The organism is Plantactinospora sp. CA-294935, from assembly GCF_050936445.1.
Lineage (GTDB): Bacteria > Actinomycetota > Actinomycetes > Mycobacteriales > Micromonosporaceae > Plantactinospora.
Window position 1 is genome coordinate 684,938 of the sequence record NZ_JBNJMU010000001.1, and the last position, 115,343, is coordinate 800,280.

The 115,343-nt window shown below is 73.0% G+C and carries 98 protein-coding genes and 1 pseudogene (1 of these 99 cut by a window edge); 39 read left to right on the top strand and 60 right to left on the bottom strand.

The window, feature by feature from the left end; translation table 11 throughout:
• Positions 1-121 precede the first annotated feature (121 nt).
• Positions 122-1,852, bottom strand: a complete 1,731-nt coding sequence (locus tag ACQEVC_RS03105; protein WP_432873138.1) for an ABC transporter ATP-binding protein — start codon at positions 1,850-1,852, stop codon at positions 122-124.
• Positions 1,849-3,696, bottom strand: coding sequence for an ABC transporter ATP-binding protein (locus tag ACQEVC_RS03110; RefSeq protein ID WP_432873140.1), 1,848 nt, complete (start codon positions 3,694-3,696; stop codon positions 1,849-1,851). The genes ACQEVC_RS03105 and ACQEVC_RS03110 overlap by 4 nt, the downstream gene beginning before the upstream one ends.
• A gap of 226 nt (positions 3,697-3,922) precedes the next feature.
• Here ACQEVC_RS03110 and ACQEVC_RS03115 point away from each other — a divergent pair, with 226 nt between their 5' ends.
• Positions 3,923-4,564, top strand: coding sequence for a hypothetical protein (locus ACQEVC_RS03115; protein WP_432873142.1), 642 nt, complete (start codon positions 3,923-3,925; stop codon positions 4,562-4,564).
• A gap of 671 nt (positions 4,565-5,235) precedes the next feature.
• A complete protein-coding gene (locus ACQEVC_RS03120) occupies positions 5,236-6,816 on the top strand; it encodes a nucleotidyl transferase AbiEii/AbiGii toxin family protein (RefSeq protein ID WP_432873144.1) in 1,581 nt (526 codons plus the stop codon).
• Positions 6,817-7,223: 407 nt separating this feature from the next.
• Here ACQEVC_RS03120 and ACQEVC_RS03125 read toward each other — a convergent pair whose 3' ends face one another.
• The gene (locus tag ACQEVC_RS03125) at positions 7,224-8,111 is read right to left on the bottom strand and encodes a helix-turn-helix domain-containing protein (protein ID WP_432873146.1); all 888 of its coding nucleotides are present in this window, start codon (positions 8,109-8,111) and stop codon (positions 7,224-7,226) included.
• Positions 8,112-8,275: 164 nt separating this feature from the next.
• Here ACQEVC_RS03125 and ACQEVC_RS03130 point away from each other — a divergent pair, with 164 nt between their 5' ends.
• A complete protein-coding gene (locus ACQEVC_RS03130) occupies positions 8,276-8,707 on the top strand; it encodes a hypothetical protein (RefSeq protein WP_412103009.1) in 432 nt (143 codons plus the stop codon).
• Between the two features lie 23 nt (positions 8,708-8,730).
• Entirely contained in the window at positions 8,731-9,036 is a 306-nt protein-coding gene (locus tag ACQEVC_RS03135; RefSeq protein WP_432873148.1) for a hypothetical protein, read from the top strand.
• 280 nt (positions 9,037-9,316) lie between these two features.
• On the opposite strand, the gene ACQEVC_RS03140 is transcribed toward ACQEVC_RS03135, so the two are convergent.
• Positions 9,317-10,105 carry a hypothetical protein gene (locus tag ACQEVC_RS03140; RefSeq protein WP_432873150.1) on the bottom strand — a complete coding sequence of 263 codons (789 nt, stop codon included), beginning with the start codon at positions 10,103-10,105 and terminating at the stop codon, positions 9,317-9,319.
• Between the two features lie 313 nt (positions 10,106-10,418).
• Here ACQEVC_RS03140 and ACQEVC_RS03145 point away from each other — a divergent pair, with 313 nt between their 5' ends.
• From ACQEVC_RS03145 to rocD, 3 genes are all read left to right on the top strand, one after another.
• A complete protein-coding gene (locus ACQEVC_RS03145) occupies positions 10,419-11,138 on the top strand; it encodes a thrombospondin (RefSeq protein ID WP_432873152.1) in 720 nt (239 codons plus the stop codon).
• A 302-nt stretch (positions 11,139-11,440) separates the two neighbouring features.
• Positions 11,441-12,298 carry a dimethylargininase gene (gene ddaH, locus ACQEVC_RS03150; protein WP_432873154.1) on the top strand — a complete coding sequence of 286 codons (858 nt, stop codon included), beginning with the start codon at positions 11,441-11,443 and terminating at the stop codon, positions 12,296-12,298.
• Positions 12,299-12,363: 65 nt separating this feature from the next.
• Positions 12,364-13,590, top strand: coding sequence for an ornithine--oxo-acid transaminase (gene rocD, locus ACQEVC_RS03155; protein ID WP_432890985.1), 1,227 nt, complete (start codon positions 12,364-12,366; stop codon positions 13,588-13,590).
• An 80-nt stretch (positions 13,591-13,670) separates the two neighbouring features.
• On the opposite strand, the gene ACQEVC_RS03160 is transcribed toward rocD, so the two are convergent.
• Both ACQEVC_RS03160 and ACQEVC_RS03165 read right to left on the bottom strand, forming a co-directional pair.
• A complete protein-coding gene (locus ACQEVC_RS03160) occupies positions 13,671-14,819 on the bottom strand; it encodes an FHA domain-containing protein (protein ID WP_432873156.1) in 1,149 nt (382 codons plus the stop codon).
• Complete coding sequence (locus ACQEVC_RS03165; protein WP_432873158.1) at positions 14,816-15,109, bottom strand: 4a-hydroxytetrahydrobiopterin dehydratase; 294 nt, start codon at positions 15,107-15,109, stop codon at positions 14,816-14,818. Before ACQEVC_RS03165 ends, ACQEVC_RS03160 begins: the two co-directional genes overlap by 4 nt.
• A gap of 319 nt (positions 15,110-15,428) precedes the next feature.
• Here ACQEVC_RS03165 and ACQEVC_RS03170 point away from each other — a divergent pair, with 319 nt between their 5' ends.
• Entirely contained in the window at positions 15,429-16,193 is a 765-nt protein-coding gene (locus ACQEVC_RS03170) for a hypothetical protein (RefSeq protein ID WP_432873160.1), read from the top strand.
• Between the two features lie 73 nt (positions 16,194-16,266).
• Here the strand turns inward: ACQEVC_RS03170 and ACQEVC_RS03175 are convergent, their stop codons facing one another.
• From ACQEVC_RS03175 to ACQEVC_RS03195, 5 genes are all read right to left on the bottom strand, one after another.
• A complete protein-coding gene (locus ACQEVC_RS03175; RefSeq protein WP_432873162.1) occupies positions 16,267-17,328 on the bottom strand; it encodes a fatty acid desaturase family protein in 1,062 nt (353 codons plus the stop codon).
• 156 nt (positions 17,329-17,484) lie between these two features.
• Complete coding sequence (locus ACQEVC_RS03180; protein WP_432873164.1) at positions 17,485-21,276, bottom strand: SCO7613 C-terminal domain-containing membrane protein; 3,792 nt, start codon at positions 21,274-21,276, stop codon at positions 17,485-17,487.
• A gap of 103 nt (positions 21,277-21,379) precedes the next feature.
• Complete coding sequence (cutA, locus tag ACQEVC_RS03185) at positions 21,380-21,700, bottom strand: divalent-cation tolerance protein CutA (RefSeq protein WP_318402931.1); 321 nt, start codon at positions 21,698-21,700, stop codon at positions 21,380-21,382.
• 10 nt (positions 21,701-21,710) lie between these two features.
• On the bottom strand, positions 21,711-22,772 hold the full coding sequence (locus ACQEVC_RS03190) for a 1-acyl-sn-glycerol-3-phosphate acyltransferase (protein WP_432873165.1): 1,062 nt from the start codon (positions 22,770-22,772) through the stop codon (positions 21,711-21,713).
• Positions 22,772-23,608: a patatin-like phospholipase family protein gene (locus ACQEVC_RS03195; RefSeq protein ID WP_432873167.1), complete on the bottom strand. Its 837-nt coding sequence runs from the start codon at positions 23,606-23,608 to the stop codon at positions 22,772-22,774. Before ACQEVC_RS03195 ends, ACQEVC_RS03190 begins: the two co-directional genes overlap by 1 nt.
• Before the next feature lie 281 nt (positions 23,609-23,889).
• On the opposite strand from ACQEVC_RS03195, the gene ACQEVC_RS03200 reads away from it, so the two are divergent.
• On the top strand, positions 23,890-25,878 hold the full coding sequence (locus ACQEVC_RS03200) for a protein kinase domain-containing protein (RefSeq protein WP_432873169.1): 1,989 nt from the start codon (positions 23,890-23,892) through the stop codon (positions 25,876-25,878).
• Between the two features lie 14 nt (positions 25,879-25,892).
• Positions 25,893-26,351 (top strand): annotated as a pseudogene (locus ACQEVC_RS03205) (NADAR family protein); the annotation flags it as partial.
• A gap of 67 nt (positions 26,352-26,418) precedes the next feature.
• On the opposite strand, the gene ACQEVC_RS03210 reads toward ACQEVC_RS03205, so the two are convergent.
• The 13 genes from ACQEVC_RS03210 to ACQEVC_RS03270 form a co-directional block, all read right to left on the bottom strand.
• A complete protein-coding gene (locus ACQEVC_RS03210) occupies positions 26,419-27,747 on the bottom strand; it encodes an ABC transporter ATP-binding protein (RefSeq protein WP_432873171.1) in 1,329 nt (442 codons plus the stop codon).
• A gap of 227 nt (positions 27,748-27,974) precedes the next feature.
• Positions 27,975-28,940, bottom strand: a complete 966-nt coding sequence (locus ACQEVC_RS03215) for a hypothetical protein (protein WP_432873173.1) — start codon at positions 28,938-28,940, stop codon at positions 27,975-27,977.
• Between the two features lie 87 nt (positions 28,941-29,027).
• Positions 29,028-29,243: a hypothetical protein gene (locus ACQEVC_RS03220; protein WP_130464803.1), complete on the bottom strand. Its 216-nt coding sequence runs from the start codon at positions 29,241-29,243 to the stop codon at positions 29,028-29,030.
• A gap of 9 nt (positions 29,244-29,252) precedes the next feature.
• Positions 29,253-32,681, bottom strand: a complete 3,429-nt coding sequence (locus tag ACQEVC_RS03225) for a cyclic nucleotide-binding protein (RefSeq protein ID WP_432873174.1) — start codon at positions 32,679-32,681, stop codon at positions 29,253-29,255.
• Between the two features lie 154 nt (positions 32,682-32,835).
• Positions 32,836-33,948, bottom strand: coding sequence for a glycosyltransferase family 4 protein (locus tag ACQEVC_RS03230; RefSeq protein WP_432873176.1), 1,113 nt, complete (start codon positions 33,946-33,948; stop codon positions 32,836-32,838).
• 146 nt (positions 33,949-34,094) lie between these two features.
• Positions 34,095-34,772: a BON domain-containing protein gene (locus ACQEVC_RS03235; RefSeq protein ID WP_432873178.1), complete on the bottom strand. Its 678-nt coding sequence runs from the start codon at positions 34,770-34,772 to the stop codon at positions 34,095-34,097.
• Positions 34,773-35,284: 512 nt separating this feature from the next.
• A complete protein-coding gene (locus ACQEVC_RS03240) occupies positions 35,285-37,084 on the bottom strand; it encodes a trypsin-like peptidase domain-containing protein (RefSeq protein WP_432873180.1) in 1,800 nt (599 codons plus the stop codon).
• A gap of 62 nt (positions 37,085-37,146) precedes the next feature.
• Positions 37,147-38,775 (bottom strand): ATP-binding protein, encoded by a 1,629-nt coding sequence (locus ACQEVC_RS03245; protein WP_432873181.1) that lies wholly within the window; start codon positions 38,773-38,775, stop codon positions 37,147-37,149.
• A complete protein-coding gene (locus ACQEVC_RS03250) occupies positions 38,772-39,476 on the bottom strand; it encodes a response regulator transcription factor (RefSeq protein WP_101369786.1) in 705 nt (234 codons plus the stop codon). The genes ACQEVC_RS03245 and ACQEVC_RS03250 overlap by 4 nt, the downstream gene beginning before the upstream one ends.
• Positions 39,477-39,674: 198 nt before the next feature.
• Positions 39,675-40,391 carry a PadR family transcriptional regulator gene (locus tag ACQEVC_RS03255; RefSeq protein ID WP_432873184.1) on the bottom strand — a complete coding sequence of 239 codons (717 nt, stop codon included), beginning with the start codon at positions 40,389-40,391 and terminating at the stop codon, positions 39,675-39,677.
• On the bottom strand, positions 40,388-40,708 hold the full coding sequence (locus tag ACQEVC_RS03260) for a hypothetical protein (protein ID WP_432873186.1): 321 nt from the start codon (positions 40,706-40,708) through the stop codon (positions 40,388-40,390). The genes ACQEVC_RS03255 and ACQEVC_RS03260 overlap by 4 nt, the downstream gene beginning before the upstream one ends.
• A gap of 130 nt (positions 40,709-40,838) precedes the next feature.
• Positions 40,839-41,861 carry a lysophospholipid acyltransferase family protein gene (locus tag ACQEVC_RS03265; protein ID WP_432873188.1) on the bottom strand — a complete coding sequence of 341 codons (1,023 nt, stop codon included), beginning with the start codon at positions 41,859-41,861 and terminating at the stop codon, positions 40,839-40,841.
• An 89-nt stretch (positions 41,862-41,950) separates the two neighbouring features.
• On the bottom strand, positions 41,951-42,763 hold the full coding sequence (locus tag ACQEVC_RS03270) for a GNAT family N-acetyltransferase (RefSeq protein WP_432873190.1): 813 nt from the start codon (positions 42,761-42,763) through the stop codon (positions 41,951-41,953).
• A 310-nt stretch (positions 42,764-43,073) separates the two neighbouring features.
• Here ACQEVC_RS03270 and ACQEVC_RS03275 point away from each other — a divergent pair, with 310 nt between their 5' ends.
• The 4 genes from ACQEVC_RS03275 (at position 43,074) to ACQEVC_RS03290 (ending at position 49,135) form a co-directional block, all read left to right on the top strand.
• Positions 43,074-44,012, top strand: a complete 939-nt coding sequence (locus tag ACQEVC_RS03275) for an ABC transporter ATP-binding protein (RefSeq protein ID WP_432873192.1) — start codon at positions 43,074-43,076, stop codon at positions 44,010-44,012.
• Positions 44,009-44,839 carry an ABC transporter permease subunit gene (locus ACQEVC_RS03280; protein WP_432873194.1) on the top strand — a complete coding sequence of 277 codons (831 nt, stop codon included), beginning with the start codon at positions 44,009-44,011 and terminating at the stop codon, positions 44,837-44,839. Before ACQEVC_RS03275 ends, ACQEVC_RS03280 begins: the two co-directional genes overlap by 4 nt.
• Before the next feature lie 244 nt (positions 44,840-45,083).
• The gene (locus ACQEVC_RS03285; RefSeq protein WP_432873196.1) at positions 45,084-48,857 is read left to right on the top strand and encodes a multifunctional oxoglutarate decarboxylase/oxoglutarate dehydrogenase thiamine pyrophosphate-binding subunit/dihydrolipoyllysine-residue succinyltransferase subunit; all 3,774 of its coding nucleotides are present in this window, start codon (positions 45,084-45,086) and stop codon (positions 48,855-48,857) included.
• 98 nt (positions 48,858-48,955) lie between these two features.
• A complete protein-coding gene (locus tag ACQEVC_RS03290; RefSeq protein WP_203859024.1) occupies positions 48,956-49,135 on the top strand; it encodes a DUF6104 family protein in 180 nt (59 codons plus the stop codon).
• Positions 49,136-49,254: 119 nt separating this feature from the next.
• Here the strand turns inward: ACQEVC_RS03290 and ACQEVC_RS03295 are convergent, their stop codons facing one another.
• On the bottom strand, positions 49,255-49,425 hold the full coding sequence (locus tag ACQEVC_RS03295) for a hypothetical protein (protein WP_432873198.1): 171 nt from the start codon (positions 49,423-49,425) through the stop codon (positions 49,255-49,257).
• 125 nt (positions 49,426-49,550) lie between these two features.
• Between ACQEVC_RS03295 and ACQEVC_RS03300 the strand changes: the two genes are divergently transcribed.
• The 3 genes from ACQEVC_RS03300 (at position 49,551) to ACQEVC_RS03310 (ending at position 54,062) form a co-directional block, all read left to right on the top strand.
• Positions 49,551-51,809, top strand: coding sequence for an MMPL family transporter (locus ACQEVC_RS03300; RefSeq protein ID WP_432873199.1), 2,259 nt, complete (start codon positions 49,551-49,553; stop codon positions 51,807-51,809).
• A gap of 141 nt (positions 51,810-51,950) precedes the next feature.
• Positions 51,951-52,892 carry an alpha/beta hydrolase family protein gene (locus tag ACQEVC_RS03305; RefSeq protein ID WP_432873201.1) on the top strand — a complete coding sequence of 314 codons (942 nt, stop codon included), beginning with the start codon at positions 51,951-51,953 and terminating at the stop codon, positions 52,890-52,892.
• 174 nt (positions 52,893-53,066) lie between these two features.
• Entirely contained in the window at positions 53,067-54,062 is a 996-nt protein-coding gene (locus ACQEVC_RS03310; protein ID WP_432873203.1) for an alpha/beta hydrolase family protein, read from the top strand.
• A gap of 88 nt (positions 54,063-54,150) precedes the next feature.
• Here ACQEVC_RS03310 and ACQEVC_RS03315 read toward each other — a convergent pair whose 3' ends face one another.
• From ACQEVC_RS03315 to ACQEVC_RS03330, 4 genes are all read right to left on the bottom strand, one after another.
• Positions 54,151-55,668: a hypothetical protein gene (locus tag ACQEVC_RS03315; RefSeq protein ID WP_432873205.1), complete on the bottom strand. Its 1,518-nt coding sequence runs from the start codon at positions 55,666-55,668 to the stop codon at positions 54,151-54,153.
• A gap of 135 nt (positions 55,669-55,803) precedes the next feature.
• On the bottom strand, positions 55,804-56,766 hold the full coding sequence (locus ACQEVC_RS03320; RefSeq protein ID WP_432873207.1) for a zinc-binding dehydrogenase: 963 nt from the start codon (positions 56,764-56,766) through the stop codon (positions 55,804-55,806).
• Between the two features lie 102 nt (positions 56,767-56,868).
• Positions 56,869-58,095 carry an NAD(P)-dependent malic enzyme gene (locus tag ACQEVC_RS03325; protein ID WP_432873209.1) on the bottom strand — a complete coding sequence of 409 codons (1,227 nt, stop codon included), beginning with the start codon at positions 58,093-58,095 and terminating at the stop codon, positions 56,869-56,871.
• 146 nt (positions 58,096-58,241) lie between these two features.
• Complete coding sequence (locus tag ACQEVC_RS03330) at positions 58,242-58,517, bottom strand: S24/S26 family peptidase (protein ID WP_432890987.1); 276 nt, start codon at positions 58,515-58,517, stop codon at positions 58,242-58,244.
• Between the two features lie 170 nt (positions 58,518-58,687).
• Here ACQEVC_RS03330 and sodN point away from each other — a divergent pair, with 170 nt between their 5' ends.
• Positions 58,688-59,095: a superoxide dismutase, Ni gene (sodN, locus tag ACQEVC_RS03335; protein ID WP_318402676.1), complete on the top strand. Its 408-nt coding sequence runs from the start codon at positions 58,688-58,690 to the stop codon at positions 59,093-59,095.
• A 126-nt stretch (positions 59,096-59,221) separates the two neighbouring features.
• The gene (locus ACQEVC_RS03340; RefSeq protein WP_318402678.1) at positions 59,222-59,629 is read left to right on the top strand and encodes an anti-sigma regulatory factor; all 408 of its coding nucleotides are present in this window, start codon (positions 59,222-59,224) and stop codon (positions 59,627-59,629) included.
• 24 nt (positions 59,630-59,653) lie between these two features.
• Here ACQEVC_RS03340 and ACQEVC_RS03345 read toward each other — a convergent pair whose 3' ends face one another.
• Complete coding sequence (locus tag ACQEVC_RS03345; protein WP_432873211.1) at positions 59,654-60,055, bottom strand: hypothetical protein; 402 nt, start codon at positions 60,053-60,055, stop codon at positions 59,654-59,656.
• A gap of 42 nt (positions 60,056-60,097) precedes the next feature.
• Between ACQEVC_RS03345 and ACQEVC_RS03350 the strand changes: the two genes are divergently transcribed.
• Entirely contained in the window at positions 60,098-61,048 is a 951-nt protein-coding gene (locus ACQEVC_RS03350) for a diacylglycerol/lipid kinase family protein (RefSeq protein WP_432873213.1), read from the top strand.
• A gap of 421 nt (positions 61,049-61,469) precedes the next feature.
• Positions 61,470-61,727: a WhiB family transcriptional regulator gene (locus tag ACQEVC_RS03355; RefSeq protein WP_130464821.1), complete on the top strand. Its 258-nt coding sequence runs from the start codon at positions 61,470-61,472 to the stop codon at positions 61,725-61,727.
• 350 nt (positions 61,728-62,077) lie between these two features.
• On the opposite strand, the gene ACQEVC_RS03360 is transcribed toward ACQEVC_RS03355, so the two are convergent.
• The 4 genes from ACQEVC_RS03360 to ACQEVC_RS03375 form a co-directional block, all read right to left on the bottom strand.
• Entirely contained in the window at positions 62,078-62,875 is a 798-nt protein-coding gene (locus tag ACQEVC_RS03360) for a sirohydrochlorin chelatase (protein ID WP_432890990.1), read from the bottom strand.
• A 95-nt stretch (positions 62,876-62,970) separates the two neighbouring features.
• Positions 62,971-63,732: a phosphoadenylyl-sulfate reductase gene (locus tag ACQEVC_RS03365; RefSeq protein ID WP_432873216.1), complete on the bottom strand. Its 762-nt coding sequence runs from the start codon at positions 63,730-63,732 to the stop codon at positions 62,971-62,973.
• Positions 63,729-63,902: a hypothetical protein gene (locus tag ACQEVC_RS03370; protein ID WP_318402686.1), complete on the bottom strand. Its 174-nt coding sequence runs from the start codon at positions 63,900-63,902 to the stop codon at positions 63,729-63,731. Before ACQEVC_RS03370 ends, ACQEVC_RS03365 begins: the two co-directional genes overlap by 4 nt.
• Positions 63,899-65,635, bottom strand: coding sequence for a nitrite/sulfite reductase (locus ACQEVC_RS03375; protein WP_432873218.1), 1,737 nt, complete (start codon positions 65,633-65,635; stop codon positions 63,899-63,901). The genes ACQEVC_RS03370 and ACQEVC_RS03375 overlap by 4 nt, the downstream gene beginning before the upstream one ends.
• Before the next feature lie 619 nt (positions 65,636-66,254).
• Between ACQEVC_RS03375 and ACQEVC_RS03380 the strand changes: the two genes are divergently transcribed.
• Entirely contained in the window at positions 66,255-67,484 is a 1,230-nt protein-coding gene (locus ACQEVC_RS03380; protein WP_432873221.1) for a glycosyltransferase family 39 protein, read from the top strand.
• 72 nt (positions 67,485-67,556) lie between these two features.
• Positions 67,557-67,712, top strand: a complete 156-nt coding sequence (locus ACQEVC_RS03385; protein ID WP_432873224.1) for a hypothetical protein — start codon at positions 67,557-67,559, stop codon at positions 67,710-67,712.
• 10 nt (positions 67,713-67,722) lie between these two features.
• Here the strand turns inward: ACQEVC_RS03385 and ACQEVC_RS03390 are convergent, their stop codons facing one another.
• Together ACQEVC_RS03390 and ACQEVC_RS03395 are read right to left on the bottom strand one after the other, a co-directional pair.
• Positions 67,723-69,351, bottom strand: coding sequence for a histidine kinase N-terminal domain-containing protein (locus ACQEVC_RS03390; protein ID WP_432873226.1), 1,629 nt, complete (start codon positions 69,349-69,351; stop codon positions 67,723-67,725).
• A 195-nt stretch (positions 69,352-69,546) separates the two neighbouring features.
• A complete protein-coding gene (locus ACQEVC_RS03395) occupies positions 69,547-70,581 on the bottom strand; it encodes an SIS domain-containing protein (RefSeq protein ID WP_432890992.1) in 1,035 nt (344 codons plus the stop codon).
• A gap of 188 nt (positions 70,582-70,769) precedes the next feature.
• Between ACQEVC_RS03395 and ACQEVC_RS03400 the strand changes: the two genes are divergently transcribed.
• Positions 70,770-72,611, top strand: a complete 1,842-nt coding sequence (locus ACQEVC_RS03400; protein WP_432873229.1) for a tetratricopeptide repeat protein — start codon at positions 70,770-70,772, stop codon at positions 72,609-72,611.
• Between the two features lie 204 nt (positions 72,612-72,815).
• Here ACQEVC_RS03400 and ACQEVC_RS03405 read toward each other — a convergent pair whose 3' ends face one another.
• Entirely contained in the window at positions 72,816-74,396 is a 1,581-nt protein-coding gene (locus tag ACQEVC_RS03405; protein ID WP_432873232.1) for an MDR family MFS transporter, read from the bottom strand.
• 116 nt (positions 74,397-74,512) lie between these two features.
• Here ACQEVC_RS03405 and ACQEVC_RS03410 point away from each other — a divergent pair, with 116 nt between their 5' ends.
• Complete coding sequence (locus tag ACQEVC_RS03410; RefSeq protein ID WP_432873235.1) at positions 74,513-75,136, top strand: TetR/AcrR family transcriptional regulator; 624 nt, start codon at positions 74,513-74,515, stop codon at positions 75,134-75,136.
• Positions 75,137-75,152: 16 nt separating this feature from the next.
• Here the strand turns inward: ACQEVC_RS03410 and ACQEVC_RS03415 are convergent, their stop codons facing one another.
• A complete protein-coding gene (locus ACQEVC_RS03415) occupies positions 75,153-75,689 on the bottom strand; it encodes a GNAT family N-acetyltransferase (RefSeq protein WP_432873238.1) in 537 nt (178 codons plus the stop codon).
• A gap of 180 nt (positions 75,690-75,869) precedes the next feature.
• Positions 75,870-76,085: a biotin/lipoyl-binding carrier protein gene (locus tag ACQEVC_RS03420; protein WP_432873241.1), complete on the bottom strand. Its 216-nt coding sequence runs from the start codon at positions 76,083-76,085 to the stop codon at positions 75,870-75,872.
• Positions 76,086-76,352: 267 nt separating this feature from the next.
• Here ACQEVC_RS03420 and ACQEVC_RS03425 point away from each other — a divergent pair, with 267 nt between their 5' ends.
• On the top strand, positions 76,353-76,412 hold the full coding sequence (locus ACQEVC_RS03425) for a 50S ribosomal protein bL37 (protein WP_432890995.1): 60 nt from the start codon (positions 76,353-76,355) through the stop codon (positions 76,410-76,412).
• A 229-nt stretch (positions 76,413-76,641) separates the two neighbouring features.
• Here the strand turns inward: ACQEVC_RS03425 and rsrA are convergent, their stop codons facing one another.
• From rsrA to ACQEVC_RS03450, 5 genes are all read right to left on the bottom strand, one after another.
• Entirely contained in the window at positions 76,642-76,926 is a 285-nt protein-coding gene (rsrA, locus tag ACQEVC_RS03430; protein ID WP_318402708.1) for a mycothiol system anti-sigma-R factor, read from the bottom strand.
• Between the two features lie 4 nt (positions 76,927-76,930).
• Entirely contained in the window at positions 76,931-77,809 is an 879-nt protein-coding gene (locus ACQEVC_RS03435) for a sigma-70 family RNA polymerase sigma factor (RefSeq protein ID WP_432873243.1), read from the bottom strand.
• A 227-nt stretch (positions 77,810-78,036) separates the two neighbouring features.
• Positions 78,037-78,651 carry an alpha/beta hydrolase family protein gene (locus tag ACQEVC_RS03440; RefSeq protein ID WP_432873244.1) on the bottom strand — a complete coding sequence of 205 codons (615 nt, stop codon included), beginning with the start codon at positions 78,649-78,651 and terminating at the stop codon, positions 78,037-78,039.
• Positions 78,652-78,810: 159 nt separating this feature from the next.
• Positions 78,811-79,215, bottom strand: coding sequence for a WhiB family transcriptional regulator (locus ACQEVC_RS03445; RefSeq protein ID WP_346261683.1), 405 nt, complete (start codon positions 79,213-79,215; stop codon positions 78,811-78,813).
• Positions 79,216-79,415: 200 nt separating this feature from the next.
• Positions 79,416-80,138 (bottom strand): SOS response-associated peptidase, encoded by a 723-nt coding sequence (locus tag ACQEVC_RS03450; protein WP_432873248.1) that lies wholly within the window; start codon positions 80,136-80,138, stop codon positions 79,416-79,418.
• A 101-nt stretch (positions 80,139-80,239) separates the two neighbouring features.
• Between ACQEVC_RS03450 and aroA the strand changes: the two genes are divergently transcribed.
• Both aroA and rsgA read left to right on the top strand, forming a co-directional pair.
• Positions 80,240-81,550: a 3-phosphoshikimate 1-carboxyvinyltransferase gene (gene aroA, locus ACQEVC_RS03455; protein WP_432873251.1), complete on the top strand. Its 1,311-nt coding sequence runs from the start codon at positions 80,240-80,242 to the stop codon at positions 81,548-81,550.
• Positions 81,551-81,721: 171 nt separating this feature from the next.
• On the top strand, positions 81,722-82,669 hold the full coding sequence (gene rsgA, locus ACQEVC_RS03460; RefSeq protein ID WP_432873253.1) for a ribosome small subunit-dependent GTPase A: 948 nt from the start codon (positions 81,722-81,724) through the stop codon (positions 82,667-82,669).
• A 66-nt stretch (positions 82,670-82,735) separates the two neighbouring features.
• Here rsgA and ACQEVC_RS03465 read toward each other — a convergent pair whose 3' ends face one another.
• Positions 82,736-82,975: a hypothetical protein gene (locus ACQEVC_RS03465; RefSeq protein ID WP_432873256.1), complete on the bottom strand. Its 240-nt coding sequence runs from the start codon at positions 82,973-82,975 to the stop codon at positions 82,736-82,738.
• Between the two features lie 75 nt (positions 82,976-83,050).
• Positions 83,051-83,656, bottom strand: a complete 606-nt coding sequence (locus tag ACQEVC_RS03470) for a DUF2087 domain-containing protein (RefSeq protein ID WP_432873258.1) — start codon at positions 83,654-83,656, stop codon at positions 83,051-83,053.
• A gap of 51 nt (positions 83,657-83,707) precedes the next feature.
• Here ACQEVC_RS03470 and hisN point away from each other — a divergent pair, with 51 nt between their 5' ends.
• Both hisN and ACQEVC_RS03480 read left to right on the top strand, forming a co-directional pair.
• Entirely contained in the window at positions 83,708-84,499 is a 792-nt protein-coding gene (gene hisN, locus ACQEVC_RS03475) for a histidinol-phosphatase (RefSeq protein WP_432873261.1), read from the top strand.
• A gap of 74 nt (positions 84,500-84,573) precedes the next feature.
• Positions 84,574-85,518 (top strand): hypothetical protein, encoded by a 945-nt coding sequence (locus ACQEVC_RS03480; RefSeq protein WP_432890998.1) that lies wholly within the window; start codon positions 84,574-84,576, stop codon positions 85,516-85,518.
• Between the two features lie 95 nt (positions 85,519-85,613).
• On the opposite strand, the gene ACQEVC_RS03485 is transcribed toward ACQEVC_RS03480, so the two are convergent.
• Entirely contained in the window at positions 85,614-86,813 is a 1,200-nt protein-coding gene (locus ACQEVC_RS03485; RefSeq protein WP_432873263.1) for a glycosyltransferase, read from the bottom strand.
• Positions 86,814-87,186: 373 nt separating this feature from the next.
• Here ACQEVC_RS03485 and ACQEVC_RS03490 point away from each other — a divergent pair, with 373 nt between their 5' ends.
• Positions 87,187-87,753, top strand: coding sequence for a DUF5709 domain-containing protein (locus ACQEVC_RS03490; RefSeq protein WP_432873264.1), 567 nt, complete (start codon positions 87,187-87,189; stop codon positions 87,751-87,753).
• Between the two features lie 72 nt (positions 87,754-87,825).
• On the opposite strand, the gene ACQEVC_RS03495 is transcribed toward ACQEVC_RS03490, so the two are convergent.
• The gene (locus tag ACQEVC_RS03495; protein ID WP_432891001.1) at positions 87,826-88,458 is read right to left on the bottom strand and encodes a response regulator; all 633 of its coding nucleotides are present in this window, start codon (positions 88,456-88,458) and stop codon (positions 87,826-87,828) included.
• A gap of 154 nt (positions 88,459-88,612) precedes the next feature.
• Positions 88,613-89,797, bottom strand: a complete 1,185-nt coding sequence (gene macS / locus ACQEVC_RS03500; protein ID WP_432873267.1) for a MacS family sensor histidine kinase — start codon at positions 89,795-89,797, stop codon at positions 88,613-88,615.
• A 143-nt stretch (positions 89,798-89,940) separates the two neighbouring features.
• Between macS and ACQEVC_RS03505 the strand changes: the two genes are divergently transcribed.
• From ACQEVC_RS03505 to ACQEVC_RS03515, 3 genes are all read left to right on the top strand, one after another.
• On the top strand, positions 89,941-90,402 hold the full coding sequence (locus ACQEVC_RS03505) for an ATP-binding protein (RefSeq protein WP_432873270.1): 462 nt from the start codon (positions 89,941-89,943) through the stop codon (positions 90,400-90,402).
• A gap of 154 nt (positions 90,403-90,556) precedes the next feature.
• Positions 90,557-92,083, top strand: coding sequence for a glycerol kinase GlpK (gene glpK / locus ACQEVC_RS03510; RefSeq protein ID WP_432873272.1), 1,527 nt, complete (start codon positions 90,557-90,559; stop codon positions 92,081-92,083).
• The gene (locus ACQEVC_RS03515; protein ID WP_432873275.1) at positions 92,080-93,051 is read left to right on the top strand and encodes a phosphotransferase; all 972 of its coding nucleotides are present in this window, start codon (positions 92,080-92,082) and stop codon (positions 93,049-93,051) included. The genes glpK and ACQEVC_RS03515 overlap by 4 nt, the downstream gene beginning before the upstream one ends.
• A 134-nt stretch (positions 93,052-93,185) precedes the next feature.
• On the opposite strand, the gene ACQEVC_RS03520 is transcribed toward ACQEVC_RS03515, so the two are convergent.
• Entirely contained in the window at positions 93,186-93,815 is a 630-nt protein-coding gene (locus tag ACQEVC_RS03520; protein ID WP_432873278.1) for a hypothetical protein, read from the bottom strand.
• Positions 93,816-93,980: 165 nt separating this feature from the next.
• On the opposite strand from ACQEVC_RS03520, the gene ACQEVC_RS03525 reads away from it, so the two are divergent.
• A complete protein-coding gene (locus ACQEVC_RS03525; RefSeq protein ID WP_432873280.1) occupies positions 93,981-97,787 on the top strand; it encodes a hypothetical protein in 3,807 nt (1,268 codons plus the stop codon).
• A gap of 21 nt (positions 97,788-97,808) precedes the next feature.
• Here the strand turns inward: ACQEVC_RS03525 and ACQEVC_RS03530 are convergent, their stop codons facing one another.
• From ACQEVC_RS03530 to ACQEVC_RS03570, 9 genes are all read right to left on the bottom strand, one after another.
• On the bottom strand, positions 97,809-100,505 hold the full coding sequence (locus ACQEVC_RS03530) for a sugar-binding protein (RefSeq protein ID WP_432873282.1): 2,697 nt from the start codon (positions 100,503-100,505) through the stop codon (positions 97,809-97,811).
• Between the two features lie 584 nt (positions 100,506-101,089).
• Complete coding sequence (locus tag ACQEVC_RS03535; RefSeq protein WP_432873285.1) at positions 101,090-102,136, bottom strand: ROK family protein; 1,047 nt, start codon at positions 102,134-102,136, stop codon at positions 101,090-101,092.
• The gene (locus ACQEVC_RS03540) at positions 102,133-103,599 is read right to left on the bottom strand and encodes an argininosuccinate lyase (RefSeq protein ID WP_432873288.1); all 1,467 of its coding nucleotides are present in this window, start codon (positions 103,597-103,599) and stop codon (positions 102,133-102,135) included. The genes ACQEVC_RS03535 and ACQEVC_RS03540 overlap by 4 nt, the downstream gene beginning before the upstream one ends.
• Before the next feature lie 71 nt (positions 103,600-103,670).
• Positions 103,671-104,624 carry an amidohydrolase family protein gene (locus ACQEVC_RS03545; protein ID WP_432873291.1) on the bottom strand — a complete coding sequence of 318 codons (954 nt, stop codon included), beginning with the start codon at positions 104,622-104,624 and terminating at the stop codon, positions 103,671-103,673.
• Positions 104,621-105,463, bottom strand: coding sequence for a creatininase family protein (locus tag ACQEVC_RS03550; protein ID WP_432873293.1), 843 nt, complete (start codon positions 105,461-105,463; stop codon positions 104,621-104,623). The genes ACQEVC_RS03545 and ACQEVC_RS03550 overlap by 4 nt, the downstream gene beginning before the upstream one ends.
• On the bottom strand, positions 105,451-107,244 hold the full coding sequence (locus ACQEVC_RS03555) for an ABC transporter permease (RefSeq protein WP_432873296.1): 1,794 nt from the start codon (positions 107,242-107,244) through the stop codon (positions 105,451-105,453). Before ACQEVC_RS03555 ends, ACQEVC_RS03550 begins: the two co-directional genes overlap by 13 nt.
• Positions 107,241-108,314, bottom strand: a complete 1,074-nt coding sequence (locus tag ACQEVC_RS03560) for an ABC transporter ATP-binding protein (RefSeq protein WP_432873299.1) — start codon at positions 108,312-108,314, stop codon at positions 107,241-107,243. Before ACQEVC_RS03560 ends, ACQEVC_RS03555 begins: the two co-directional genes overlap by 4 nt.
• 187 nt (positions 108,315-108,501) lie before the next feature.
• Positions 108,502-109,551, bottom strand: coding sequence for an extracellular solute-binding protein (locus ACQEVC_RS03565; RefSeq protein WP_432873302.1), 1,050 nt, complete (start codon positions 109,549-109,551; stop codon positions 108,502-108,504).
• 32 nt (positions 109,552-109,583) lie between these two features.
• Positions 109,584-110,744, bottom strand: coding sequence for an ROK family protein (locus ACQEVC_RS03570; RefSeq protein WP_432873304.1), 1,161 nt, complete (start codon positions 110,742-110,744; stop codon positions 109,584-109,586).
• A 137-nt stretch (positions 110,745-110,881) separates the two neighbouring features.
• Here ACQEVC_RS03570 and ACQEVC_RS03575 point away from each other — a divergent pair, with 137 nt between their 5' ends.
• The 3 genes from ACQEVC_RS03575 to ACQEVC_RS03585 all read left to right on the top strand — a co-directional run bounded on the left by ACQEVC_RS03575 (position 110,882) and on the right by ACQEVC_RS03585 (position 113,818).
• Complete coding sequence (locus tag ACQEVC_RS03575) at positions 110,882-111,322, top strand: hypothetical protein (protein ID WP_432873306.1); 441 nt, start codon at positions 110,882-110,884, stop codon at positions 111,320-111,322.
• 63 nt (positions 111,323-111,385) lie between these two features.
• Positions 111,386-112,558, top strand: coding sequence for a glycosyltransferase family 4 protein (locus tag ACQEVC_RS03580; protein ID WP_432873309.1), 1,173 nt, complete (start codon positions 111,386-111,388; stop codon positions 112,556-112,558).
• Between the two features lie 108 nt (positions 112,559-112,666).
• Positions 112,667-113,818 carry a glycosyltransferase gene (locus ACQEVC_RS03585; RefSeq protein WP_432873312.1) on the top strand — a complete coding sequence of 384 codons (1,152 nt, stop codon included), beginning with the start codon at positions 112,667-112,669 and terminating at the stop codon, positions 113,816-113,818.
• Here the strand turns inward: ACQEVC_RS03585 and ACQEVC_RS03590 are convergent.
• Entirely contained in the window at positions 113,799-114,629 is an 831-nt protein-coding gene (locus ACQEVC_RS03590; RefSeq protein WP_318402740.1) for a phosphoribosylaminoimidazolesuccinocarboxamide synthase, read from the bottom strand. The two genes, ACQEVC_RS03585 and ACQEVC_RS03590, sit on opposite strands and share 20 nt — an antisense overlap.
• 224 nt (positions 114,630-114,853) lie before the next feature.
• On the opposite strand from ACQEVC_RS03590, the gene ACQEVC_RS03595 reads away from it, so the two are divergent.
• Positions 114,854-115,343, top strand: partial view of an ABC transporter substrate-binding protein gene (locus ACQEVC_RS03595; protein WP_432873315.1) — the start only. The gene runs 809 nt beyond the window's last position; 490 of the gene's 1,299 nt are visible here — the first part of the coding sequence; it begins with the start codon at positions 114,854-114,856; its stop codon lies beyond the right edge, outside the window.

The window sequence follows — 115,343 nt, forward strand, 5'->3', positions numbered from 1 at the left end:
CGGTCCGGGCCGACACGACCGTCCGGCCGTACCGGCTGCGAATGGGGACGTCGCCGCGCGGGAGGAGCCGGACCTCTTCGTCGCCGACGTACGCGCCTTCTTCGGGCACTCCGCTGACGGGTCAGCCGTGCCAGGAGCGCCAGAGGGCGGCGTACGCGCCGTCGGCCCGGAGTAGCTCGTCGTGGCTGCCCAGTTCGGTGATCCGGCCGTCCGCCATCACCGCCACCCGGTCCGCGTCGTGCGCGGTGTTCAGCCGGTGCGCGATCGCGATCACCGTACGACCGGCCAGCACCGCACCCAGCGCCCGCTCGGTACGCCGGGCTGTGGTCGGGTCGAGCGCGGCGGTGGCCTCGTCGAGGATCAGCGTGTGCGGGTCGGCGAGGACCAGCCGGGCCAGGGCGACCTGCTGCGCGTCGGCGGGGCTCAGCTCCCGGGCGCCGTCCCCGAGTTCGGTGTCGAGGCCGTCGGGCAGTTCGGCGTACCAGTCGGCACCGACCGCGACCAGCGCGGACCGCATCTGTGCGTCGGTGGCGTCCGGGGCGGCGAAGGCCAGGTTGTCCCGCAGCGAACCGAGGAAGACGTGGTGCTCCTGGGTGACCAGGGCGATTCGGCGACGCCGCTGCGCCGGGTCGAGGTCGGTGACCGGCCAGCCGCCGAGGTTCACCTCGCCGTGCCGGGGGCGGTCGATCCCGGCCAGCAGCCGGGCCAGCGTCGACTTCCCGGCCCCGGACGGGCCGACGATGGCCAGCCGTTCGCCGGGCCGGACCGTCAGGTCGATGCCGTGCAGCACGTCGGGGCCGTCGGCGTAACCGAACCGTGCGCCCCGGACCTCGATCTCCCGCCCGGACGGGGTGGAGCCATGCCCTCGCGGCTCCGGCGGCACCTGGCCGACGCCGAGCACCCGGGCGAACGAGGCGACGCCACGCTGTGCCTGCTCCATCCACTGCAGGATCTGGTCCAGCGGGCCGATCGCCTGTTGCAGGTAGAGCGCGGCGGCCACCACCTCGCCGAGGGTGACCAGTCCGTTGTCGAGACAGAGGCCGCCGACGAGCAGCACCGCCGCGATCGGCAGCGGATAGCTCGACTCCACCACCGGATAGAAGACCGAGCGCAGCCGGAGGGTACGCCGCCGGGCCGCCCAGACCTGCCCGATCCGGACCCGGCCGTGCGCCACCCGTTCGTCGGTGAGCCGGAGCGCCTCGACCGTCCGGGCGCCCTCGGCGGTGGTGGTCAGGGTCTCGGTCAGCTCCGCCGAGGCGGCGCCCTCGGCAAGGTACGCCGTGGAGGCCCGACGCAGATACCAGCGGGTCACCGCGACGATCGACGGCAGCCCGGCGAGCGCGGCGACGCCGAGCACCGGGTGCAGCAGGAATATCGCCCCGAAGAGCAGGGTCAGTTGCGCCACGGCGATCACCGCCACCGGCACCACCTGGCGGACCGTGACCCCGACCGTGGCGACGTCGACCGAGCTTCGGGTGGCGAGGTCTCCGGTGCCGGCCCGCTCGACGACCGAGACCGGTAGCGCCAGCGTCCGCCGGACGAACTCCTCGCGCAGCCGGGCCACCGCGCGCTCACCGAACCGGTGGCCGGCGTACTGGGCGTACCGGGAGAGCACGGTCTGCACGAGCACGCAGCCGACGATCGCCAACGCCAGCCGGTCGATCGTGCCGGTGCCGGCGCCGGCCACCACGTTGTCGACGATGATCCCGAGCAGCCAGGGCGCGGCCAGCCCGGCGACGGCGGCCGCGACGTGCAACACCAGGATGACAGCGACCGCGCGCCGGTCCCGGCCGATCAGATCACTCGCCGCCCTGCGTACGGTGGCCAGGTCCGCCACCGGCAGTCCGGTCACCGCCGCGCCCCCTCGCCGTCGGCGGACCCGCCGGCCGCGACCGGCTCGCCGTCCCGGGAGACCAGTGCCCGGTAACCCGGGTCGCGGTCGAGCAGCTCGGCGTGGCTGCCGACGTCGACGATCCGCCCGTCGCGCAGGTGTGCCACCCGCTCGGCGTGCCCGAGCAGCAGCGGCGAGGTGGCGAGCAGGATCGTGGTGCGGCCGGCCCGGGCCGCCCGGAGCCGCTGCGCGATCCGCGCCTCGGTGTGCGCGTCCACCGCCGAGGTCGGGTCGACCAGGATCAGCACCTCCGGCTCGACCAGCAGCGCCCGGGCCAGCCGTACCCGCTGGCGCTGGCCGCCGGAGAGCCGGCGGGCCCGGGTGTCGATCGGGGTGTCCAGCGCCTCGGGCAGGGCGTCCACCACGTCCTCGGCCGACGCGACCCGCAGACCGGCCCACAGACCGGCGTCGGCATGCCACCGTCCACTGTGCAGGATCTCCCGCAGGGTCCCGGCGAAGAGGTAGGCATCGTGGTCGGCGACCAGGATCCGGGCCCGCACCTCGGGCAGCCCGATCGCGGTCAGCGGCACGCCGCCCCAGGTCACCTCGCTGGGGACGTACCGGCCGAGCCGGTCGGCCAGGGCGATCGCCTCGGCCGGGTCGGCGGCGGCGACCCCGATCAGCCGCCCGGCCGGCACGGTCAGCCCGGTGACCGGATCGTGCAGGTCGGCGGGGCCGGTCGGGGCGGCCCGCTCCGTCGCACCACCGAGGCCGTCCCGGGCCGCGCCACCGACGTTGTCCGAGGCCGCGCCACCGACACCGTCCGGGTTCGAGCCGGTGACACCGTCCGGGTTCGAGCCGGTGACGTCGTCCGGGGTCAGCCGGAGCAGGGCGATGATCCGGCGGGCGGCCACCCGGCCCCGGATCATCATCCGGCTCCCCTCCATCAGGAACCACACCGGGACGACCAGCACCGCGACGTACCCGTAGACGGCGACGAGCTGCCCGACGGTGATGTCGCCGGCGACAGCCATCCTGGCGGCCAGCCAGACCACGGCGGCGAGGAAGCCGGCCGGGATCGCGGCGGTCAGCGCCTCGAGCCAGCTACCGACCGCGCCGACCCGGTAGCCCTCGTCCCGCAGTTCTTCGGAGCGGGCCGCATACCGGTGGGCGAACAGGTCCCGGCCGCCGACCCCGGCGAGCACGCGCAGCCCGGCGACGATGTCCCCGGCCCGGGTGGTGAGGATCCCCTGCCGCTGCCGGTAGCGGGACTCGGCCCGCTCCAACCGGCGCAGCAGCGGCCCGATCAGGACCGCGACCGCCGGCACGCCCAGCAGTACGCAGATGGCGAGCAGCGGGGAGACCGACCAGAGGACGACCGCGATGACCGCGTACGCCACGATCGCGCCGACGCCCGGCCCGGTCAATGTCAACACGTGCGAGGTGTTGGCGATGTCGGACCCCCCGACGGTGGCGACCTCACCGGCGGCGAGCTTGCGCGGCAGTACCGCACCGATCCGGGAGAGCTGCCGCAGCAGTACGGCGGCGGAGCGCCCGCTCGCGTCCTCCCGGATGAAGGTCATCGTCCGGTGCCGCTGGATCCCGAGCTGAGCCAGCCCGAGCCCGGCGACGACGATCGTGGCGACCCAGAACAGCAGGGCATCCGTGTCACCCGTCCGCAGCCCGTCGTCGATCGCCCGGGAGACGAGGTACGGCCGCAGCGACAGCCCGACCATCCAGGCCGTGCCGAGCAGGCTGCCCCGCAGCACCCGGACGGGTTGGCTGCGCACCAGCCACCAGATGTAGCGCAGTGGCCCCCGGGTATCCGGCACCCCCGGATCCGGGTGCGGGAGCTGCGGGGGCACGCCCTCAGGCTACCGACGGGCCGAAGACCTACCCACTCATTTCGGCGGCAGCGCCGCGCGGGTGTCCGGGGTACCTGTCCCTGGGCGGGCGCCGGGGCACCGTCCCTGGGCGGGCGTCCCTGGCCGGCACGACGTGCCGCGTACCGTGGGGGTCGTTCCTCGCCGGCCCGAACACCGGGCCACGCCGGCCCGCGACCCGGGCCACGACCTCGCGGAAGGCGGTCCGATGCTGATCCCCGCCCGGTTCAACGGACCGCCCGGCTCCGGCAACGGCGGCTACTCCGCCGGCCTCTTCGCGCACGGCGAGAACTGCGAGATCACGCTCCGGATGCCGCCGCCGCTGGACACCCCGCTGTCGCTGCTCGACTGCCAGGTCCGCACCACCGACGGCACCGTCGTGGCCGAGGTCGCGTCGGAGGTCGAGGTCGACACCGTGGTCCCGCCGATCGGGTACGCGGACGCGGTCGAGGCCGCCAAGGGGTACCCGGGATTCGCCGACCACCCGTTCCCGACCTGCTACGTCTGCGGCCCGGACCGCACCGACGGGTTGGGCATCTTTCCGGGGCGGATCGCCGACGGCAGCACCGCCGCCCCGTGGACCGTCCCGGACGACGTCGCGCCCGCGACGATCTGGGCGGCACTGGACTGCCCCGGCGGGTGGTCGGTGATCGGGGTCGGCCGGCCGTACGTGCTGGGCCGGATCGCCGTACACCTGGACCGGCTGCCCGCCCCCGGCGACGAGTGCGTGGTACGCGGCGCCCTCGCCACGTCGGAGGGCCGGAAAGCCCTGGTGCACACCACTCTGTACGGCCCGGACGGCGCCGAGTTGGCCCGCGCCCGCGCCACCTGGATCGCCCTGCCCACCTGAGAAAGCCAGGAAGCCAGGATGTCCGAGTCAGCGGACGAGGTGGCCCTGGCCGCCGAGCAGTACGCGGCGGTGCACGCCGCCGTCGCCCGACCGCAACCTGGCTCGCAGTTGGACGCCTCACCACCCGCCCCGTCTCACTCACCTGGACATCAGAGGCGTTAACCAGCCGGGGTAACGCCTCTGATGTCCAGGTGAAGGTCCCGCAGCCGCGCGGGGCGGGTGGCCAGTAGGCGACGATGCTGGTGAATCGCCCGGCGTCGTAGGTGCGGAGGGTGCCGGTGCTGGTCGTCTGGCCGGTGCGGTCGGCGGTGCGGTAGCGGAGGACGTTGGTGAGGCCGCTCCAGCCGACGTGGCCGGCCGCGGTCGCCGGCAGCGGCGCGCACTCGCCGGTCGGGGCGGCCACGTGCAGCACCTCCACACTGAACGGCGTGCTGCAGAAGGTGAGCACCTCCGACATGCCTATCGGTTGAACTATCCAGCATGGCGGCCACGCACCAAACCTGACCGCACCGGTACGGTTTGTCCTGGCCGAGGCCGCATTCGTCGGCCGCCTCGTCGACCGGGCCAGCCGAATCCTGCCCACCACCGGCGATACCGTCCGCAGACCGAGGGCGGCGCTGCGGTGGGAAATCGCGTTTCCGGGCTTGGTGGCGGCCCCGTACGCTACGCCGATGTCTGAGGTGTCGGGGGACTTCGAGATCCACGTTACGGTCCATGCCCAGGCCGGCGAGAAGTTGGCGGCGTTCGCGGCGAAGCACGGGGTGAAGTTCCTGCACATCGTGCTCGACCGAGGCGTGTTCGCCTCTCAACCGATGCTCACCCTGACCGGACGGGGCACTCTGAAGGAACAGCACGCCGCGGTGGAGCGTTGGCAGCGCGATCTGCGCAGCGCAGGCCTACATCCGATTCGTTCCAAGATCGAGGCGGCGCCGTGGTGCAGCGGCGTACCGCGGTCCGACGAGGAGGCGGCGGCCGAGCCGGCGGGCCGGTACTTCGAGCACCACGTCAAACTGCTGCTGCCCAGTGCGGCGGTCGCGGATCTGCTGGCCGTCACCGACGTGGTCTCGCCGCACGACGCCCGGCTCTCCCGCAACGCGCGCCGGGAACGCGCGGACGGTGCGCAGGAACGGTTCGTCACGCAGCGCTGCCACGGCGTCGGGATCGGCACGGCCAGGCAGAAGCTGGACGCGCTTGTCGAGGCTCTCCGGTCGGCCGGCCACGAGATCGTGACGGTCGAGCAGGAGTACGTCGTCTTCGACAGCCATCTGTCGCACGACCAGGGCTGGCTCAAGGAGGCCCCGATCTGGGACGCGAGCGACTGGAAACTCGAGCGGGAGGACAAGATGAGGATCGCCCCGGCCGGCTCGCCGGACTACCCACCGACGTACCAGCCGCTGCCCGCCGATCCGACCGTCCGGCAGCGGGCGGCGTTCGACCCGGCGCTGAAGCACTACCAGAACGCGTACCGGGCCGGCGAGCCCGCCTTTCTGGTGGGAGCCACCGGCCGGCGGTGGATCAGCGCCCGGCACACCGCGATGAACCGCATCCTGGCGGCGATCGCCGGGACGCCCTGCGGCGCGGAGCACCTGGTGCTGCGCGGCAGTCTCACGATGGCGGCCTGGGTCGGCAGCGCCGCACGCGAGCCGGGGGACCTCGACTTCGTCGTCACCCCGCACACGATCAAGAGCGACAGCTCGGACGCACGCACGCTGCTCGCCGACCTCAAGGCCGCCGTCCGGAGCATCCCGGCCGACGCCGGGCTGCGGGCGGACCGGATCACCGAGTCCGCGATCTGGACGTACGAGCGTGCCGACGGTCGGCGGCTCGTCGTTCCGTTCAGCACGCCGGAGGCGCCGGACGGGCACGTGCAGGTCGACATCGTCTTCGGCGAACAGCTCCCCCTCGCGCCGGAGGTGCTGGTGCTGCCCGGCGTCGACGAGCCGCTGCTGGCCGCGTCCGCCCCGCTCTCCCTCGGGTGGAAGCTGCTGTGGCTGGCCACCGACATGTACCCGCAGGGCAAGGACCTGTACGACGCCGTCCTCCTCGCCGAACACACCACCGTCGACCGGGACCTCGTCCGCGCGCTCATGCGAGACGAACTCGGTGCCGAAGCCGACGCCTTCACCGCGGAGACCGTGCTCGGCTGGGACGTCGACTGGGCGAACTTCGTCGACGAGTACCCCGGCGTCACCGGCACCGCAGCGCAGTGGACCAACCGGCTGGCGCTGGCACTCGACCGGGCCTGGGCCTGAGGCCTGGGCCTGACCCCGCACACGCCGGCACCACCGAACCTTTTTCAACCTGAACCGCGCGGCGCTCACAGACCGCGCCCGACCTGGCGGTCCACCGGACCGCAAGGGAGGTTGAAAAAGGTTCTCACTGTGCAGCGCGGGCGCGGTGCCGAACGCCGACAGACCGTCGGTTCCCGCCGGGTGCGGACGCGGAGGTGGAGGCGGCCGTCCGCACTCCACCCCCGCCGGCCCGGTCCCGGGCAACGGCGGGCTACCGAACCTGGTCCGACGGCTCGGTCCGACACTTCACTGGCTGACCTGCCCGTCGCCGTTGTCTCCCCACACCGGCGACGTACGGCAGGCTGCCGACTGTTACTCCCCTCCCCCGTACGACTGACCCGCTGTCACGGCCAGGCCGTGCTCCAGGGTCACCCGCCGTATTCCTCCGCGACCGTCGTGATCAGCTTCCGGGACAGTTCCTCGGTGAGGCTGATCTCCTCGAAGTCGCGCCAGACGGCGGCGTGGCTGTCCACCTCGTGCGGCTTCTCCAGATAGAGCGCACCGGTCAGACCGCCGCTGTAGACGATCGGCGGCTCGGTGCGCCGCCCGAGTCCGTCCTTCGGAAACTCCAGGATGGCGAAGCCGCCGTTGGCGCGCTCGGCCCGGTAGAGCCCGGCCGAGAACGGCAGCACCCGGACCGAGATGTTCGGCTGCTGGCTGACGGCCACCAGGTGCCGTAGCTGCTCGCCCATCATCTGCCCGCTGCCGGCGGCCCGCCGCAACACCGCCTCGTCGAGGACGACGTCGAGCTGCGGAGCCGGTCCGCGCCGTCCATTGAGGATCTCCTGTCGGGCCAGCTCGACCTCGACCGCCCGCTCGCGTTCGGCCGGCCCGAGTTCGGGGCTGGCGATCCGGAGCACTTCCGTGGCGTACGCCGGGGTCTGCAACAGGCCCGGGACGAACTGCGGCTCGTACATCCGGAGATGGCTGGCCGCCGCCTCCAGCCCGGCGTACGGCTCGAACCATCCGGGGATGGCGTCGCCGTAGCAGTGCCACCAGCCGCGTGCCCTGGTTTCCTTCGCCAGCCCGGTCAGGGCCTCGGTCATTTGTGGTGACGCACCGTATATCCGGCACATCGCCTCGACGTCCAGCGAACGCATGCTGGTCGCCCCACTCTCGATCCGCCAGATTTTCGGCATCGACCACTCCAACGCCTCGGACACCACCTTGATGGTGAGCCGGGCCTCCTCGCGGAGCTGGCGTAAGTGCCGCCCCAGCTCTCTGCGAGGAACGGTGGAGTCCACCCCTGCCTGCACTACACTCCCCCTTCCGGTATTACCTTTCGAGTGAACCTTTCATTCGATATGTAATGTCCACTGAGTACTCTCTGTGATTCAGGTAATTACAGATCGTTAGAGGGAAATCGTTCAGCCAAGACGTAATATTGCATTGTTTCGCGCTCTAGTAAAGCATCGATTGCATGGCAGCCGAACCTCTGACGACCCAGGCGGGGGCAACGGAAATGTGGGACCACGATCCTGCCGCTCCGCTGTGGACCTGCACCGGATGCGGCGACGACTGGCCCTGTGCGGTCCGAAGACGACAGCTACGGGCGGAGTTCGCCGGCAGCATCGTCTCACTCAGGTACTACCTGGCCCATCATCTCGTCAACGCAGCCGAGGATCTGCGGCATGTTCCCGCCGGCTGGTTACACAATCGTTTCATCGCCTGGACCGACCGGGCTGCGGATCCACCGCCGTACACGTCGGCCGACATCCTCGTCAACAGCTATCTGCTGGCCGACTCGCACAGCCCCGATCGGTTCGGGAGATGCCCCGTGTGCGGCGATGCCGCCAACTGCTGGGTACGACTCGACCCGAACGGGCCCGGCTTTCTCATCCCGGTGCCCTGATGCACGAGCCACCCCGCCCCGGAATGGTGGTGCAGGTCGGGGCGGCTGCGAGCGTACAGTTCGGCGGTCGGCGGGCACTGCTGTTCCGGGTGACCAGGGTGGACGAAAGGCCCACCTATCCCGGCTGGTGCTGGCTCACCGGCTACACCCTCGACGAATACGGCGAGGCCGTCCAGCGACGCGAGATCTACGTCCAGTTCGCCGGTCTACGCCCGGTCCGTCGTCATCCGCAGAAGCCGAAAGTGCTGCTCGCCCCGCGGCACCATAGGCCGGAAACCGGCCGGCAACCCGGCAGAGTGCCGACGGGTTCGCCGATCGGCGCACGATGAAGTCGGATTGAGTAGTTCGCCAGGTGGCCGGTCCTCGACCGGCATCGGATGCGGAAATGTCAGCAGCAGAGTGGTTCCCTACTCGCCTTCCACGCATCCTCTACTCGCCTTCGACCCACCTACTACGCATCTCTACGCCGTTTTCTGGTGATCGGTCTGTCGGCAATCGCCGCTTCCGTATCACGACGGCGCCCGGTTCCGCGCGAGTGGCACCGGCAGCCGAGGCGGCGGCGCCCGCGCGGGATCCCGGTCGGCAAACTATGGGAGGGGGCGACCGGGCTCAGGGGCGAGCGCCGCCGCCCGGCTGGATCCGGCTGATCAGGTCGTGCATCGGCTTGGTGCCGCTGCCGACCATGATCCCGGTGACGATGCCGTCGACCCAGACCGGCAGGCCCTTCCATTCCGGCCCGGCGATCGCGTGCAGCAGGTAGAAGCCGCCGGCCGTGGAGGCGAGTGTCGCGACCGCGACCGCGATCCCCCAGGCGACGACGGTGCGGTTGCCCCGACCCCGGTCCGCCTGCTCGCGCAGTGCGGCCACCGCCGTCTGCTCGGCCGGGGTCGCCTCGCGGGACAGGTTGGCCAGGTCGGCCTCGGCCCGTTGAGCCGCCGCCTCGACCCGGCGTCCCGGCAGCCACCGGGAGAACGGCTCCAGGATCCGTTCGACCGCGGCCGCGAAGACGATCAGTACGCCGAAGACGGCGACGGTGTCCGGCGGCTGCATCGTCTCCGCGCTGCCACCCCTGGACCAGATCGTCCACGAGCCGAACCCGGCGGCTCCGATCAGGACGAAGGCGGTGAACACCGCGCCTAGGCTCGCCGGTGCCGTACCGGGGCGGGAGCCACCGTCGGGGGCGGCCGAGCCGTCACCGGCCGATGTGGCCGGCCCGGCCTCGGTGGGCGTACCCGATCCGGGAGCCTGCCCGACGCCACCGCTCCGGCCGGTCGCCGGCCCGCCGGTGTCCACATCGGAGAAGGCGCCGGGAGCGGGTGCCGCGGCGACCCGACCGACGGCGGCCCCGACGAGTTGCCCCGCCTGCCCGATCACGGAATTACCCCGTTCCAGCGCCATGGCTCCCCACCCTTGAGTCAGCGCTCATCCGAATTGCCGTGGCGAGGCTACCGCCCGGGCGGGCCCGGTCGGACAACCGGGTGGTCCGATACGACCGAACCGGCAGCGGCCTTCCAGGCATGCCTGGCCACCCTTCCGACCCGGTCACCCTCAGCCGGCTCGACGACGACTGAACCTTCCACCGCCCGTCCGGCCGTCGCGAGGTGTGGTGGATCGGCCATCGGGGTACACCGATCCCAATGCTGCGTAGACGCCATCGACGAGGCTCCACGCATGGATCAGGAGGTGTGTTGTGGTCAGGATTCCATCTCTGATGCGCCAATCGGAGCCGGCGCCGGCGCGGGACGAGAACCGCGACGGTCGCACCGACGGCCGTGACGAGCACGCCGACGGCCGCAACGAGCGGTCGACCGGCACCGCCACGGTGGCCGACTCCGCGCGCACGGATACGCGCACGGATACCGGACCGGCCAGCCGGACCGAGGAGCGCGATGACGCCACCCGGACCGATGACACGGCGAAGCACCGGGCCGGGACCACGCTCGCCGAGCCCGACACGGCGCCCCAGAAGGCTCCGCCGGTCGCCCCGACTCCCCCGGTCGCCACGAAGACCGAGACCCGGCGCGAGACCGGTCGCACGGACGAACCGGAGCGCGGGCTCGGCGAGCGTACGCCGGAGACCGAGCCGGTCGTGGTCGACCGCGGTCCGCGTCCCCGGGCCAGCATGCTCGCCACGCTGAGTCTGATCCTCGGGGTGGCCGCCGCCGCGTTCGTGCTGGCCGGCGCCCTCGCCGGGTACGGCATCGTGCTCGGCACCCTCGCCCTGCTGCTCGGCGTCGGCGGCGTCTCCGCGACCGCCCGCCGGCACGTCGCCGGCCGGACCGAGGCGCTGATCGGGATCGTCCTCGGGGTCGGCGCTGTCGTCGTCGCCGTGCTGGCGATGACCGGCCAGTTCGACTGGCCCAACACCGACGGCGACAACGTCGTCCGGTTGCGCGAGTGGCTTGATTCACAGTTTGTCGACCGGTTCTGATCGGGTAAGGACCTGCGCGGAGCGGTGGTGCACCGCTCTGGCCCCGCCAGCCGGTGGTGGTTCACCACCTGAGCGCACATGTTCGGGGGCGGCGACGACGCCGCCCCCGAAGTGCGTCCGGAGCCGGGTACGGGGGGCCCACGCAACGGTTCGCCGTTGCCTCCCCTCCGACACGCAACGATCAGCCGTGACAAGCAATCCTCGGCGGTGGTTCCCGCCGGTCGGGCCCGCATAGCGTTGGGTTCGGCGCCAGCCTGTGAGCCGTACGGAGGCCGGGCGCGCCCGACCCCAGGAGCAGGACCATGACGTTGGACGCCATCGCCACCAGCGGGCGTACCCCGGCCGGCCCGGCGCAGACCCGGCACTACCTGATGTGCCGGCCGACGTACTTCACCGTCGAGTACGCGATCAACCCCTGGATGGACCCGGCCGCGCCGATCGACGCCGCACTCGCGCTGCGGCAGTGGGAGACGCTGCGGCAGACGTACCTGGACCTCGGGCACACGGTCGACGAGATCGAGCCGCTGCCCGGGCTGCCCGACATGGTCTTCGCGGCGAACGGCGCGACCGTGCTCGACGGCCGGGCGCTGGCGGTGCAGTTCCGCGACCCGCAGCGCGCCGACGAGGCCCCGGCGTACGCCGGCTGGCTGGACCGGGCCGGCTTCGAGGTGCACGAGGCGAAGCACGTCAACGAGGGCGAGGGGGACATCCTGCCGGTCGGCGGGCTGCTGCTCGCCGGGACCGGGTTCCGGACCTCGCACGCCGCGCACGCCCACCTCCAGGAGGTCTTCGGGCGCCCGGTGATCACCCTGCAACTGGTCGACCCGCGCTTCTACCACCTGGACACCGCGCTCTGCGTGCTCGACGACGAGACCGTGGCGTACCTGCCGGAGGCGTTCTCGCCGGGCAGCCGGGCGGTGCTGCGCCGGCTCTTCCCCGACGCGGTGCTGGCGAGCATGGCCGACGCCGAGGTGCTCGGCCTGAACGCGGTCAGCGACGGCCGGCATGTCGTACTTCCGGCCCAGGCCACCGGACTGTCGGCGGCGCTGCACGCACGCGGGTACGACACAATTGGTGTTGATTTGTCCGAGCTGCGCAAGGCCGGCGGCGGACCGAAGTGCTGCACCCTGGTGCTGCGGGAACGAGAGGCGACCAAGTGATCGTGGACAACGTGCTGCGCCCGCAGGAGGCGGACGACCTGCCCCGCACCCCGGAGGCGGACGACCTGCCCCGCACCCCGGAGGCGGACGGTGCGCCGCGGACGCCGGAGGCGGTACGCGAGGCGGAGCGCTGGACCGCGCACAACTACCACCCGCTGCCGGTGGTGATCTCCTCGGCCGAGGGCGCCTGGGTGACCGACATCGACGGCCGGCGTTACCTCGACTGCCTGGCCGGCTACTCGGCACTGAACTTCGGGCACCGGCACCCGACGCTGGTCGCCGCCGCGCACGCCCAGCTCGACCGGCTCACCCTGACCAGCCGGGCGTTCATCCACGACCAGTTCGCCGACTTCTGCCGGGAACTGGCCCAGCTCTGCGGCAAGGACCTGGTGCTGCCGATGAACACCGGGGCCGAGGCGGTGGAGACCGCGATCAAGGTGTCCCGGAAGTGGGGCTACCGGGTCAAGGGCGTACCGGACGGGCAGGCCACGATCGTGGTCGCGGACGGCAACTTCCACGGGCGTACCACCACCATCGTCAGCTTCTCCACCGACCGGGAGGCCCGGGACGACTTCGGGCCGTACACCCCGGGGTTCCGGATCGTCCCGTACGGCGACCTCGCCGCGCTGGCCGAGGCGGTCGACGAGACCACCGTGGCCGTACTGCTGGAGCCGATCCAGGGCGAGCAGGGCGTCGTGGTGCCGCCACCCGGCTACCTGCCCGGGGTACGCCGGCTCTGCACGGAACGGAACGTGCTCTTCGTGGCCGACGAGATCCAGTCCGGGCTGGGCCGCACCGGCGAGACCTTCGCCTGCGACCACGAGGGCGTCAAGCCGGACATGTACGTCCTCGGCAAGGCGCTGGGTGGCGGCATCGTGCCGGTCTCGGCGGTCGCCGCCGACGCGGACGTACTCGGCGTGCTGCGGCCGGGCGAGCACGGCTCGACGTTCGGCGGCAACCCGCTGGCCTGCGCGGTCGCCACCGAGGTGGTCCGGCTGCTCGCCACCGGCGAGTTCCAGCGCCGCTCGGCGGAGCTGGGCGCGCGGCTGCACGCCGGGTTGCGCGGGCTGGTCGGCGAGGGCCTGGTCGCGGTGCGCGGCCGGGGGCTCTGGGCCGGTATCGACATCGACCCGGCGCTGATGACCGGGCGGCAGGCGTGCGAGCGGCTGGCCGAGCGCGGCGTACTGGCCAAGGACACCCACGGCTCGACGCTCCGGCTCGCGCCGCCGCTCGTCGTCGAGGCGCACGAGCTGGACCACGTGCTGGAGCAGCTCGCCGCCGTACTGCGCTGAACCGGCGCCGCCGTACTGCGCTGAACCGGGCGCACCGGGGCCGGCCCGTCCGATGGCGGACGGGCCGGCCCGGTCGGTCGTCAGCCCCGGTCGGGGAGCCGGATCGCCATGGTCGGCGCCTCGGCCATCACCGAGGTCGGGTTCGTCATGCCGCCGGAGTTCCAGGTGTTCGACCGGCCCACCTGCACCCCGGGATAGAGCTCCACGATGTCGCCGCTGCGCATCACCCGGGACTGCTGACGGGCCAGCGCGACCCGCTCGGCCTCGTCCATCGACCCACCCGGCCGTACGCCGGAGCCGTTGGTGCTGACGTCCTGCGCGACCAGGTCGCCGCCGCGCAGCTCGAACCGGACGTGGCTGCGGCTGATCCAGCGCCGCGCCTCGTCGTTGAGCCACTGGCCGAGCCGGATCCCGCCGGAGTCGTCCGGCGCCCGGCCGACCACCACCGGCCGCTCGGCGGTCACCACGAACCGGCGCCGGACCATGCCGCCGATCCGGACCGACAGCACCTCCTCGTTCGGCCGCGGCCCGGCGTCGCTGAGCCGCTGGTCGTGCCGGGGACAGGTCGGCATCCCGGTACGCAGCGTCGGCGGCGGCTGGCCGCTCGGCTTGCGGTCGATCTCGGCGAGGTCGGCGAAGGCGCCACCCCCGCCGCCACCGCCGAACAGTACGCAGCCGGGCTCCTTGCACCGCCAGGTGCGGGCGAGCAGTTTCCGGCCGGTCGGCGACGGCCCGGTGGCCGCCACGTTGCCCTTCACCCGCTGCGCCAGCACCGGGCCGCCGGCCCCGGGCAGCGGGGCGAGCAGTCGGCCCGGGGCGCTGGTCACCCACGGGAAGCGCCCGGACATGCCGTCGAAGCGGCCCCGGCTCAGCACCGGCAGGCCGAGCAGGTCGGCCACCTCCAACACCCGGTCGCCGGGGTTGACGAGCACCTCGACCAGGCCGTTGTCGGCCCACCGCCGGAGCACCATCCGCTCGTTGGAGGTGAGGTCGGCGTCGCTGAGCAGCGCGCGGTGCACCACCGCGTACACCGGGACGTTGTCCTCCTCCAGGTGCCGCCCGAGCGCGTCGATGACCATGCCCAGTCGCATGGTGCTGGCCGGCCGGCCGCCGTCGAGGTCCTGGTAGCGGACCACCTCGGCCAGGTCCAGCACCGCCCGCACCAGGGACGGGTCGGTGCTGACCCGGTCCTCGATCGCGTCGAGGACCTTGCTTATCTCGAATCTCACGCCGCTCCCCGGACTATCTCGTCGATACGCCGCGCCAGTTCGACGTCACGTCGGGTCACCCCACCCACCGAATGGGTCGCGCAGCGGAAGGTCACCGTGCGCCACCGGATGTCGATGTCGGGATGGTGGTCGATTTCCTCGGCGACCACCGCCACCCGGTCCACCACACCGATCGCGTCACGGAACGCGGGCAGTTCGACGGTACGGGCGATGCCGGCCGGATCGCCGATCCAGCCCTCCAGCCCGGCCAGCTCGGTCCGCACCGCCTCAGCGTCCAGCACCTCTGCCATGGCCAGACCTTACCGCCGAGATTCCCTCCCGTGGTGTCCAACCCGATTCGGTACGGCGATGCCATCACCCCTGGTCGACCGTGAGAACGCCCTCCGCATCGACGCCCTTACGGTGAGCCCTGACTTGGCCCGGCCGCCGGCTCCCCGCTTGGCTGGTCGGCTCGGTCGCGGGCTGCGCATCGGCGGCGGCAGAGCCACTGGGGCTGGTACCGCCGACGGAAATCGGTGCGCCGCGACTGGCGGGCGACCGCTACGCTGTCCGGCGCCTGGCCACGGCGGGTGACTGCGCGTGGCCTTTGCTACGGGGAGGAAGCACCAGATGAAGACTCGACGGCTGGCGATCGCCGGCCTGGCCCTCGTCACCGTGCTGGGTGTCGGCACCACGGGCTGTGCCCGGCCCGGCACCGAGCCGGGAGGCAACAGGAACGGCGCCCCGGCTGCGGAGGTGAGCGCCGCCGACGCCCTCGCCGCGTCGGTGAAGAAGCTGAACGAGGACACCTTCACGGTCAGCCTCAAGATGTCGGTGATGTCGGCGCAGGGCGCGATGGACCCGAAGGGCAAGAAGGCCAACCTGGCCATGAAGCTCGACGTCCCTGGACAGTCGACGGACTTCAAGATCATTCTGCTCGCCGACGACCTCTTCGTGAAGTACACCGGCCTGCCGGGGCTGCCCAAGGAATGGATGCGGGTCGACGCCTCGAAGATCAAGGCCGGCAGCACCCTGGACATCATGCCGGAGGACGACCCGCTGGGGGTGAACAACCTGATGAAGGGCATCGTCGACGTCGAGCGGGACGGCGAGCGCGGCTTCAAGGGCACCCTCGACCTGACCAAGTCGCCGACCGCCGACCCGGAGTCGCTGAAAATGTTCGGCGACAAGGTGAGGGCGGTGCCCTTCACCGCCACCATCGACGGCCAGGGCCGGCTGGTCGAGATCGCGGCGGACACCGCGAGCGTCTCGCCGCTGATCGGTGACATGAGGGTCAGCTACGACAACTTCGGCAAGCCGGTCGAGATCACCGCACCGAAGTCCTCGGACGTCGTCGAGATGCCGGCGGAACTGCTCGGCCTGATGGACGCCTGACGCCGGTACCCGGACGGCACGCGTGGGGCGGCCCCGCCCAGGGCCGCCCCACGCTCCCCCCGTCCACCGCCGGCTACCCGGCGTTCTTCCGCGCCGCCGCCACCTCGGCCCGCAGCGGGGCACCGACCGAGTGCAGATGCCGCAACGCCTGCCGGTACGAGTCGAAGAGCCCGGTCTCCTCGTACGGGATGCCCTGCTCGGCGCAGTACCGCGCGACGATCGGCTGGGCCCGGCGCAGGTTCACCCGGGGCATGCTCGGAAACAGGTGGTGCTCGATCTGGTAGTTGAGGCCGCCCAGCGCGAAGTCGACCAGTACCCCGCCCCGGACGTTGCGCGAGGTGAGCACCTGCTTACGCAGGAAGTCGAGGTCGTCCTCGGCGGTCACCACCGGCATGCCCTTGTGGTTCGGCGCGAACGAGCAGCCCATGTAAAGCCCCCACAGCCCCTGGTGGACGGCGAGGAAGACCAGCGCCTTCCCCGGCGAGAGCACGGTGAAGAGCGCACCCAGGTAGCCGACCGCGTGCAGGGCCAGCAGCAGCGCCTCGGCCCGGCGGTGCCGGATCGGCGTACCGTCGGTCAGCGCCCGGACGCTGGAGACGTGCAGGGCCAACCCCTCCAGCAACAGCATCGGGAAGAAGAGGTACGCCTGCCGCTGCGCCAGCCACCGGCCGAAGCCCCGGGTGGCCCGGGCCTGCTCGTCGGTCCAGACCAGCGCGCCCGCCCCTACGTCCGGATCGTCGTCCTCGTGGTTCGGGTTGGCGTGGTGCCGGTTGTGCTTGTCGATCCACCAGCCGTAGCTGAGCCCGACCGCCAGGTTGCCGGCCAGCAGCCCGGCCACCTCGCTGGCCTTCCGGTTCCGGAACATCTGCCGGTGCCCGGCGTCGTGCCCGAGGAAGGCGACCTGGGTGGTGGCGCCGGCCAGGAACACGGCCACCAGGATCTGCCACCACGAGTCGCCGACGACGGCGAAGGCGGCCCAGCCGGCGACGAAGAGCCCGACGGTGAGCGCGATCCGGGCCACATACCAGCCGGTGCGGCGTTCCATCAGGCCGGCCGCACTGATCCGGCGCGATAACCGTGAGTAATCACTGCCTCGACGCATCTCCGGTTCTGGCACGGCAGCGAGGACCGCCATTTGCAAGCTCCCAACGTCGCTTCTCGCCACGCCGGTCGGCGGAGCGCTTTTCTCCAGTCTCCGGGGAAACCTTGCACTCAGTAACCCCGAAAACCCCCGTATCCGGGGTAGTGGTAGCACCACCGCACGAGCCCGGGCGCCCGCTCGACGCGCCGGTCAGTTCATCCGGTTGACGGCCGAGCGTAGCCGGTGCAGATCGCGACGGCGTCGCTCGTATGTCATCGCCAGTCCGATCAGGGCGAAACCGCCCACGGCCAGAAAGATCCACCGGGGCAGCCGGTCCCACACGTCGACCATCTCCCGCAGGGCCAGTACGGCGAGGGCGGCACCGCCGAGCAGCACCGGCGCCTGGCGCCGCCACCGGGCACCGGCCAGCACCGCCAGCAGTGCACCGGCACCGAGCAGCAGCCGCCGCCACGGCTGGTCGGCGGCGACGATGACCGAGACCAGGCTCGGCAGCAGCGCGGCAGCCAGCCCCGGCCCGTACGCCAGCCAACTGTTCAGCGCCGGCCGGGCCCGCAGCGCCAGCCAGCCGGCCAGCAACCCGAGCACCGCCGCCGGCAGGGTGTACGCCTCGACCAGCGCCACCCGGACCGAGACGAGCAGCAGCCAGGTGGCGACCAGTTCGGCACCACCCGCCGCTGCGGCCCGGGCCCAGCGGTGCGCCATCGGCTCGGCCGGACGCAGGGCACGCAGCCCCAGCGCCACGCCCCAGAGCGTGCAGACCGCCGCCGCGTACCGGATCTCGCCGGCCGCCAGCAGCAGGGCGATTCCGGCGGTCGTGTGGCTGGCCGCCTCGACGGCGATCGCCTCGGCCCGCCGGGCCGGCCCCACCGCACGCGCACCGACTCCGGGTGCCCCCACCCCGACCGAACCGGCCCCCGACGACTCCTCGCCGACCCAACCGGCCCCGGGCGGCCCCTCCGCGCCCGACCTGGCACCGGATGCCCCCTCGCCGACCGAACCGACCGCGAGCGGCCGCTCTGCGACCGTCCCGGCCCGGAGTGGTCGCCAGCCGGCCAGGAGCGTGCTGCCGGCCAGGGCCAGCGCGGCGACGCCGAGCACCACCAGTGCGGTGATCCGCAACGGCAGGTCGGCGGCGACCGTGGCGGTGCCGGCCAGCGCCGCCGCGCCGGCGACACCGGTCAGCCAACCCGCCACCCGGGCCGCCGGAGTGCGACCGAGCGCCCCGGCGGTCAGCCCCGCCGCGCCGACCAGGGCCAGCCCGGCGAGCGTGCCGGGCCTGGTCGGCAAGAGCCCGGCCAGGCCCGCCGCCCCGAACGCCACCCCCACCGGCACCAGCCAGACCGCCGACCGGCCCGGGCCGCCCGGACCAGGTTGCCGGCGGCCGGCGCCGCGCCGGAGCGCCACGGCGAGCGGGCCGGCGACTCCGGCGACCAGGCTCGACACGGGCACGGTCGGCCAGGGTGCCCCGGCGGCCACCAGCCCGACCAGCGCCGTGCTGACCGCGAGCGGTGCCGCGACCAGCGCGGCGGCGCGGACCGTATGCCGCCGGGCCCAGCCGACGACCGCCGCCGCCACGGTGAGCAGCAGCAGGGTCAGCGTGGCGGCGGCGTCCAGCCGCCAGCCGGCCGGCGCGACGCCGATCCCGGCCGGATGCAGCCCCACCCCGGCCGGCGGGCCCGACCAGATCCGGCCCAGCCAGTCGTACGGGGCGACGAGCACGGTCAGCACCGCCGGCACCGCCACCACGGCGGCCCGGACGAGCAGGACCGCCCCGGAGACCAGTGCCGGTACGCCCCCGATCGGCCGTCCGGCTCCGCTGGTCGGGTCCGCCGGTCGACCCCGGCCCGACAGCCACACCCCGAGGCTGAGCAGCAGCGCCCCGGCGGCGTACGGGCCGGCCGGCTCGCCGACGCCGGGCAGCCCGGGTGCCAGGCCGACCGCCAGCGCGACGGTCGCCAGCGCCGCGTTGGCGTACGGCTGGTAGTGCGGGACCGCCCGGCGCACCGGTACCAACCCGGCGGCGAGCAGTACGGCGCTGGCCAGTACCGCCCGCGCCTGCCACCACGGCGGCACGCCGGCGGCGAAGAGTCCGAGTAGGACGGTCGCCGGAGCGGCGAGTACCGCCACCGCGAGCCCGGTGCCACCCACCACCCGCCGGAACGCCGGGACCGGCGGTGTGGCAGCACCCTCCGGTCCCGGCGCGGGGGCGACGGCCCGACGGATCCGGTCGGCCGCGAGACCCGGCGCCGGGTGCCGCAGTGCGGTCAGCGCGACCGCCCCGCCGCACAGGACGAGGCCGCCGAAGACCGCGGCGGCACCGGCCGGTCGGGCCAGTCCGACCAGTACCGCGTGCCCGGCCAGCGGCACGGCGGCGACCGCCATCAGCAGCGCCGAGCGGAACGGCCGGCCCGGCCCTGCGGCGGCCAGCGCGAGGGCGCCCGCCAGCACCAGGTCCAGGGCGGAGACGAGCCACCAGGGCAGAGCCAGCGCGGCCGGCGCCGCCAGCAGCGTGCACACCGCACCGGCCAGCAGGATCAGTGACCGGTCCCGCCGCCGGCCGAGCAGGACGAGCGCCACCGCGACCAGCACCAGCGCCACCGGAAGCTGCCAGTCGAACGGCCCCGACCGCGCGGTCAGCTCCGCCCGCCACGCCGGCTGCGAGCGCAGCGCCACGGCCGCCGCGACCACCAGCGCCATCGCGCAGGTCAGCACCGCCAGGGCGCCGGCCACCACCAGGCCGCCGGCCCGGGGGCCGACCCGGATTCCCGCCGGCAGCCACCGGGCGGTGGCCGCGATCGCGGCGGCAAGCAGCACGACGATCCCGGCGGCCGAGCCGAGCAGCGGCCACGACGTCTCGGCGGCGGCCCGGACCAGCGCCACCGCGAGCACCACCACGAAGACGACCGCCGCACCGGCTCCGGCGGCGGTGCTGCGCAGCCGGACGGCTCCGGCGATCGGCAGCAGGGCGGCCACCAGCAGCGGACCACCGGCGAGTACCGCCAGCGGGCCGTCCGTGGTGACCACCGCCAGCGTCCCGCAGAGCGCCGAGGTGAGCCCGGCCACCCCGTACCCGACCCAGGCGACGGACCGGCGGACACCGCTGCTCGGGTCCGCCGGTCCGTCGCCACCCCACCCCCGGGTCAAGCTGAGGTTGACCGTTGCCAGTCCGGCGAGCGCCAGCGCCCAGCCAGCGGCGCCGAATCCCGCGTCGTAGGAGAGCAGCGGGATCACCGGCTGGGCCAGCAGCAGGCCGGCGAACGCGGGTGCGGCGAGCCGGGTCAGTCGGTGGTAACCACCGGCCACCAGGGCGCCGACCCCGAGCACCAGTGCCGCGTACCGGACCGCCGGCCAGCCGGCCACCCCGAACAGGTCCACGGTCCATCCGGCGTACCCGTCGAGCACCACCAGGAGCAGGCCGATCGCCGCGAACGTCTCGGCGGTGGCGGTCAGCCCGCGCCGCTGGGCGAGCAGCGGCGCGGCCAGGGCCAGCCCGGTCAGCGTGCCGAGGATCAGCGCCCGGCCGCCCACCCCGACCGTGGCCCAGGCCACCACCGTGAAGACGATCGCCGCCGTGCCGACCAGCAGCCCGCCGAGGATGAAGAGCACGTTCTGCACGGTCCGGGTGGAGGCTTCCGGGCGTACCGGTGCGGGCGCTGGCGGTGCCGGCGGCCCGGAGGCGGCGACGGCGGCCGGTGCGCCGGGAGCGCCGGCCGCCCGGACCCGGGCGGACGCGGCCGCCGCCCGGACCTGTTCGGCCAGCGCGTCGCGGCGCCGCCGGAGCTGCCACAGCGCGGCGTCGAGACCGAGGTACGCCTGCCGCGCCCGCTCCACCCGGCCGCCGAGTGCGGCGATCTCGGCACCGAGCCGGATCACCTCGGCGGCGGTCGGGTCCGGTGCCCGGCCGCAGCCCGGACATCCGGTCGCCAGGTCGGCACCGGCACCGCAGACCGGGCAGGGGTACGCGTTCGCGGAAGCGGTCACGTTGCCATGATCGGCCGACGCCGGGCCGGTTCACAGAGTGCGCGTACCTATCCCGGCGCGGCTATCCCGGCCGGGTCGACCCGGCCGGTCGGTCCGGCCCCGGTCACGGGCGGGTCTGCTCGTGCAGCCAGGTCGAGTAGTCCGGGTTGCCGCCCTCCACCCAGGTCACCAGCACCTCCGGCACCTCGTACGGGTGCGCGGCCCGCACCTGGTCGATGAGGGCCTCCACCCGGTCCGGCGCGGTCTTGAAGACCACCGTCCACTCCCGGGTGGTCTCCATCCGCGACTCCCACCAGTAGGTGCTGTCCACCGGCCCGGTCACCTGCGCGCACGCCGCCAGCCGACCGGCGACCGCAGCGGCGGCGAGCACATCCGCGACGGCCCGCGCGTCCACCACCGTCGTCACGATGCAGATCTGGTCCACGCCGGGCACCCTACGCCGGATCGGTGTCGCCCCGATGCGCATCGACCCATTCGTCGATCCGGGCCCACCAGTCGAAGAGCCAGTCGATCCGCTCCTGGCGCTCCTTCGGCACCTCGTCCGGCGGTACGGACCAGAACCGCATCACGATCCGCTTGTCCATCGGCAGTTCCCGCCACACGTCGGCCACCGTGAGCATCCGGTCCAGCCCGGTGTGCGCGACGAAGATGACTCCGGCGTCTGGTGCGGCGTCCAGCGCGGCCAGCATCCCGCCGGGCTGCGGGGCGAGCACGTGCCGCATCGCCTCGGCCCGGTCCGCCATGTCGTCCAGGCCACGGGACCGGAGCAGGTCGATGGCGCGAAGCCGCCGCCGGGGCGTGAAGTTGCCGCCCTCGGGAAAGATCACGAAGGCGTCGTTCTCGTCGAGGTTGCGGGCGAGGTGGCCGATCTGCTCGACCAGGCTCTCCCTCGGCGGGCCGACCTGCTCGGTCGGGCCGACCCGGGTCTGCCGGCGGTGCCGGGGCGCGATGAACCGGTTGGGCAGCCGGTTGAGCAGTACGTCGACCGCCGGATCCCACTGCAGGGTGTCCTTCAGCACGATCCTCGGTTCCCGCTTGAACCAGTTGACCAGCGCGTGGATCAGGATGAACGAGTCACCCGGCCCGGCGTGCCGGCAGAGCACCAGCTCGGGACGGCCGGGCAGCGCCGTGTCGGGGTCGGTGCCGACGACGTCGATGCGCAGCCGCAGGGTCCACCGGGCCTGCCAGAACAGCACGGTGAGAAACCACCCGGCGAGTACGTAGTGCGCGCGCTGGAAGCCCGGGGACCGCTTGTGCCAGCCGAAGCCCGAGCCGACCCAGAGCCCGAACATCGCGACCAGCGCGGTGGCGTCCCAGACCAGGTAGACGATCCCCACCCAGAGCACCCGGAGCGGGCGCAGGTAGCCGGGGACCAGCGGCGAGGCCGCCGCGGCGATGATCAGCCACACCGGCAGCGTCGTCACCACCAGTACGGCGAGCAGCACCGTACCGGGAGCGAGCAGGGTTCGCCGGACCCACCTCGGCGGCAGCGGCATCAGCCGGGGTCCAGGTGTTCGGTGAGATAGCGCCGGGACGCCGTGTACGCCCGGCTGATCCGCCGACCCACCGCCGCCATGTCCCGGTACGCCCACGGGGTGTCGTCCCGGGGCCCCAGCCCCCCGGTCGGCAGTACGTGTACGTCCACGTCGTCCGGCAGCGCCGCCATCTCCCGGGCGAACCGGTGCCGCCGGGCTATCTCGAAGGCCACCTGGGCGATCTCCCACGGCCGGCGGGGCGGGCTCAACGGCCGCTCGATCCGGCCGACCTGGAGCACGAAGATCTGCTTGGCACCGGACTGCACCGCCTCACCGATCGGGATCGAGTTGACGATGCCACCGTCGACGAAGTGCTCACCGTCGATCCGGGCCGGTGGCAGCAGCCCGGGTACGGAGGCCGAGGCGAGCACGGCCGGCACCAGTGGGCCGGTGCCGAACCAGTGCTCGGCGGCCCGCTCGATGCTCGCCGCGCAGCACCGGAACGGCACCTTGAGGTCAGCGAAGGTGGTGTGCTCGCCGAGTTCGGCCTCCAGCAGCCGGCGCAGCGGGCGCGGCGAGTGCAGGTGGGTCCGGGCGGCGAAGCGGCGCAGTTGCCGGGCGATCGAGTCGCCGTACACCTCGCTCGCCTCGGGCGAGGCCCAGAGCCGGACCAGCCGGTCGGTGACCGCCTCGGACGGGTCGGCCGCGACCAGTGCGCCGTTCACCGCCCCGATCGAGGTGCCGAGCACCAGATCGGGGTGGATGCCGGCCCGGAACAGCGCCCGCAGCATGCCGACCTCGACGGCGCCGAGCACCCCGCCCCCGCCGAGCACGAACGCCACCGGACCGCTGACCATGCCGTTCATCCTGGCACGGGCCGCCCACCCGGACGCGCCGGGCCGGCCGGACCTCACCCGCATCGACCGTTCGGCGCATCGGAGCTACCGTCCGTCGATGCGTGCGGCGGGCCGTCGGTGAAAGCGGCCGGCTGTGGCGTTCCGCGGTTGGCATGTCATGACAAACCTGGCTGTGTCCGGCTGTTGGTCCGTCGTTGACAGGAGGTAGCCAGTCACGGAGCCTGATACGACCCCCACAGCCTGATGCGACCCCCGACTCTTGCAGGCAGGTGCGACCAACAATGGCAGCGTTGCAGGCGGGCGGCCTGCTCGCCCGCAGGTATCGGCTCATCGACCGGATCGGCGCCGGTGGTATGTCGGTGATCTGGCGCGCCCGGGACGAGGTACTCGACCGGGTGGTGGCGGTGAAGGTGCTCGCCGCGTCACTCGCCGCCGACGCGAAGTTCCGGGAGATGGTCCGCGAGGAGGCCCGGGCCGCCGCGCAGCTCGTGCATCCGCACGTCACGGCCGTGCACGACTACGGCGAGACCCTGGGACCGGACGGCGGGATCACCGCCTTCGTGGTGATGGAACTGCTGACCGGCGAGGAGTTGAAGGCCGAACTCACCGCCGGCCCGCTGCCCTGGCAGACTGCGGTGGAGATCTGCGCCCAGGTGGCCGAGGCGCTGGCCGCCGCCCACCGGCTGGGCATCGTGCACCGGGACATCACCCCGGCCAACATCATGATGACCGCGACCGGCGCCAAGGTGCTCGACTTCGGCATCGCCACCCAGGTCGGCGCCCCGGACGAGGACGAGGACGGCGAGACGTTCGGCACCCCGGCGTACGTCGCGCCGGAGCGGCTGGACGGGCTTCCGGCCCAGCCGGCGACCGACACATACTCGCTGGGCGTGCTGCTCCACGAGACCCTGACCGGCAGGGTGCCCTTCCCGGCCGACACCTGGGAGGAACTGACCCGGGCACTGGAGGCGGGGACGGAGCCGACGCTGGCCGGCGTACCCGATCTGCCGCCGGTGGTGGCGGACGTCTGCCTGCGCTGTCTGGCCCGTGATCCGGTCGAGCGGCCGACGGCCGCACAGGTCGGCGAGTTGCTGCGCCAGCAACTGCTGGCCGCCGATCCGCGACGTGCGGTGCTGGGCCACACCCGGCCCGGCACGGTGCCGGCGGCGATACCCGTGCCGTCGCCGACCGCCGGCGTGCTGGCGGCGCCGATCCCGACAGCGGCGGCGCCACCGACGCCAGCGCGAGCGACGCCGCCGGATGCGGCGGCGCACGCGGCGGCGCACGCGGCGGCGACCGACGCGACGGCAGCGCACGCGACACCGGTGGAGACGGAGGCGACCCCGGCGGACGCGACAGCACCCGGCACGCCGCCTGTGCGGGTGGCGGCGGCCGGGACGGCCGTGGATGGGACGGTGGCCGGAACGCCGGTGGACGGGACGGCGCATCCGGCTCCGGTGGTGGCGCGGTCGGCGGACCCACCGAACGCCGCGGCTGCCCGACGAGACGGGGCGGCGCTGTCGGCGGAGGCTCCGCATCCACCCAGCACTCCCGTGATCGCCCGGCGGGACGATGCGACGGCGCACCAGGGCGGTCCGGTGACCCGACAGGAGACTCCGCCGGCTCCGCCGGAGTCGCGTTCGCCGGTGCACCCGGCCGGATCGCACGCGGCGCCGGAGGACCGACCCGCGACGGATCCACAGCGGACGGCCGCACCGCCGGACAGGGCGGGTCCGGCAGGCGAACCGCCCCGGCCCGGCCGGGTCCTGCTGGTCGCCGCCGCCGTGCTGGTCGCGCTCACCGCCACCGTCGTGCTCGTCTCCGCACTCGGGGACGAGCCAGGGTCGCGGCCGACGACCGGGGCGACGACCGCCGGACCGGACGGGACGCCGTCGCCGACCCCGGCCGGTACTCCGGCGCCCGGGGTCTCGACGGCCGGGCCACCGTCCACGGTGGCCCCGGGCGGGCAACCGGGTACGGGGGGCAATCCCAACATCCCGCCGCCGCCGATCAGTGAGGTCATGGCCCAGCTCTACCGGATCGTCGACGACGGGGTGGCGACGAACGAGATCCGGGACCACGCCGGGGTGGACCTGCGCAACCAGCTCCGCAACCTCCGGGCCGACTCCGGCGACGCAACGGCGGATCTGGCCGGTCAGGTGTCGCTGCTGCGTGACAAGGTCACGGTACGTCGCGACGAGGGCTCGATCTCAGCCGAGTACGCCGAACTGCTCGACGCCGCCCTGCTCCGGCTGGCCAGGGCGGTGTGAACCGGGCGGGCCCCGGATCCGGCTGTCTGAGCCAGTGGTGGCCCTCGCCGTTCCTGGTTCGACGGCGTCCGGTACGCCACCGCCGAGCACTTCATGATGGCCGGCAAGGCCCGGCTGTTCGGCGACACCGCGATGGTCGACCAGATCCTCCGGGCACCGACACCGGGCGCGGCCAAGGCGCTCGGCCAGCGGGTGCGCGGCTTCGACCAGGCACGGTGGGACGAGTGCCGGTTCGACCTGGTCGTGGCGGGCAACGTGGCGAAGTTCGGCCAGCACCCCGACCTTCGCGACTATCTGCTCGGCAGCGGAGACCGGATCCTCGTCGAGGCAAGCCCGATCGACCGGATCTGGGGAATCGGGCTCGCCGCCGACGATCCCCGGGCCGGTGACCCGGGCTCAACCTGCTCGGGTTCGCGCTGATGCGGGCCCGGCACCAGTTGGCGGCCACGACCGCGCCGACGCCGCCGGGCTGAACGGCTCCGACCGGACCGGCCGAGCCGAGCCCACCATGCGCACGGTCGCCCCAGGGCGCGCTCACGGTCAACCCAGCCGGATCCGGTCGCCGGAGCTGTCGAAGAGCAACAGTTGGTCCAGGTCGACCGCGAGCGTGATCGACTCTCCGACCCGGGGCAGCACCGGCATGGGTACCCGGACCACCACCTCACCGGCGTCGGCCGGTTCGCCGCGAAGCTCCGGGTCGTACACGGGATAGAAGCCGTACTCGGTGCGGGCGGTGGCGGGCGGCTGCTCGGGTCGGGGATGCGGAATCATCCGGGCCAGCCGGTCGCGCACCGGGTGCCCGGTCGGCAGGTCGTCGGCGAGCAGCTCGGACAGGTGCTGGCCGCTGGTCGGATTGTCCAGGCTGGCCTGTGCCGACGGGGTCGGCACCGTGTCGGTCGTCACGTGCACCAGCGCCTCGTGACCGAGGTTCTCGACCGCCCGGACCACGCCCCGCAGCACCGGCGCCGGGCTGGACGGGTCCGGCACCGGGCTGAGCGCGTCGGCCCGCAGTGCCAGGGTGACCCGCTCGGTGTGCCGTTCCCGCAGCGGGCGTACCCGGGGATCCTCGGGCGGCAGCTCGATCAGTTGCGATCCGAGGTCGAGCAGTACGCCGCCGTCGGGCGCGTAGATGGCGGCCTGCAGAAGGTTCGCCCGGGGCGTACCGAGGAAGGCCGCGACGAAGAGGGTGTGCGGGTCCCGGTACACCTCGCCGGGCGGTCCGATCTGCTGGAGTCTGCCCCGGCGCAGCACCGCGACCCGGTCGGCCATGGTCATCGCCTCGACCTGGTCGTGCGTCACGTAGAGGGTGGTCATCTCCAGCCGCCGGGCGAGAGCGGCCACCTCGGTACGCAGCTCGGCACGGAGCCCGGCGTCCACATTGGAGAGCGGCTCGTCGAGGAGGAAGGCCCGGGACTCCCCCGCCATCGCCCGCGCCATCGCCACCCGCTGCCGCTGCCCGCCGGAGAGCTGCCCCGGCCTCTTGTCGAGCAGACCGGTTATGCCGAGCTGGTCGGCGATCTCGGCGACCCGGGCCGACGCGCCGGCCGGGGAGTCCGGGCCGAGGCTCAACGGGAAGCGGATGTTCTCGGCGACCGTCAGATGTGGATAGAGCGCGTAGTCCTGGAAGACCATCGACAGTTGCCGGCTGGGGCCGGGCCCGGCGGTCACCGGCTCCCCGTCGATCAGCACCCGGCCGCTGGTCGGCTCTTCCAGCCCGGCCACCAGCCGCAGGATCGTCGACTTGCCGCAGCCGGTCGGGCCGAGCAGGGTGACGAACTCCCCGGACCCGACCTCGATGCTCACGCCGTCCACCGCGACCGTGCCGTCGGGGAACACCTTCGTCAGCCGGTCGGTGGTGATGCTGACCACGGCGACCACCTCCTGTCGCCATCGTCACGGGCCGGCGGGCTACGCGCCAGTCCCGTTGCGCCGGACGGCCGGGCCCGATGCGCCGGACGGCATAATGCCACGGCAGCGCACGGCGTGCTGCCCCGGCTCCCGAGGTGATCGGGGACCGCCTCCCGGCCCGGACCGGGGAACCGGTTCCCGGAGTGGGTCGGGGACCGGCTTCCGGACCGGGGCGCCGTGGTGGCGGGTCAGTAGGTGTTGTCGGCGGGCGGCGGCTCGGCCCGTACCGTCCGGTCCATCCAGCCGTCGCCGTCGTCGTCGTACATCCGCTTCTCGAAGAAGCCGTCGCGGTTCTTGTCGTACTCGCTGATCTCGACCAACCCGTCGGCGTCCAGGTCGTGCCCGACGAAGTCGGTACGGCCGTCCCGGTCGAGGTCGACCAGGATGTCCACCCCGCCGTCGGCCCGGCCCTGCAACGTGTGCCGGTCCCAGTCGCCGTCACCGTCGACGTCGACCCGGGTCCGGTAGCCCTCCGGTACGGCCGGTTCGGCGTCCGTGCCGGGGAGTGGTCCGGCCGGTCCGAAGCCCACCTCGGCCGGCGGTCCGGCCTCCGGGGCGGCCCCGAACCCGACCCCGGCCGCCGGCCCGAACCCGACCTCGGCATCGGCCAGCGCGGCGGCCAGCCCGTCGTCCGGGTCGGCGAGTGCGCCGGCCAGCCCACCCACCGGCTGCGCCAGCGCCCCGTCGGTGGCCGACCCGATCTCCCGGCCGATCTCGTCGCCGAGGCCGGTCAGCCCACCCACCGGTACGCCGGCACCGTGCTGCCCGACCGGCGCGGCACAGCCCGGCGCCTCGGCGAACGGTGGTACTCCGGGGCCGGGGTTGGCCGCCGCTCCGAAACCCTGGGTCAGGCCCGATCCGGCGGCACCGGAACTCCCGGCCGGTCCGGGGCCGGCGGTGCCGATCTCCCCGACTCCGGGCAGCGCGCCGGCCAGCCCGGCGAGCGGGGTGAACATGCCGAACAGGCTCGACTGGTTGGCCCGGGTCTCGACGCCGTGCTGACCGCCGGCGCCACCGAGCTGGAGCTGGAGCAGCGCCAGCTCGTCGGCGTCGAGCCGGTAGCCGGCCAGGGCGTTGACCGGATCCGCACCGAGCGCGGCGGCGAACGCCGGATCGGTGACCAGCCGTTCCAGTACGTCGTCGAAGTCACTCACGGTCGCCTCCTCAGCACGCCGGGCGTTCCCCAGGCTATCCGCGCACCGCCACCGGGGGACATCGCCCGGGTGGGCGGGCAAGGACGGTCAGTCCAACTCGGGCATGGGCACCGGTTGCGGACGGGGTCGGCAGGTGCCGCACTGGAGGGCGTCCTCCACCACCAGTCCCTCGGCCCGGCCACGCGCCTCCGAACGGTGCACCTGCAACAGGTACGGGCCGAACCGGGCATGGTCCTCGCAGACGCCACGCCCGCAGAACCGGCACCCGCCCCGCGCCGCCTTCGGACAGAACCAACAGAGCACTCCGACTCCTCACCTGGTGGTCACCTGGGTGCAGCCGGCCACGGTGATCGGGCTGCCCTGCACGGTGGACCCCGCCTTCTGACTGTCCGTCGCCGTGACCCACACGTTGAGCGTGCCGCCCCGGTTGTTCTGCCCCGAGAACGGCACCGGACCGATGGTGCCGTAGTAGGCGCCGTCCGGGGACATCCGGGCCGAGCCACTCGCAAAGCCGCTCCAGTGCACGGTGACCACCAGGGACTGCCCCGAATCCCGGTCGTCCGAGACGTTCACCGAGGCCGTGGTGGTGGTCGGGTGATCGGTGCAGCCGCCCGTCGCGGTCTGCTGGCTCAGCGTCCCGCCCGGGTCGCGCTGCCAACTGATCACGGGTGGACGGTTGGCGGGCGGCGTGGTCGGTGCGGCCGTGGTGGGTGGTGGCGTGGTGCGGGGTGGGGTCCTCGGCGGGCCGGTGGTGGTCGGGGTGCTGCCCGGGGTGCTGGCGGTCTCGGTCGGGGTGCTGCCCGCAGTGGTCGGGGTCGGCCCGGGAGTGCCGGGCGACGCGGTCGGAGACGGCGTCGGCGAGGGGGGCGGGACCGGCGTACCGGGCGTCGTCGACCCGGGGTCGCCCGGGGTACCGGTCGGGGAGGACCCGGTGCCGTCCGGTGTCGTACCGGCACCGCAGGCCAGCGGGCGTCGGTTCTCCGGCTGGCGTACCCCGGTGACCCGGACCTCGCCGGTGGAGACCTCGATGCCCCGGGTCCAGGCCGCGTACCGGGCCGCTCCGCGGTTTCCGATCCCACCGCCGGTCCGGTCCACCAGCAGCGACAACGGCGCGAAGGCGCTGCTCGGGCTCTCGGTGTCGGCGAGCATCCGGCCGGTGTCCAGGGTCAGCCGGCCGTGCGGGGTGACGGTACGCACCCCGTCGCTCCAGAGTGGACCGAGCACCGCCCGGGAGCCGGCGCAGAACACCGCCGTGGCGCCGCCCCGGAAGGTGAGCACGGCGCGGGACCGGACCGGTACCCGGATCTGGTCGCCCTCGGAGACGTAGCGCCGGTCCCCCTCGGCCAGCCGCACGGTCCGGCCGTCCACGGTCGCGTCGACCCGACCGTGGTCGGCGTGCAGCAGCGCCCGGTCGCTGGGCATCTCCGCCCAGGCCGGGCCGGGGATCAGGTTGCTCGCCGCGCTGAGCAGGGCCAGCAGCAGGAGGAGCAGGACCAGCCACCAGAGTTTGCGCTCGAACCGGCGGTCCACCTCGGGGTCCGCGTCGGGCGGCGGCGGTCCGGGTGGCGCGGCCAGCGGCGGATAGCCCCCGTCGGGATGTACGCCGGCCCGGGGCGCGCTGCCCGGCGCACCGGGCTCGGCCGGCGGAGGCGTCGCGCCCGGGGTGCCGAAGAGCAGCGGCAGGCCGGTGACGGCCGGCAGGGCCCAGACCCGGACCGGCGTACGGGCCGTGGCCACCGTGCCCGGCTCACCCTCCCCGGCGGGGCCGATCAGGGTCCCCCGGCGGAGCTGTGTGCCGTCCGGCAGCTCGATCACCCCGGACTCGACCACCACCGCGTCGTTCGGCCCGGCGAGCACGATCGGGTCACCGGCGGCGACCGCCGACACCCGGGCTCCGGCGACCAAGCCCAGCCGGTCCTCGTGACTCAGCCCGCGCAGCGCCGGTGCCTCGGCGAACAGCGCCTCGGCCTCCGCCCGGTCGGCGGGTGGCGGGCCGGGCAGCGGCCCCACCCCGGTGACCACCGCCGAGGTGGGCAGTCCCAGCAGCACGGTCCCGGCGGTGTGCCAGTCGAGGGCGGCCGGCGCCCCGGTGAGCGCACTGGCCAGCCCGATCACCCCACCCGGGCCGAGCCGCTGCCGGACCAGGCCACCCGGGTCGCCGGGCCGCCGGCCCTCCATCGCGCCGTCGACCACCAGGAAGACCGTCGACTGTGCGGCACCGGCGAAGACGAGCTGCGACCCGCTTCGCGGCCGTACCCAACGGGACCGCTGGGCCAGCTCGGTCAGGGTCGCCTCGGGCAGCCGGCCCAGCGGCGAGTTCCGCAGCGCGTCCAGTCGACGGGGCAGGTCCAGCCGCTGCCGCCGCTCCGCCAGGGCGGTGCGAACCCGCCGGACCCGCCGGGCGAGCCAGCCGGCGGCCAGGTAGACCAGCGGGGCGGCCAGGCCGGCGATCACGGCCACCAGCAGCAGCCGGGCCGGCCAGCCGGACCGCCACAGCCCGAGCACCAGGCCGGCGACCCGGTCGGTCCAGATCCGCCAGCCGAGGTTCACCGCGATGACCACCCAGAGCACGGCCAGGGTGCCGTACAGGGCGACGATCCGGCCCTCCCGGTCCAGTTGCGCCCAGCCCGGCGGCCGGCGGCGCAGCCGGGCCAGCACATAGGACAGGCCGCGGGCGCGCAGGTTGGGAATCTCCAACCAGTCCATCAGCAGGTAGTAGCCGTCCAGCGCGAGGAACGGGTTGAGGTTGAACAGCGCGTTCAGATACCAGGCGAAGGCGAGCTTGAACGTCCACGGCGCCCACTCCGGCACCAGCAGGCCGACGAGCTGGGCGAGACCGGCCAGGATCAGCCCGGCCGCCGGGCCCGCCGCCGTGGTGAGCATCCGGGCGCGGCGACCGGCCATCCAGACGTCGGTGGTGTCGACGAAGACCGACGGGATGCCGAAGTAGACCAGGAAGCCGGCGGCCGGTACCCGGCGTCCGGCGTGCTTGGTGGCGAGCGCGTGACCCAACTCGTGGCAGGCCAGCGCGAGTACGTTCAACCCGACCAGCACCGCCGCGCCGACCGCGTACGAGCCGTCGGTGAGGAACAGCGACTGGTCGCCGGCCCACCACGTCCAGCCGAACAGCAGCAGCCCGGCCAGCGCCACCGCGCCGAGCAGCCCGGCGGCGACCCGGGTGAAGAGCAGCCGCCCGCCGGCCCGGTAGGCGAGGTCGACCAGCCGGTCGACGTCGGCCACCACCGTGCGCTGTCCCTTCGCGGCGGCAACCAGCCCCCGGCCCAGCCGCAGCGGCCAGGGCCGGCGGTGCACCCGGTCCAGCGGCCGGAACGCGTCCACCGGCAGCTCGGCCAGCATCCGGTTGCCGGCCAGGTCGGCGACGACCCGGGTGACCTGGTCCGGGGCCAGCCGGCCGGCGATCCGGGCGAACTCGGCGACCAGCCGGGCGACGGTGCGGGAGCCGTCCATCAGCTCGGCCAGCCGCCACTCCTCGGGGGAGAGTCGCAGATAGCAGGCGTCGCCCCGGGAATCCGGCGAGCGGAGCATCACGTACGGCACGCCGCGTACCGAGACCAGCTCGGCGCGCTCGATGCCGGGGCGCAGCACCGGGCGGGCCCGGGCCGGGTTCAGCCGCTCGACGACGGCGGTCCACAGCCCCGAGTCGGCCGGTCCCAGGGGTCGGCCCGGGGCACGGCCGGCCAAGGCCTCCCAGACGCTCACCCGGCTCTCGACGACAGCCACCGACCCCTGCCCTCCGCGTCCCGCTGCGGCATGCAGAGTAAGGCGTCGAATGCCACCCTGACCCGCCCGCGTCCACTACCCGACGCAGAGCGTGGCTCACGTCGTACCCGAAATCAAGCGGTGGCCGCGGCCGACGGCGGCCGGACCGGCGGTGTCACCAGGCGACGGTCGGTGCCGACGCCGGTCGGACCGGCGGTTCGAGGCCCGGCTCGACGAAGGCCCGGTAGACCCGCTCGTAGTCCTCGGCCATCCGCTCGGCGGAGAACTCCCGGCGGACGTGCGCCGCGCAGACCCCCGGGTCCAGCCCGGACACCTCCCGCAGCGCCGGCCCCAGCTCCGACGGGTCGTCGCAGATCAGCCCGGTCTCGCCGGACCGGATCAGCTCCGGCACGGCTCCCCGGTTGAGCGCGACCACCGGGGTACCGGTGGCCATCGCCTCCACCATCACCATGCCGAACGGCTCCTCCCAGCGGATCGGCATGATCAGGCAGCGGGCGGCGAGCAGCAGCCGCACCGTCGCGTCCCGGTCCGGGTTGCGCAGCACCGTCACGTCCGGGCCGAGCATCGGCTCGACGACCTGTTCGAGATAGCGGCGCTCGGACCGCTCGTCGCACTTGCCGGCCAGCACCAGCGGCAGGCCGGCGGCCCGGCACGCCTCGATGGCCAGGTCCGGGCCCTTGTCGGCGCTGAACCGGGCGAGCCAGAGCACCGGACCCATCCCCGGCGCCGACTTGGTCACCAGGTTGCCGGTCGAGATTCCGTTGTGCACGGTGGCGACCCAGGGCAGTTCCGGAGCCAGCCGGCGCTGGGTGTGCGAGATCGCCACCAGCCCGACCTTCGGGTCGACGTCGGCGAGCACCTCCCGCAACTCGCCGGTCGGCTTGCCGTGCACGGTGGCGATCGTCGGCACCGCCCGGTCGGTGGCGTACGGGCCGACGGTGGTGTGGTCGTGCACGATGTCGAACGAATCCGGCGAGATCATCCGGTTGACCCGGGTCAGGTGGGCCAACTCCGGCAGGGTCTGGCCCAGCCGGTGGTGCTGCAACTCCGGGACGGTCCCGACGAAGTGCGCCGCCGTACCCGTCCCGGTCCCCGCGCCGAAGAGGGTCACCTCGTGCCCCTTGGCCGCCAGCCCGTCGACCAGGGCCGAGCAGACCTGTTCCAGCCCGCCGTAGCCGGGCGGCGGCAGCTCGTACCAGGGCGGGACGACCATCGCGATACGCAGCCGGCGCTCCGGCTGTGCCCGCTCGGACGGGTTCGTGCTCACGGAGGGGTCCTCCCCTCGGGTCCGGTCGGTCGGATGGTCGCCACCGACTCCGCCGTCCGGCGCCGCGGATCGACGTGAAAGCTCCTTCTTCTGCCCGCGGTCGGCCAGAGCCGACCCGGATCAGGTCGCGAGGAGGCCGACACGGGTCAGGTCGCGAGGCGGAGCCGCATCTCGACCTCGCCCACCCCGGGCGCGGCCCAGGCCACCCGCTCCGCCTCCTCCCGCTCCAACCACGACCGCACCTCGCCGGTGAGCACCACGGTCCCCTCGTCGACATCGATCTCGATCAGGTCGGCGTCGATGTCGATCCGCCGGGCGAGAGCGCTGCGGATGTCCCGTTTGAGGTCCTCCTCGTTCAGGTCGCCGGCCGGCGCCACGGCGATCAGGTTCGTCACCCCGCGTACCCCCGTCAGCCGGCGTACGGCCCGTTCGGCGGCCCGCTTCTGGTAGCCCCGCTCGACCTCGCCGCGCAGCGTCAGCCAGCCGTTGGCGGCGGTCACCTGGATCCGGTCGACCGGCACGAAGGCGTCCCACTCCAGGGCCCGGCTCGCCGCCGTCGCGATGTCGGTGTCGGTGCGCTCGGCCGTGCCCGACAGGCGTACCTCGATGTCGTTGGCGACCGCCCGGTTGCCCCGGACCCGGTGCGCGATCCGCTCCGCGGCCCACTTCTTGGCGTAGCTGTCCACCCAGCCGGTCAGGGTCACGATGCCGCTGGAGACCGACACGCCAAGCTCGCTGGCCCGTACCCGGGCGTCCCAGGCCAGCTCGGCCAGCACGTCACGCTGGATGTCGATGTCGCTGCGCGCCATGGTCGCGGTACTCATCGCCGCTCCTCCCCGGGTCCTCGTGGTCACCGACCCACGGTCGAGACCCGAGTCCGTGCCTGCCAGACCAACCCCGATATTCGCCCCGCTCCGGGTGAGCCGGGCTCACCCCGGGCGGGTGAAGCGGGACGAGACCCGGCGCTCGGTGCTGGGCCGCCGTAAACGCCGGCGGCCGACCCCCGGGCCGGGCACGCTCGCCGGGGAGGGACCAGTCGTCGCGCAGACTGTCGAGCTGCCCCGCTCGTGCACCCACCGGCCGGTCCCGGCCGAAACGGCGGCCGGTCCGCCCGAACCACCGGTGGCTGCCCCGTTCGTGCACCCAGCTCGACAGTCTCCGGAACGGACATTCCTTCCCCGGACGCCACCGGCCGAACGCGCCCTCCCGGCCCCGAAAAGGAGGAGCGGCGGGCGACCTGACCAACCCCCTTGGTCACGTCGCCCGCCGCTCTGGGGAGGAGGCTTGACTTCCGTCGTGCGGAAGGTCTACCTCGAAAGCGTACGGCGTTCTTTCCTTACGACGTTTCGGCGAGCGTCACGGTTGCCGTCTTTTCGACCCCGTTTCGGGTGTACGTCACCTGCACCTGGTCACCCACCTTGCCGGCCTGTACGGCGCCGACCAGATCGTCGGCGTCACCGATCTTCCGGTCGCCGAACTGGGTGACCACGTCGCCCTGCTGGAGACCGGCCTTGGCGGCCGGGCTGTCCGGCACGACGCCGCTGATCAGCGCTCCGCCGTTCTCGGCCGGGGTGACCTGGACCCCGAGCGACGGGTGGCTGACCTTCTCGCCACGCCGGAGCGCCTCGGCGACCGCGGTGGCCTTGTTGCTCGGGATGGCGAAGCCGACCCCGATGTTGCCGCTGCCCTGGCCGGCGGTGAGGATCGCGGTGTTGATGCCGATCACCTCCGCCTTGGTGTTGACCAGCGCGCCGCCGGAGTTGCCCGGGTTGATCGGGGCGTCGGTCTGCAACAGGCCGGAGATCGAGCTGGCCCCGCCCTGCTGCTGCGGCTGCTCGAACGGGTTCTGCGGCTGCTCGCCCTCGCCACCGGCCCGGATGGTCCGGTCCCGGGCGCTGATGATGCCGGCGGTCACCGAGCCCTGCAGGCCGAGCGGGCTGCCCAGCGCCAGCACCTGGTCGCCGATCTGCATCGCGTCGCTGTCCCCGAACTTCGCGGCGGACAGCCCGGAGACGCCCTCGGCCTTCACCACGGCCAGGTCGGTCTTCGGGTCGGTGCCCATCACCTTCGCATCGGCGGTCTTTCCGTCGGCGAAGAACACCTTCACAGTGCCGCCGTTGGCGCTGGCCACCACGTGGTTGTTGGTCAGCACGAAGCCGTCGGCGCTCATCACCACGCCCGAGCCCTCGGTGTTGGCGGTGCTGATCGACACCACGCTGTCCTGTACCTGGGCGGCGATCTTCGGCAGGTCGGCCGCGTTGATCACCGGGGCCGCCGAGTAGGTCCGGTTGGTCACCGACGGCGAGTCGTCCAGCGCCGTCGCGATGGCCCCGCCGGCGAGCCCGGAGCCGACCATCAGGGCCAGCGCGGCCACTCCGACCGCCACCGCCTTGCCGACCCGGCCGGGGCCGGAGGAGGCGGGTGCGGGGGCGCCCGGGGTGGCCCAGGGCGGCGGCACCGGGCCGCCGAGGTGCGGCGGCTGGGGCGGTGCCCCGGCACCGGGATGCCCCGGTGACCATGGCGAGTGGGGCTGGCCGGTGGTCGGCGCCTGCCACGGGCTGCCGCCGGCCTGCGCCGGAATGCCGCCGGTCCGACCGGCCGGCGGAAGGCTGTACGGCTGGCCGGAGGCGGGCGCCGAGCCGTACGGGCCGGTGCCGTAGGGCTGCCCGGAGGCGGGCGCGGCGGCGTAGGGGTTGCCGCCGTAGGGCTGTCCGGAGGCTGGGGCGCCACCGTAGGGCTGTCCGGAGGCTGGGGCGCCACCGTAGGGCTGGCCCGCGGCCGGCGCGCCCGCGTACGGCTGGTCGGAGGCCGGCACCCCGCTGTGGGGCTGCTCGGCGGTCGGCCTCGTCGCTCCGTACGCCCCGGAGCCGTACGGGTCGGCGGCGGGCTGTACGGCGGTCGCCGGCTCGGACCGGTCGCCGGACGGGGTGCCGTCCGAGGCACCGGTCGTGGCGAAGCTGGCGGTCGAGTCGGTCGAGCCGGCGGGACTGGCGGCGGCCGGGATGGCCGCGTCGGCGGTGGAGGCGCCGGAGTCGGACTGCCCGCGGTCGTCGCGCGGCAGCTCGGCGGTGGGGTGCGAGTGCTCGCGGTCGGCGGTCACCGGCCGCCGTTGCGGGTCGGTCTCGAAGTCGCTCATGTCCTTACCTTGCCCCCTCGCTCTGCGACGTACCTGGAGCCCGCCTGGATATTGGCTGAGAATTACTCTACGTCGATTGATTCGGCGATTTCCGGTTCCTCGGCGGCCTCCGGTTCCTCGGCGACCTCCGGTGCGCGCGGCAGCCGAACCCGGAAGGTCGCACCGCCGCCCGGGGTGTCAACCACCTCGACGCTGCCGTTATGTCCCGCCACCAGGGCCGCCACGATGGCCAGGCCGAGCCCCGTGCTGACCCCGCCGCCCGCCTGGCGGGTCCGCGCGGCGTCCGCCCGGTAGAACCGCTCGAAGACCCGCTCGGCCTGCTCCGCCGAGAGCCCCGGACCGGTGTCGGCGACCTCGACCACCGCATCCTCCCGCTCGGCTCGTAACCGCAGCGTCACCGCTGCCTCCGGCGGGGTGTGGGTGAGTGCGTTGGTCATCAGGTTGCCGAGCACCTGCCGCAGCCGGGCGTCGTCGCCGAACACCACCAGCGAGCCGGCCCCCGGCTCGATCTCCAGGCTGATGGAGCGGTCCGGCGCGACCACCTTGGCGGCCTGCACCGCATCGCTGGCCAGCACCGGCAGCTCCACCGGCGCCAGGGTGAGCGGCCGTTCCCGGTCGAGCCGGGCCAGCAGCAGCAGGTCCTCGACGAGCAGGCCCATCCGGGCCGCCTCGTCCTCGATCCGGCGGATCAGCCGGGCGGTGTCCTCGGGCGAGCCGGCGGCGCCCTGCCGGTACAGCTCGGCGAAGCCCCGGATGGTGGTCAGCGGGGTACGCAGTTCGTGCGAGGCGTCCGCGATGAACTGCCGCATCCGCTCCTCGGAACGCAGTGCCCGGGACTCCGACGCCTGGGCGGCGATTGCGGCGTTGCGGGCCGCGGTCGCCGCGCTGCGGGCGTTCGCCTCGGCCGCCCGGGCGGCCGACTCCGAGGCCGCCCGCGCCGTGAAGGCCACCTCGATCTGGCTGAGCATCGTGTTCAGCGCCCGGGACAGCCGGCCGAGTTCGGTTTTCGCCTCGATCTCACCCGGCTCCGGATCGGGTACCCGTCTGGACAGGTCTCCGCCGGCGATGGCCGCCGTGGTCCGCTCGATCTCCACGAGTGGTTTCAGGCTGGTACGCACGATCGCCGCCCCCGCCGCGGCGAGCGTGATCAACACCGAGCCGCCGACCAGTACGTCGATCCAGATCAGTTCCTTGACCGCCAGGTCGACCTCGGTGAGGTGCTGCCCGACCGCCAGGAAGGTGCCACTCGGCCACTGCACCACCATCATCCGCCAGCGGAACCGGTGGTCCGCCGACGAGATGGTGAAGAAGTCCCCGCCGGCATGCCGCTCGTACCAGTTGGCATCGTTGAGCGCGGCCGGCAGGTTGTTCTGGTCGAGCGTCCGGTCGTAGAGCGGTTGGAAGACCCAGGCCTCCCGGTCGGCCCGCACGATCAGGTAGTCGGTCGGCAACGCGCTGCGGCCGGCCGCCACGTTGTCGTAGAGCCGCTGGACCTGCTGCGCGTCCGCGTCGCGGGCGAAGCTCGCCAGTTCGTTGTCGATCCGGCCGACCAGGTAGCTGCGCAGGAAGAAGGCGGTCATCACGCTGATCACCACCAGCGCGGCGGCGACCAGGACGAGTACGGCGGCGACGAGCTTGACCCGTAGCGGCGTGGCGCGGAGCCGCCCCTTCAGCGGCAGGGCGACATTCACGCCGCCGGCTTGCGGAGCACGTAACCGACCCCGCGCAGGGTGTGGATCAGGCGAGGCTGGGTGGTGTCGATCTTGCGCCGCAGGTAGGAGATGTAGGACTCCACGATGTTGTCGTCGCCCCGGAAGTCGTAGTTCCAGACGTGGTCCAGGATCTGCGCCTTGGACAGCACCCGGTTGGCGTTGAGCATCAGGTAGCGCAGCAGCTTGAACTCGGTCGGCGAGAGCTGCACCCGCTTGCCGGCCCGGTGCACCTCGTGGGTCTCCTCGTCCAGTTCCAGGTCGGCGAAGGTGAGCCGGGACGGCGCGTGCTCGCCGGTGGCGGTACGCCGCAGCACCGCCCGGATCCGGGCGGTCAGCTCCTCCAGGCTGAACGGCTTGGTGACGTAGTCGTCGCCGCCCAGGGTCAGCCCACGGATCTTGTCGTCGGTCGCGTCCCGAGCGGTGAGGAAGACCACCGGGGTACGGGTGCCGCCCTCGCGGAGCAGCCGGATCACCTCGAAACCGTCGAGGTCGGGCAGCATGACGTCGAGCACGACCAGGTCGGGTCGGCGCTCCTTCGCCGCGCTGACCGCCGCGCTCCCACTGGTGGCGGTGGCCACGTCGAAGCCGGCGAATCGCAGACTGGCGGAGAGCAGCTCGAGAATGTTGGGGTCGTCCTCCACGACGAGTAGCCGTGCCTCGCTCTGCGTTGTCGCTGCCATCTGGCCATCATCCGCGCCTCCGCTGCGGCTCGGCTGAGCATCCCCTGAAAACTTTCTGAGAGCGACCCGGATCACCTCGGTTCGGGGATGACGACCGCCGCCCGCCGGGTTCGACAGGCCAGCCGCCCGGGTCACAGGCCAGCCGCCCGGGTCAGGTCAGCAGGCCAGCCGCCCGGGTCAGCAGGGCGGCCGGCGGGATCAGCGGAGCAGCCGGCGCAGCCCGTCCAGCGCGCCGTGCAGCACCCGGGCCGCCGTACGCAACTGGGCCTCGGTGAACCGGCCGCTGCGGGCCAGCGCCCGCACCTCGGTCACGAAGAGCAGCAACTGCCGGTCGAACTCGGCGCCCGGGTCGTCCCCCTCCGCCGCCGACCAGCCGCCCGGCGGCTGCTCCCCGGCACGCGCCCCCGCCGACCAGCCGCCCGGGATCCACTCCCCGGCACGCTGCCCCGCCGACCGGTCACCGCCGGCCGGTGCGGCGCCCGGGTACGCCGCACCCGGAGCGGACCGCCGGTCACCCCGGCGGGTCTCCCGGGCGGCCGCCCGAAGCTCCTGCTTCAGGTCGCGCACCGAGTCGCGTACCTCGGAACGGATCTCACCGGCCAGCTTCGCCAGGTCGGAGACCGAGGCGCGGATCTCCGACTCCAGACTGGCCACCTCGTCGGCGCGCTGCCGCAGCTCGGCCCGGCCCGCCTCGGTGATCTGGTAGACCTTCCGGCCGCCGACGGCGTCGTGCGTGACCAGTCCCTCGGCCTCCAACCGGGCGAGGCGGGGATAGATGGTGCCGGCGCTCGGCGCGTACAGGCCGAGGAAGCGCTCCTCCAGCAGCCGGATCAGCTCGTAGCCGTGCCTCGGCCCGTCGTCCAGGAGCTTGAGCAGATAGAGCCGGAGCCGGCCGTGGCCGAACACCATCGTCATCTCGCCCTCACTCCGCCGACCGCCGGGCCAGCAGCACGATGCTCCCGGACGGGGTTGCCGAGGTCGCAGGTGATCACCCCGGAGACCGTACCGGCCCGGACCTGTTCGGCGGTCCCGTCGGCCAGGATCAGCTCACCGGAGACCGTCTCCATGGTCAGGTCTCCGGAGACGCCGAGCGCCTCCACCGGCCCGGAGACCAGCCCCGCCCCGGTCCGGCCGGCCAGCCCCACCCGGCCGGAGCTGAGGCGGACGACGCGCTGGTCGACCGGTTCGGTGAGGGTCAGCCGGCGCGGCCCGTCCACGGTCCAGCTCGGCATGGCGACTCCCCTGGTGCTGGCCGGTCCGGCCGGCGGGAGGCGCGGGCACGGGCGGCGGAGGTGCGTGCTGCCACGATAACGCGATACATCGCGTTTCCGGAACGCCCGCCCGACCGACCCGGCAGGGCTGTCAGGCCGCCAGCTCCAGCGTCTCCCCGCCGGCCGAACGTGCCGGCGGGCCGGCTGGACCGGCCGCCCGCACCGCCGCCTCGGCCGCCGTGGCGAGCCGGCGACGGTCCGTCGGGCCGTCGCACCACGGCTCGTCGACCACGGTCAGGGTCACCACCAGGTTGCGCAGCGCCAGCACCCGGCGTACCGAGGTGTAGAGGCTCTCCTCGGCCAGGAAGGACGCCGCCGTGGTGTCGGCGGCCCGGACCTGGCCGGTCGCCGCCGTACCGGCCGTCGAGGCACCGGTCGGGCCGACCGGTGCGCCGGTCGCGGGGCGGCCGGCGGAGAACTCGATGCGGTAGCCGAGATGCACCGGTACCACCGGGGTCGCCGCGTCGACGGCGGCCTGGAACATGGCCGGCCGGAACCGGACCGCCCGGCCACAGCTTCCGGCCGCCCGGGGCACGCCGCACCAGGTCGTACCCTCCGGAAAGACCGCGACCACCCCGTCCGCGCGGAGCACCTCCGCCACCTCGGCCACGGTCTGCGGGAGGGTGCGCGGCCGGGTCCGGTCGATGAAGATGGTGCCGCCGAGCGCCGCCAGCGGCCCGATCAGCGGCCAGTTCCGCACCTCGTGCTTGGCCAGCAGCCGGGCCGGGGTCACCGCGAGGATCGTGACCACGTCGAGCCAGGAGACGTGGTTGGCCACCAGCAGCGCCCGCCGCAGCGGCGGTCGGCCCCGCACGTCGAGCCGGATCCCACCGGCCCGCAACACGGTACGGGCCCAGGCCCGCCCGGCGACCCCCCGGCCGGGCCGGGGAAGCACCGGCAGTACCGGCAGCAGCACCCCGCCGAAGAGCAGGGCCCCGAGCAGCGCCATCAGCCGACCGAGTTGGCGCGGCCCGGAGGCCCTCGGGAGCTGGCCCGGGTCGGGCAGGCAGTCCGGCCCGCAGGTCGAGTGCGGCCGCCAGAGCGACCCGCCGGTGTGCAGCGACCGGCCCGGGACCGCGCGGGTGCGGGTGCGGGTGCGGGTGCGGGTGTTCACTGAACCTTTTTCAACCTGAACCGCGCGGCGCTCACACACCGCGTCCGACCTCGCCCTCCGACGGACCGCAAGGGGAGGTTGAAAAAGGTTCACTGGTCCGGACCGAGGAAGTGCCGGCGGTACCGGTCGGGCATCCGGTCCATCGAGAGCAGGACGTAGAAGTCGGCCACGTCGAACTCCGGGTCGTACGCCGGCTCCCCGCAGACCCAGGCGCCCAGCCGCAGGTAGCCGCGGAGCAGCGGCGGCATCGCCACCCGGCCCCGGGCGGCGGCCGGCGCCCCGGGCGGTACCCCCGCCTCGGCAGCCGCCAGCGCGGCCGCGCCGGCCGGCTCGGCCAGCCAGGGCCGGTGTGGCCGGACCCGCATCGGCGGCGGCGACAGGTGCCGGCGCCGGACCTCCGACCAGACCCCGACCGCGGTCGCTCCGGCATCGTCCAGCGGCACCGAGGTACAGCCGGCGAGCCAGCGCAGACCGCGCAGTTGGAGGTAGCGGGCGATCCCCGCCCACATCAGGTTGATCACGGCACCGGTCCGGTGCGCCGGGTCGACGCAGGACCGGCCGATCTCGACGACCTCGTCGCGCAGCGGCGCGAGCGGGGAGAGGTCGAACTCGCCCTCGGCGTACCGTCGACCGGCCCGGGCGGCCCGGTCCGGCGTCAGCATCCGGTACGTGCCGACCACCGCACCCGACTCGTCCTCCCGGACGACGAGGTGCTCGCAGTACGGGTCGAACTCGTCGATGTCGAGTCCGGTCACCGGCGAGTGGAGGTTCGCGCCGAACTCGTCGACGAAGACGGTGTGCCGGAGGCGCTGTGCGGCGGCTACCTGCGACGCGCTGTCGGCGATCAGCAGGGTGTATCCGCTGGTCCCGGTTTGTGCCGGGGCGGTGAGCAGAACGGCCATGGTCTCTGTGTAGGCCCCCGGACTGCCCTGGACGTGTCGACCGACGGCCGACGGCGTGTCGATCCGGTGAACGGGATGTGGTACCGGCCCGGCACGGCCGGCTTCGCGCGCCGCCCCCCGGCGGCTCGTCCGAACTGGTAGATTCGCCCCCTCCTCCCCAGATGCCGCGCGGCTCGTGCTGTAGGAGGACGGGCTCCTGCCCAGGTATGACAACGGGTTCCGCAATCATCCCGATTGACCGCGCGGCCCACAATGTCGACGCTGGGTGACGGCGTGGCCGGCACGGCGGCGCCACACGGAGGGGAGAGAGATGTCTGACGGGCGGTTAAGCCCAACAGCCGGAAGTGGCCAGATAGTGGTCTCCGGTCTTACGAAGGTCTATCGCAATGTCCGAGCGGTCGACGATCTGTCGTTCACCGTCGAGCCGGGCCGGGTGACCGGCTTCCTGGGGCCCAACGGTGCCGGCAAGACGACCACGCTGCGGATGCTGCTCAACCTTGTCACTCCGACGGCGGGCACCGCGACGATCGGCGGGGCCCGCTACGCCGACCTGTCGCAGCCGATCCGGCACGTCGGCGCGGTGCTGGAGGCGTCGAGCGCGCACAAGGGCCGCACCGGGATCAACCACCTGCGGGTGACCTGCGCCGCGGCCGGGCTGCCGAAGCAGCGGGCCGACGAGGCGCTGGCACTGGTGGGGCTCACCCCGGCGGCCAAGCGGAAGTTCAAGGGCTACTCGCTCGGCATGAAGCAGCGGCTCGGCATCGCCGCCGCGATGCTCGGCGACCCCCGGGTGCTGATCCTCGACGAGCCGGCCAACGGGCTCGACCCGGAGGGCATCCGGTGGATGCGCGGCTTCCTCAAGGCGCTCGCCGCCGAGGGGCGTACGGTGCTGGTCTCCAGCCACCTGCTCTCCGAGATGCAGCTACTCGCCGACGACGTGGTGATCATCGCGGCCGGCAAGCTGATCCGGCAGGGCCGGGTCGACGAGGTGGTCGGCTCGATGGCGCAGACGGGCCGGGTCCGGGTCCGGACCCCGCAGAGTGACGAGCTGACCACGGCGCTGACCGACAACGGTGCCCGGGTGACCCGGGACGACGACGGCGTGCTGCTGGTCGAGGGGACGGACGCTCCGGCGGTGGGCCGGGCCGCGCTGGCGGCAAAGGTCGAGCTGCACGAACTGACCACGGAGCGACCCGACCTCGAAGGGGTCTTCCTGGAGCTGACGGCCGGAAAGGCGGGGATCCGATGAACCTGGTCCGATCCGAGCTGCTGAAGATCCGTACGACGAACACCTGGTGGGTCTTCGGGCTCATCACGCTGCCCCTCTGGGGCCTGACCCTGTTGATCAACTACTTCCAGTCCCAGACGCTGCTCGACCCGGACAGCGTCGGGGTACCCGAGGCCGACCAGCAGAACGCGCAGTTCCAGGCGGCCGGGGAGCACGTCAACATCGCGGCGAACCTCTACACCAACGGCCAGTTCTTCGGCGTGCTGATCGTGATGCTGCTGGGCGTACTGGTGGTGACGAACGAGTTCTTCCACCAGACCGCCACGACGACCTTCCTCACCACGCCGCACCGCACCGCCGTGGTGGTGGCGAAGCTGGTCGCCGCCGGAATCCTCGGGCTGATCTTCTGGATCGTCACCACCGGGCTCAACCTGATCTTCACCCCGCTGATCCTGGGCAGCCTGGACGTGTCGAGCCAGCTCGGTGAGGGCGCCATCTGGCAGGCGATCGGCCTGAACGGGCTGGCATACCTGCTCTGGGCCGTCTTCGGGATCGGCTTCGGGGTGCTGATCCGCAGCCAGATCGGTGCCACCGTCACGGCGCTGCTGGTCTACCTCGCCGGCTACATCGGGGCGATCATCGTGCTGGCGATCCTGGCCGAACAGTTCGGCGACTGGATCAACAACCTTCAGTTGATCGTCCCGTCGCTCGCCTCGCAGTTGATGGCGACCGGCACCGACCTTCCGGGCAGCCCGCCCCGGTGGGCGGGTGCGGCGGTCATGGTCGCGTACGCCGTGGTGACCGGCACGATCGGCACCTTGATCATGCGCAAGCGGGACGTCTCCTGACCCCTTGCGGGTAGGGTCGCCGGGTCGTGGAACCCGGTCGGGGCCAGTGGTCCCGGCCGGGTTCCGGCGTTACCGAACGACCGACAACTCGCAAAACCTGTGAAACGCGACACGGGCCCGATGCGACAATGCTGTCGGTTACCGCACGGCGTAGCCTTGGACCCGTCTTTCGACGCAGCCCCCCGGACCGGGTGGCAGGAGACCGCGTGACACACAACCCGCGTGAAAGAGGCGATTACCGGCCGTGTCGACCCAGCAGACTTCGCAGGAAAATCCACTGGCGGGGTTCGGCCCCAATGAGTGGATCGTCGAGGAAATGTACCAGCGTTACCTCGCCGACCCCGCCAGCGTCGATCCAGCCTGGCACGACTTCTTCGCCGATTACCGACCCGCGGCCGGGCAACCCGGCCCGGACGGTGGCGACGCCGGTGACGCCAAGGTGACCGGCGCCAAGGGCGGCGCCGGCACGGCCGTCGAGCAGCCCCCCGCACCCGCACGCACCTCCGCGAAGACCGAGGCCGCGCCGGCCACCCCGGCCAGCGCCCCGGCGCCGGCCAAGCGCGGCACCCCGGCCCCGGACGGCAAGGCCGCCGCCCCGGCGAAGCCGGCCGCGAGCGCACCGAAGGCCGCCGCGCCGAGCCCCGCCGGCAAGGGCGCGGCCCAGCCCGCCGGCGCCCAGACCACCCCGCTGCGCGGCGTGGCCGCCCGGATCGTGCAGAACATGGATGCCTCGCTGGCGGTGCCGACCGCGACCAGCGTCCGCGCGGTCCCGGCCAAGCTGCTGGTGGACAACCGGATCGTCATCAACAACCACCTCGCCCGAGGCCGGGGCGGCAAGGTCAGCTTCACCCACCTGATCGGCTGGGCGCTGATCAAGGCGCTCGCCGAGCACCCGGAGATGAACAACTCCTTCGCCGAGGTCGACGGCAAGCCGGCGCTGGTCAAGCCGGAGCACGTCAACCTGGGCATCGCGATCGACCTAGCCAAGCCGGACGGCTCGCGCACCCTGGTGGTGCCGTCGATCAAGGCCGGCGAGCAGATGGACTTCCGGCAGTTCTGGCAGGCGTACGAGGACATCGTCCGGCGGGCCCGGCGCAACGAGCTGACCATGGAGGACTACGGCGGTACGACGATTTCGCTGACCAACCCGGGCGGGATCGGCACCGTGCACTCCCAGCCGAGGCTGATGGTCGGCCAGGGCACCATCATCGGGGTCGGCGCGATGGAATACCCGGCGCCGTACCAGGGGATGTCCGAGGAGACCCTGGCCGACCTGGCGGTCAGCAAGATCATCACGCTGACCAGCACCTACGACCACCGGATCATCCAGGGCGCGCAGTCCGGCGAGTTCCTCAAGACCATCCACGAACTGGTCCTCGGCGAGCACGGCTTCTACGACGAGATCTTCACCTCGCTGCGCATCCCTTACGAGCCGGTGCGCTGGATGCGGGACGTGGCGGTCAGCTCCGAGGGGCAGATCGACAAGACCGCCCGGGTGATCGAGATCATCCACGCGTACCGGGTCCGTGGACACCTGATGGCGGACACCGATCCGCTGGAGTTCAAGATCCGTAAGCACCCGGACCTCGACGTACTCCAGCACGGCCTGACGCTGTGGGACCTCGACCGCACCTTCCCGGTCGGCGGCTTCGCCGGCAAGCAGAAGATGAAGCTGCGCGAGGTCCTCGGGGTGCTCCGGGACTCCTACTGCCGCCGGGTCGGCGTGGAGTACATGCACATCCAGGACCCGGAGGAGCGGCGCTGGATCCAGGAGCGGATCGAGCGGCAATACACCAAGCCCGCGCCGGACGAGCAGAAGCACGTGCTCAACCGGCTCAACGCGGCCGAGGCGTTCGAGACCTTCCTCCAGACCAAGTACGTCGGCCAGAAGCGCTTCTCGCTGGAGGGCGGCGAGTCGCTGATCCCGCTGCTCGGCGAGGTGCTGGAGTCGGCCGCCGAGAACGACCTCGACGAGGTCGTGATCGGGATGGCTCACCGGGGCCGGCTGAACGTGCTGGCCAACATCGTCGGCAAGCCGTACGAGAAGATCTTCTCGGAGTTCGAGGGGCACCTCGACCCGCGCTCGACGCAGGGCTCCGGCGACGTGAAATACCACCTGGGCCAGGCCGGCAAGTTCACCACGCCGGACGGTGAGCACTCGATCAAGGTGTCGGTGACCGCCAACCCGTCCCACCTGGAGGCGGTCGACCCGGTCATGGAGGGGATCGTCCGGGCCAAGCAGGACCGGATCGACCTCAAGCTGGAGGGCTACACCGTGCTGCCGGTGGCGGTACACGGCGACGCCGCCTTCGCCGGCCAGGGTGTGGTCGCCGAGACGCTCAACCTGTCGCAGCTACGCGGCTACCGCACCGGCGGCACCGTGCACGTGGTGGTGAACAACCAGGTCGGCTTCACCACCGCGCCGGAATACTCCCGGTCCAGCCTCTACAGCACCGACGTGGCCCGGATGATCCAGGCGCCGATCTTCCACGTCAACGGCGACGACCCGGAGGCCGTGGTCCGGGTGGCCCGGCTGGCCTTCGAATACCGGCAGGCGTTCAACAAGGACGTCGTGATCGACATGGTCTGCTACCGGCGGCGCGGGCACAACGAGGGCGACGACCCGGCCATGTCCAACCCGTTGATGTACAAGATCATTGACTCGAAGCGGTCGGTCCGGAAGCTCTACACCGAGGAGCTGATCGGGCGCGGTGACATCACCGTGGAGGACGCGGAGGAGCTGCTGCGCGACTTCCAGGCCCAGTTGGAGCGGGTCTTCAAGGCGACCCGGGACGCCGCGTCGTCGGCCCGGCCGGCCACCCGGCCCCGCCGCCAGCCGGAGCCCGAGCCGCAGGTGGAGACCGCCACCACCGTCCCCGCACTCCGCGCGGTCGGTACGGCGCACACCTCGCTGCCCGACGGCTTCACCCCGCACAAGCGGATCCAGCAGCTACTGGACCGGCGGGCCAAGATGACCGAGTCCGGCAACATCGACTGGGGCCTCGGCGAGATCATCGCGTTCGGCACGCTGCTCCAGGACGGAGTGACGGTCCGGCTCGCCGGCCAGGACTCCCGGCGTGGCACCTTCGTGCAGCGGCACGCCGTCATCGTGGACTCCCGGACCGGTGCCGAGCACACCCCGCTGAGCACCCTGGCCGGTGACCGGGCCCGGTTCTTCGTGCACGACTCCCTGCTCAGCGAGTACGCCGCGATGGGCTTCGAGTACGGCTACTCGGTGGAGAACACCGAGGCGCTGGTGCTCTGGGAGGCGCAGTTCGGCGACTTCGCCAACGGCGCGCAGACCGTGGTCGACGAGTTCATCTCGTCCGGCGAGGTGAAGTGGGCCCAGCAGTCGTCGGTGACCCTGCTGCTGCCGCACGGCCACGAGGGCCAGGGCCCGGACCACACCTCGGGCCGGCCGGAGCGGTTCCTCCAGCTCTGCGCCGAGGACAACATGCGGATCGCCATTCCGAGCACCCCGGCGAACTACTTCCACCTGCTGCGCCGGCAGGGGCTCTCGCCGAAGCGCAAGCCGCTGGTGGTCTTCACCCCGAAGTCCCTGCTCCGGCACAAGCTCTGCGTGTCCAGTGTGGAGGACTTCACCACCGGCACCTTCCAGCCGGTGCTGACCGACAGTTCCGGGGTGGCGCCGGAGGCGGTCAAGCGGGTACTGCTCTGCTCCGGCAAGGTCTACTACGACCTGCTCCAGGCCCGCACCGAACGGGGCATCACCGACACCGCGATCGTCCGGATGGAGCAGCTCTATCCGCTGCCGATCGAGGAGGTCCGGGCCACGCTGGCGCAGTACCCGAACGCCGAGGACTTCGCCTGGGTCCAGGAGGAGCCGGCCAACCAGGGCGCCTGGTCGTTCGTCGCGCTCAACCTGCTGGAGCACCTGGAGGGCGTACGCCTGCGCCGGATCTCCCGGCCGGCGGCGGCCGCCCCGGCGGTCGGCTCGGCGAAGATGCACGACGTCGAGCAGTCCGCGCTGATCGAGGCGGCACTGCCCCGCCCCTGATGTAGGTTGCCCCGCCCCTGATGTAGGTAAGGAAGGGCCCCTTCATATACGGAAAGCGATATGAAGGGGCCCTTCCGGCACCGTCGAGAGAGGACGTCGTGTACTTCACCGACCGAGGCATCGAGGAGCTCGTCGAGCGCCGGGGCACCGAGACGGTCACCCTGGAGTGGCTGGGCGCGCGGCTGCGCGACTTCGTCGACCTGAACCCGGATTTCGAGACGCCGGTCGAGCGGTTCGCCACCTGGTTGGCCCGACTCGACGACGAGGACGACCTCTGACGGCCGCTACGGGGGCAGGGTAATCCACGATTCTTGGCGATCTGTGGTTCGCCGTGGACCATAGCTCGCCAAGAATCTTGACGATGCTCCCACGACGTGGTCGGATCCCGGCGGGCAGCTCAGCCGAGCGCGAGCCAGCCGACCAGCGCGACCACCACGACGACCGCGACCGCGATCCCGGCGATCAACGGCAGCCTGGACGGCGGTTCGGCGGTCGCCGATTCGGGAGAGTGCACGAAGGCCCGGAACGCCTCGGTGTTGCCGCTGGGGTCAGGGTGCTGATCAGACATGCCGAGCACGATAGCGAACCGGCGCACGGTCAGGCTCGCCCTACCCTCGCCGCCCGGTCGGCCCTACCCCGGACCAGGGTGCCCGCCGGATCGAGCCGGACCGGTCCGGCTCATAGCGTCGGTGCATGACCACGTCGACCATTCTGCCGCCGCCGGCCACCGGCTCCGGCGCCGGCCAGGCGACCTCTCGCAACGGCAACCTGGCCGCGAGAATCGCCGGCTGGAGCGCCCGGCACCGGGGCATGGCCGTCCTCGGGTGGCTGCTGTTCGTGATCGCGGCGACCGCGCTCAGCGCCGTCGTCGGCACCGTCGAGGCGAAGAACAGCGAGTCCGGGCACGGCGACTCCCGCCGGGCGGACGAGATCATCGCCGCCGCCGGCTTCCCCGACCGGGCGGCCGAGATGGTACTCATCCAGAGCGACCGCCTGGTCGCGGAGGATCCCGCCTTCCGGGCCGCGGTCACCGACACGGTCGCCGCCGTCGAAGGCACCGGCCAGGTGCTGGACGTCCGGTCGGACGCGGTCTCCGGCGACCGGCGCGCCGTACTGGTCACCTTCGCGCTGACCGGACCGGCCGACGGCGCCGCCGACCGGGTCGGGCCGGTACGCGACGCGGTCGCCGCCGTGCAACGCGACCATCCCGAGCTGTACGTGGCGCAGACCGGCGGGGCCAGCATCGGCGAGGCGATCGGCAAGACGCTGGACGCCGACATGCACCGGCTGTCGATGCTCTCCATCCCGGTGACGCTGGGCATCCTGATCGTGGCGTTCGGGGCACTGCTCGCCGCCGTACTGCCGATGGGGCTGGCCCTGACCGCGTTCCTGGGCTCGCTCGGGCTGCTCGCCGCGGCCAGCCGGTTCGCTCCGGCGGTCGACACCACCATGCACCTGATGCTGCTGATGGGGCTCGCGGTCGGGGTGGACTACTGCCTGTTCTACCTGCGGCGGGAGCGTGAGGAACGGGCCCGGGGCGCCGGTCCCGGACAGGCGCTCGCGATCGCCGCCGCGACCTCCGGCCGGTCGGTGCTGATCTCGGCGCTGACCGTGATCATCGCGATGTCCGGGATGTTCCTGACCCAGGACACCACGTTCATCAGCCTGGCGACCGGCACGATCCTGGTGGTGGCCACCGCCGCCGTCGGGGCGCTCACCGTACTGCCGGCGGTGCTGAGCAAGCTCGGCGACCGGATCGACCTGGGCCGGGTACCCGGGCTCTACCGCCGGCAGTCGAGCGGCCGGTTCTGGCGCACGACCATGGGCGTGGTGCTGCGCCGGCCCGGGCTCTCCGCCGTGCTGGCCACCGCCACCCTGCTGACCCTGGCCGTGCCGCTGCTCGGGATGCGGACCGCCGAGGAGGACATCACCGCGCTGAAGAACCCGGCCCCGGCGCTGAGCGCCTTCCTCCGGGTCAAGGCCGCCTTCCCCGGTGGCGCCGAACCGGCGGTGGTGGCGATCAGGGCGGACGACGTGACCACCCCGGCCCTGACCGCCGCGATCGACAACCTGAAGGCCCGGGCGCTGGCCACCGGCCAACTGCACGAGCCGGTCACCGTCGAGGTCAACCCGGACCGGACCGTCGCGGTGGTCAAGGTGGGACTCTCCGGCTCCGGCGTCGACGCCGCCTCCGAGCGGGCGGTACGCACCCTGCGCGAACAGGTCATCCCGCGCACCGTGCAGGGCGTGGACGGTGCCGAGGTACTGGTGACCGGCCTGGCCGCCGACTCGGTCGACTTCAACGCGGCGCTGGGTCGCAGCGTGCCGCTGGTCTTCGGGTTCGTGCTGGGGCTGGCGTTCCTGCTGATGCTGGTGTCGTTCCGGTCCCTGGTGGTGGCGGTGACCGCGATCGTGCTCAACCTGCTCTCGGTGGCCGCCGCGTACGGGCTGCTGGTGCTGGTCTTCCAGCACGGCTGGGGCGAGGCGCTGCTCGGCTTCGAGTCGGTGGGCTCGATCACCAACTGGGTACCGCTGTTCCTCTTCGTGATCCTGTTCGGGTTGTCGATGGACTACCACGTCTTCGTGCTCAGCCGGATTCGGGAGGGGCACGACCGGGGCTGGCCGAGCAAGCTGGCGGTCTCCCGGGGCATCCGGGGTACCGCCGGGGTGATCACCAGCGCCGCCGTGGTGATGGTCGCGGTCTTCGCCCTCTTCACCACCGGGACGGTGGTGTCGATGAAGGAACTCGGTTTCGGCCTGGCGATCGCGGTGCTGATCGACGCGACCATCGTCCGGGCGGTACTGCTGCCCTCGGTGATGGTGCTGCTCGGGGAGCGGAACTGGTACCTGCCCCGGTGGCTGGGCTGGCTGCCTCGGCTCTCGCCTGACGAGGTCCCGCCGGGCGGGCTGCCGCAGGGTGTGCCCACCGGGATCGGCTTGCCGGCGCGCTGAGACGACGAATCGGGGGGACGGGTTGCCGGGCAACCCGGATCGGGGGCGGACGGTGGGACAAACCGTCCGGGTGGCCGCCGCACGAGGACCGGAAAGCTGGCCTCGTACGGCGTTCCACCGTCTAGCGTCGATGCTGTGCGCGTGAACCCCAGGATCGCGGGGCTCTTCGCCCTGTTACTGCCGATCGCGCTCACCGCCAGCGGGTGGGTGGTGGCCGCTCCGGCTCCCGCGGCACTGCCCGGTTCAGCCCCGAATCGGACGTACGCGGTCGGCGTGCGTACGCTCGATCTCGGTCGCGGCACCGCCCGCCCGCTCCCGGTCACCGTCTGGTATCCGGCCCGGGACGACCGGCCCGCCAGTGCCGCCGCCAGGCCGACCGTGCCCCGCCGGGACGCGCCGGTCGCGGCCGGCCGGTTTCCGATCGTGCTGTTCAGCCACGGCCTGCACAGCCTGCCCGAGCTGCACGCCCCGCTGACCACCCGGTGGGCCTCGGCCGGTTTCGTGGTCGCCGCCCCGGCCTATCCGCACACGAAACGCGCGGCGCGCCGGTTCGACCGCAACGACATCCGCCGGCAGCCGGGTGACGCCTGGCGGGTGATCCAGTACGTCAGCCGGCTGGACCAGGTCTCCGGCGACCGGTTCTCCGGGCATCTGGCGGTGACCCGGATCGGCGCGGTGGGACACTCGGCGGGTGGCTACACCACCGCCGGGCTGTTCGCACCGGGGCACTCGGAGTGGCTGCGCGGCGGCATCGTGATCGGCGGCGCCGGGATGCCCGGAGCCACCTTCGGCGGGCCGCCGGCACCGCTGCTCTTCGTGCACGGCGACGCCGACCGTGTCGTATCGGTGAGCCGTGGTCGGGACGCCTTCCGCCGGGTGCCGTGGCCCAAGGCGTTTCTCACGGTGCGCGGCCAGGGGCACGGTGAATACCTCGTCCCGGGCCGGCGCGGCTTCACCCAGACCCTGACCGCGACGACGGAGTTCCTGCGCTGGACGCTCTACGGCGACACCCGGGCCCGGCGTGACCTCCCGACCGGTGCCGCCGCACCCGGCATCACCGTCTTCGCCGACCGTCTCGGCTGAGGCGAGCCCTTCCCGCCCCGAACTGCCCGGCGCACGCGCCCCGGCTTCCCCGGCGGCCACGGCGGTCCGCAGGGTGGTGGAAGCGCGCACCGCGTACATCGGGGCGGTGGACGACCCTGGCACCGCTGGCCGAGGACGGCTCGACCGGTCGGCGGGCGAGGCAGAATCGATGCCATGCGCCGACATCCCTTCCGTGCCGCGCTCGCCACCGCGACCGTCAGCACGGCTCTGGCCGCGACCCTGGCCGGCTGCTCCGCCGGGTCCGGCCGCCCGGTCGCCGAACGGGCCGCTCCGCCCGGAAGCCCGAGTCCGGGTGTCACCACCCCGGCCAGCCCGCCGCCGGTCGGCGCCGCACCGAACCGTCGCTTCGCGGTCGGCGTACGGGAGCTGAGCTACAACCGGGGCGGTGACCGCAGGCTCCCGGTCACCGTCTGGTATCCGGCCGACGGAGCGCCGGGCGGCTCCCCGGATCGGGGTGCCCGGGTCGCCGACGGACGGTTTCCGGTGGTGCTGTTCAGCCACGGCCTGACCGGCCGGCCGTCGGACTACCGGACGCTGCTGGTGCGCTGGTCGGCGGCGGGCTTCGTGGTGGTGGCGCCGAGCTATCCGCACACCAGCCGGGGCGCGTCCGAACTCCAGGTACTCGACGTGGTGAACCAGCCGGCCGACGCGTCGTACGTGCTGACCCGGGTGCTGGCGCTGGACGGCAGGGCCGGTGACCCGCTGCGCGGCCATCTCGCCGTCGACCGGGTGGCCGCGGCCGGGCACTCGGCGGGCGGCGTCACCACGATCGGGCTCTTCACGGCGGGGCGGGACGTCCGGCTCGACGCCGGCATCGTGCTCGCCGGCACCGCTCTCGGCGTCGGCACCGCGTTCAGCGGGGCGGCCGCGCCCCAGCTCTTCGTGCACGGGCAGCGCGACGACGTGGTGTCGTACCGGGCCGGCAAGGCGGCGTACGACCGGGTCCCCTGGCCCAAGGCGATGTTGACGCTGCCGGACGGCGACCACGTCGGCGCGCTGCTCGGCAGCGACGAGGAGGCGCTCGACGTGGTCGCCGGCACGACCATCGAGTTCCTCCGCTGGACCCTCTACGGCGACGGCCGGGCGCTGCGGCGGCTGCCGACCCAGGCGGCCCGGGGCGGGCTGGCCACCCTCGACGACCGGCTCTGAGTTCGCCCCGAGTGCCGCTACGCCCGGCCGGTGCACGGCCGGGCGCGGCCGGTCCTGGCCCGACCGGCCGCGCCCGCGAGGGGATGGGCTAACCCACCACCGGCCTCCGGTTGTCCGCGTAGAGGTTGGTCGCCCGCTCCCAACTGATGCCGCGCTGGTCGGGTCGGGCTATCACGCCATATCGGTAGTTTCGCCCGAAGACGTTGCCGCTCAATCGGATGTTGGCGGCATTGAGATCGGCACGCACGCCGATGGAATAGTTTCCGCCGTTGCAGTAATTGCCCTCGAAGACGAGATTCGAGACGATCGGCCCGGTGGTCGATCCGATCATGAGGCAGGCGTTGAACGGATCTCTGGTCACCGGGTTGTACGCCTCCAGCGTGTTGCCCCGGACCACGATATTCGAGGCACCGGTGGTCTGGAGCGTGTCGTTGTGCGATCCGGGCCCGCGGGCCAGATGGTGGATCCAGGAATCCTCGACGACCACGTCACTGCCGAGCCGGGGTCCGTCGATAACGTTGCTGATGTCGACCCGGCGCAGCGTGTATTCGCCGCAACATACCGCGGCCGAATTCTTTCCCTTGCCGTTGATCTCGACGTCCTCCACCACCAGGTTGACGGCGTCGATCGTACGGATCGAATAGATCCCGTCACAGGTGATCCGGGATTTCCGGATGACGACGTTCTTGGCGGTGACGGTCACGCAGCCGGTGATGTTCAGGCCGCTGAGCACCTGACCGTCCTGGGTGACCTTGATCGAACCCGAGGCCCGCAGCGTGGTGCCGGCCGGCACACCGGTGTTGTCGGGGCCGGGGAAGGAGGAGGGTGCCCGGCTGGCCGGCGCCCTGGTCATGGTCGCCGCGGCGGCCGGATCCGGCCCGTCCGGAGAGTCCTCGGGCGCCGGTGTCGTGGGGTCGGGGGTCGGCTCCGGCCGGGCGGTCGACGGCAGGTCGCCGGCGGCGACCGGCTTCCCGTTCCAGGTCGACATTATGATCGTCGCGGGCGCTTCCGGCGAGTGCATGAAACCGTTCTTGCAACCGGAGACGCGCACCTTGCGGGCCGTGTAGTTGCCGAAGACGAGACCATTCGTCTCGGGCCGGGTGCACTGAATTCTGGTGTTCTCGATCAGCGCCCCGGTGAAGCCGTCGAAAATCCGTACGGCGTGCGCTCCGCCGTACTTGATCGTGCTATTTCTGATCGTGACGTCGTCCGCCTTGATGTGTACGTACCCATCGATCTTGCGGCCGTCCAGCACGGTCCCGTCCCGGGTAATGGTCATCGACTCGTCGCCACTGCTGGCGACGGCCACGCCGATCCCGGCAAGGATGATCCCCAACGTCGCCGAACCCACCACCAGGGATCGCGGGGTACGCCAGCCGCGCCCGGGAGCGCGACGGGATGGCGGTCTTTGTCGATTGTGCTGACCCGCCACAGAGAAACTCATCAAGATCCGACTCCTTCGCCGTACAGATTCGTCCGCGATCAGAGGGGCGGAACGGGACGACTGTACCCGCCGACCCCAAGCGGACGGAGACGCGAAGGAAAGGGCGAAAACCGAACCTTTATTTTTCCTAAAGTCAGGCTTTACCCCGACTTTCCAGTGCATTGCGTCGGACTTATCCTGCCCGGCTGTCCGTTTTGATCCAGGGCAAAACGTCCGGATTTTCAAATCCTGTCACCGCGCGTGTTCGAGCCGTGATCACGCCAGCTCAGGCCGGCAACGGTCGCGGAAGTCGCCCCGCTACGCGGTGTGCTCCAGTACCACCTTGCCGAAGACGTCCCCGGAGAGCAGCCGGGCGAAGGCCGTACGGGCCTCGGCGAACGGGTACGTCCCGTCGATCACCGGCCGGATCCCCCGCCGCACCAGCAGTCCGAGCAGTTCGGCCAGCTCCGCCGGAGTGCCCATGGTCGAGCCGAGGATCTCCAACTGCATGGAGAAGACCCGGCGGAGGTTCACCGGCGGCTCGTACCCCGCCGTCGCGCCGGAGACGACGATCCGGGCGCCCGGGGCGGCCGACTTCAGCGAGTGGTCGAAGGTCGCGGCGCCGACCGTCTCGATCACTACGTCCACCCGCTCCGGCAACCGGGCCCCCGGTTCCAGCGCGGTCGCGCCCAGCGCGGCGATCCGCTCCCGCTTGCCCGGGTGACGGCTGGTCGCGTACACCCGCTTGCCGAGCGCCACCGCGAGCATCACGGCGGCGGTCGCCACGCCGCCGCCGGCCCCCTGCACCAGCACCGACTCCCCGGCGTCCACCCGCCCCCGGGTGGTGAGCATCCGGTACGCGGTCAACCAGGCCGTGGGCAGGCAGGCCGCCTCGGCGAAGGAGAGCCCGGACGGCTTGGGCACCAGGTTGGCGCGGGGCACCGCGACCCGCTCGGCGAGCGTGCCGGGATGCCGCTCGGAGAGCAGCGACAGCCCACGGGGGTCGGCCGGATCCGGGATCACCGGGTAGATCACGACGTCGTTGCCGCCCGGGTCGACACCCGCGGCGTCACAGCCGAGGATCATCGGCAGCCGGTCTGCCGCCAGCCCGACCCCGCGCAGCGACCAGACGTCGTGATGGTTGAGCGAGCTGGCCCGCACCTCCACCGTCACCCAGTCCGGCTCCGGATGGGCTGGCTCGGGCCGATCCCCCACGACCAGCGCGGCGAGCGGATCGTCGGCATCGAACGTCGAGGCGTAGGCGGCACGCATGATCGACACGTTACACCCGGTCGATAACCGCCGCTCTCCGCCGGACCACCGGCCGACCTCAGGAGACAGACCCCCGGTGTGGCCCCGTCAGGCCCTCGGCGTAGCCCCGTGTCAGGCCCGGGCCACGCCGTCGCGACGGGCCGCCTCCGCCACCGCGTCGGCCACCGCCGGGGCGACCCGGGGGTCGAGCGGCGAGGGCACGATGGCATCGACCCGGAGCTGTCCGGCCTCGGAGCCGGTTTGGTGCGTCCCGCCCGACCAGGCCACCTCGACCGCGACGGCGGCGATCGCGTCCGCCGCCGCCACCTTCATGCCCTCGGTGATCCGGGTCGCCCGGGCCGCCAGCGCGCCCTGGAAGATGCCCGGGAAGGCGAGCACGTTGTTGATCTGGTTCGGATAGTCGCTGCGGCCGGTCGCCACCACGGCCGCGTACCGGGCAGCCACCTCGGGGTGCACCTCGGGCGTCGGGTTGGCCAGCGCGAAGACGGCACCGCCGGGCGCCATCCCGGCCACCGCGTCCTCGGGGATCTGTCCACCGGAGACCCCGATCAGCACGTCGGCGTCGCGCAGCGCCTCGGTGATCCCGCCGACCCGGCCGGCGGCGTTGGTCAGCTCGGCCAGCTCGGCCTTTGACGGGGTCAGGTCCGGCCGGCCGCCGTGCAGGATGCCCCGGGAGTCGCAGACCACCACCTCGGCCGGGTTCACTCCGCCGGCCGCCAGCATCTTGGTCACCGCGACGCCGGCCGCACCGGCACCGCTGACCACCACCCGCAGGTCGCCGAGCTTGCGGTTGAGCAGCGTCGCGGCGTTACGCAGCGCGGCGAGCACCACGACGGCGGTGCCGTGCTGGTCGTCGTGGAAGACGGGGATCGGCAGCGCCTCGTCCAGCCGACGCTCGATCTCGAAGCACCGCGGCGCGCTGATGTCCTCCAGGTTGATGCCGCCGAACGACGGAGCCAGCGCCGTCACCACCGCGACGATCTCGTCGACGTCCTGGGTGTCCAGACAGACCGGCACGGCGTCCACCCCGCCGAACTGCTTGAAGAGCACCGCCTTGCCCTCCATCACCGGCATCGCCGCGCGCGGCCCGATGTTGCCCAGCCCCAGCACGGCCGAGCCGTCGGTGACCACCGCGACGGTGCGCGAGACCCAGGTGTAGTCGTCGGCCAGGGCGGGGTCGGCGGCGATCGCCTCGCAGACCCGGGCCACCCCCGGGGTGTACGCGAGGGAGAGGTCCTCCCGCGTGGCGAGCGGCACGGTCGAGGCGACCGCCAGCTTGCCGCCCCGGTGCAGTGCGAAGGCGGGATCGGACGGGTCCACGGCGGCGGCGGATGACATGGTGACTCCAAGGATCGCGACGTTGCATTCCATTCGGGAGCGGCCGGCTGGACGCGAGATCGGCGAGCGCCGGCAGCGGTGCGGGGGTCACCCGGGTATGGCCTACAGAGCATAGTGGCGCCGGGAAGCGCGGTTGCCCCGCAGGGTCATACCGGCCGGTAGTAGAACCACTTCGGGCGGGGCCAGTAGCGGGCCACCACCCGGCCGAGGACGTCGGCCACGCCGTACACCCGGGAGTCGTCGGTCACCAGCGTGTTGTCGCCGTGCAGCTCCCAGCCACCGTCGAGCGGGCGTACCGCGCGTTTGACCACCAGCAGCTCCGGCCGGGTACGGAAGACGCCGACCACGACGTCACCGGGCCGGACGGCGCGACCGCCACGCCGGACCAGCAGCGCGTCGCCGTGCCGCAGCGTCGGCACCATCGACGGCCCGACCACGAGTACGGCGAACACCGGTGCACCGGGCCGGCCACCGGTCGCGGAAGGGCCGGTGGAGGGGCTGGTGGACACCGAGTTTCACCTCCACCCCTTCGGGGACATATCGCAGGAGTACTGTCATCCTGGATCATCACAGACGTGCCTTGGAGGGTCCCATGCGACTTCCACGCATCCTTACACCACGAACTGTCGCGCACGCCCACTGCGACCTGCCCTGCGGCGTCTACGACCCGGCGCAGGCCCGGATCGAGGCCGAGTCGATCAAGGCGATCGACGAGAAGTACGCGGCGAACACCGACCCCGAGTTCCGCACCCGGGCGCTGATCATCAAGGAGCAGCGCTCCGAGCTGGTCAAGCACCACCTGTGGGTGCTCTGGACCGACTACTTCAAGCCCCCGCACTTCGAGAAGTACCCGCAGTTGCACCAGTTGTTCAACGAGGCCACCAAGCTCGCCGGTGGCGGCGGGGGCACCAAGGCCACGACCGACGGGTCCAAGGCCGACGAGCTGCTACAGAAGATCGACGAGATCGCGAAGATCTTCTGGGAGACCAAGCAGGCGTGAGTACCGCCACCCCGCCGGCCACCGGTCCGGCGGGACGTTGCCGGCGAGGTGCCGGCCGGATCCACGGATCCGGCCGGCACCTCGGCGCGACGGCCCGGTAGAGTCCGAGACGGGGGGACTGGCCTGGTGACTTCGCTGAGTACACCGCCGACGACCGGCGACGACGTCGTACTGCTCACCGTGCCCGCCGACGGTGGCTTCCTCGGGGTACTGCGGACCGCGACCGCCGGCCTTGCCGCCCGCCTGCACTTCGCCCTCGACGAGATCGAGGATCTGCGCATCGCCGTCGACGAGGCGTGCGCCATGCTGCTGGCCGTCACGACCCGGGACGCCGAGTTGGACTGCCGCTTCTCGGTCACCGACGACGCGCTCACCGTCGAGGTTTCGGTGCCCACCGCCCGGGGAGCGCGGCTGCCGGCGGAGTCGTCGTTCGCCTGGAAGGTGCTGACCGCGCTGACCACCTCCGCCACGGCGGTCGCGACCGGCGACCGGGCCACCATCACGCTGTTGACCCGACGCGCCGCCGAGGTCTGAGCCCGGTCGGTCCGGGTCTCCCGGTCAGGCCCGTTCGGTGTCGAAGCCGAGCGCCCGGTTGGTGGCGGTGCTGATCAGCAGGCCGACGACCAGCAGACCGAGCGCGATCAGCGGCCCGCCCAGCCAGGCCAGCCCGCCCAGGATCATGAAGTAGCCGACCGGCAGCAGCATGAGCTGCAACACGATCGCCGGGGCGCGGGCGGCCGGTCGGCGCCGCTCCAGCGCGGTGCCGATCACCCAGAGCAGCACCGCGCCGCCCGCCGCGAAGAGGGTGACCAGGAGTGCGGAGAGCAGGTCGGTCGCGGTAGCGGCGAACAGCTCGTAGACCAGGAAGAGCGTCAGCAGGGCCAGCCCGACCCCCTCGGCGCGCAGCAGCCACACCGCCCAGCGCAGTGCGCCGGGTGCCGGTTCGGGGTCCCTCGTCACGGCCGCCACGATACCTCGGCGGCTCGCGGTACAGTGCCGCCCATGCGGGCCATCCTGGTGGTCAATCCCAAGGCCACCACCACGACGGGCCGGGGCCGGGACGTTCTCGTCCGCGCGCTCCGCAGCGAGGTGGACCTCACCGTCGAGTACACCCGGCGGCGCGGGCACGCGGTCGCGCTGGCCCGGGAGGCCGCCCGGCAGGGCGTCGACCTGGTCGTGACGCTCGGAGGCGACGGCACCGTCAACGAGGTGGTCAACGGCCTGATGACCGCCGGCCCCTCGCACACCGCCGACGACCGGCCACCGGCCGGGCAACTCCCCGCGCTCGCGGCCGTACCGGGTGGCTCGACCAACGTCTTCGCCCGGGCGTTGGGGCTGCCCCGGGAGTGGCCGGAGGCGACCAGCGTGATCCTGGAGGCGCTGCGGGTGGGGCGGGTCCGCACCATCGGTCTCGGTCTCGCCGACGACCGGTACTTCACCTTCTGCGCGGGGCTGGGCATGGACGCGGCGGTGATCCACCGGGTGGAGCGGGCCCGCCGGCGGGGCCGGGTCTCCACCCCGAGCCTGTACCTGCGCTCGATCGTCAGCCAGTACCTCGTCGGGGCGGAGCGGCGTCACCCGGCGATCCGGCTGGAGCAGCCGGGCGAGATCACCGAGGGTGAGCTGGCCACCGTGGTCATCCAGAACACCGCACCCTGGACGTACGTCGGGGACCGCGAGGTCAACCCGAATCCGGACGCCTCGTTCGACCTGGGCCTGGACGTGTTGGCGCTGCGTCGGCTGCGGGTACCGAGCACCACCCGGATGGTGACCCAGAGCCTGTCGCGGCGGCCGGATCCGCGGGGCCGGCAGATTCTGCGGCTGCACGACCTGGAGGAGTTCACCCTGGTCGCGGAGCAGCCCCAGGCGTTCCAGCTCGACGGCGACTACCTCGGCGAGCGAAACAAAGTCCGATTCACGTCCGTCCCGGCGGCACTGCGAGTAATCTGCTGAGCCTGGGGTACTGCGACCGGTAGCGAACCTCCGAAGCGTGCAACGAGGACGGTGCCGGAAATGCCAGCAATGTCGGGCGGACTGTACTATATTGATTCTCGGCTGTGGCGCACCGGGTGCCGACGAGGGCGGAGATCCGGACAAAAGGGCCGTGACCTGTCTCACCTGCCCAGAGTTTTTCCGGGCGCTACCCTTGACATCGCGGGAGTTCGTGAAAGTATTCACAAGCGAACTTGAGTTACCGGGACATTGCGTGGGCGCGTTCGACCAACGACCGCCGCCCCGCGGGTCCCACAACACAAAGCCTGCTCTCGCGCTGCCGAACCGATGGGTTCCACACCGTCGCGATCGACACCGCGGATGCATATAGAAAAGATCCACGAAGCACTGCCGCCCACCCAGATTGAGGAGTGTTGCCGCCATGGACTGGCGCCACCATGCTGCCTGCCGCGACGAAGACCCGGAGCTGTTCTTTCCGATCGGAACGTCCGGTCCGGCCGTCCTGCAGGTCGAGCAGGCCAAGGCCGTCTGCCGGCGTTGCTCCGTGACCGACGAGTGCCTGCAGTGGGCGCTCGAATCCGGTCAGGACGCCGGAGTCTGGGGCGGAATGAGCGAAGAGGAGCGGCGCGCCGTCAAGCGCCGCGGCGGCCTTCGGGTCCTGCGCGCTCACTCTGCCTGACCGACCGCACCACGCATCGGACGCCCTGGGGCTCGTTCCCCGGGGCGTTCTGCTGTTCGGCGCTAACACGTTCCGTTGTTCCCAGAACGCGTTCTGCTGTTGTCGTAACGATGGATAGTGGATCGACGACATTCCGCTGATCAATTCGCCGACGCCGAATCCGAAGGCGATTCCCATCCGTCGACCGCGATTCCGACGACGATTACCGGCACCGGAGCCGGCCGGCCGGAACACCGCCGGGACCCCGTGCCGCGCCGGACCGCAACGTCGGCCGTTGACGACTACGGTGCGTTGCGGAGGCCAACTACCCTGCGTCACTCGCCAGGGGTGATCGCAAACAGCGGCAACGGTTACCGAGGGTCAGCGGCGAGCGCCGCATCCAGCCGCCCCAGCACGAGCTGGACGAGTTCCGGTACGTCGCCCAGCGGGGCGGCCAGGGCCATCGCACCGGCCTCCCGGGCCGACGCCAGGGCCGTCTCGCAGAGCCGGCCCGGAGCCAGGAAGTACGTGGCCACCGCCACCCGTCGAGCGCCGGCCTCCCGGAGCGCGCCGACCGCCGTACCGGCCGTCGGTGGGGCTGCGGAGGCGTAGCCGACCCGGGTCGGTAGCCCCGTCACGCGACCGAGCGCCTCGGCCACCTCGGCGACGGTGTCCCGGGCGGCGGCGTCCCGGGTACCGGCGGCAGCCAGCACCACGCCGTCGACCCCGCCGCCCCTGAACGCGGACGCGTCGACGACGCCGTCCCCGAGCGCTGGGCCGACGGCCTCGGCGAGCCGGCGCAGCAGCCCGGCGAGCAGCCGTGGATCGACCCCCCGCGCGGTCGGGCCGAGCACCTCCGCGGTACGCACCGGCATGCGCAGCCCCGCCTCCCGGGCCGCCTCGACGGCACCGGGGATGTCGACCCGGCCGTGGTACGCGGCCGTGAGCAGCAGCGGCACCAGTACGGCCCGCCGGTGCCCGGCCGCCTCCATCTCGGCCAGTACCGCACCGGGCCGGGGTGGGCCGTGGTCGAGATAGCTGGCCCGGACCAGCAGACCTGGCCGGGCCGCCGCCACCGCCCGGGTCAGCGCCTCGGTGGCCCGGGCGGCCCGGGGATCGCCACTGCCGTGTGCCACCAGCACGACCGGTGCCGGGGCCGACCCGGCCACCGCTGCTCCGGCGGCGGTCGCGGCGGACCCGGCCACCGGTACCCCGGCGGCAGTCGCGGCGGACCCGGCCACCGGTGCCCCGGCGGCCTCGGCGGTCACACGTGCAGGCCGCACTCGGTCTTCTCGAACATGGCCCAGCGGCCGGCCCGGGGGTCCTCGCCGGCCTTGGTCCGCCGGGTGCAGGGCCAGCAGCCGATCGAGGTGTAGCCCTGCCGGAACAGCTCGTTGACCGGCACGTTCCACCGGGAGATGTAGGCGTCGACGTCGGCCTGGCTCCAGGCGGCGATCGGGTTCACCTTGACCTTGCCGCGTCGCGGGTCGAAGCCCACCACCGGGGTGTTGGCCCGGGTCGGCGACTCGTCCCGGCGCAGCCCGGCCGCCCAGGCGTCGTAGTCGGCCAGGGCCCGCTCCAGCGGCTCCACCTTGCGCAGCGCGCAGCACTCGTCGGGTGCCCGGGAGAAGAGCCGGGGACCGTACTCGCCGTCCTGCTGGCCGACGGTCTGCCGGGGCCGGATGGAGCGTACGTTGACCGGCAGGGTACGGGCCACGGCGTCGCGTACCCGAAGGGTCTCCGGGAAGTGCAGGCCGGTGTCCAGGAAGACCACGTCCACCCCGGGCGCCACCCGGGAGACCACGTGCGCCAGTACGGCGTCGGCCATCGAGCTGGTGACGCAGAACCGGTCGCCGAACTCACCGACCGCCCAGCGGACGATCTCCTTGGCCGGTGCGCCGTCCAGTTCGCGGTTCGCCTCCTCGGCAAGCGCCCGCAGTTCCACCGGGTCCCGCCGGGCCGGGGCGGCCGGCACCGCCGGACCGAGCTTGACCAACCCGAGGTTGGCCGCGACAACCGGGCTCATGACTGCTTCCCTTCGGTCAGGGCGGTGGCGAGCAGGCCGGTGAACTTCACCGTGAAGACCCGGGCGCAGGCCCGGCACTCCCAGGCACCGTGCGACGCCTCGTTGGGTCGCAGGTCCTCCTCGCCGCAGTAAGGGCAGTAGAGAGGTGCGGCTCGGGTATCCCCACTCATCGCAGTTCCTCCTCGTCGACTCGCACGACCCAGTTCGCGAAGCTCTCGCCCTCGGTGCGGCCGTCCAGGTAGCGGCGGGCGAGCCGCTCGACGTACTCGGGAAGCTCCGCCGCGGTGGTCTTCAGGCCGCGCAGCTTGCGGCCGAAGCCGGCGGACTGGCCCTGGGCCATGCCCAGGCCGCCGCCGAGGTGCACCTGGAAGCCCTCGACCTGGCGCCCGTCCGGCCCGACCACGAGCTGGCCCTTGAGGCCGATGTCGGCGGTCTGGGTCCGGGCGCAGGCGTTCGGGCAGCCGTTCAGGTGGATGCTCAGCCCCTCGCCGAGGTCGGCGCCGGCGAGCCGCTCCTCCAGCCGGGCCACCAGCTCCTGGCCCCGGGCCTTGGTCTCGACGATGGCGAGCTTGCAGTATTCGAGGCCGGTGCAGGCCATGGTGTCGCGCCGCCAGACCGACGGGAACGCCTCCAGGCCGATCCGGCGCAGCGCCGCGACCAGCGAGTCGGTCCGCTCGGCCGGCACGTCCAGGACCAGGAGTTTCTGGTACGGGGTGAGGCTCACCCGGCCGCTGCCGTGCTCGGCGGCGGCGTCGGCCAGCTCGGCGAGCTGGGTCCCGGAGATGCGCCCCACCACCGGGGCGGCGCCGACGTAGTGGCGCCCGTCCCGCTGCCGGTGCACTCCGATGTGGTCGACCGGCTTCGCCGGCAGTTCCGGCGCCGGCCCGTCGAGCAGGCTCCGGCCCAGGTATTCCTTCTCCAGCACCTCCCGGAACTTCGCCACGCCCCAGTCGGCGACCAGGAACTTGAGCCGGGCGCGGTGCCGCAACCGGCGGTAGCCGTAGTCGCGGAAGATCCCGACCACCCCGGCCCAGACGTCCGGCACCTCGTCGAGCGGCACCCAGACGCCGAGCCGCTGCGCCAGCATCGGGTTGGTGCTCAGGCCGCCGCCGACCCAGAGGTCGAAGCCGGGGCCGTGCTCGGGGTGCTCGACGCCGAGGAAGGAGATGTCGTTGACCTCGTACGGCGTGTCGACCAGCCAGGAGATCGACGTCTTGAACTTGCGCGGCAGGTTGGAGTACGCCGGGTCGCCGATGTAACGCCGGACGATTTCGTCGATCGCGGGGGTCGGGTCGAGCACCTCCGCCTCGGCGATCCCGGCGACCGGGCTGCCGAGCACCACCCGGGGGCAGTCGCCGCACGCCTCGGTGGTCTGTAGGCCGACCGCCTCCAGCTTGCGCCAGATCTCCGGCATGTCCTCGACCCGGATCCAGTGCAGTTGGATGTTCTGCCGGTCGGTGATGTCGGCGGTGTCCCGGGCGTACGTCTGGGAGACCTCGGCGATCGTCCGGAGCTGCTCCAGGTTGAGCTGGCCGCCGTCGATCCGGACCCGGAGCATGAAGTACTCGTCTTCCAGCTCGTGCGGCTCCAGCACGGCGGTCCGCCCGCCGTCGATGCCGGCCTTGCGCTGGGTGTAGAGCCCCCACCAGCGGAACCGCCCACGCAGGTCCTGCGGGTCGATCGAGGCGAAGCCCCGGTGCGCGTAGATGTTCTCGATCCGGGCCCGTACGTTCAGCGGGTTGTCGTCCTTCTTGGTCCGCTCGTTGGGATTGAGCGGCTCCCGGTGCCCGAGTGCCCACTGCCCCTCGCCTCGCGGACGACGGGCCGGTCGGGCCGCGCGTGCGCTGCCGCCCGCCGGCGCGCTGGTGGCGCCGGGCCGGGCCGGGGTGTCGCTGACCGCCATCGCGGCGTCCTCCGTTGTTCGGTGTGACTCGGTGGACGCGCAGAGCGACGGCCTCGGCCCGGGGCGGACCGGAGACGACGGTGTCGGGAACGACGGTGTCGGGGAAGCCGGCGCACTGCACGCCCGGGACGGAACAGGTCCGGGCGGCGTCAGTGGGCCGGACAGATCGCGCTGCGAACGCGGCCGTAGTCCACGTGGCGGCGGGAGGTGAATCCCGGCCTCGCGAAACGGCGCACGGCGGCGGTCATACCCGTCATGCTGCCACATCCGTATCTGCCGGACCACCGCCGCGACCACTGATCCCGCCTGGCGGACCCGCTGTGGTCAGCTTCACGCTACGATTTCGGGTATTGGAACTAATGCGACAGATGGCACCTCGTCGGCCATAGATCGCGGTTCGGCTCGACCCCTTCGCCGGATCGTCCTGCCCGGTCGGTTCCGCCGGGCGATCTGGCTCTGGCCCGGCCTGGCCACCCTGCTCGTCACCGCCGTCCAGCTCGACCGCGCCCCGCTCTGGCGCGACGAGCTGGCGACCTGGAGCGCCGCCTCCCGGCCGCTGCCCGACCTGCTCCGGCTGGTCGGCACGATCGACGCGGTCAACGGCCCGTACTACCTGCTGATGCACGGCTGGCTGGCGGTGGCCGGAGACTCCGTCGTCGCCCTGCGGCTGCCGTCCGCGCTCGCCATGGCCGGAGCCGCCGCGCTGACCACCGTGCTGGGCGCGCGGCTGTTCGGCCGCCGGGCCGGGCTGCTCGCCGGACTGCTCTTCGCGATACTGCCGAGCACCTCCCGGTACGGCCAGGAGGCCCGCCCGTACGCCCTGGCGACGCTGCTCGCGGTGCTGGCCACCCTGCTGCTGTGCCGGGCGCTGGACCGGTCGGCGTGGCCGCGCTGGGCCGGCTACGCGGCTGCGGTCGCCGGGCTGGGCCTGGCCAACCTGTTCGCGGTCAGCCTGGTCGCGGGGCACGCCTTCGCCGTCCTGCTCGGGCGCCGCGATCGGGTACGGCTGCCGTGGCTGGTCGCCGTGGCCGTGGCCGGACTGGTGCTGGTGCCGCTGGCCGTACTCGGCCGGAGCCAGCAGGGTCGGCAGCTCGACTGGGTGGGCCGGCCCGGGGTGGGCGACCTGCTCGGGTTGCCCGGCGGTGTGGTCCAGGCGGGTGTGGTCGGCGGACTGCTGGTCGGGCTGGCCGCCGTCGGGGTCGCCACCCGGGGCCGCCGGGGCATCCTGCTCGGGCTGGCCGTGCTGCTGCCAGCGCTGCTGCTCTTCGTCGCCGGGCAGGTCACCCCGCTGTTCGTACCGCGCTATCTGCTCTTCGTGGTGCCGTTCGGCGCCCTGCTGGCCGCCGCGACCCTGGCCCCGCTCCGGCTCGCCGCCGCGCTGGCGATCGTGCTGGTCACCGGCCTGCTCGGCGTACCCGAGCAGGCGGCGCTACGGCGCACCCACGAGTGGCCGCGCAGTGCCCCGGTCGACTACCCGGCAGCGGTACGCATCATCGCCATGCACCAGCAGCCGGGCGACGGCATCGTCTACGCCCCTCGGGACGGCTGGGCGTTCCTCGACCTGGCCACCACGTACTACCTGCGGACTGACCGCCCCCGGGACGTCCTACTGGCCCAGGCCCAGGAACACCGCGCCGACTTCTGGGCCACCGAGTGCGCTCGGCCGGCGGAGTGCCTGGCCTCGGTCGCCCGACTCTGGCTGCTGCTGTGGGGGGAACACAGCGATCCAATGGCCGGTGTGCCCGCGAGCCGTACGGAGCCGCTCCGGAGCAGTTTTCGGCTCGACCGGAGCTGGACGGTGCCGGGTCTCACCGTGGCTCTGCTGTCCCGCCCTTTGACCTCCCGCTGAGCATCTTGGCCCGCAATCTCGGACTGGGCCGCCTTCTGCTCAGCGATCCCGGACGTACACCCCGACGCCAGCGTGACCAACGTTTCCGTGCCGTTCTACCTGTGCGTCCGGTGTGCCACCGCGCTGGCCGCAGGGGACCAGGAGCACAACTGCATCGAGGACGACCCGACGCGGCATCCGGCCGCCGCGCTCCGGAACTGGCGCTGCGAGTGTCCCTGCCAGCCGTGACCCGTGTCCGTCACCGGGCCAGCGGGACCACCAGCAGCGCTTCGGTGCCGGCACCGGCCCGGTTGCGCAGCTCGATGGTGCCGCGCAGCTCCCCGGTGGCCAGCGCGCGGACGATCTGGAGGCCGAGCCGGCTGCCCTGGTCGGCGTCGAAGTCCTCCGGCAGGCCCTGGCCGTTGTCGGCGACCGTGACGTGCAGTTGTTTGCGGAACCGGTGCGCCGAGACGACCACCTCGGCCGGCTCGACCGGCCGATCCGCCTTCTCCTGAGCGGCCGCCGGCGGCTGCCCCGCCGGCGCGGACCCGTCCAGGGCAGCGGTCGGAGCGGCCCCCTCCGGGGCAGCGTCCGGGGCGGTGGGCAGCGGCAGCACCGCGATCTCGCCCGGTTCCGGGAAGGCGTGTTCGACCGCGTTGAGCAGCAGCTCGTTCAGCACGATCACCAGCGAGGTGGCGATCTCCGCCGGCAGCACGCCGAAGCTGCCCTGCCGGCGTACCCGTACCGGGACCTCGGTCGCGGCCACCTCGGCGGCGGCCGCCGCCACCCGGTCCACGATGCCGTCGAACTCGACCGCCTCGTCGCTGGACATCGAGAGGGTCTCGTGCACCAGGGCGATCGAGGCGACCCGGCGTACCGACTCCTCCAGCGCGGCCCGGGCGGCCGGGATGCCGACCCGGCGGGCCTGGAGCCGGAGCAGCGCGGCGACGGTCTGGAGGTTGTTCTTCACCCGGTGGTGGATCTCCCGGATGGTGGCATCCTTGGTGATCAGGGCGCGGTCCCGGCGGCGTACCTCGGTCATGTCCCGGACCAGCACCAGCGCGCCGATCGGCACCCCGGCGGGCATCAGCGGCAGGGCCCGGGTCAGCACGGTCGCGCCCCGGGCCTCGATCTCCCGGCGCGGCGGCGCCTCCCCGCGCAGCGCGGCGAGCACCCGGTTGGCCGCCTCGGTGCCCTCCAGCGGATCGGCGGCAAGCCGGCCGTTCAGCGCCGCCAGGTCCTCGCCGACCAGGTGCGAGGCGAACCCGAGCCGCCGGTACGCGGACTGCGCGTTCGGGCTCGCGTAGGTGACCTTGCCGTTGGCGTCCAGCCGGACCAGCCCGTCGCCGACCCGGGGTGCCGTGGTGGTCTCGCCGGGGTGGCGTACCGGTGGGAACGTGCCGTCGGAGAGCATCTGGGCCAGGTCGTCGGCGGTGGTCAGGTAGTTCAGTTCGAGCTGGCTCGGGGTGCGCGCGGTGGAGAGGTTGGTGTCCCGGCCCACCACGGCGATCACCTCGCCCGACTCGCCGTCACCGGAGCGCAGCCGGACCGGGATCGCCTCGTGCCGGGCCGGGGTGTCGCCGTACCAGACCGGGTCGCCCTCCCGCCAGATCCGCCCCTGGGTGTACGCGATGGCCAGGTGCGCCACCTCGGGACCGCCGACGATCCGCCCCACCTGGTCGTCCTGGTACGCGGTCGGCGCGGTCGTCGGGCGCACCTGGGCGACGCAGACGAACCCGTCGGTGTCGCTGACCGGTACCCAGAGCAGCAGGTCGGCGAAGGACAGGTCGGAGAGGAGTTGCCAGTCGCCGGCCACCCGGTGCAGGTGGTCGATGTCGACCGGTCGCAGGCCGGTGTGCTCCTCGGCGAGATCGCGCAGCGTGGACACGGGGCAAGCCTGCCACGACCACGCCCGGCGCGGGTATCACCACCGGATGCTTGCCCCGGCGGGCACGCCCGGTCCGCTCTCCGGCGGCAGGCGCAGCCCGGACCGCTCCCGGGCCAGCGGCGACACCGGCCGGGAACGGGCCAGCCGCGACACCGACCGGGAACGAGCCAGCCGCAGCCCGGTCGCGGAGCGGAGTCAGAGCGTCGCGGTCACCTTGTGTAGTCCGCGCGGGGCGTCGGGGTCCTCGCCCCGGGCGAGGGCCAGGGCGAGGGCGAGCCGCTGCACCGGCAGGATGTCCAGCAGCGGGGCGTACCGCTCGTCGACCTCCGGCACGGATAGCTGGGCGGCGGCCCCGGCGACGCCGGCCGGCCCGACCACGACCAGGTCCGCGCCGCGTTCACCGACCTTGGCGACCACCTCGCGCATGGCGGTGCCGCCGGGCCCGGCACCGACGACGGCCAGCACCGGTACGTCCGGATCGGTCATCGCCAGCGGGCCGTGCAGCAGGTCGGCACCGGAGAAGGCGAGCGCCGGCAGGTAGGAGGTCTCCATCAGCTTCAGCGCCGCCTCCCGGGCGGTCGGGTACGCGTACCCCCGGCCGGTGGTGACCATCCGGTCCGCGAAGCGGTAGCGGGCGGCGAGCTGCCCCGGCACCGGGTCGGCGAGGGTACGCGCGGCCAGCTCCGGCAGCGCCTCCAGCCCGGCCCGTTCCTCGGCGGGCACCGCCCCGTCGCCGGCCCGGATCCCCTCGACCAGCAGCAGCAGGGCGAGCAGTTCGGCGGTGTACGTCTTGGTCGCGGCGACCGCCCGTTCGTGCCCGGCGGCCACGTCGATCGCGAGTTCGGCCGCGCCGGTCAGCGGGGAGTCCGGCGCGTTGGTCACCGCCAGGGTCAGCGCGCCGGACTCCCGGGCCACCCGCAGCACCTCGGTCAGGTCGGGTGACCCGCCGCTCTGGCTCACCCCGACGACCAGCGCCTCGGACAGGTCGGGCCGGGCGCCGAAGACGGTGATGGTGCTCGGCGAGGCGAGCCCGGCGGGAAGCCCGAGCCGGATCTCGGTCAGGTACGCGGCGTACAGCGCCGCGTGGTCCGAGGTGCCGCGTGCGGTGAACACCACGTGCTTCGGCCGGCGTTCCGCGATCACGGCCGCCACCTGCGCGATCGCGGCCGTCGAGGCCGGTTCCAGCAGTCGCGCGAAGCCTTCCGGCTGCTCGGCGATGTCCGCCGCCATGCCGGCTCCCGGTTGCGCCACGATGACCTCCTCATGCGCGTTTCCCGCGCGTTACATGCTCAGCTTTGCACGATTGGACGCTTCAGAGCAATCTAACGATCAGCTTTGCGCAGTAGATCACCAACCGCCGTCGCCATGCCCTAGGCTCCCCAACCCAGGGGAAATTCCACGTACGAAGGGTCGACTCGGTGCCCGAGGGAACGGACGACCCCCGGCTCTCGGCCGAGGGAGAACTCGCGCTGGCCCGGCTGGCGCTGGACGAGGGCGACCTCACGCACGCCGCCGGTCATCTGGCCGGAGCGATCGCGTACGCCCCGACCATGCCCGAGGTGCACGAGGCGCTCGCACAGCTCGCCGCCCGGTCCGGTGGCGGAGTCGAGCTCTTCCCGCTCGACCAGCACCCGTTCATCGGTACCGTGGTGGCCCGCGCGCACCTGCTCGCCGCCGCCGGGCGCCCCGGCGACGGGCTGGAACTGCTCGCCGCCGCCACCGGTCACGTCCCCTCGGCCGACTGGGCCGGCGTGCCCTGGGTGAGCGCCCCCGAACTCCCCGGCCTGCTCGATCCGGACCGGATCGCCCGGGTGCTGATGCAGGTCTGCGCCGGCATCTCCGACCCGGTGCCGGAGACCGCCCGCGAACCGCTCTGGCCCTACCTGCGGCTGGCCCGGCACGCCGTGGCGGCACATCCCCGGCACGGCCTGCTGCTCGGCGCGGCGTCCGCGCTGGCCCGCCGGGTCGGCGCGGTCGGCCAGGCCGTCGAATGGGCCGGCCAGGGAGCCCGGGAGCTGCCGTCGAAGCTCTCCGAGGTGTGGCTCGGCTACGCCTACCGCAGCGCCGGGCGGACCGCCGAGGCGCTCGCCGCGCTGCGCCGGGCCGTGGACCACGACCCCGACGACCTCTCGGTGTACGCCGACATCGCCGGCACCCTCGCCGACCACGGCCGGCTCGACGAGGCGCTGGGCTGGATCGACCGGGCGCTGGCCCGGGACCCGTCCTTCGACTGCGCGGTGCACACCGGTCACCGGCTGCGCTACCGCCAGGACGGCGACCTCGGCCACCTGGTGGCGCTGGCCGACTTCCAGCGTGACCATCCGGACGACTCGCACGAGCACAGCGACCTCGCCGAGTGCTGCCAGAACCAGCCGTGGCTGGGTCGGGTCCCGCCGGCCACCGAGGCGGTGGCGGTGGCGCTGCGGCAGCGGCTGGCCACCGGCGATCCGGTCGACGGCGCCCGGCTACCGCTGGACGGGCTGGAGCCGCCGAGCGCGATGCGTACGCTGCACGGGGCGGCCCCGGCCCTGGTCGTCACCGTCGCCGCCACCCCGGAGCCGGATCTGCGCGAACCACGCCGCCCGGTCGGGCACCAGCTCTGGCGGTACGCCGGCATCACCGCCGTACCGGCCGTGCCGGCGCCGACCGACGCGGCGGTACGCCGGATCCAGCAGTTGGCCCATCCCGCCTGGCCGCATCCGCCGGCCGCCTACGACGCGGCGGTCGGGCTCGCCACGCTCGAACTCGACGACCTGCTCGGCCTGCTGGCCCATCCGCCGGCACCGCCACCGACCGAACTGGGCCGCACGCTGAGCCGGCACGACCCGACCCTCTGGGTGCGCTGTGTTCAGGTCTGGGTCTGCCTCGGACTGCTGCACCACCGCACCGACGAGCCGTGGCCGGACTCGACCCGGCGCAGAGTACTGCTCGACCTGATCTGGGGCGTCGAGGACTGGGTCACCGAGGCGGCGCTGTTCGCCCTGGTCACCGCCGCCTGGGTGGACCCGTCGGTGCGTACCGAGGTGGCCCGGGTGATCGCTGGCCGGTTCGGTGACGCGGTCGAGGTGGCACAGCGGCGGCCGGTCACCGTGCTGCGTTCGCTGGCCCAGCTCGTGCTGGCCACCCCGGCCGCCGAGCCGACCGCGGTCGACACCGCCCGGCTGCTGCTCGGCCGGGACGGTACTGCGGTGGCGCCCCGACAGCGCCGCTTCGGCCGGCTGCTGGACCGGATGTGGCGGCGGTTCACCCGGCACGGCTGAAACTCCGCACGGCCGGTCCGGTCTCCACGGCTCAACTCCGCACGGCCGGTCGGGTCCCCACGCCTCAACTCCGCACGACCGGCCGCGCCCCACGGCTCAACTCCGCACGGCCGGCCGCCGGGGCCCGAGTTCCGCAGGGCGGGTCGGGTCTGGGCGACAGGGGCGGTGCCGCCCCTGTCGACAGGGGCGGCGCCGCGGCGGGGGTCAGCGTACGGGTGGGCTGGCCAGGGCGATCTCCGCCTGCTCCTCGGGAGTGTCGGCCGTGGAGGCGGGGCCGCCACGCAGCGGGATCTCCTTGACGAACCAGGCCAGCACGGCCACGGCCAGCGCGAACGGTACCGCCCAGACGAAGACCACCCCGATCGCGTCGGCGAGACCGCTGAGCACCACGTGCTGCTGCTCCGGCGGCAGCGCCCGCAACGCGGCCGGGTCGACTCCGGCGCCCTCGCCGCCGGCCATCATCGGCCCGGCGGGCGAGTCGGCCAGCCGGTTGGCGAAGACCGCCCCGAACAGCGAGATCCCGAACGAGCCGCCGATCGACCGGAAGAAGGTGGCCGCACCGCTCGCCGCACCGAGGTCCTTCTGCTCCACGCTGTTCTGCGCGATCAGCATCGAAGTCTGCATCAGGAAGCCCATCCCGACACCGAGCACGATCATGTAGAGCGAGGACTCCAGCTTGCCGGTGTCGACGTCGAGCATGGCCAGCAGCGCCATCCCGGCAGTCATCACGATCCCGCCGACGATCGGGAAGGCCCGGTAGCGGCCGGTCCTGGTGATCGCCCGGCCGACCACGATCGACACCACCAACATGCCGAACATCAGCGGCAGCAGCAGCAGCCCGCTGTTGGTCGCGGAGGCGCCCTGCACGGTCTGCTGGAACAGCGGCAGGAAGTTCATCGAGCCGAACATCGCGAAGCCGAGCAGGAAGCCGATCACCGAGATCACCGCGAAGTTGCGGTTGGCGAAGAGGCTCAGCGGCAGGATCGGCTCCGGCACCCGCCGCTCGACCACGGCGAAGGCGATCAGCGAGAGCACGGCGACGGCGGCCAGGCCGAGGATCTGGCCGGAGATCCAGTCGTACTCGGTGCCGCCCCAGGTGGTGACCAGCACGATCGCGGTGATGCCGACCGAGAGCAGCGCGGCGCCGAGCCAGTCGATCCGGTGCTCGGTACGGTACTTCGGCAGGTGCATCCGGGTGGCCAGCAGGATCAGCGCCACGCCGCCGAGCGGCAGGTTGACGTAGAACGCCCACCGCCAGGAGAGATGGTCGGTGATGAAGCCGCCGACCAGCGGACCGGCCACCATGGCGATGGCCATGATGCCGGCGATCATGCCCTGGTAGCGGCCCCGCTCCCGGGGCGGGACCAGGTCGCCGATGATCGCCATCACGCCGACCATCAGGCCGCCCGCGCCGAGTCCCTGCACCGCGCGGAAGGCGATCAGCTCCATCATCCCGTCGCCGGGGCCGCCGAGCATCGCCGACCCGGCCATCCCGCAGAGCGCCGACCCGAACAGGAACAGCACGATCGAGCTGAGAAAGACGGTCTTGCGGCCGTACAGGTCGCCGAGCTTGCCCCAGATCGGGGTGGAGACGGTCGACCCGAGCACGTAGGCCGTGACCACCCAGGTGAAGTGGTTGAGTCCGCCGAACTCGCCGACGATTCTCGGCAGCGCGGTGCTGACGATCATGTTGTCGAGCATCGCGAGCATCATCGCGATCATCAGGCCGCCGAGGACGACTCTGATGTTGACTGGTCGTTGCGGCGCATCCGCCATCGTGGTCATCGCTAGGCTCTCCCCCTGAGTGCAACCGCTTACTTGCCGACCGGCTAGTGATTCTACCTGCCGCACGGTAAGCTGGGCGCCGGGTTCCCGTCAAGCAATTACGAGAGGTGGTCCGGGTGACCGGCAGCACAGGAGACACGCGGTCCCGGATCCAGGCCGTGGCCCTGGAACTCTTCACCGAGCAGGGCTACGAGAAGACCTCGCTACGAGAGATCGCCGAACGGCTGGGCGTCACCAAGGCGGCCCTCTACTACCACTTCAAGAGCAAGGACGACATCGTCGACAGCTTCGTGTCCGACCGAGTCGAGCGGCTGGACCGGCTGATCGAGTGGGCTGCGGAGCAGCCGGTCGACGCGGTCGGCCGGCGGACGACGCTGCGCCGCTACTGCGAGGAGTTCTTCGGCGACGACGGTCGCAACGTGATGCAGTTCTTCGAGCAGAACCGGACGGTGGTCAAGCACCATCCCGCCGGCCAGATGCTGCGGGACCGGATGCTGCGGATCGCCGAGCTGCTCTCCCGGGCCGACCCGTCGCCGGCCGGACAGCTCCGGGCGACGCTGGCGCTCTTCTCCGTACACGGCAGTCTCTTCGCGCTGCGCGGCGAGATCAGCAGCACCGAACGGCAGGAACTCGCGCTGGAGATCGCCAACGAGCTGCTCGACCGGATCGGCGAGGACCCGACCGGCAACGACGAGCCCGAACCCGGGACGGACAGCACCCCGGCCGCCGCAGCCGGCTAACCTCCGGCTCCGGGTCTCAGCCCCGACTCGGCTCCGACAGCACGGTCGGCGCGGGGGTCAGGTCGAGGCGGAGCGCGAGCAGGTCCACGCCGGGAGCGGGCGACCAGTCCCGGTCCGGCGTACGGACGAAACCGAACCCCGCGTAGAGCCGGTGCGCCGGGGTGGAGAAGCTGCGGGTGCAGATCACCACCCGGGCACAGCCGAGCGATCTCGCCCGGTCCAGGCAGGCCCGGACCAGCGCCTTGCCGGCACCCCGGCCCTGCGCCCCCGGGTCCACCGCCAGCATCCGGAACTCCGCCTCGTCGGGCCCGGACAGCTCGGCGTACGCCGAGCCGGGCAGCACGAACAGCACGGCACCGAGCAGTTCACCGGTGGCCTCGTCGGCGGCGACCAGCAGTTCACCGGCACCGGCCCGGGCCGGTACGTCGGCGAGCACCTGCTCGTACCCGTGCTCGCCCTCGAGTTGCCCGTCCGCCCGGTACGCCGCCACGGTGAGCCGGGCGATCGCGTCGAAGTCGGCCGGCTCGGCGATCCGGACCACCAGGTCGGTCATCCCGCTCCCTCGCTCCGTCGGGTCATGCCGTCGCCCGGGTCACTGCCCCGGACAGGTCCCGCCGAACGACCTGCCCGGCGCGGCCGGTCATTGAACCTTTCTCGACCTGAACCGCGCGGCGCATGCGCCCCGACTTCTCCCTGCGGCCACGACGGACCGCAAGGGGAGGTTGAAGAAGGCTCATTCGATCACGGCGATCAGGTCGCCGTCCTGTACGACGTCGCCCTCGTGCACGGCGAGTTGCCGGAGCACCCCGTCCGACTCGGCCACCACCGGGATCTCCATCTTCATGGACTCGAGGATCACCAGCGTGTCGCCCTCGGACACCGTGTCACCGGCCACGGCCACGACCTTCCAGACGTTCGCCACCATCTCGGCGCGGATCTCCTCGGCCATGGGTTCCCCCTTGTCGTGACTGTTGCCCTGCGACGGTATCCAATCATGCGATGACCGCCGTGGCAGGCACGGCGGCGGTCCGTCGCCGGCCGGGTTCGCCGAGCACCCGGGGGCGGGCGCTACCGAAACGGCGTGCGTTCCCGGACGGGCGGGCACACCGCCTCGGCGGGGCCGCACGGCGCCCATGGGAGGATTGCCCGGCGCGAGCGGAAACGGGCGGTCGACGACGCTGGTCGGCGCCGCCCACGGAAACGGACGGAGGTCAGCATGGCGAAGAAGTCACGGAAGAAGAGCGCCGCCAACCACGGCAAGCGCCCCAACTCCTGAGCTCGGCGCCGAGCCTGGGCGGCCGGGCGGGGCACGGGACCGTCGGCGATCGCGACAGAGCGCTCGCCACATCCCGGCCCGCCCGGCGATCCGCCACAACGGCGGTGTACCGACGGATCGCCCACCCGGTCAACCTTCCTCGACCTCCCCGGCGGTCCGGCCGGTCCGGCGGACCGCAGGGTCGGACGGACGCGGTGCGTGAGCGCCGCGCGGTTCAGGTGGGGAAGGTTCAGTCGGCGAGATATTCCCGGGAGTCGGTCTCGAAGACCAGCTCGGCCAGGCGGACCCGCAGCCGCTCCCGGAGGTCGGCCGGCGCGGTCTCGTTGCCGCAGCAGCGCGCGACCAGCGCCTTGACCTCCTGCTCGATGCCGTACTCGCGCAGGCAGGGCGAGCACTCGTCGAGATGGTCCCGGATCAGGTTGCGCCGCTCGTCCGCGCACTCCAGGTCGAGGTAGAGGTATACCTCGGTGAGGACCTCACGGCAGTCCGTCTCGTGCGGTTCACCGCAACTCATTCGCTCACACCTCCCGGCCAGCCGCAGCGGACCTGGTCGACGGGGCGGACGAGAAGCCCCGGTCGGCAGCGTAGCGCTCAAGCAGCTTCCGTAGGTTCCGCCGGCCACGGTGCAGCCGGGACATCACGGTGCCGATCGGCGTCCCCATGATGTCGGCGACCTCCTTGTAGGAGAACCCCTCGACGTCGGTGAGGTAGACGGCGAGCCGGAACTCCTCCGGGAGCTGCTGCAACGCCTCTTTCACGTCGCTGTCCGGAAGCCGGTCCAGCGCCTCGGTCTCGGCCGAGCGCAGCCCGCTGGAGGTGTGCGACTCCGCCTCGGCGAGCTGCCAGTCAGTGATCTCCTCGGTCGGCGCCTGCACGGGTTGCCGCTGCCGCCGACGGTAGGAGTTGATGTAGGTGTTGGTCAGGATCCGGTAGAGCCACGCCTTGAGGTTCGTACCCTCTTCGAACTGGTGGAACGCGGCGAACGCCTTCAGGAAGGTCTCCTGGACCAGATCCTCCGCGTCGGCGGGGTTGCGGGTCATCCGCAGGCCGGCGGCGTACAACTGGTCGACGAAGGGCAGCGCGTCACGTTCGAACCGGGCCCTACGCTCGTCCGTCTTCTCCGCTGTCAACCGGCCGTCTCCCTCGCCTCGGTACCGAACCGGCGCGGTGACCTTCTTCCCCACCACCGCAGCGTTATTCGGCTGTCCCGCCGAGGATACGCGGAAAGCGCGGCCCGGCGACTCGGTTCGGGCGGTGGCGATACCCACCCCGGGCCGGTCACCCGACGACCGGGAGGGAGGACCGCTCCGCCTCCGGTCGGGCCACCGCGCCTCGCGGTCGTGCTCCAGGCTCCGTGTCTCGGTCGACACCGGGCAAACCCCCTTGTGGCTCCACATGCTTCCGGGAGTTGTAACCGCCGTACCGGGCGAGGCATTCCGTCCACCGCCCATCCCTGGCCCCGGCCGTGGCCAATCCGTTCGGACTTCCCACGGCTGGGACCAGGAAGGGCCTGGGAGGATGAAACCGGGCGCCACGTCCGATTCGCAGAATCGCAGGCGGTGTCCGGCATCAGTTGGAGCAACGATCACGCCGGCAGGACAGAAACGGCCGGCCGGCCACCGCCTCAGCCCGCCCAGCCGCGCTCGCGCAGCCAGCCGAGCACCAGCTCGGCCGTTCCCGCCGGGTCGACGCGCAGGTCGTGCCGTTCGCCCGGCCGTACCTCCACCCGGACGCCCGGCTCCGCGGCCGGTACGCCGAACGGGTCCCGATCGCCGTTCAGCACCAGGGTCGGCAGCCCGGTACGCAGCTCCGCCGCCCGGGACCGCTCCGGCCGGCCGGGCGGATGGAGCGGAAAGGCGAGCGCGACGACCCCGGACGCGCCGAGCACGCCGGCGGTACGGCAGGCGACCCGGGCGCCGCTGGACCGGCCGCCGACGACCAGGGTGGATGTCGAGCGGTACCGGCCCAGCAGCTCGGTGACGACCGCCACCCAGGCCTCGTCGAGCTGGCCGGCGGGGGCCGGTGCCCGCCGCCCGGCGACCCGGTACGGCTGGGTCACCCTGGCCACCGCGACCCCGGCCCCGGCCGCCGCGTCCCGGAGCGCGACCAGGTCCGGTGCGTCCACGCTGCCGCCCGCGCCGTGCCCGAGCACCAGCAGGGTGGTCGGCTCGGGCCGTGGCAGGTCGACGTCCACCCGGGCCGGACCTCGTGGAGTGCCGATCTCGTCTCCGCGCCGCACGGCGCCACTGTATGGCACCCCGGCCGGGGCGCCCGGTGTCACCGCCGGTAGCCGGTCGGGCGCCACCACCCGCGCCCGGCCGACGGTGTCGACCCGGTCCGGCACGACCTGACCGGCCGACGACCGGTGCTGCCCGGTCGGTGGCCGGCGGTGGACGGGTCAGCGGCGGCTGGAACTGAGCGGTACGAGGGTCAGCAGGCGGTCCCGGACCGGTGGCCCGGCGTCGACGACCGCGTCCGGGTCACGCTCCACCTGGTCTCGCCAGGCGACCAGCATCGCCCGGCGTTCACGCGGCGTGGTCGCTCCCCATACCCCGTGGCAGTCACCCACCTCAAGCGCCCAGGCGAGGCAGGGTCCCTGCACGTCACAGGTCCGGCACAGCGCGACGGCCGAGTCGGCCGGCTCGCTGGGTGCCGGGAAAAATGTCTCCGGGTCCACGCTCTGGCACACCCCCCGGGTGCGCCAGGCATCGTCCAGGCGCCGCTCGCTGAGTGCCCGAAGCAACCTCGGGTCTCGACGCGCTGCAGCAACCTCGTGCGGGCGTGGCATCCGCGCCCGTGTCATTCACCCACCTCCCCCGTGGGACCGACGAAGATCGATGAGTGCCGCTCGCCCGGTGCGAGCCGACACCCACTGCCGGCGCTGTGTTCTATCGCACCACCACTATGCGTGACAAGGGCTCTCAGCAAAGGTGTGGAAAACTCGCGGCGACGATCCACCCCGAACGGTGGCAAATCGGTGCAGGCAAATACCCGGTTCCGAAGTCAGAACAGTGTCGATGCGACGGGCTCTTCTGGTAACGCCCGCAGCGGCGCGGCGGTGACCCGGGCGACGAGTTCCGGACCGTCGTTACGGACGTCTCCGACACCCCTGCCCACCGGCCGGATCTCGATCGCGGCCAGCGATTTCTCGTCCGGCGGCGTGAGCAGCAGGGCCGGGTCGTCGTCGCCGTCGAGCCAGTCGGACCAGCGCTGCCGGGGCAGCAGCAGCGGCATCCGGTCGTGCACCAGGGCCAGTTCGCCGAGCGCCGCCGTGGTGACCACGCTGGAGGTGAGCAGCGGGTCACCGGCACCGTGCCAGACCGACCAGAGGCCGGCGAAGGCGAGCACCCCGCCGTCGCGCGGAGTCATGAAGTACGCCTGCTTGCCGCCGTCCTGGCGGACCCACTCGTACCAGCCGTCGGCCGGGACGAGGCAGCGGCGCCGGGCGAAGGCGTGCGCGTACGCCCGGGTGGTGGCGACCGTCTCGGCCCGGGCGTTGATCATGCGGGCGGCACCGCGGGTGTCCTTGGCCCAGTGCGGCAGCAGACCCCAACGGGCCACGGAGAGCAGTGGACCGCCCGAATCCGGACAGACGCGTACGATCGGCACCGGATCGGTCGGCGCGACGTTGTAGTCGGCCGCGAGCCGGCCACCGGTCTCGTCGAACGCCTCGAAGAGCGCGCTCAGATCGGCCGCACTGCGGGTGGTCGCGTACCTGCCGCACATGGTGGCCACGCTAGCGCCTCCGGCGCCGGCCGGCCGTCCCGTCAGGCGGGAGGGGCCGAGGCTCCGATCCGGTACGCCCGCTGGCAGGGCAGAATGTACCGGTGCCGAACCTGACGGCGGTCCGCCCGCTCGAGCCCTGGACCGCGCCGACCGCGACCGACCCGGTCGCCTCGACGCTGCGGCTGCCCGGCTCCAAGTCGTTGACGGCCCGGGCGCTGGTGCTCAGCGCGGTGGCCGACGGCCCCTCCACGCTGCGTCACCCGCTGCGGGCCCGGGACACCGAGCTGATGGCCGGCGGGCTGCGCGCGATGGGCGCGCACGTTTCCACCGTGGATGACGAGCGGTGGCTGGTCCGGCCCCACCCGCTCCAGGGCCCGGCACACGTCGACGTCGGCCTCTCCGGCACGGTCATGCGGTTCGTCCCGCCGGTCGCCGGGCTGGCCGAAGGGCCGGTCACCTTCGACGGCGACCCGCACGCGCGGCTGCGCCCGCTCGGCCCGCTGGTCGGGGCGCTCCGCTCCATCGGGGTACGCATCGACACCACCGAGGGCGCCAGCCTGCCGCTGACCGTGCGGGGCGCCGGTCAGGTGCGCGGCGGCGAGGTGGTGATCGACGCCTCGGCGTCCAGCCAGTTCGTCTCCGGGTTGCTGCTCGGCGGGGCCCGGTTCACGCACGGGATCGTGGTCCGGCACGTCGGCCCACCGGTCCCGTCCGCGCCACACCTGCGGATGACCGTGCAGATGCTCCGGGCCGCCGGTGCCGCGGTCGACGACGCCGCCCCGGACGTCTGGACGGTGGAGCCGGGTCGGCTCTCCGGACGCGGCTGGGACATCGAGCCGGACCTCTCCGGCGCGGTACCGTTCTTCGCCGCCGCGCTGGTCACCGGGGGCGGGGTGACCCTGCTCGGCTGGCCGCGCAGCAGTCTGCAACCGGTCGACACGCTGCGCGAACTGCTCTCCCGGATGGGCGGCGAGGTGATCCTGGGCACCGACGGCCTCACCGTACGCGGCACCGGGGTGATCCGCGGGCTGGACGCCGACCTCTCCGACGTCAGCGAGTTCACGCCGGTACTCGCCGCGCTCGCCGTACTGGCCGACTCGCCGTCCCGGCTGCGTGGCGTGGCGCACATCCGGGGCCACGAAACCGACCGGCTGGCCGCGCTGGCCCGGGAGCTGAACGGGCTCGGTGCCGACGTCACCGACACCGCCGACGGGCTGGAGATCCGGCCCCGGCCGCTGCGCGGCGGCGCCTTCCGGACCTACGCCGATCACCGGATGGCACACGCCGCGGCGGTGATCGGGCTCGCCGTGCCGGGCATCGAATTGGACGATGTGGCGTGTACCTCCAAGACCATGCCCGAGTTCCCGGCACTATGGTCGACGATGGTGACCGGCGGCGACGGGCGCCGATAGCCGGGACCGATCCGTCCCCTCGCTGATCGCCGCCGCAAGACGAGACGGGGAGCGGAGCTGGCGGGCAAACGGCGGGAGTACGACGAGGACGACGTACGGGTACGACCCGGACGTTCGTCGCGCCCGCGTACCCGGACCAGGCCCCGGCACTCCGACGCGGTCGACGGCTTCGTGATCGCGGTCGACCGGGGCCGCTACACCTGCGTGGTCGGCGACGACCCGGGGGCCGGGCACGGCGACCGGACCGACGGCGGGACGGTCACCGCGATGCGAGCCCGCGAACTGGGCCGGAAGTCGGTGGTCGTCGGCGACCGGGTCGCACTGGTCGGGGACACCTCCGGCGCGACCGGGGCACTGGCCCGGATCGTCCGGATCGCCGAGCGGACCTCGGTGCTGCGGCGCACCGCCGACGACGACGAGACCACCGCCGAGGGGCGGCTCGAACGGGTCGTCGTGGCCAACGCCGACCAGCTCGTGATCGTCAGTTCGCTGGCCGACCCGCCGCCGCGGACCGGGTTCATCGACCGCTGCCTGGTGGCGGCGTACGACGCCGACATCGAGCCGCTGCTCTGCCTGACCAAGGCGGATCTGGCGCCGCCCGAGGAGGTGCTCGGCTACTACACGGAGCTGGACCTGCGACACGTACTCGTCGGACCCGGCTCGGACCTCGACGAGCTGCGCGGTCTGCTCGCCGAGCGGATCTCGGTCATGGTCGGGCACTCCGGGGTGGGCAAGTCGACGCTGGTGAACCGGCTGGTCCCGGAGGCGGCCCGGGCGGTCGGCACGGTCAGCGCGATCGGCCGGGGCCGGCACACCTCCACCAGCGCGGTCGCGCTGCGCCTGCCGTCGCTGCGGGGCAACCGGCGGGTGCATCCCGGCTGGATCATCGACACCCCCGGGATCCGCAGCTTCGGGCTGGCGCACGTATCCGCCGAAAGCCTGCTGCACGGCTTCCCCGACCTGGTCGAGGGGACCGTCGAGTGCCCACCGAACTGCGAGCACACCCCGGACGAGGCCGACTGCGCGCTGGACGCCTGGGTGGCAGCCGGCAACGCCGACCCGCGCCGGCTGGCGTCGTACCGCCGGCTGCTGGCCTCCCGGGCCGGCGACGTCGAATAGCCGGTCACCACACCTCGTCTCTTCCCGCTGTCCGCGACCCGATGCACAACCAGGCTCGTCCTCTCGTCAGCCGATGCCGGTGATCCGGCGCAGGTCGTCATCCGTCGGCCGACTCGACGGCAGCAGCGCACGCACCGCCCCCGGCACCCACCCCCGGTCGTGGACCTCAAGCCAGGTGCCGGCGAGCACGAGGCGCCCGCAGTCCGGCAACCCGCACGGCCGGCAGCCGGCGATGCTGCGCGGCCAGTGCGCGGTCATCACCTGCCGGGCCACCACGGTGACGAGCTGCCGCCGGTCCGCCGGCACGATCCGGTCGCCGATGACCAGCCCGGGTCGAGGTATCGCCGACCGCTTCTGCGGTATGAGATTCCTTGGCAGCTACTACCCGGGCATCCCGTCGGGGTCGCTCGCGGTCGGGCCCGGGTCGAGGTCCACCGGGCCGCCGCTGCGCCAGTAGACGCCGTCCCGGCGGGTCAGCAGCACCTCGTCGACCAGATAGCGGCGCAGCGCGGCGTAGTCGTCGTGCCAGGCCCGGAGCAGGGCGTTCACCTCCCGTTCGGAGTAGCGCACGCCCGGCTCGAAGGTCGTCACGACGTGTTCCAGCAGCAGCCGGCGCTTGCCGTGTGCGGCCGGCATCTGGGAGATCCGGCCGTCCCGGAGGAAGGCCCGGAGCACCGTCGCGGTGGCCCGGTCCGGGTCCAGCTCCGCGTCGGGCTCGGCGGAGGCGGGCGGATGGGCGCGTACCGCCTCCTTGAACGCTCCGACCAGGGCGACCGCCCGGCCGTCCACCGTCTCGACCAGGCCGCCGGATTCCAGCCGGCGCAGCGCGGCGTGCACGGTCCGGGCGGGTAGCCCGGTCCGCTCCGCCACCTCGGCCACCTCGCCCGCGCCGAGCACCACGGCGGCGAAGGCGGCCAGCCGGTCCGGCTCGGCCAGCAGGCCGATCAGCATTTCAGGGGACGCGTCGGAAATCGGTTCGGTGGCCACGGCGCGGGATGCTAACGCACCCGGCTGGACCGGATCGAGTAGGTTTCCGCCATGGCCCGGTACGCGGACGACCTGTCCCTGGCGCACATGCTCGCCGACACCGCCGACTCGATCTCGATGGCCCGGTTCCGGGCCCTGGATCTGCACGTGGAGGCGAAACCGGATCTGACGCCGGTCACCGACGCCGACACCGCCGTGGAGCGGGCCGTCCGGGCCACCCTGGCCCGCACCCGGCCCCGGGACGGCGTGCTCGGCGAGGAGTACGGCGCCTCCGCCGCGCCCGCCGGAGCCGGCCCCCGGCAGTGGGTGATCGACCCGATCGACGGCACCAAGAACTTCGTCCGGGGAGTGCCGATCTGGGCCACCCTGATCTCGCTGATGGACGGCGACGTCCCAGTCGTCGGCCTGGTCTCCGCACCGGCCCTCGGGCGCCGCTGGTGGGCGGCGACCGGCCTCGGGGCGTACGCGGGCAAGCACCAGGCCGCGGCCACCCCGATCCGGGTCTCCGGGGTGGGCCGGCTCGCCGACGCCAGCTTCTGCTACTCCTCGCTGCACGGCTGGGAGGAGACCGGCCGGCTCGACCCGATGCTCGACATCGTCCGGACGGTGTGGCGGAGTCGGGCGTACGGGGACTTCTACGGCTACATGCTGGTCGCCGAGGGGGCGGTCGACGCGATGGTCGAGCCGGAGCTGTCGCTGTGGGACCTGGCCGCGCTGATCCCGATCGTGACCGAGGCCGGCGGCACCTTCACCGACCTGGCCGGACGCCCCGGCCCGGGCGGCGGGAGCGCGATCGCCAGCAACGGCAAACTGCACCAGGATCTGCTCGACCGGCTCGGCTAGCCGGCCGAGCGAAGCGGCGCGGCAGCCTCTATCCTCGCCAGGTGGTGTCCACCGGTTGGTGCTTCCTCGCGGCCATGATCGTCGCGTACGGCGTGGCCAACCTGCTCCAGTCGGTGGCCGCGACCCGGACGACCCTGCACCACACCTTCGACCCCGGGCTGCTGCTGCGGCTGGTCGGGCACCGCAGCTATCTCGTCGGGCTGACCTGCCAGATGCTCGGCTTCGTCCTCGCCTTCCTGGCCCGGCGCGACCTGCCGCTCTTCCTGGTCCAGGCGAGCGTGGCGGCCGGGCTCGGCGTCACCGCCCTGCTCGGGGTGCTGGTGCTCAAGTGGCGGCTGCCGGCCGCCGAGGTCCTGCTGCTGGTACTCCTGCTGGCCGGGATCACCGCACTGGTGCTGGCCGCGAAACCGGCGCCGTCCCGGCAGCTCGGCACCGCCGGGGTGGTCGCCCTGGTCGCCGCGCTCGCCGTGATCGGCGCGCTCGGTTTTCCCGCCGTACGCCTGCACGGCGTGCCGGGTTCGGTGGCGCTCGGTGCGCTGGCCGGATTGGCGTTCTCGGCCGCCGCAGTCGCTGCCCGGCCGCTCGCCTCGGTGCACTCGTTCGACGCCTTCCTCCGGGATCCCCTGCTCTACCTGCTGATCGTGCACTCGATCGTCGGCCAGTTGCTGCTCGGCCTGGCGATGCAGCGCGGCTCGACCACCGCGGCGGTGGCCGCGATGGACGCCGCCGGGGCGGTACCGGCGGCGATCGTCGGGCTGCTGCTGCTCGGTGACCGGATCTGGCCGGGCCGGGAGTGGCTGGCCGGGGTCGGCTTCCTGATCACCCTGGTCGCGGTGCTCGGCCTGACCCGGTACGCCGAGCCGCAGCACCAGCACACCCTGCTGCCCGACCAGCGGGGGCGGGAACTGCCCGCACGGTCCCCGGCCGCGCTGCCGGCCCGTCCCGCCGCACGACTGCCGAGGTCGACCACGCCCAGCCGGCGCCGGTCCACCTCGATCGCACCGGTCCCCCGACGCTGACCACCGGCCCGCCGGGCGGCCCAACCAGCGGCGACGCTCCGGCCCGGTCGGCCAGCGGCGACGCTCCGGCCCGATCGGCCAGCGGCGACGGTCGGTCAGCTCGGGGCGGGCTGGCGGCGGCGTACCACCCGCTCGTAGAGGCGCTCCAGCGCGCCGGCCGTACGGTCCCAGGTGTAGCTGCACCGCACCCGGTCCACCGCCGCATGCCCGTACGCGAACCGCTCCGCGTCGGCGGCAAGCAGCCGGCGCAGCGTCACGCCCAGCCCGCGTACGTCGCCGGGCGGGACGAGCCGGCCGGTGACCTCGTCGACCACGGTGTCCACGATGCCGCCCATCGAGTAGCCCACCACCGGCACCCCGCAGGCCATCGCCTCCAGCGGGATGCGGCCGGCGGAGGCGTACCGGGGAGTGCAGGCCACCAGGTCGGCGGAGCGGTACCAGGCGGGCATCTGGTCGTGCGGCACCGAGCCGACCAGCCTGATCTGGTCGGCGACCCCGCTCTGCTCGGCGACCTCCCGCAGCCGGCGGGCCTCGGCGTGGTTGCCCAGCTTGTCAGCGGGCGGGCCGCCGGCGATGACCAGCTCGACGTCCCCGACCAGCCGCAACGCCCGGATCAGGTCCTCCTGCCCGTGTCCCGGCTCCAGACCGCCGGCGGCCAGGATGCGCGGTCGACGGTCCCGGGACACCGCCTCGCCCTCCGGGGCGAACAGTGCGGTGTCCACGCCCGCCGGCACCACCACCACGGAGGCGCGCTGCAAGCCCATCCGGGTCAGCTCGTCGACCTCGTCGGTGCACTGCGCCACCGCCATGTCGACCGCCCGGGTCAGCGCCAGCTCCAGCGGAATCCGCTCGCCCGGCCCGCGGTACGCCTCGCCGAGGTGGCGGAGCTGCTCGACGCCGAGCGAGTGGAAGGTCTGCACGACCGGGATGACGGTGTCCCGAACAGCGCTCGCCGCCGCCAGCCCGCCGATCCAGAAGTGCCCGTGCACCACCTCGGGGGCCCAGTCCCCGGCCCAGCGATCGGTCAGCCAGCGGCCGAGTTCCGGCACGTGCGGCACCAGTTCGCCGGTGGCGGTACGCCGGGACGGACCCACCGGCACCCGTTCCACCCGGTACCCGCCGATCTCGGTGGTCGGCGGCGCGTCAGGGTCGTCGAGCCGCTCGTACACCCGCACGTCGTGGCCCCGTCCGGTCAGCTCGGCGGCCACCCGGGCCACGTGCTGGTGCGTGCCGGCGAACTGGCCGCGACGCTCCTGCGGCGGGCCGGCGTGTGCGCAGACGAGGCCAACGCGCATGGGTCACCTCCAGCGACGGCTAGGGCGGGCTAGGGCCGTTCGATCAGAGGCTCCCATTAACCACGGCGGACCGAGCGGAAACCTGGCAAACCGGTCCGCCGACCCCACCGGCCCGGCCACCCGTCGCCGACGGCCGGCGTCGCGGGAGCCGGTCACCGACCGCGCCGTCGCCGTCCTTCCCGTTTCGCCGCCACCTATTCCGCATCGGGCCGACCGACCGCGAAGTGGGCGATTCCAACGGATCAGGTCCGACCGGATCAGGGTTCGACCGGAACAGGGTCCGACCGGAACAGGGTCCGACCGGATGCGCTGCGGCCCGCCCGGTCCACCTTCGCCCGGTTACGGTTACCCCGGGAGCGGGTAGTGATCTGTCATGCGCGATGACGAGTTTCCGACGCCCGTGTCCGACCCGGAGGCGGAGGGCCTGCCCGGCACCGCCGACGACGACTCGACGGCCGGTGACGACGTCGCGACCGGTCGAGAGGCGGACGGCTGGGATCCCGCCGCGCTTCCGACCGACCGGCCGCTGGCGCTGGACCGGTACGGCAACACCGCCGAGGAGCAGGCCGACGGCGAGCCGCTGGACTACAAGCTCGCCCAGGAGCAACCCGAACTGCCGGTCGACGATCCGCGAGCCGGCCCGGTCGACCAGGCGATCTCCGGCGAGGCGGACAGTGACGAGGCCGCGGCAGAGGCACAGCTCGACGCGGACGTGATGGACCCCGGTCCCACCTCCGACCCGCACTCTGCGGTCTCGATCTACGACCACGGCAACCTCGGCGACGCGCCGGGCGGCGGTCCGGTCGGCCGGCTGGTGGAACCGGACGAGGGTGCCCGGGACGACGACGAGACCGACTCCGTCGCCTTCGACCGGGGTGCGGCGGGCGGCGGCGCGAGCGCCGAGGAGTTGGCGATCAACGAGACGCAGCCGCCGCCGTGACCCGGCCTCCCGCGCGGAGCTTCGTCGGCGACCCGGCGCAGGGTGCCGCCGTGCCCGGCCTCCCCCCGCGGATCAGTCGTCGAGCCCCTGCTCGATGGCGTAGCGGGTGAGTTCGACCCGGTTGTGCAGTTGCAGCTTGCCGAGCGTGTTCTGCACGTGGTTCTGCACCGTACGGTGCGACAAACCGAGCCGGTCGGCGATCCGCTTGTAGGACAACCCCTTGGCGACCAGCCGGAGCACCTCGGTCTCCCGGTCGGTCAGCCGGGGCAGGTCGTCGCCGGGGGGTGTCGGCGCGGCGGCGATCCGCCGGTACTCCCCGAGCACCAGGCCGGCCAGCCCCGGCGTGAAGACCGCGTCCCCTGCGGCGGTACGCCGGACCGCGTCCAGGAACTCCGCCGGCCCGGCCGACTTGAGGAGATAACCGGTGGCCCCGGCCTTCACCGCGTCGAGCACGTCCTGCTGTTCGCCGCTGGCCGAGAGCATCAGCACCCGCACCCCGGGCAGTTCGGCCAGCAGGGCCCGGAGTACCTCGACGCCGGAGACGTCCGGCAGTTGCAGGTCGAGTACGACGACGTCGGGCCGGGTGGCCGGGGCGACCCGGACCGCCTGCCTCCCCTCACCGGTGGTGGCGACGACGTGGTAGCCGGCCTCGGTGAGGTCGCGGGCCACCCCTTCCCTCCACATCGGATGGTCGTCGACCACCATCACCCGGACTGCCGGCACGCCCTCGTCGGTCACACCGGGGAGCCTAGACGAGCCCGACCTCTCCGCACGGTCACGAATCCGTCCACCGACCCGGGACCGTCCGGCCGTACGGTCACCGGTCCGTGCGCTGCTCGGGGGCCGTCCGGCCGTACGGTCACCGGTCCGTGCGCTGCTCCGGGATCGCGGGGCCACGGGGTACCCGCAACTCGACCTCGGTCCCCTCGCCCGGGGCGGAGCTGATCCGGACCGTGCCGCCGAGGTCGACGATCCGCCCCTCGATCGACTGGACCACGCCGAGCCGCCCCTGACCGGCCGCCTCGTCGAGCCGCCCTGGCGGGATCCCGGGCCCGTCGTCGCGGACCGAGACGGTGACCGCCGCCCGGTCGTCCTCGACCAGCACCCAGCCCCGCCCGCCGCCGTGCCGGGCCACGTTGTCCAGCGCCGCGCCCACCGCCGCCGCGAGCTCGCCGGCGACCCCGGCGGGCAGCGGCACCGGCGTCGCCGGGGCGGCGATCGAGACCGTGGCCGAGGCGTACCGGCCGAGCAGCGAGCGCAGGTCGACCTCCTGCCGGTCCAGCCCGTTCGGTGCCCGGCTCGCGATCAGCGACCGCAGCGCCACCTCCTGCTCGCCGGCGAGTCGGGCCAGCTCACCGGCCTCGCCGTCGAGGTGTGCGCCCCGGCGCTGGACCAGGGCCAGCACCTGGAGAACGGAGTCGTGGATCCCCCGGGCCAGCCGCTCCCGCTCCCGGGTCGCCGCCTCCAACTCGACGGCCTGCTGCAACCGCTCCTCCGCGATCACCGCGAGCCGGACGACGTGCCCGACCGCGATCCCGGCGAGCAGCATCAGCGCGGCGCCGGTCAGCGACGCCTGGGCGAACCGCTCCCGGGCCACCAGGTCGGTACCGCCGATCACCAGTGCCGCCACCACGCCGCGCCGCCGGCCGCCGGAGACCGCCCAGGCGAGTACCGGCCCGGCCAGCCAGGCGACGCTGGGCGGGGGTATCCCGCCGTCGTTCATGACGTCCCGGCCGACCACCAGGGGAGCGGCGACCACCACCGCCAGCACCACGGCCAGGTCGGCCAGGAGCAGCGGCCAGCGCCGCCAGACCGGATCGGCGTACGCGTAGCCGCTGAACACCGTCCAGCCGGTCATCGCCAGCAGCAGCACCGCACCCGACACCGGATGGGTGTAGTCGTTCAGGTTCCGTACCGCCAGCACCGCCACGTACGCCAGGGCGGCAAACCGGTAGACGGCGATGGACCGCCACAGCGGCGCCTGGAGGCTGCCCGGGGGGTCGCGGCGGCGGCCGCCCGGCGCGTCGCTCGACGAGTCCGGCACGAACCGACCATCGCACAGCCTCCCCGGCGGGACGACCCCGCACACCCGACCGCGCCGACCTCGGCGCCCGGATGCGCAGCTACATACCCTGACGTAGGGTGGGAAAGCCACGAAAGGACTCGACGACCAGCGGTGGGACGGCCATGAGCGACATAGATCCCCTCGCGCCCACCGCTGTCGCGTCCGGCGGATCTCCGCCACTACTCGCCGAGACCTTCGACGGCGACCGGGTGACCGAGATCCGACACGCTGTCGCCGGCTGCGTCGAGGCGGCCGGTCTGGACGGCCCGCGGTTGGACGACTTCGTGCTCGCCATCAACGAACTGATGACCAACGCGGTACGGCACGGCGGCGGCCGGGGCTGGCTGCGGCTGTGGCGTACCGGAGCGGTTCTGCACTGCCTCGTCTCCGACACCGGGGCCGGCATCGGGGCCGACCGGCTCGACGACCGGCGGCGGCCTATCCCGGAGATCGCCGGCGGCTGGGGACTCTGGCTGGCCCGGCAGCTCAGCGACGAGATGCTGGTCCGCAGCAGCCCGGAGGGCACCACCGTGCGGATCAGCGCCAACCTGAGCGCCGCCGGCCCCGCGCAGCCGACGGGGTGACTCCGCCTCCCGCAGGTGGGGCCAGCTCCGGCGCGGGCGATGGCACGGCCGGCTGGCGCCGGCTCCGGCGGGCGCATGACGGCGGCTCCAGCGACGCGTGACGGCGGCTCCGGGGCCGGGTGACGGCGGCTCCGGCGGCGGGTACGGTCTGCGCATGACCGGTCAGTTCGTCGCCGCGATCGATCAGGGCACCACCTCGTCCCGCTGCATCGTCTTCGACGCCGAGGGCGGCATCGTGTCGATGGCCCAGCGGGAGCACCGACAGATCTTTCCCCGCCCGGGCTGGGTCGAGCACGACCCCGAGGAGATCTGGGCCGCCGTCTGCCAGGTGGTGCCGGAGGCGCTGGCCGAGGCGGGGATCGGCGCCGACCGGCTCGCCGCGATCGGCATCACCAACCAGCGGGAGACCACGGTGGTCTGGGACCGGGTCACCGGTCGGCCGGTGCACCACGCCATCGTCTGGCAGGACACCCGCACCGCGCCGCTGCTGCGCCGGCTCGACGCCGAGTACGGCGAGCAGCGCTTCCGGGACCGCACCGGCCTGCCGCTGGCCACCTACTTCTCCGGGCCGAAGCTGCGCTGGCTGCTCGACAACGTCGACGGCCTGCGGGACCGGGCCGCCCGGGGCGAGGTGCTCTTCGGCACGATGGACAGTTGGCTGATCTGGAAGCTGACCGGGCGGCACGTCACCGACGTGACCAACGCCAGCCGGACGCTGCTGATGGACCTGCGGACCCTCGACTGGGATCCGGAGATCCTCGACGTGCTCGGCGTACCGGCCGGGATGCTGCCGGAGATCCGCTCGTCGGCGGAGGTCTACGGCACCGCGGACGGCCTCTCCGGCACCGCCGACGGCGGGTCGGGCGCCGGGCCGCTGGCCGGGGTGCCGGTGGCCAGCGCACTCGGCGACCAGCAGGCGGCACTGTTCGGGCAGACCTGCTTCCACCCCGGCGAGGCCAAGTGCACGTACGGCACCGGCAGCTTCCTGCTGCTCAACACCGGCGAGAGCCCGGTGACCTCCCGACACGGGCTGCTCAGCACGGTCGGCTACCGGATCGGGGACCAGCCGGCGACGTACGCCCTGGAGGGGGCGATCGCGGTCACCGGGTCACTGGTGCAGTGGCTGCGGGACAACCTCGGACTGATCTCCAGCGCGCCGGAGATCGAGGAACTGGCCCGGACCGTGCAGGACAACGGCGGCTGCTACGTCGTACCGGCGTTCTCCGGGCTGTTCGCGCCACACTGGCGCAGCGACGCCCGGGGTGTCATCGCCGGCCTGACCGGCTACGTCACCAAGGGCCACCTCGCCCGGGCCGTGCTGGAGGCGAGCGCCTGGCAGACCCGCGAGGTGGTCGACGCGATGAACGCCGACTCGGACGTGGCGCTGCGCCGGCTCCGGGTCGACGGCGGGATGACCGCCAACAACCTGCTGATGCAGTTCCTCGCCGACGTGCTCGACGTACCGGTGGTCCGCCCGAAGGTCAGTGAGACCACCTGCCTCGGTGCCGCGTACGCCGCCGGCCTGGCGGTCGGCTTCTGGCCGGACCTGGCGACGCTGCGTGACCAGTGGCGCCAGGACGCCGACTGGACGCCGGCGATGAACCCGGCGCACCGGGAGCGCGAGCTGCGCAACTGGCGCAAGGCGGTGGCCCGCACCCTGGACTGGGTCGAGGACGAGTGACGGCGCGGAAGCTCAGCCTTCGTCGACAGACCTGGGACGAGATCCACACGATCGCCGAGGCGCTGGGCAGCAGGGTGCTGGCCACCCGCCGGCTGGCCGGCGGGTTCTCCCACGAGACCTGCCTGGTCACCCTCTCCGACGGCCAGGTCGTGGTCCGGTTGGGCGGACCGGACCCGGCCGTCGAGGCGGCGGTGATGGCGACGGCCCGCCGGCACGTCCCGGTACCCGAGGTGCTGCTCGTCGTAGCTGCCGCCGGTGGGGAGCCGGCCGTCCGCCCCGCGATGGTGATCGAGTACGTCTCGGGCACCCCGCTGGAGCAGGTGCTCGCCGTCGACGGGTCGGCCGGACCACCACTGGGCGACCTCGGCGCCGAGGTGGGCCGGGTGGTCGCCGGCATCGGCGCGGTGACGTACGACCGGCCGGGGTTCTTCGCCGACGGGCAGCTCACGGTACGCGGCGAATCCCCGTGGTCGGTGCAGTTGCCCGAGGTCGCGGCGAGTTGCATGGACGCGGTTCAGGCGGATCGGCTCGACCAGGCCACCCGGGATGACTGGGTGAAGCTCTGCGCGGAGCACGCTCCGGCACTGGCCCGGGTCGACCCGCACGCCCGGCTGGTGCACGCCGACATCAACCCGAAGAACATCCTGGTCAGCGTCGACGGTGAGGGCTGGCGGGTGGCGGCCGTACTGGACTGGGAGTTCGGCTACGCCGGCTGCCCGTACGCCGACGCCGCCAACATGCTGCGGTTCGGCCCCGACTATCCGGCCGAGTTCGTCGACGGCTTCCGGGCCGGTTTCGCCGGTCACCAGCCGGCCGACCTGCCGCTGCCGGACGACTGGGCGTACCTGGGCCGGGTCCTGGACATGTTCGCGCTCAGCGACCTGGTGACCCGCCCTGCCGGTAACCCCGTCGCCGACCGGGCCGCAGCCCAGATCCGGCGCTGGGTCGCGGACGGGATACCGGGCTGACCACACGGCGAGCCGACCGGGCGCACGGACGGAGCAGGCCGACCGGGCGCACGGACGGGGCAGTTCGACAGTCGACCGACGGCGGGTGCCGCCCCCGGCAGGGACGGCACCCGCGTTCGTCGGACGTCACCGAATCAGGTGTGGCAGAGGATGCCCAGGTCGTCGACCCAGGTGCCCAACTGCACCCCGTTGACGCCGATCAGCGAGACCCGGACCAGGATGTCCGTCGGACCGTGGTTCCACGAGGTGGAGACGAAGGTGTACGGCGCGGCCCCGCCCAGCACCACCGTCTTCAGCGCCACGTACGTGAAGCTGTTCGGCTCGATGATCTCGAAGTTGATCTGCTGGGTGGCCAGCACCGGGTTGACCCAGATGCCCGCCGTGCAGCTCGTGGTCGGCGGCAGGAAGACCCGCCGGCCGACCGAGGAGAAGCCGGCGCTGCGCATCGAGATGAAGCCGTCCTTGACCCCGTTGTGGGTCTGGAGCGAACTGATCCCACCGGTGCCGTCGCCGACGTGGGTGAAGCTCCAGTTCGCCGCCTGGTTTCCCTCGAAACCGTCCTGGACGGTGATGATCGCGGCGCTGGCCGGCGACGCCGTCCCGGCGAGCAGGGCCACGGTCAGTCCGAGCAGGACCGCCGCCGCCCCGATCCGCCGGCCCGACCGCCCGGGCGTCCCGCCGGCCGCCGCACCCGGCGACCGCACGAAGAGCTGGCGGAGCGGACTGCGCAGGCGGAGCGGGCTGCGGAGAAGTGTGGATCGCATTACTGATCACCTCGTGATCTGGCTGGTGAGGCGCCTGTCGCACCCCTGTTGAGGAGATGTCTAGTCGCCGACTCGTTGTCCGGCTTCGGCCCGCCGACCCGGACAATCAACTCCGGACAGCCGACGGGCCGACTACGACGAGCGACGTAAAGGTGAGGAAGGACCATGCCGCGACCGGAGGGCGCACTGGGGCCGGGAACCCCGGAGGTGCGGGAGTTCGCCGCCGGGCTGCGCCTGCTGCGGGAGAAGGCCGGCCTCCCCGGTTACCGGGAACTGGCCCGCCGGGCGCACTTCTCCGCGACCACCCTCTCCGAGGCAGCCGGCGGGCGGCGGCTGCCGACCCTCGCCGTCACCCTGGCGTACGTGACCGCGTGTGGCGGTGACCTGGCCGAGTGGGAGGCCCGCTGGCGCCGGATCGCCCGGGACGAGCCACCGACCCCCAGCCCGCCCCATCCCGACGACGCCCCCTACCAGGGCCTGCTGGCGTACGGGCCGGAGCGGGCGGAGTGGTTCTTCGGCCGCGAGGACGTCGTCGACGACCTGCGGCAGCGGCTCGCCGGCCGGCGGTTCGTGGCGCTGTTCGGCGCCTCCGGCAGCGGCAAGTCCTCGGTACTCCGGGCCGGGCTGGTCCCCTCGGTGACGCTCCGCCAGGAAGGGCCGGCGGTACTGGTGCTGACCCCCGGGCCGGATCCGCTCGGCGAGCTGGCGGTGCAGCTCGCCCGGCTGCTCCGGATCCCGGCCGGTGCGCTCCGCGCCGACCTCGCCGCCGACCCGGCACGGCTGCACCTGACGGTCCGGCAACTGCTGGCCGACGCCCCCGCCGAGACCGACCTGTGGCTGGTGGTCGACCAGTTCGAGGAGGTATTCACGCTCTGCCGGGACGGCAGCGCCCGGGCCGGGTTCGTGGCCGCGCTGCTTGCCGCCGTCGCCGCACCGGACAGCCGGCTGCGGGTGGTCCTCGGGGTACGCGCCGACTTCTACGGTCACTGCGCCGAGCTACCCGAGCTGGTGGCGGCGCTGGCCGACGCCCAGGTCCTGGTCGGGCCGATGACCGCCGCCCAGGTCCGGGACGCGGTGGTACGCCCCGCCGAGCGGGCCGGGGCGATGGTCGAGGGGGCCCTGGTCTCCACCATCGTGGCCCAGGTCGCCGGTCGGGCCGGTGCGCTGCCGGTCGCCTCGCACGTGCTGCTGGAGGCGTGGCGGCGGCGCCGGGGCAGCGCGGTGACCCTGGCCGGCTACCAGGCGGCCGGCGGGATCGACGGCGCGGTGGCGCAGACCGCCGAACGGGTCTGGCAGGAGTTCGATCCCGGGCAGCGGCAGGCGGCCCGGCACGTACTGCTCCGGATGGTGGAGATCGGCACCGGGGACGAGCCGGCGGCACCGCTGGACCGGCCCGGGCTGCCGACCGCCCGCCGGGTGGACCGGGCCGAACTGGCCGAGACGGACGCGCTGACCTCGGGCGTACTGGAACGGCTCGCCGCCGCCCGACTGGTCACCCTGGACGACCGCTCGGTACGGCTGGCCCACGAGGCGCTGCTCGACGCCTGGCCCCGGCTGCGCCGCTGGCTGGAGGAGGACCTCGACGGCGTACGCGTGCACCGGCAGCTCACCCAGGCCGCGGCGGGGTGGCGGTCGCTCGGCCAAGACCCGGGCGGGCTCTACCGGGGGCTGGCACTGTCCCGGGCCCAGGCATGGGCGCAGGCGCACCCGGAGAGCCTGACCAGCACGGAACGGGAGTACCTCGACGCCAGCCGGCGGGCCGAGGACCGCTGGGCGGCCGGTCGACGCCGCCGTCGACGGCTACTCGGGGCCGCGCTGGCGGCCGTCGTCTCGGTGGTGGCCGTGCTGGCCTCGGTGGCGGTGGTGCAGGCCCAGCAGGCGCGGGGGCAGCGGGATCTCGCCGTACACCGGCAACTGGTCGCCGGGGCGCGGGCCCAGATGTCCCGCGATCCGCAACTGGCGTTCCTGCTGGCCCGGCGGGCCTTCGAGGTGCGGCCGGACGCCGAGGCCGAGACGGTGTTGCGGCAGGCGACGCTGAGCTGGCGCGGTATCGAGGGGCGGCAGGTCTTCGCCGCGCCGGTCAAGCAGGCCGCGCTCACTCCGGACGGCCGGTACGCCGTCGCGGCCGGGGAGCGGAAGTCCGTGCAGTTCTGGCAGCCGGCCGCACCCGACCGGCAACCGGTGACGCTGGCCGAGCCGGGCCCGGAGCTGCTGACCGCCCTGGCGATCAGCCCGGACGGTCGACGGGTCGCCAGCGCGGGCGAGTCCGCCTCGGTGCGGCTCTGGGACACCGCCGACCCGGACCGGGCCCCGCTGCTGCTCTCCGGTCATCACAAGCCGGTCCGCGACGTCGCGTTCAGCCCCGACGGCCGGCGGCTGGCCACCGGCGACGGGGCCGGCGTGGTCCGGATCTGGGAGTTGACCGGCCCGCCCCGGGCCCGCCCGCTGCCCGCCGCGCGCGGCGCCGTGCACTCGCTGGCCTGGTCACCCGACGGGTGGCAGTTGGCCGCCGCCACCAGCGACGCCCCGACGAGGATCTGGCGGACGGCCGAGCCGGGCCGGGCGCCGACGCTGCTCGCCGACTCCACCGGTACCGCCGACGGCCTGCTGTTCAGTCCGGACGGCGAACGGATCGTCGGCGTCGACAACGCCACCACCGAGGACGGCGGCGTACTGCGGATCTGGCCGACCGCCGGGGGCCAGCCGACGGTACTCGGCCGGCTGCGCAGCGCCTTCCCCGCCGCGTTCAGCCCGGACGGACGCCGGCTGGTCACCAAGAACGCGTACGGCGTGATCACCATCTGGGACCCGACCGGTGCCTTCGACCCGCTGCCGCTGCGCGGGCACGCCGGTACGGTCTGCGCGGTCGCACTGACCCCGGACGGCCGGCTGGTCAGCGTGGGGCAGGACGGCACCGTCCGGCGCTGGGACATCGGCGGCCCGTTCGACCCGACGATCGCGCAACCGCACGACGGGCTGGTGCACGCCGCGCGGTTCAGCCCGGACGGCAGCCACCTGGCCAGCGCGGGCATCTTCGACGGTACGGTCCGGATCTGGCCGGTACCGGTCGACCGGGCCGGCCCGGCCCTCGCCACCGGTCCCGCCGCCCCGGTCGTACTGCCCGGGCACGCCGGGATGACCATGGACGTCGCGTTCGCGCCGGACGGGCGGCGGCTGGCCAGCCTCGACGCGGCCGGTACGGTGCGGCTCTGGGACTGGCCGTCCGGTCGGCAACTGCTCGCCTTCGAGGCCGGCCGGGCGACCCGGGTCACGTTCGGCCCGGACGGTCGGCGGCTGTTGACCAGTGGCAGCGGCGGAATCCGGCTCTGGGACCGGCTCGACGGCCAACCGGTCGCCATCGACCTGGCGCCGGCCGGCTCGGGTGCGGCGTTCAGCCCGGACGGCTCCCGGGTGGCGACCGGCACCGAGGACGGCGGCGTACGGGTCCGGACCGTCACCGGTGAGGGGGTCGCCACCCTGCACGGCGGTGCCGATCCGGTCAGCTCGGTGTCGTTCAGCCCCGACGGCGGTTCGGTGGCCGGGCTGAGCCGGGACAGCACCATCCGGATCTGGCCGGCGACCGGCGGGGCCGCCCGGGTGGTGCTCGCCTCCGCCGGCCAGGGCGCCGCCACCACGCGGCTCGGCTACACACCCGACGGGCGGCACCTGGCGATCCTCGGCGGTGGCGAGGAGCTGACCGGGATCCAGCTCTGGGCGGTCGGTGGGGCCACTGAGCCGGTGACCCTGCGTACCCTCGGCCCCGGGCCACTCGGCTTCGCGTTCGCCCCGGACGGCGAACGGGTCGCCACCGTGCACTCCGACGGCTCGGTACGGATCTGGAGTTGTGACGTCTGCGGTCCGCTCGACACGCTGCTCGGTACCGCGGCCACCCGGGCCACCAGGCCGTTCACCCCGGACGAGCGGCGGACGTTCCTGTTGGACGGCGAGCGGCCGGGTGGGCCGGATACGTGATCCGGCCCACCCGGCAGCGGGTCAGCGCGGCAGCCGGTGCGCGAGCCCGGTCGTCGCCTCACCGTGCTGGTACGAGACGAGCACCGACGATCCGGCCGGCGGCGCGACGCCGACCGGCAGCGCCAGGGTGTGCCTGCCCGAGCTGAGGTCCCGGCTGGTGCTGGCGAGGACCTTCGCGCCGTCCCAGACGAAGACCCGGACGGTGCCGGACTGCCTGGTACGCAGGTCCACGCTGACGGATCCGCCCCTGGTCTTCACCCGCTCGATCCGTACCGCGTTCTCCGGTAGGGCGCGCCAGCCGCCGGGTGCGACCCCGTCCGTGCTGGACTGCGCGATGGTCTGCGGCGAGTCCACGCTCAGCGCCGCCGTCGCCGGGAAGATCGGCTCCTTCGGTGCCGGGTCCTGGCTCGGGTACCCGTCGAGGCGGGCGATCCCCCACCGCCACGGGTCGGCCCGGACGCCGGTCCAGGTCGACCAGCCGACCCGGGTCTGCCCCGACAGGTCCTGGGTGTCGGAGTCGTTGACCAGGATCTCCAGGCCCATCCGGTTCGGGTCGACGGTGTCCGGCAGGACGTCGAACGGAATCTTCGCCTCGATCCGGTAACCGTCGTACGGGTCGGAGACGACCGACGCGACCTGCATGCCGGGCGCGGTCTCGGGGCCGGGACCCTGGTGGTTGTCCCGCTCCCGGGCGTAGCACGGCGGGTTGCCGTGCTCGGGGTCGTTCGTGGTCGGGAACAGCGCGACGTTGAAGACGGTCGAGGTGTTTCCGGAGTTGCCCCGGGGGTCGATGCCGAACTCCACGTTGTCGTTGCGCCGGGGACGCTTGCAGTCCTCGGGTGGCAGGACCGAACCGAGGACGTCGTCGGTGACGTTCAGCATGACGTAGACGGCGTCGTCAGTGTAGGTCAGCTGCGCGGTGCCGGAGATGTCCGAGGCCGGTGCCGCGGGTCCCTCCCAGCGGGTCGAGATGTCGATGGTCTCCCCGGTGTACTCCCCGGGGCCTGCGGTGCCGTCGACCGTCGGCGCGGTCGCCGCCTTCGGAATCGTGGTGACCGGGACGAGGTTCAGCGCCCCGTTCTCGACGGCGTCGCCACCGTTGAAGCTGGTCTCGATCCCGACCGGGTAGGCGCCGTCGTTCGGTGCCCGGTTGGCGGTCGGCAGCGACGTGTCCGTGTTGGTGACCGTGAAGGTGACCGCCGTGCGCGCCCCCGGCCGCAGCCCTTGGTAGGTCTGCTGTGCCTCCGCGACGGAGAAGCCGGCCGGGAGGGTCAGCCGGACCGAGCCGGACTGCACCTGGTCGCTGTAGTTGGTCAGGTCGACGCGGATCGGGCGGGTACCGCCGCTCGGCAGGCTCAACAGCGACGGGATCAGGGCGTCCAGCGCCTTGACGTCGTGGCTCTCGGTCCACTGCCGGAAGTCGGCGATCTCGGGCAGCGGTTCGAGGGTGCCGCGTACCGGCGCGGTGGCCCGGACGACCGCGCTGTTGCTGCCGCTGCCGTCCCTCTTGCTGGTCATCGTGGCCGTGAGCGAGAACCGGTCACCGGCGACGAGCCCCTGCGGCGGGGTGACGGTGAACGTCGCCACCTTCGTCTTGCGGGTGGGGACCGTGCCGATGTTGCCGTTGCCCTTGACGGTCCAGCCGGCCGGGGCCGACAGGCTCACCCTGGCACCGGGGATCGCCCGGTCGGCGCCCCGGACGACCGCGTCGACCGTGAACGGACGTCCGGAGAGGACCTCCCAGCGTTCCGGCTGGACGTCCAGCTCGGTACCGAGCGGAAGGCCGCCCCTGGCCTTGATGGTGGCGCCCTGGAGGGCCGCGGTGCCGCCGGCCGTCGGGTCCGGGTACGGCGTGCGGCTGTCGATCAGCGTGATCCGGTTGCAGCCGATCCTGGCCGGGTCGGTCTCGGCGTCGGCGCTGTTGCCCCAGCCCTGGCTGACGTATTCGCGTCGGGCCAGGACGTTGAGCTGGTTCCAGCGCATGTCGTCGTGCCGCGCCGACCGGTAGCCCTGCCAGGTGCCGAAGACGACGTTGGTCGGGTCGGACGGGGTGAACGGGGCGGTCTCGCAGGCCTGGCCGGTGGCGCCCGAGCCGGCGCCGCCGCTCTGGAAGATCCGCGCGGCCCGCCAGGGCTTGAGGCCCTCCTGCCTGATCTGCTCCGGGAACGCGTTCGGGTCCGCCGCGGCGTAGAACGCCTCGACGGCGAGCATGGCCGCCTTCTGGTGGTTACCGTGGTTGCCCTGGGTGGCCGAGGGGTTCATCGTGATGATGACCTCCGGCCGGGTCGTCCGGAGTACCCGCACGATCCGCGACAGCGCGCTCTGGTAGCCCCAGATCTGCTCGGAGAGCGGGGCGCTGGCGGTGTAGTAGAAGTCGACGGCGTCGAGGTTGTAGATGTGGTCGATGCCCGCCCAGCCGGTCGCGCGGCGCTCCTCGGCCTCGCGGAGGATCCCGAGCGGCGGACCCTCCTCCAGGCCGACGGCGTTGCCGCCGCCCTCGCCGCGGGTCATGGTGATGACCCCGGCCTCGATGTCGTGGTACTCGTTCCAGTATCCGAGCATGCCGAGTTGGCCTGCTTCGTCATCCGGGTGTGCCCCGATGAACATGACGTCCAGGTCGACGGCGTCGTCGGACTTGGCCGCGGCCGGAGCCGCGCCAAGCAGGCTGAGTGATACCAGACCGCAAACCGCTGTTGCGATCTTGGCGCGCCATCTCATGTGCATACCTCCTCTTGGGGAATCTGTGCAGGTCGGCGCAGGCGTACCGGTGTTGCCGCCGACGCGCGCCACGCGGACGGCGGAGCCCCGACGGGGTACGTCGGTTCGCGGATTCACACGTGGGTCAACCGGGTGTCCGCCACGGATCGGGTGGCGGCGTCGGATGCTCAGACACCAGCGGCGCTGGACGTCTGCGTTGGGTGAACGATCGGCGTTGGGGGCAGCGGGACGGGGCGTCCGTACCCGCTGGAAGGCCTTCGCTGGGTAACGCTAAAGATCGTCTTGGGGCGAGTCAATCCTCTGGGCGCTCCTTTATTTCTTCTGAGAAGAAATCAAGTGAACGCCCGACCGCGACCCGCCACATGGCCATCGAACTCCTTGCCGGAGCCCCTGAGTACGACGTATTCCGATCGGCGACCAGAGCCGGGCGCAGATATGAATAATGCAGGACTTACGGACATAATTAATTTGCCCGAGGAACGAAGGTACGCGCTCGGCCACGCGCCCACCCGTCAGGAAGGGCCCGCCATCGCTTTCCGGATCGGCGGGTCCCTTCCTGACACACCTGAGCCGCGGTCGGAGGATCAGCCCCGATCCGGAGTGGAGACCAGCTCGGCCGCCATCGTCACCGCACCGAGCAGCGCCGCGTCGTCGGGAAACCCGGACAGCACGAGTTCCGGCCGGTACGGCAGCGCCTCGGTGAGGCGTTCGGCGAGCAGTTCCCGGACCAGCGGGTTACCGGCCACCCCGCCGACCAGCACCACCCGGCGCGGGTCGATCAACAGGCAGCAGGTCACCAGGTGGCGGGCGAACTCGTCGAGCCGGGCCCGCAGGGCCTCCCGGGCCGGACCGGGCCGGGCGGCCTCGGCACAGAGCGCCGCCGCGCCGCCGGTCAGACCGAACGTCGCCGCCAGCCGGTCCAGCGCGCCGCCGGAGAAGACCCGCTCCAGCATGGACTCCGGGCCGGACCAGCCGGTCACGGCGTACCCGATCTCGCCGGCCGCCCCGCGCTGGCCGGACAGGACGGTGCCCTGCGTGGTGACCGCAGCCGCGACGCCGGTGCCGAGCCCGACCACCAACCCGGGATCCGCGTCCCGCAGCAGGCCGATGCGCAGCTCGGCCAGGGCCGCCGCGTTCAGGTCGTTGGCCACCGCCACCTGCGCGACGCCGAGCCGTTCCCGGACCGCGTCGGCCAACCGCAGCCCCTCCCAGCCGGGTACGTTCGGGGCCAGGTCGATGCCGTCGGGCCGGATCACTCCCGGCGAGGCGATCCCGGCCGCGGTGAGCTCTCCACCGGCCCGGGCGAGCAGTTCCGCCGCCAGCTCCAGCGCCCGGTCCAGCGCCTGCCGGGCACCGCGCTCCGCCTGCGTGGCGACCCGCTTCGCGACCAGCAACCTACCGCTGTGGTCGGCCACCCCGACGGCCATCTTGGTGCCGCCGAAGTCGATGCCGAGCAGCCGCCCCGACGCCGCCACGGCGTCCGGCGCCGCACCCGACATCCGGCGTACGCCGTCGAGGTCGACGACACCGGGGTGGGGCGGCGCCGGAGCGTGCCGGGGATGGCTGCCGTCGGAGGTCTCGGGCCCGGGGAGCCGTTGTTCGGACGAGGTCGGGTGGGACCGTACTGTCACTGCCCGAGCCGCCCGTCCACAGCCTCGTCCAGGGCCCGCTCGGCGGCGGCGAGCCGGCCCCGCAGGCCCGTCACCCGGGCACCGACCGCGTCGAAGCCGTCCCGCAGGATCCGGGTCTGTGCCCGTACCGCCGCTGTGCCGGGACCGTCCGCCTGGGCCCGGGCCATGGTCAGCTCCGGGCGGACGGCAGCGGCGATCAGATCCGCCACCGCCGCGTCGTCGAGCGGACCGGCGAGGCCCACCGCGCCGGCCGCGGCCCGGACCTGCTCGGCCGTCCAGGTGTCCGGGGTACCGGCCCGCACCAGGGTGCCGACCACCGAGTGTGCGGCCCGGAACGGTACGCCGTGCCGGGTCAGCGCGTCGGCGGCGGCCGTGGTGGTCGCCCCCGACGCGACGATCTCGGCCGGCGTCGGCGGCTGCTCGGGCACCAGTTCGCCGAGGAACCCGCCGAGCAGCGCGAAGAACCGGTCGGCACGGTCGCAGCTGTCCCAGAGCCGGACCTGTACGTCGGTGGTCGCGTTGTTGGAGTCCTCCCACCACGCCGCGCCCACGTTGTTGAGCACCGAGGCGGCGTCGCCGGCCGCCGCGCCCGCCATCGAGACGAGGTGCTCCAGCACCACCGGATTGCGCTTCTGCGGCATGATGCTGCTGCCCTGGGTGAAGTCCAGCGGCGTGGCCACCCAGCGCCAGGTGAGCCAGTCCATCAGGGTGCGGGCCAGCCGGGCCCCGGTGGCCAGCGCCTGGGCGTTGAGGGTGGCCACCTGGACCAGGTGGTCGGCACCGGCCACCGCCTCGTACGAGTTGGTTATCAAACCGTCGAAGCCGAGCAGTTCGGCCACCCGGGCCGGGGAGATGTCCAGATCGGTACCGGCGAACGCGCACGAGCCCAGCGGCGAGCGGTTGAGCTGGTCCAGCAGGTCGGCGTAGGCGGTCGCCTCGCCGGCCAGTGCCTCGGCGTACCCGGCCAGGACATGCCCGATGGTGGTCGGCTGGGCCGGCCGGCGGTGGGTGTACCCGGTGATCAGCACGTCGGCGTAGCGGTCGGCGCGGTCCAGCGCGGTGCGCCCGGTGGCCAGCAGCCGGTCCAGTACGCCGAGCAACTGCCCCCGCAGCACCATCCGGAACACGCCCGCGTCCAGGTCGTTGCGGCTACGGGCGAGCTGGACGTCGAGTTCGGAGGTGGGTATCCCGCACACCTCGGCGAGACGCTTCTCCACCTGGAAGTAGGTGTCCTCCACAGTGCCGTCGAACGGCGGCGGCGCGGCGGTGTCGGCCGCCAGCTCGCGCAGGCCGCGGAGCAGCCGGGCCCCCCGTTCGGCCGGGATCAGGCCCTGCTCGACCAGCATCACCACGTGGGCCTGGCTGGCCTGCACCATCGGCCCGAACAGGTAGGGCGCGTGGTGGTCGTAGGTCGGCCGCAGGTGGTGCTGCTGGTAGGTGGTCAGCGACGGTCTGCTCGTCATGGTGTCCCTCGTGTCCGTTCGTTTCGCCGGAGGCCGTGCGTGGCGCTCCGGCAGGCGCGGCCCGACGCCGCTCAGCCGGTCAGGCCGAGCAGCCGTTCCGCGTTGCCGGCGAAGATCGCCCGCAGGTCAGCGTCCGGCATCCCCATCTCCCGGCAGATCCGCAACTGGTCGTCGAGGTACCGGCTGACGTAGCCGCGCGGGAACCAGGACGAGTCGCTGCCGAAGACGATGCGGCCCGGCCCGATCGTCTCGTAGCAGCGCCGGAACAGGTCCTCCAGCGTCAGCTTGTACGGCATCCAGCGCACCCACTGGTTCGATCCGGAGGTGTCGACGTGGATGTTGGCGCAGCCCCAGGCGGCGAAGAGCAGCTCCTGCACGTGCTGCACCCCGAAGTGCGGCACCACGAAGGCCAGCTCGGGAAAGCGCCGGGCCACCCGGGCCAGGTGGTTCGGGCTGTCGTACGGGCTGGACGACATGCCGCCCGCGCTGCCGTAGTGCCCGACGTGCACCAGCACCGGCACCCCGAGCCGCTGCGCCGCCGCCCAGCCGGGATCGAGCGCCGGGTCGTCCAGCGGCCCCCGCAGCAGCGGAGCGAAGATCTTCCAGCCGCGCAGCCCGCGTTCGCTGACCGCCCGCTCCAGCTCGGCGGCGGCTCCGGGCGCGAACGGGTCGTGGTGGGCGAACCCGAGGAACCGGTCGGGATGCCGGTCGACCACGTCGGCCACCGCGTCGTTGCCGCCCCCGGTGAGGAAGACCGCCCGGCGGATCCCGTGTTCGCGCAGCTCGGTCGCCCACCGGTCGGCCTCGTCCGGCCAGTGCTCGGCCGGCGGCTCCGGCTCCGGGAACGACCACGCCCGGCGCCACCGGGCCGCGTACGGGGCGGCGCCCGCGGCGCGTACCGCGGCCTCCCGTTCGCCGCCGGGATGCATGCCGACGGCGTGTTCGGCGGCCCGTACGGTCTGGTCGGCGCCGATCCGGAAATGCAGGTGGAAGTCGACGATGTCGAGTCCCCGGCCGATCGTCACGAATCCTCCTCGGTCGCGCCGGGCGGGCCGGGCAGCGGGGCGGCCAGCCAGGAGTCGACCACCTCACGCAACCGGGTACCGGCCAATTCGCGGATCTGCCGGCCGATCGGCTCGGTGGCCATCGACACGTGCCCGGACCAGCCCGCCCAGGGATCCGGCCGGGACTCCACCAGCACGTACGGGTGCCCGGTCGACAGCTTGGGCCGGGGCGGCAGGTCGTCGACCGCGTCCAGGCGTACCGAGGCAGGGTCGAAGCCGAGCACCCCGGACGTCTCGTACGCGCCGCCGTGCCCCCGGGCCGGCCGGTCGCCGTACAGCTCGGTGGTCTCGGCGGGGGTGACCAACTGGAACCAGTTGACCAGCAGCAGGCTGGACCGGCGCCGGCCGGAGACCCACTCCATCGCCGCCCGGACGGTGGACATGTTGGCGTCGTGCCCGTTGACCACCAGCAGCCGGTCAAAGCCGGCGGCGACGATTCCCTCCAGCACGTCGCAGAGGTAGCCGACGGCCACCTCCGGGCGGATGGCGACGGTACCCGGCCAGGGTCGGGTCTGGCCCGGGCAGGCGGTGTAGGGCACCGCCGGGAAGAGCACCCCGCGGTGGGTGCCGCCGGCAAGCTCGGCGGCGAAGCCCTCGGCCAGGATCAGGTCGGTGCCCAGTGGCAGGTGCGGGCCGTGCCACTCGACGGCACCGACCGGGAGTACGGCGAAGTCGGCCGCCGCCGTGACGGCCGGCAGCCGGCTGCCGGACACCCGGCCGATCGGGATCAGTCCGGCACCGGCCAGCCACTCCCCGACCGGTTCGTCCGGGGCGTCGCCTGCCGGGATCAGTTCGTCCATCGTGCCGCCTCCCGGGCCGCCCGGCCGCCGCCCTGGAGCCGGCCGGAGACCACCATCACCACGAAGATCAGCGCGACCTGGAGCATCCCGTACGCCGCCGCCGTACCGATCTCGAACGAGTACATCCGGTTGTTGATCGCCACCGAGATCGGCGCGGTGCTGGCGGTGTAGATCAGCACCGAGGCGACGAACTCACCGACCCCGTGCACGAAGGCGAGCAGCGCGCCGGCCAGTACGCCGGGCAGCATCAGCCGGAGCGTGATCGACCCGAACGCCCGGGGCCAGGAGGCGCCGAGGTTGCGGGCCGCCTCCTCCAGCGACGGGTCGAGCTGGGCCAGCGCCGCCGAACTGGACCGGAACACCAGCGGCAGGAACCGCACGAAGTACGCCAACGGCATGATCCAGAACGTGCCGACCAGCACCTGTCCGAGGCTGAACGCGTTGCCGGTGCTGAACGCCGCGATCAGGTTGATCGCCACGACCGTGCCGGGCAGCGCCCAGGCGAGCATCACCGCCACGTCGAGCAGGCCGCGTCCGACGAAGCGGAGCCGGCGCACCGCGTACGCGATCAGCACGCCGACCACGACGCACCCGGCGGTGGCCAGCAGGCTCATCTGCAACGAGTTGAGGATCGGCTGGAACGCCTGCGGCTCGGTGAAGATGTCGACGAAGTTCTCCATGGTGTAGTCGCTGGGCAGCACCTGGGTGGTCCACGAGCCGTCGACCGAGAACGCCACCACCGCGATCGTGGCGACCGGAGCCAGCAGCACCACCGTGGCGAGCAGCGAGCCGAGCAGGGCGAGCCACCGGCCGACCGGGTTACGGATCTCCCGGCGGTACGCGGAGACGCCCTTGGACTGCGACCGGTAACTGCGCCGCCCCTCGTACCAGCGCATGCCGAGCAGGAAGAGCACCGAGACGACGCCGAGCACCGAGGCGTAGGTGGAGGCCATCGGCAGGTCGCCGTTGGTCCGGTTGATGTAGATCTGCATCGTCATCGTGCGGTCGACGCCGAACAGCAGCGGCGCGGTGTACGAGGCGAGCGAGGTCATGAAGACCAGCAGCGAGGCGGAGACCAGCGCCGGGGTGAGCATCGGCAGCAGCACCGTGCGCCAGACCCGGACCCGCCCGGCGCCCAGGTTGTAGGCGGCCTCCTCCACCGAGGGGTCCATCCCGGCGAGCGCGGCGGAGGCTGCCAGGTAGAAGAACGGGTACATGGTGAAGGTGTGCACCACCAGCACCCCGGCGATGCCGTCGAACGGCAGCACCGGATTCTCCGTACCGAAGAGCTGTTGCAGGCCCCGGGGCAGGATCCCGGTCTCGCTGTAGAGCAGCTGGAACGAGATCGCGCCGATCAGCGGTGGGAGTGCCGCCGGGACCAGGATGATCGCCTCGATCAGCCGGCGGCCGGGGAAGGCGAACCGCTTGAGCAGGAACGCCATCGCGACCCCGACCACCCCGCAGAGCAGCACGCTGCCGGCCGAGATGCCCAGCGAGGTGAGCAGCGAGCTACGGGCGACGCCGGCACCGGAGAGGAAACCGGCGTAGTTGTCGATCCCGTCGCCGTCCGCGCTCTGCGCGAAGGTGGCCAGCATCGGCTGTACCACGTAGCCCCAGAGCACCAGCACCAGCGGCAACACCAGCAGGTACGGGAACCAGCCGCCGCCCGCGTCGCCGAGGAGCCGGCCGGCGAGCCGGGACCGGCGGGTCCGCACCGGATCGGCCGGCCGGGGCGGGCCGGTCCGGGACGGCTGCGGGGCGGTCGTCGTCGGAACGCTCACGGGTGGACCACCCACATCCGGGCGGCCGGCATCCGCAGCCCGATCCGGTCGCCGACGGCGAGCCCGTCGGGTACGTCCACCGCGGCGACGGTCAACTCCTGGCCCGAGGCGTCCACGGTCAGGTTGGTCGCCATGCCGGTGAACTCCAGGTCGGTGATCAGCCCCGGCAGCGCCTCCGGTTCCTCCGGCCCGCAGAGCCCGATGTGCTCCGGCCGGATCGAGATCAGCGCGGTGCCGGACTCGGCCAGTCCGTGCTCCCGCGGTGCCGCCACCGTACGGGTCGTGCCGTCGGGCAGCCGTACCTCGACGGTCTGCTCGGCGGCGGCCAGCACCGGCAGCGACAGTACGTTGCTGCGGCCGATGAACCGGGCGACGAAGGTGGTGGCGGGGCGGTGGTAGATCTCCTGCGGCGTGCCGACCTGCCGGACCCGGCCCGATTCCATCACGGCGATCCGGTCCGACATGGCCATCGCCTCGGCCTGGTCGTGGGTGACGTAGATCGAGGTGAGGCCGGCGTCCCGCTGGATGCGGCGGATCTCCGTCCGGGTCTCCTCGCGCAGCTTGGCGTCCAGGTTGGACAGTGGCTCGTCCAGCAGCAGGGTACGCGGCCGGATCACCAGGGCGCGGGCCAGCGCCACCCGCTGCTGCTGGCCGCCGGAGAGCTGGTCGATCCGGCGGTCGCCGTACCCGGTCAGGTGCACCTGGTCGAGCGCCTCGGCGATCCGGGCGCGGGCGTCCGCCCCGCGAACCCTACGGATCTTGAGTCCGTATCCCACGTTCTGCGCGACCGACAGGTGCGGGAAGAGCGCGTAGTTCTGGAACACCATGCCGGTGTCCCGCTTGTTCGGCGGCTTGCGGGTGACGTCCTCGGTGCCGAACCGGATCCGGCCGGCGGTGGGAAAGTAGAAGCCGGCGATCATCCGCAGTGTGGTGGTCTTTCCGCAGCCGCTCGGCCCGAGCAGCGTGAAGAACTCGCCGGCGTCGACGCCGAGATCGACATCGTCGACCGCTGCGGCGTCGCCGGCACCCGCGAAGCGTTTGCTGACCGACTCCAGCGTGACACCGATCATGAGTTCCCTTCCCCGCGCCCGATCCGGGACGCGTCGTCTCTTTGTCGACCCGGCTGCCGCCGGTCGGTGCGATGCCGGCGGCAGCCGGGCCGCGGGGCTGGCGCGCCGGTCCGGTTCGACCCCCGGACCGGCGCGCCAGCCTGGTGGTGCCGGCCCGGATAGGTGGGCCGGGCCGGCACCGGAACGGTCAGCCCTTGTTCTTGATCTCGGCGTTCCAGTGGTTGATCCACTCGGTTTCGTGCTTCGCGATCACGTCCCAGTCCACGTCCATCGGCTTCAGGCCCAGCTCGGCCAGCCACTGTGGCTTCTCGGCGATCTCCACCGCCGGGATCTGGAAGTAGTCGCGGGCCAGTTCGGCGCGGAGCGCGTCGTCGTAGAGGAACTCGATGAACTTCTGCGCGCCGGTGGTGTTGCCGCCCTTGATCGCACCCAGCCCGTCGACCAGGACCGGCGCGCCGGAGGCCGGCATCACGTAGCCGAACGGCATGTTGGACTGGTTGGCCTGCAACAGGACGTCCTGGAGGTTCCAGAGGCTGACCACACCCTGTCCCCGGGACATCTTCAGGTAGAGGTCCGCCGGGTTGGCGGCGTACTCGGTGGTGTTGGCGTCCAGCTTGCGCAGCCAGTCGTAGCCGGGCTGCGGGTTGCTGCCGTCCGGGGAGAGCTTCTGGATCATCGAGGAGTAGATCGAGCGCATCGTGCCGGAGGCGGCCACGTCACGGATGATGATCTTGTCTTTCCAGGCCGGCGTGATCAGGTCGTCCCAGTCCTTCGGCGCCTGGTCTGCCGGGACCGCCTTGTTGTTGTACATGATGACCTCGGGCAGCAGGATCTCACCGAACCAGCGGCCCTGGGCATCCTTGTACTGGGCGTCCATCTTCGACGCGAAGGCCGGCTGCCAACCGGCCAGCAGGTCCTCGGTGGCCCCGGTGGCTAGCGCCTGCTGGGTGCCACCCCACCAGACGTCGCCCTGCGGGTTGGCCTTCTCCGCCCGTACCCGCTCCAGGATCTCCTGGGCGCCGAGGGTGAGCACCTCGACCTTGCCCTGGTACTCCGGGTACTTCGCGGTGAACTTCCCGACCACGAAGTCCGCGACCTTCTTGTCGCGGGCGGTGTACACCACGATCTTCTCGGCGCCGGTACCGCCCTCCGCGGCGTCGTCGTCACCACCGCAGGCGGCCAGGCTGGTCATCATCGTTATCGCGAGTGCTCCGACGAGCACCGATCGGCGTCTCATGGGGTTACCTCCGGGGTGGGGAATCATGCGGTTCAGAAAGCTCCACTGGTGGCGGCCGGAGCCGCCGCAGCGGCGAGCGCGTAACTCACCGCGCCATGCAGTACCGCCCGGTCGCCGAGGACGGCGCGACGGACCTCGGTCGCGGCCGGGGCGGCCAGCGAGACCAGAGACTGGAGCAGGTTGAGGGCGGCGTCGTCCAGGTCTGCCGCCGCACCACTGAGCAGCACCCGGCCCGGATCCACCACGCAGACGCAGGAGACGATCAGCCGGGCCCAGGCGCCGAGTACCTCGCGCAGATAGTCGTCCGCCTCGGCGTCGGTGCGGCTCAACTCGACGAGTTCGCGGATGGGAGCCCTCGGTCGCCGGCCGGGACGCAGTGCGACGACCCGCTCGGCGATCGCGTTCTCCGACCACCGCGCCTCGAACGGACCCACCCCGTCGTGGCCCTGGTCGCCCCGTTCCAGCGGAAGGAAGCCGACCTCGCCGGCAGCGCCCGCGGCACCCCGGCGGACCCGGCCGTCCAGGATCAGGCCGGCGCCGATGCCGTCGGCCACGTGCAGCAGCAGCAGGTCGGTGACGTCGCTGCCAGCACCCGCGGCGTGCTCGCCGGCGGCCATCAGGTTGACGTCGTTGTCCACCACCACCGGCACGCCGAGCATCGCCTGGACGGAGTCGCCGATCGGCTGGCCCTCGATCACGCCGACCGACGGCGCCAACCGCACGGCACCGCCGGAGGAGACACCCGGCACCGCGATCGCCACCCCGCGCAGCGCCGGCATCCCGTCGCCGGCCAGCTCCGGCACGAACCGGCAGATCGTCTTGACGATGTCGGTATGCAGCCGGGCGTTGCGGTGCGCTATCACCGTCCCGTCGCTGTCGGCGATCTCGCAGCTGATCCGGGACGGCTCCAGCGAGACCGCCGCGACCAGCTCGGCGCCGGGGTTGAACTCCAACATGGCGCGCGGCCGGCCGGTACGCGAGGCACCCGGCCCCCGCTCGATGAGGTAACCCTCGGCGATCAGGGCGCGGACCAGCGGCGTCAGCGTGGCGGGGCTGAGCCCGGTCAGCTCGGTCAGCTCGGCCCGGGACAGCACCCTGGCCTGTCGGGCCGCGGAGATCACCGAAAGGCGCTTGATCTCCTTGGACCGCTCCCGGCTCACGGGGCTGGTTGGCGGGTTGACCACGTCAGTCACTCTTCTTTCCTACGGCGAACGAACTATCTCCGTCAAGTAACGAATGGATCTCGCCCATCCTCGACCACCCCGTCGACCAGGACCTTCGCCTCCGAAGGGGTACGAGACGGGCAGCCGACGCCGCGGGCACCGGCGCGGTGCTGGTCGTTGTCAACGGGGCGGTGGAGCGCGCCAGCCTCGCCGGCAGCGTCGGCCTGGCCGTCATCCTGGGGCTGGGCGCCGCCGTACCGGCGCTGGCCGGCTGGCTGTCCCGACGGCGGGCGCCCGGCATCCCGCCACACGTCGTACGGCGCCGGCTCGCGACCGTCGCGGTCGCCGCCGCCGGCCGCGCACCGCTGCCGCTCGCCCAGGGCACCCCCGCCGTCAACCACCCCTTCCTGCCCGGCGGGCCGCCGCTGGTCACCGCCGTACTCCCGGTGTTCCTCGTCGGGTGGCCGCCCTCGCCGTCGGCGCGGCCCGGCACCGCCCGCCGCGTCCGATGGTGCCACTGGCCGGTGCCGTGCCGCTCCCCACCGCCGTGCCGGTCGCCGCCCAACCCTGAGCTGCCGCCGGACACCGGCTCCACGCTTCGTCGCTGACAGTTCGCCGGCAGGTCATGATGCCGTGACCTGGACGGTGGGGACCTGCACGACGGTGAGCGCATGCGGATCGCGATCGTCACGGAGTCCTTTCCGCCGGATGTCAACGGGGTGGCGAACTCGGTCGTACGGGTCGCCGAGCACCTGGTACGGCGCGGTCACCGGCCCCTGGTGATCGCACCGCAGCCGGCGGCCGGCGCCCGGGACGGCGCCGACGCGCTGCCCTACCCGGTGGTACGGCTGCCGTCGGTGCCCATGCCCGGCTACCCGCAGTTCCGCCTCGGCCTGCCCGGGCGGGAGCTGGCGGCGGCGTTGCGCGGGCACGACGCCGAGGTGGTGCACCTGGCCAGCCCGTTCGTGCTCGGCGCCCGGGGCGTCACGGTGGCCCGGGCGATGGGGCTGCCCTCGGTGGCCGTCTACCAGACCGACGTCGCCGCGTACGCGCGGGCGTACCGGGTACGGCTGACCGAGGCGGCGGCGTGGCGCTGGCTGCGTCGGGTGCACAACTGCGCGAACCGCACCCTGGCCCCGTCCAGTGCCACCGCGAGCGCCCTGGACGAGCACGGCATCCAGCGGATCTGGCTGTGGCAGCGCGGCGTGGACAGCGAGCGGTTCCGGCCGGAACACCGCAGCGCCGCGCTGCGCCGCGCCCTCGCCCCCGGCGGGGAGGTACTGGTCGGCTACGTCGGCCGGCTGGCGGTGGAGAAGCGGGTGGACCTGCTGGCCGGGGCGAGCACGCTGCCCGGGGTCCGGGTGGTGGTGGTCGGCGACGGTCCGGCCGGTCCGGCGCTGCGCCGCGCACTGCCGCAGGCGCTCTTCGTCGGCCCCCGGCACGGCCGGCAGCTCGCCCGGATCTACGCCAGCCTCGACGTCTTCGCGCACACCGGCCCGTACGAGACGTTCGGCCAGACGGTGCAGGAGGCGATGGCCAGCGGGCTGCCCGTGGTGGCCCCGGCCGCCGGTGGGCCGCTCGACCTGGTACGGGACGGCCGGACCGGTCACCTGGTCCGGCCGGACGATCCGGACGCGTTCACCGCCGCGATCGCCGGGCTGGTGGCCGACCCGGACCGCCGGGCGGAGTACGGCCGGGCGGGGCGGGCCGCGGTGCGCGGGCGTACCTGGGCGGCGATCGGTGACGAGCTGATCGGGCACTACACGGCGGTACTCGCCGAGGCGCCGGCGGTGGGCAGTCCCCGGCCCGGCCGGCTGTTCCGGCTGCGGCAGGCGGCCGCGTGACCCGGCCTCTCCATGGGGGAAACCGGTGACCTCCGGGCAGGGCGGCGAACAGATCGATCTCTTCGGTGCGGAACTTCGGGCCGCCGACGGACAGAGCAGGGAGACGGCGTGCGGATCGTGCGGCTGGCCAACTTCATCACCGAGAGCTCGGGCGGGCTGCGTACCGCGCTGCGCCAGCTCGGCGCCGGGTACGCCGCCGCCGGGCACGAACCGGTGTTGGTGATGCCCGGCCGGCGCGACACCGACGAGCAGACCGAGCAGGGTCGGGTGATCACGCTGGCCAGTCCGTCCGTACCCGGGATGGGCGGCTACCGGGTGATCGTCGACCGGGTACGGCTGGCCCGGCTGCTGCGCGAGCTGCGCCCGGACCGGCTGGAGATCTCCGACCGTACGACGTTGCGCTGGACCGGCGCCTGGGCCCGCCGGCACGGCGTACGCAGCATGATGGTGTCGCACGAGAGCCTCGACGGGCTGCTCCGGCTGCTCCCCGGTGGCCAGCTCCGCCGGGTGGCCGACCGGCTCAACCTGCGTACCGTCGCCGGGCACGACCAGATCGTCTGCACCACCTCGTGGGCGGCGGCGGAGTTCCGGCGGATCGGCGCCGGCAACCTCCGTCAGGTACCGCTCGGCGTCGACCTCGAGCACTTCCGGCCGGACCGGTACGACCCCCGACTGCGCGCCGGCTACGCCGAGCCGGACGAGCTGCTCCTGCTGCACTGCGGCCGGCTGTCGCCGGAGAAGCGCCCCGAGCGGTCCCTCGCCGCGCTGGCCGGGTTGCGGGACCGGGGCGTACCCGCGGTGCTGGTGGTGGTCGGCGACGGGCCGCGCCGGGAGCGGCTGCGCGCGACCGCCGCCCGGGGCGACCTGCCGGTCCGGTTCCTGCGTTACGTCGCCGACCGCGACCTGCTGGCCCGGCTGCTCGCCACCGCCGACGTGGTGCTGGCGCCGGGGCCGGTGGAGACGTTCGGCCTGGCCGCCCTGGAGGCGCTGGCCAGCGGTACCCCGGTGGTGGCGAGCGCGGAGAGCGCGCTGCCGGAGGTGCTCGGTCCGGCCGGGATGGCCGCGCCGGGCGAGGGACCGGGCTACGCCGACGCCGTGCTGGAGCTGGTCGGCCGGCCGGGCCCGGAGCGCCGGGCGGCGGCCCGCCGGCAGGCCGAACGCTTTCCGTGGTCGGCGGCGGTGGCGGGCTTCCTGGCCGCACACGACCTTCCGGTACGCGTCCAGCCGGCCGAGGTGCCGGCTACCAGCGGCGGCCGGTGAGCCGCTCGTACACCTCGACGTAGCGGGCCCGGGCGGCCTCGACGACCTCCGGCGGCATCTCGGGGGCCGGTCCGGTCTTGTCCCAGCCGGTGCCGACCGCCCAGTCCCGGACGAACTGCTTGCTCAGCGAGAGCTGGTCGCGGCCGGGCTGGTAGGAGGCGGCCGGCCAGAACCGGGACGAGTCGGAGGTCAGCACCTCGTCGCCGAGCACCATCGTGCCGTCCGGCGCCCAGCCGAGTTCCAGTTTGGTGTCGGCGACCAGGATGCCCCGGTCGGCGGCGAGCTCGGCGCCGCGCCGGTAGACGGCGAGAGTGACCTCGCGGAGCCGCTCGGCGGTCTCGGCGCCGACCTTGGCCACCACGTCGGCGAAGGTGATCGCCTCGTCGTGCTCGCCCTGCGGTGCCTTGGTGGTCGGGGTGAAGATCGGCTCGGGCAGGATCGACGCCTCCACCAGTCCGGGCGGCAGCGGTACGCCGCAGACGGCGCCGGTCTTGTCGTATTCCGTGATGCCGGAACCGGTCAGGTAGCCCCGCGCGATGCACTCGACCGGGATCATCTCCAGCCGGCGGACCCGGATCGCCCGCCCGGCCCACTCGGCCGGCACGTCGGTGGCCGAGATGACGTGGTTGGGCACCAGGTCGGCGAGCTGCTCGAACCACCAGAGCGACAGCGCGGTGAGCAGTTTGCCCTTGTCCGGGATCGGGGTCGGCAGCGCCACGTCGTAGACCGACACCCGGTCGGAGGCGACCAGGATCAGGTCGTCGCCGTCGGCGTAGACGTCCCTGACCTTGCCCGAATGCAGCAGTTCCACGTGCCCAAGTACATCACGGTCGCCGGGCCGGCCCCGGTGCGGCCCGAGTCGGCCGGGTCGCCGGCCCGACCCCGACACCCGGGTCGTTCCGGGCGGCGGTTGGGACGATCTTGCCCGTACGGGCGTTGACACCCGCCGAGGTCGGCTGGGTGAATGATCCGGTTGCCGTCACAGCTGACCCGGTGTCGTCAGGAGTTGTCGTGCCTCATCCCCTCCCCTCCCCCGTGGCCCAGAGACCGCCGGCCGGCCGACTCGGCCGGCGTCTGGGTGCCGCGCTGCTCGTCGTCGTCACCGCGCTCTCCGGTTGCACCGCCGAGAACGCCGCACCACAGGACGACAAGGTCGAACTCTCCGTCTTCTGGTGGGGCGGCGACCGCCGGGCCGAGCTGACCAAGCAGGCGCTGGCGGTCTACACCAAGCGCTATCCGGACGTCACGTTCAAGTTCACCTACCAGGGCAACGCCGGCTACTTCGACCGGCTCTCCACCGAGGCCGCCGCCGGGAACGCCCCGGACATCTTCCAGATCGACGACAACTACCTCACCGAGTACGCGCAGCGGGAGATCCTGCTGGACCTGACCGACTACGTCCGGGCCGACGTGCTGGACCTGCGGAAGCTGCCGGCCGGTCTCGCCCAGTCCAGCCAGGTGACCGGCCGTACGGTCGCCGCCGCGGCGGCGGAGAACACCCCCGGCCTGATCTACAACAAGAGCC

What these genes read in the sequence shown, in the direction of transcription:
- ACQEVC_RS03115 (WP_432873142.1), top strand. Translation starts at nt 3,923, where the DNA reads ATGCTGATCCCCGCCCGGTTCAACGGACCGCCCGGCTCCGGCAACGGC.
- ACQEVC_RS03120 (WP_432873144.1), top strand. Translation starts at nt 5,236, where the DNA reads ATGTCTGAGGTGTCGGGGGACTTCGAGATCCACGTTACGGTCCATGCC.
- ACQEVC_RS03130 (WP_412103009.1), top strand. Translation starts at nt 8,276, where the DNA reads ATGGCAGCCGAACCTCTGACGACCCAGGCGGGGGCAACGGAAATGTGG.
- ACQEVC_RS03135 (WP_432873148.1), top strand. Translation starts at nt 8,731, where the DNA reads ATGGTGGTGCAGGTCGGGGCGGCTGCGAGCGTACAGTTCGGCGGTCGG.
- ACQEVC_RS03140 (WP_432873150.1), bottom strand. Translation starts at nt 10,105, where the DNA reads ATGGCGCTGGAACGGGGTAATTCCGTGATCGGGCAGGCGGGGCAACTC.
- ACQEVC_RS03145 (WP_432873152.1), top strand. Translation starts at nt 10,419, where the DNA reads ATGCGCCAATCGGAGCCGGCGCCGGCGCGGGACGAGAACCGCGACGGT.
- ddaH (WP_432873154.1), top strand. Translation starts at nt 11,441, where the DNA reads ATGACGTTGGACGCCATCGCCACCAGCGGGCGTACCCCGGCCGGCCCG.
- ACQEVC_RS03165 (WP_432873158.1), bottom strand. Translation starts at nt 15,109, where the DNA reads ATGGCAGAGGTGCTGGACGCTGAGGCGGTGCGGACCGAGCTGGCCGGG.
- ACQEVC_RS03170 (WP_432873160.1), top strand. Translation starts at nt 15,429, where the DNA reads ATGAAGACTCGACGGCTGGCGATCGCCGGCCTGGCCCTCGTCACCGTG.
- ACQEVC_RS03175 (WP_432873162.1), bottom strand. Translation starts at nt 17,328, where the DNA reads ATGGCGGTCCTCGCTGCCGTGCCAGAACCGGAGATGCGTCGAGGCAGT.
- ACQEVC_RS03190 (WP_432873165.1), bottom strand. Translation starts at nt 22,772, where the DNA reads ATGCCGCTGCCGCCGAGGTGGGTCCGGCGAACCCTGCTCGCTCCCGGT.
- ACQEVC_RS03195 (WP_432873167.1), bottom strand. Translation starts at nt 23,608, where the DNA reads ATGGTCAGCGGTCCGGTGGCGTTCGTGCTCGGCGGGGGCGGGGTGCTC.
- ACQEVC_RS03200 (WP_432873169.1), top strand. Translation starts at nt 23,890, where the DNA reads ATGGCAGCGTTGCAGGCGGGCGGCCTGCTCGCCCGCAGGTATCGGCTC.
- ACQEVC_RS03235 (WP_432873178.1), bottom strand. Translation starts at nt 34,772, where the DNA reads ATGAGTACCGCGACCATGGCGCGCAGCGACATCGACATCCAGCGTGAC.
- ACQEVC_RS03240 (WP_432873180.1), bottom strand. Translation starts at nt 37,084, where the DNA reads ATGAGCGACTTCGAGACCGACCCGCAACGGCGGCCGGTGACCGCCGAC.
- ACQEVC_RS03250 (WP_101369786.1), bottom strand. Translation starts at nt 39,476, where the DNA reads ATGGCAGCGACAACGCAGAGCGAGGCACGGCTACTCGTCGTGGAGGAC.
- ACQEVC_RS03255 (WP_432873184.1), bottom strand. Translation starts at nt 40,391, where the DNA reads ATGACGATGGTGTTCGGCCACGGCCGGCTCCGGCTCTATCTGCTCAAG.
- ACQEVC_RS03260 (WP_432873186.1), bottom strand. Translation starts at nt 40,708, where the DNA reads ATGCCGAGCTGGACCGTGGACGGGCCGCGCCGGCTGACCCTCACCGAA.
- ACQEVC_RS03270 (WP_432873190.1), bottom strand. Translation starts at nt 42,763, where the DNA reads ATGGCCGTTCTGCTCACCGCCCCGGCACAAACCGGGACCAGCGGATAC.
- ACQEVC_RS03275 (WP_432873192.1), top strand. Translation starts at nt 43,074, where the DNA reads ATGTCTGACGGGCGGTTAAGCCCAACAGCCGGAAGTGGCCAGATAGTG.
- ACQEVC_RS03280 (WP_432873194.1), top strand. Translation starts at nt 44,009, where the DNA reads ATGAACCTGGTCCGATCCGAGCTGCTGAAGATCCGTACGACGAACACC.
- ACQEVC_RS03295 (WP_432873198.1), bottom strand. Translation starts at nt 49,425, where the DNA reads ATGTCTGATCAGCACCCTGACCCCAGCGGCAACACCGAGGCGTTCCGG.
- ACQEVC_RS03300 (WP_432873199.1), top strand. Translation starts at nt 49,551, where the DNA reads ATGACCACGTCGACCATTCTGCCGCCGCCGGCCACCGGCTCCGGCGCC.
- ACQEVC_RS03310 (WP_432873203.1), top strand. Translation starts at nt 53,067, where the DNA reads ATGCGCCGACATCCCTTCCGTGCCGCGCTCGCCACCGCGACCGTCAGC.
- ACQEVC_RS03315 (WP_432873205.1), bottom strand. Translation starts at nt 55,668, where the DNA reads ATGCACTGGAAAGTCGGGGTAAAGCCTGACTTTAGGAAAAATAAAGGT.
- ACQEVC_RS03325 (WP_432873209.1), bottom strand. Translation starts at nt 58,095, where the DNA reads ATGTCATCCGCCGCCGCCGTGGACCCGTCCGATCCCGCCTTCGCACTG.
- ACQEVC_RS03330 (WP_432890987.1), bottom strand. Translation starts at nt 58,517, where the DNA reads ATGGTGCCGACGCTGCGGCACGGCGACGCGCTGCTGGTCCGGCGTGGC.
- sodN (WP_318402676.1), top strand. Translation starts at nt 58,688, where the DNA reads ATGCGACTTCCACGCATCCTTACACCACGAACTGTCGCGCACGCCCAC.
- ACQEVC_RS03350 (WP_432873213.1), top strand. Translation starts at nt 60,098, where the DNA reads ATGCGGGCCATCCTGGTGGTCAATCCCAAGGCCACCACCACGACGGGC.
- ACQEVC_RS03355 (WP_130464821.1), top strand. Translation starts at nt 61,470, where the DNA reads ATGGACTGGCGCCACCATGCTGCCTGCCGCGACGAAGACCCGGAGCTG.
- ACQEVC_RS03365 (WP_432873216.1), bottom strand. Translation starts at nt 63,732, where the DNA reads ATGAGCCCGGTTGTCGCGGCCAACCTCGGGTTGGTCAAGCTCGGTCCG.
- ACQEVC_RS03370 (WP_318402686.1), bottom strand. Translation starts at nt 63,902, where the DNA reads ATGAGTGGGGATACCCGAGCCGCACCTCTCTACTGCCCTTACTGCGGC.
- ACQEVC_RS03375 (WP_432873218.1), bottom strand. Translation starts at nt 65,635, where the DNA reads ATGGCGGTCAGCGACACCCCGGCCCGGCCCGGCGCCACCAGCGCGCCG.
- ACQEVC_RS03380 (WP_432873221.1), top strand. Translation starts at nt 66,255, where the DNA reads ATGCACGGCTGGCTGGCGGTGGCCGGAGACTCCGTCGTCGCCCTGCGG.
- ACQEVC_RS03395 (WP_432890992.1), bottom strand. Translation starts at nt 70,581, where the DNA reads ATGGCGGCGGACATCGCCGAGCAGCCGGAAGGCTTCGCGCGACTGCTG.
- ACQEVC_RS03405 (WP_432873232.1), bottom strand. Translation starts at nt 74,396, where the DNA reads ATGACCACGATGGCGGATGCGCCGCAACGACCAGTCAACATCAGAGTC.
- ACQEVC_RS03415 (WP_432873238.1), bottom strand. Translation starts at nt 75,689, where the DNA reads ATGACCGACCTGGTGGTCCGGATCGCCGAGCCGGCCGACTTCGACGCG.
- ACQEVC_RS03420 (WP_432873241.1), bottom strand. Translation starts at nt 76,085, where the DNA reads ATGGCCGAGGAGATCCGCGCCGAGATGGTGGCGAACGTCTGGAAGGTC.
- rsrA (WP_318402708.1), bottom strand. Translation starts at nt 76,926, where the DNA reads ATGAGTTGCGGTGAACCGCACGAGACGGACTGCCGTGAGGTCCTCACC.
- ACQEVC_RS03435 (WP_432873243.1), bottom strand. Translation starts at nt 77,809, where the DNA reads ATGTGGAGCCACAAGGGGGTTTGCCCGGTGTCGACCGAGACACGGAGC.
- ACQEVC_RS03445 (WP_346261683.1), bottom strand. Translation starts at nt 79,215, where the DNA reads ATGACACGGGCGCGGATGCCACGCCCGCACGAGGTTGCTGCAGCGCGT.
- ACQEVC_RS03450 (WP_432873248.1), bottom strand. Translation starts at nt 80,138, where the DNA reads ATGTGCGGCAGGTACGCGACCACCCGCAGTGCGGCCGATCTGAGCGCG.
- hisN (WP_432873261.1), top strand. Translation starts at nt 83,708, where the DNA reads ATGGCCCGGTACGCGGACGACCTGTCCCTGGCGCACATGCTCGCCGAC.
- ACQEVC_RS03480 (WP_432890998.1), top strand. Translation starts at nt 84,574, where the DNA reads ATGATCGTCGCGTACGGCGTGGCCAACCTGCTCCAGTCGGTGGCCGCG.
- ACQEVC_RS03485 (WP_432873263.1), bottom strand. Translation starts at nt 86,813, where the DNA reads ATGCGCGTTGGCCTCGTCTGCGCACACGCCGGCCCGCCGCAGGAGCGT.
- ACQEVC_RS03490 (WP_432873264.1), top strand. Translation starts at nt 87,187, where the DNA reads ATGCGCGATGACGAGTTTCCGACGCCCGTGTCCGACCCGGAGGCGGAG.
- ACQEVC_RS03495 (WP_432891001.1), bottom strand. Translation starts at nt 88,458, where the DNA reads ATGGTGGTCGACGACCATCCGATGTGGAGGGAAGGGGTGGCCCGCGAC.
- ACQEVC_RS03505 (WP_432873270.1), top strand. Translation starts at nt 89,941, where the DNA reads ATGAGCGACATAGATCCCCTCGCGCCCACCGCTGTCGCGTCCGGCGGA.
- glpK (WP_432873272.1), top strand. Translation starts at nt 90,557, where the DNA reads ATGACCGGTCAGTTCGTCGCCGCGATCGATCAGGGCACCACCTCGTCC.
- ACQEVC_RS03520 (WP_432873278.1), bottom strand. Translation starts at nt 93,815, where the DNA reads ATGCGATCCACACTTCTCCGCAGCCCGCTCCGCCTGCGCAGTCCGCTC.
- ACQEVC_RS03525 (WP_432873280.1), top strand. Translation starts at nt 93,981, where the DNA reads ATGCCGCGACCGGAGGGCGCACTGGGGCCGGGAACCCCGGAGGTGCGG.
- ACQEVC_RS03530 (WP_432873282.1), bottom strand. Translation starts at nt 100,505, where the DNA reads ATGAGATGGCGCGCCAAGATCGCAACAGCGGTTTGCGGTCTGGTATCA.
- ACQEVC_RS03540 (WP_432873288.1), bottom strand. Translation starts at nt 103,599, where the DNA reads ATGACGAGCAGACCGTCGCTGACCACCTACCAGCAGCACCACCTGCGG.
- ACQEVC_RS03550 (WP_432873293.1), bottom strand. Translation starts at nt 105,463, where the DNA reads ATGGACGAACTGATCCCGGCAGGCGACGCCCCGGACGAACCGGTCGGG.
- ACQEVC_RS03560 (WP_432873299.1), bottom strand. Translation starts at nt 108,314, where the DNA reads ATGATCGGTGTCACGCTGGAGTCGGTCAGCAAACGCTTCGCGGGTGCC.
- ACQEVC_RS03565 (WP_432873302.1), bottom strand. Translation starts at nt 109,551, where the DNA reads ATGAGACGCCGATCGGTGCTCGTCGGAGCACTCGCGATAACGATGATG.
- ACQEVC_RS03580 (WP_432873309.1), top strand. Translation starts at nt 111,386, where the DNA reads ATGCGGATCGCGATCGTCACGGAGTCCTTTCCGCCGGATGTCAACGGG.